The sequence below is a fragment of the Streptomyces sp. WMMC500 genome (genome assembly GCF_027497195.1).
In the GTDB taxonomy this organism is placed as follows: Bacteria; Actinomycetota; Actinomycetes; order Streptomycetales; family Streptomycetaceae; genus Streptomyces.
On the sequence record NZ_CP114905.1, the window covers coordinates 4,504,451 to 4,619,793 of the forward strand.

A 115,343-nucleotide genomic window follows, 5' to 3' on the forward strand; every position below is an offset into this window, starting at 1 on the left:
ACAGCCGGGGGTCAAGGCCCTCGACACACGTCCTGCCGGATGCCCCGCCGTACGCCGCCGCCCCGCGCCCGGGCTCTCACCCGGGCCGGCGGCCCCTCGTCAGACCGCCGCCGCCAGGCCCGTACGGGAGGGCGTCACGCCCGGACCGCGCCCCCGGCGGGCCCGGAAGAGCCCAGCTCAGCGGCCACCTGCCGCGCGGCGTCGCGGACCAGCGCGCCGTACGTGGCGCGCAGTTCCCCGGTCATCCTGCTGGTCGGCACGTTGACGCTGATGCTCGCGACGGGCAGCGCGGAATCCCCCATCACGGCCGCCGCGACGGCGGAGACGTCGGCACGCCACTCGCCGCTGTTCACCGCGTAGCCGCGGTCGCGGACGGCGGCCAGCTCCGCCGCGAGCCGCGCGGGATCGACGATCGTCGCTTCCGTGTAGCGGGCCAGCCCTTCTCCGACGTAGCGCTCGATCGCCTCGGCGGGGCTGTTGGCCAGCACGGCCTTGCCGTTCGCCGAGGCGTGCAGGGAGAGGTTCATGCCCAGCGGCATGACGATGCGCACCGGCTTGGACGTCTGGAGCCGCTCGATCAGCACCACCCTGTCGCCGCCCTCCGGGATCGTGAGGTGGACCGTCTCGTCGGTGCGGCCGCGCAGTTCCTCCATGATCGGCACGGCAGCGTCCCGCAGGCTCAGCTCGCTGGTGGCCTGGCGCCCGACGTGCAGCGCCTTGGTGGTGACCGCCCAGCGCGTGGACGCCTCTCCCGCCTGCCGGATCCAGCCCGCGCCGTGCAGCGTCACGAGCGCGCGCTGCACCGAGCTCTTGGGCATCTCCAGCGCCCTGGCCAGGTCGGCGACCCCGACCGGCTGGCGGGCGGCGACCTCCTCCAGCACGCGCAGCGCGTTGAGGACGCTCTGCATCCGTTGACTCCCCCTCCGGCCGACCCTATTCTCCTCGTGTCGCATTACGGTACAGCGTGCCACGATACGGCACAAGAGAGGGGACCCGAGCGATGAGCACCGGCCGCCACTTCCTCCAGATCCCGGGACCCACCAACGTCCCCGACCGGGTGCTCCGCGCGATGGCGGCGCCCACGATCGATCACCGGGGCCCCGAGTTCTCGGCGCTGACGCACCGTCTGCTCGGCGCGCTGGGCCCGGTGTTCGGCACCTCGCAGCCCGTGGTGATCTATCCCGCGTCGGGTACGGGCGCGTGGGAGGCCGCCCTCGTGAACACGCTCAGCCCCGGGGACCGCGTGCTCTGCTTCGAGACGGGCCACTTCGCCACCCTCTGGCGGGAGATGGCCCGCGAACTGGGCCTGGAGGTCGACTTCGTCCCCGGGGACTGGCGGCACGGAGTGGATCCGGCGACGGTCGAGGGCCGGCTGTCCGCCGACCTCTCCCACTCGATCAAGGCGGTCTGCGTCGTCCACAACGAGACGTCGACCGGCGTCACCAGCCGCGTCGCCGACGTACGGCGCGCCATGGACGCCGCGGGCCACCCGGCGCTGCTGCTCGTCGACACCATCTCCTCCCTCGGCTCGATCGACTACCGCCACGACGAGTGGGGGGTGGACGTCACGGTCGCCGGCTCGCAGAAGGGCCTGATGCTGCCGCCCGGGCTGAGCTTCAACGCCGTCAGCGCCAAGGCGCTGCGGGCCGCGCGTAAGTCGGCCCTGCGCACGTCCTTCTGGGACTGGCAGCCGGTCATCGCCGCGAACGAGCAGGGCTACTTCCCGTACACGCCCGCCACCAACCTCCTGTACGGACTGGAGGAAGCGCTCCGGATGCTCCAGGAGGAGGGGCTGCCGCAGGTCTTCGCCCGGCACGCCCGGCACGCCGCGGCGACCCGGGCCGCCGTGCGGGCCTGGGGCCTGGAGGTGCTGTGCGCCGACGAGCGCGAGCACTCCGGCTCGCTCACCGCCGTACTCCTGCCCGAGGGCCACGACGCCGACAGGGTGCGCAAGATCATTCTGGAGCGCTTCGACATGTCCCTCGGCACCGGCCTCGGCAAGCTCAGCGGCCGGGTCTTCCGCATCGGCCACCTGGGCCACTTCAACGACCTCACCCTGGCCGGCACCCTCGCCGGCGTCCAGATGGGGCTCGAACTCGCCGGTGTTCCCGTCGATCCCGCCGGGCTCACCGCCGCGCTGGCCGTGCTGCGCTCGCGGTAGCCCCGCCGGCCCGTACCCGCGCCTCCCGTACGCCCGCCCCCGTACCCGTCACGCCGCAAGCACGCCGCACGAAGGAGCACCGCGACCGATGACCGCGCAGAACAGCAGCTCTCCGGCCGCCGCGGTGCCGGCGACGCCCGCCGCACACGGGGCCGCGCACCCGAAGCTTGAGCGGGCCCTGCGGGCCGACGTCGAGGGGGACGTCAGGTTCGACGACTACACGCGCCACCTCTATGCGCGGGACGCCAGCATGTACGCCATCACGCCGGTCGGCGTGGTCTTCCCGCGGCACGCCGGCGACGTCGCGGCGGCGGTGCGGGTGGCGGCCGACCACGGCGTGCCGCTGGTCCCCCGCGGCGCCGGGACGAGCCTGGCCGGGCAGACGGTGGGCCCCGGCCTGGTGCTGGACCTGTCCCGGCACATGAACCGCATCGTCGAGATCGACCCCGAGCGGCGCACCGCCCTCGTCGAACCCGGCGTCGTACAGGACCTGCTGAACCGGGCGGCGGCCCCGCACGGCCTGATGTTCGGCCCCGACACCTCGACCAGCAACCGCGCCACGATCGGCGGCATGATCGGCAACAACTCGGCCGGCAGCGGCTCGCTCCGCCACGGCATGACCATCGACCACGTCCGGGAGCTGGAGGTCGTGCTCTCCGACGGCACCCAGACCCGCCTGGGCCCGCTGGACGCGGCGGAGTGGGCCCGCCGCACCGCCCTGCCCACGCTCGAAGGCGACATCCACCGGCGGCTGCCGCAGATCGCCGCCGCCCACGCCGCGGCCATCGCGGACGGCTTCCCGCCGTTCTGGCGCCGGGCCTGCGGCTACCGGCTGGACCGCGTCGCCGGGCAGGAGCGGCCCGACCTGGCGAAGTTCGTCGTCGGCTCGGAGGGCACCCTCGTGGTGACCACCCGCGCCCTGGTCGACCTGGTGCCCAGGCCGCGCCGCACGGTCATCGCCGTGGGGCACTTCGCCTCGACGGCCGACGCGATCGCCGCCACCGAGGACGCCCTGGCCTGCGACCCGGCGGCCGTCGAGATGATGGACCGCACCATCCTGGACCTCTCCCGCCGGAAGATCGAGTACGCCGCCCTGGGCAGCATCCTGGTCGGCGACCCGGGCGCGCTGCTGTTCGTGAACTTCTCCGGGGACGACGAGCCGGAGCTGCTCGCCGGGTTGGAGAAGCTGTGCACGCTGTGGGCGGAGCACGGTCACGGCTACCACACCCTGCGGGCCGTCACGCCGCAGCAGCAACAGGCGCTGCTGAAGGTGCGCAAGTCCAGCCTGGGACTGCTCATGGCCGCCGGCGAGGGCACGCGGCGGCCCCTTGCGTTCGTCGAGGACACCGCCGTCCCTCCCGCGCACCTCGCCGACTACACCCGCCGCTTCCAGGCGGTGCTGGACCGCCACGGGCTCCACGCGGGGTTCTACGGCCACTGCTCGGTCGGCTGCCTGCACATCCGGCCGTTCGTGGACGTCGCCGACCCGGCGCAGGTGACGACGATGCGGGCGGTCGCGGAGGAGATCAAGGACCTGGTCACGGAGTACGGCGGCGTGAACTCCAGCGAGCACGGGGACGGCCTGGCCCGCAGCGAGTTCAACCGCGAGCTGTTCGGCGACGAGCTCTACGAGGCCATGCGCGAGGTCAAGCGCCTCTTCGACCCCGGGGACCGGATGAACCCCGGCAAGATCGTGGACGCCCCGCCGATGACCGAGAACCTGCGGGACGCCGCACTACCGCCCGCGCCGCCGCTGCGGACGCACCTGGACTTCGAGGTCGTCGGCGGCATGCGCGGCGCCGCCGACCGCTGCATGAACATCGGGCTCTGCCGCAAGGACGGCACCGGGGTCATGTGCCCCTCTTATATGGCGACGGGGGAGGAGGAGCACTCCACGCGGGGCCGGGCCAACGCGCTCGTCAAGGCCCTCTCGGAGCCGGACCCCGGCCGGGCGCTCGGCGACGAACGGCTCCACGAGGTCCTCGACCTGTGTTTGATGTGCAAGGCGTGCAAGAGCGAATGCCCCCTCGGCGTGGACATCGCCACCCTCAAGAGCGAGGCGCTCGCCCACCACCACGCCGCCCACGGGGTGCCGCTGCGCTCCCGCGTCTTCGGCTCCATCCGGATGCTGAACAAGCTGGGCTCGGCGACCGCGCCGCTGTCCAACCTGCCCGGGCGGCTGCGTCCCCTGCGCCTGCTCGCGGGCCGGCTGCTGGGCATCGCACCCGAGCGGCCGCTGCCCACGTTCCACCGGCGCAACCTCGTCCGGTGGTTCCGCCGCCGCGCCACGGTGGCCCGGCCGGGGACGAGGGGAAGCGTCACCTTCCTCGCCGACTCCTTCACCACGTACAGCGAGCCGGAGATCGGGCGTACGGCCATCGAGCTGCTGGAGCGCGCCGGCTGGGAGGTCCGGCTCGCCCGCGGCGGCTGCTGCGGCAGGTCCAGCCTGTCCAAGGGACTGCTGGACCGGGCCAGGAGCCAGGCGCGCGACCTGGTCCGCACGCTCGGCGAGCAGAGCGAGCCCGGTTCGCCGATCGTCGGCGTCGAACCCTCGTGCCTGATGACGCTGCGCGACGAACACCTCTCCCTGTTCCCCGGCGATCCCGCTGTGCGGGACATCGCCGGACGCGTACGCCAGGTGGAGGAGCTGGTGCTGGAGGCGATCGACGAGGGCCTGCTGACCCTCGCGGCCGACTCCCCGCTCGCGGGCCGCAGACTGCTCTACCACGGGCACTGCCACCAGAAGGCCGAGGTGGGCACCGCCGCGACGGTGGAGCTGCTGAAGCGCATACCGGGCGCCGAGGTCGAGGAGCTCGACGCCGGCTGCTGCGGAATGGCGGGGTCGTTCGGCTTCGAGGCCGAGCACTACGAGGTCTCCATGAAGGTCGGCGGCGACCGGCTCTTCCCCGCCGTCGCCGCCGAGCCGGACACCACGGTCCTCGTCGCCACCGGAGTCTCCTGCCGGCAGCAGATCGACCACGGCACCGGCCGCGCCGCCCGGCACCCGCTCCAGCTCATCCGGGACGCCCTGTCCCCGGAGGCGCCCGCGGAGGCGTGAGGGCTGTGCGGCACGGGCCGCGGTCGGGTCCGGGCCGGGGCGCTCCGGGCGGTCAGCCGTGTTCTGCGGGTACGGTGCCGAGGCGGCCGGCCTTGAAGTCCTCGAACGCCTGGACGAGCTCGGCGCGGTTGTTCATCACGAACGGTCCGTAGTGCGCCACCGGCTCGCGGATCGGCCGGCCGCCGAGGAGGACGACCTCCAGGTCGGGGGCGTTGCCGTCCTGCGCCTCGTCGGCCCGTACGGTCAGCGCCCCGCCGGCGCCGAAGACCGCCGTCTGGCCCGTGTGCAGGGGGCGCCGCTCGCGGCCGGCGGTGCCGTGGCCGGCGAGGACGTAGGCGAGGCCGTTGAAGTCCGCGCGCCACGGCAGGGTGACCTCGGCGCCGGGGCTGACCGTGGCGTGGATCATCGAGATCGGGGTGTGCGTGCTGCCGGGTCCCGCGTGGCCGTCGAGGTCGCCGGCGATCAGCCGCAGCACGGCCCCGCCGTCGGGGGTGGTGAGGAGGGTGACGCTGCCGCCGCCGATGTCCTGGTAGCGCGGGGCCATCAGCTTGTCCTTCGCGGGCAGGTTGACCCAGAGCTGCAGCCCGTGGAAGACGCCGCCGCTGACGACCAGCTCCTCCGGCGGGGCCTCGATGTGCAGGATGCCGCCGCCCGCCGTCATCCACTGGGTGTCGCCGCCGCCGATGACCCCGCCGCCGCCGTTGGAGTCCTGGTGCACGAGGGTGCCGTCGATGAGGTACGTCACGGTCTCGAACCCGCGGTGCGGGTGCCACGCAGTGCCCTTCGGCTCTCCGGGCGCGTACTCCACCTCGCCCATCTGGTCCATCATGATGAACGGGTCGAGCCGGGCCATGTCGATGCCCGCGAACGCGCGCCGGACCGGGAAGCCCTCGCCCTCGAAGCCGGACGGGGCGGTGCTGACCGCGCGCACCAGGCGGTCGGGTGCGGCGGCCGGGTCCGGCGGGGAGACGCGGGGCAGAAGCAGGGGGTTGTCGACGCTGACGGCGGGCATGGCGGCCTCCTCGGTTGGGCACCCTCAGGCTAGTTGAAGCCTAAACCACTGTCGAGGCGCGGCTCATTCCCGGACGTGGAGGCGGGGACGGGCGGGGTACGCGGGGCGGGGTGCGAGGGACGGGGAGGCTCAGCCGTACATGCGGCGCATCGCGAAGTCGACCATCTCCTCGACCGCCTTCGCGTCCACGACCATGCGGTGGTCGCCCTCGATGTCGAGCACGAAGCCGTAGCCCGTCGGCAGCAGGTCGATGACCTCCGCGCCGGTGACCGTGAAGTACTTCGACTCCCGGCCCGCGTAGCGGCGCAGCTCCTTCAGCGAGCTGAAGAGGGGGATCACCGGCTGCTGGGTGTTGTGCAGGGCGAGGAAGCCGGGGTTGTCGCCGCGGGGGCAGTAGATCTTGGAGGTGGCGAAGATCTGCTGGAAGTCCTCGGAGCCGATCGCCCCGCCGGTGAACGCCTTGACCGCATCGGCCAGGGACGGCGGCGCGGGCTGGGACGGCTCGGGGTAGAGGGGCTGCTCGGCGTAGCCGGGGGCGGGCTGGTCGTACGGCCCGGGGGGCGGGGCGGCGTAGTGGTGCCCCTGAGGGTGTCCCGGCCCGGGCGCCTGGGGGTGACCCTGCGGGGCGCCGTAACCGGCGGACTGGTCGTAGCCGTACATGCATTCAAGCCTAGCCGCGCCGCGGGCGTACCGGTGCGGACTCCGCCAGTCGGCGGGATGTGACAAAACGAGGGTTGCGTTTTATTACTGACGGGTAGCATCATAGGTGGTCGCTGACCCCTTATGCCTGATACGGAGCCTGCGCATGGGCCACTACAAGTCGAACCTCCGGGACATCGAGTTCAACCTCTTCGAGGTGCTGGGCCGCGGCGACGTCTACGGCACGGGCCCCTTCGAGGAGATGGACACCGAGACCGCCCGGAGCGTGCTCACGGAGATCGCCCGGCTGGCCGAGAACGACCTGGCCGAGTCCTTCACCGACGGCGACCGCAACCCCCCGGTCTTCGACCCCGAGACCGGCACCGCGCCCGTCCCGGCGTCCTTCAAGAAGTCGTACGAGACCTACCTCGACGCCGAGTGGTGGCGCCTCGGCCTGCCCGAGGAGATCGGCGGCACGCCGACGCCGTCGTCGCTGATCTGGGCGTACGCCGAGATGGTGCTGGGCGCGAACCCGGCCGTGTGGATGTACGCCTCGGGGCCCGCCTTCGCCGGCGTCCTGTACGACGAGGGCACCGAGGAGCAGCGCAAGGTCGCGCGGCTGATGGTGGAGCGGCGCTGGGGCTCGACGATGGTGCTCACCGAGCCGGACGCCGGCTCCGACGTGGGCGCCGGGCGCGCGAAGGCGCTGGAGCAGCCGGACGGCACGTGGCACATCGAGGGCGTGAAGCGCTTCATCACCTCCGGCGAGCACGACCTGTCGGAGAACATCGTGCACTTCGTGCTCGCCCGCCCGGAGGGCGCCGGACCCGGCACGAAGGGGCTGAGCCTGTTCGTCGTGCCCAAGTACGACTTCGACTGGGAGACCGGCGAGCTGGGCGAGCGCAACGGCGTCCAGGCCACCAACGTCGAGCACAAGATGGGCCTGAAGGTCTCCAACACCTGCGAGCTGACCTTCGGCGACCGGCAGCCGGCGAAGGGCTGGCTGCTGGGCGGGAAGCACGACGGCATCCGCCAGATGTTCAAGATCATCGAGTTCGCGCGGATGATGGTCGGCACGAAGGCCATCGCCACCCTCTCGACCGGCTACCTCAACGCGCTGGAGTACGCGAAGGAGCGCGTCCAGGGCCCGGACCTGGCGCAGTTCACCGACAAGACCGCGCCGCGCGTGAGCATCACGCACCACCCGGACGTGCGCCGCTCCCTGATGACGCAGAAGGCGTACGCCGAGGGCATGCGCGCCCTCGTCCTCTACACCGCCTCCGTGCAGGACACCATCCAGGTCCGCCAGGCCGCGGGCGAGGACACCTCGGCGCAGCAGGCGCTGAACGACCTGCTGCTGCCGATCGTGAAGGGGTACGGGTCGGAGAAGTCGTACGAGCAGCTCGCCCAGTCGCTGCAGACCTTCGGCGGCTCCGGCTATCTGCAGGAGTACCCGATCGAGCAGTACATCCGGGACGCGAAGATCGACACGCTCTACGAGGGCACCACCGCCATCCAGGGGCAGGACTACTTCTTCCGGAAGATCGTCCGCAACCAGGGGCAGGCGCTGACCTCGCTGGCCGAGGAGATCAAGAAGTTCCTGGCCGAGGCGGTCGGCGGGGAGCAACTGGGCGCGGCGCGCGACGAGCTGGCCACGGCGGCGGTGGACCTGGAGGCCATCGTCGGGGTGATGCTGGCCGACCTCGCGGCCACCGAGAAGGACGTGAAGTCCATCTACAAGGTGGGGCTCAACACCACCCGGCTGCTGCTCGCCTCCGGCGACGTCGTGATCGCCTACCTGCTGCTCAGGGGCGCCGCGGTGGCCGCGGAGAAGCTGCCGACGGCCGCCCCGAAGGACGTGGCGTTCTACCAGGGGAAGATCGCGGCGGCGACGTTCTTCGCGCGGAACGTGCTGCCGGGGGTCGGCGTGCAGCGGGCGCTGGCGGAGAGCACGGACCAGTCGCTGATGGAGCTGGACGAGGCCGCGTTCTGACGCGCGGGACGTGACGGGGTGCGGCGTGCGGGCTGCACCGCGGGCGTACGCGCTGACGCGGGCGCCGCGCCCGGGCCCCGGGGTCCGGACGCGGCGCCCGCTGACGACGACGGCGGCGCCGGATCCGGACCCCCGAGGGGCTCGTGGGCTCGGGGACTCGTGCTGCTTGTGCGGGCTCGTACGACTCGTGCGGCCGGGTCAGCTCCGGTAGCCCCAGGCGGCGGCGTACTCCGCCATCTTCGGCGACAGCTCGGCGGCCCCCTCCTCGAACGTGCGGGCCGCCTGGATCCGGCCGGACTTGATGTTGTCGCTGCGGTCGCCGAGGTTGGGCCGGAGCCGGCCGTGGTCCTGCTCGCCGTACTCCAGCATCGACGCCTCGAACTCCACCCCCAGGTACGCGCACACCCCGCGCATGACCCGCTCCGGGTCGGAGGTCAGGTCCTCGTACGTGAGGGTGTGGCCGTCGAGCGCGGCGCGGGCCCGCTCCAGCGGCTCGAAGTACTTCAGCGCGTTCGCCTCGTTCTGCGCGCGGGTGGCGGTGTTGGACTTGCGGTTCTCCAGCGAGCTGACGACGCCCTCGGGGTGACGCAGCAGGAACAGGAACTTCGCCTTCGGCCAGGCGTGCGTCAGCCGTTCCCACGCCCACACGTTGCCCGGGGTCTTGTCGACCACGATGTCCTTGCCGCTGCGCTCCAGCTCCAGGTGCAGCACCCGGTCCCACAGCACGTGCTCCAGCTCCACCTTGTCCAGGCCCAGTTCGAGCATCGACTGGTCGGAGAAGCCGGGGGTCAGCTCCACGCCGAGGGTGCGCAGGTGCAGCTCGTGCGGGGCGCGTATGCGCGAGTGGCTGTTGAGCAGCATGCGCAGCAGGGTGGAGCCGGAGCGTACCGGCGCGAGCACGAAGACCGGCGCCTCGACCTGCCGGGGCATGGCATCCACCCCGTAGTCCTGCTCGACCGTCTTCTTGGGCGGGCGCGGACCCTTCGGCCCGGCGCCGGCCGGCGTCTTCTGCGGCGTCGCGGCTCCGGGCGCCACCTGACCCGCCGGGACCGCCTCCGCGCCCGGCCCGGTCAACTGCCGCGGCGGCCGGAGCGCCTCGCCCAGCAGCCGAGCCCTGCGTTTGATGCCCGTGTTCACGACTCCCATGTGGCCCTTGCCACCCTTCCTTCGCACCGTGCCCGTCCGTGTGACTCCCCCCGTGCGGACGGCAGGTACCTCACTGGTAACAGGCGCCGCACACCCGAAAGAACGTAAGACAACGATTCGGCGAAGGCAATGGCTCGATTCCGCTTCTCACGCACGTCTTAGGCTGTGGACATGACCACAGCTCCGCCGCCCCGGTTCGACCGCAGCCACACCGACGACCTCGCCGGCTACCTCGCCGCCTCCCCCACGCCGTACCACGCCGTGGCCGAGGCCGCCCGGCGGCTGGAGAAGGCCGGCTTCACGCGGCTCCGGGAGACCGACGCCTGGGACGCGACGGCCGGCGGCCGCTACGTGCTGCGCGGCGGCGCGCTGATCGCCTGGTACGTGCCCGAGGGCAGCCCGCCCGAGACGCCGTTCCACATCGTCGGCGCCCATACGGACTCGCCCAATCTGCGGGTCAAGCCGGTCCCCGACACCGGCGCCCACGGGTGGCGGCAGATCGCGGTGGAGGTCTACGGCGGACCGCTGCTGAACAGTTGGCTGGACCGGGACCTGGGGCTGGCGGGGCGGCTGACGCTGCGGCCGGGCGCGACGCGCGGGAGCGCGGGCGGCGGTGAGACGCGGCTGGTCGACGTCGACCGGCCGCTGCTGCGCGTGCCGCAGCTCGCCATCCACCTCGACCGTGGCGTGGTCACCGAGGGCCTCAAGCTCGACAAGCAGCGCCACATGACGCCGATCTGGGGCCTCGGCACCGTACGCGAGGGCGACCTCGTCGAGTTCCTGGCCGCGGAGGCCGGGGTCGCGGCAGGCGACATCCTCGGCTGGGACCTGATGGCCCACAGCGTCGAACCGCCTGCCTACCTCGGCCGCGACCGCGAACTGCTCGCGGGCCCGCGCATGGACAACCTCCTGTCCGTCCACGCCGGCGTCGCCGCCCTCGCCGCCGCGGCCACGGCGGGCACCCCGCCGACCAGGGTCCCGGTGCTGGCGGCCTTCGACCACGAGGAGACCGGCAGCCAGTCCGACACCGGCGCGGAGGGGCCCCTCCTCGGCACCGTCCTGCGCCGCACCGTCGCCGCCCGCGGCGGCTCGTACGACGACGCGGCCCGCGCCCTGGCCGGCTCCGTCTGCCTCTCCTCCGACACCGGCCACGCCGTGCACCCGAACTACGCCGAACGCCACGAGCCGGGCCACCACCCCATGCCGAACGGCGGCCCGCTCCTCAAGGTCAACGTCAACCAGCGCTACGCCACGGACGGCGCCGGCCGCGGAATCCTGGCGACCGCCTGCGAGCGGGCCGGGGTGCCGTGGCAGTCGTTCGTCTCGAACAACGCGATGCCCTGCGGCACGACCATCGGGCCCATCACGGCGGCCCGCCACGGGATCACGACCGTGGACATCGGGGTGGCCATCCTCTCGATGCACTCGGCGCGGGAGCTGTGCGGCGCGGAGGACCCGCACCTGCTGGCCGGCGCGCTGGCGGCGTTCCTGACGGGGTGACGCGTCACGCGTACGGCCTGAGGGCCACCGTGGCGTCGAGTTCGAGCCGGTTCTCCCCCGCCGGAGCCGGCAGGTCCAGCACCCGGTCCAGGATCCGGCCGCCCGGGCGTCCGCAGCCGTCGGTGCGCGGAGCGGCGAACTCCGTGTCCGCGGCGCCGAAGGAGACCACCGGCGGGTCCTCGGATATCACCTCCGTGGGGCGGGTGTCCTTGAGCACGAGGTGGATCGGCTCCGTGGCCGCCGCGCCTATGGAGCAGCCCTTCGGGAGCAGCGGGCCGCCGACCGCGAGGGTCAGGTCCAGCTCCCCGCGGCGCAGGTCGTCGGACTCGAAGTCGCTGTAGCCCCCGTACCGCGGCGTGAGCGTCAGCGGTGTCCCCCCGACCCGTATCGGCTCGGCGGTCAGCTCGCCGAACACCTGGGCATACGCGCCGTCCACCCGGCCCTCCGCGAACGTCAGCGTCATCGGCCGGCCGACGGGCTCGTCCACACCCCCGATCCGCAGCCGCCCCGTCGCCCGCATGACCTCACACCTCCAGGTCCCGGGATCGGCGCCGGCGGGCAACTCGTCCGCGGCCGGGCAGGCGCCGAAGTCGAACCCGGCCCCGGGCGGACCGGTCTCCGCGGCCGGGGAGGCCGGGGCGGCGCCGGTGGTGAGGACGGCGAGCAGGGCGGTGAGCGCGGGGGCCGCGAGCCGGGCGGCGCGCGTCCCGTACGACCGTTGGTTCCAGTCCTTCGTCATGTTCTTCGTCAAGTTCTTCGTCATGGCTTCAGCATTGCAGAGCTTTCTCTGCAAAGAAAGCTCTGCAGAGAACCCTGTGGATAAACTGCGGGCATGACGGACGAGCGGCGCAAGGTCAGCAGCCCGGAAGCGCTCAAGGCGCTCGCGCACCCCCTGCGGCTGCGCATCCTGCGCCACCTCTCGGTGCACGGCCCGGCGACGTCGACGACGCTCGCGGCGGCCCTCGGCGAGAACACCGGGACGCTCAGCTACCACCTGCGCATGCTGGAGCGCGGGGGTCTCGTCGAGGACATCCCGGAGCGGTCGGCGGGCCGCAAGCGCTGGTGGCGCGGCGTACCGGGGCTGGACATCCGCCGCCCGCCGATGGACGACGTCACAGCGGGGGAGCGGGCCGTCATCGCAGAACTGGACCGGCTCCGCGGGGCCGAGGACCTGGAGCTGGCGCGGCGGTTCGCGGCGGGACAGGCCCGGGAGGCCGGGGAGGGCGAGGCAGAGGGGGAAGGTGCGGAAGAGGGGTGGCTGCGGGGGTCACGCGGGCTGAGCCATCTGACGAAGGAGCAGTTGGACGCCTTCCACGACGACTACCTGAAGCTCCTGGCGAAGTACCGCCACACACCCGAGGACGCCGCCCCGGGCGCGCGGCCGGTTCATCTGCGGTGGTTCGGTATCCCGGCGGACTAGGAGGCGGGCTCCTCGGGCAGGCGGTCGGCGATTGCCTGGACGGCGGCCAAGACGGTGGCGAAGCCGGTGCTCACCTTGGTGTCAAGCGCGTCGATCCGCTTACCCTGCTCCAACTGCGTCTCGCGCAGCGCCTGCAGCACCTGCTTGTGCGCGCGCAGCTCCGACTTGAACTCCGCCACGTCCCGGTCGTTTATCGCGACAACCGCCCGCGTGGTGGTCAGGTGCTCGCGCAGAGCATCCATCTCGGCCTCCAGGGCGTCGATACGGCGACGAAGCTCGTCGGTCTCACTCATACGGCCCAGCGTATCTGGCCTGCACCGATGCAGGGTCGTTTCTCCACTAAGCGTCTTCCTCTTCCCTTTCCTCCCCCTCGTTCATCCCCGCCAGGATCAGCGGCAGCCGCCCCGCCCCCGACTCCGTGATCCGGATCGGCACCCCCCAGTCCTGCTGGTGCACGTGGCACGCCGGGTACTCCACCGACGGATCGTCGTCGCAGCTCGCCGCCATCGCCGAGACGTGCAGCACGCCCTCCTCCGGGCCGTCCGCCGACAGGACCACCGCCCGCGTCAGCTCCGTGCCCGCGCCCTCGCCCGACGTCAGCAGCGACGGCGGCGTCGCGCTGACCAGCAGGCGGGTGGCCGGGCCGTAGCGGGTGTCGAGTTTCTGGCCCGGCGGGGCGCGGAAGACGACGTCCAGCGACAGGCTGCCCGGCGCCACGTCCGTCGCAGCGCGCCGCGTACGGTGCGCGACCGGCGGCACCCGGACCGCCTCCTCCGGCAGCCGGAGCCGGGTCAGGCGGTGCCGGGCGGACTCGACGACCACGATCTCGTCGCCGTCCACCACCGCGTCCGACGGCTCCCGCAGGTCCGTCGCCAGGGTGGTCACGGTGCCGGTGGCCGGGTCGTAGCGGCGCAGGGCGTGGTTGTACGTGTCCGAGACCGCCACCGAGCCGTCCGGCAGTGCCGTGACGCCCAACGGGTGCTGCAGCAGCGCCTCGTCCGCCGGGCCGTCGCGGTGGCCGAAGTCGAAGAGCCCGGTGCCGACCGCCGTGTGCACCCGCGCCCGCCGCCCCGGCCCGTCGCCCGGCTCCAGCCAGCGCAGCGCCGACGTCTCCGCGTCCGCGATCCACAGCCGGCCGTCCGCCGCCGCGAGACCCGACGGCTGCGCGAACCACGCCCCGTCCGCCGGCCCGTCGAGCAGCCCCTCGTTCGTCGTGCCGGCCGCCGCCGCCACCGTGCCGGTCGCCGGGTCGTACGTCCACAGTTGGTGGACCCCCGCCATCGCGATCCACAGCCGTCCGTCGAACCACGCGACGTCCCACGGCGACGACAGGTCGACCTCTCTTCCCGGCCCCGAGTCCGGCGAGCCCTGCCACCACTGCCGGCCGGTCCCCGCCAGCGTCGTCACCGAGCCGGTACCGAGGTCGACGGCCCTGATCGCGTGGTTCACGGTGTCCGCCACCGCCACGGCCCCCGACGGCAGCAACGCCAGCCCCTGCGGCTCGTTGAAGCGCGCCCCGGAGCCGCCCGCCGAGCCCTCCGCGGAGTCCCCCGCCGCGCCGCCGCCCGGCGCCTCGGCCGGGCCGTCCGCGAAGCCCCGCTCCCCGCTCCCGAACCGCCGCACCACCGTCTCGCCGTCCGGCTCCAGCTCCACCAGCCGGTGCCGCGTCGTGTCCGAGACGAGCAGGTTGCCCGACGGCAGCCGCAGCGCCTTCCCCGGGAAGCGCAGATGCGTCGCCACCGGCTCCGGCGGCACGTACGGCCCGTCGCCCCGGCGCAGCGTGCCCTTCGCCGCGTGCTCCTCCTCCAGCTCCGCGACCAGCCGCTCGATGGCGTGTACGTGCCCCTCCCCGGCGTGCTGCGCGACGACGTACCCCTCCGGGTCGACCACCACCAGCGTCGGCCACGCCCGCACCGCGTACTGCTTCCACGTGGTCAGCTCCGGGTCGTCCAGCACGGGGTGGTGGACGCCGTAGCGCTCGACGGCGTCCACCACGGCGGCGTGCTCGGCCTCGTGCACGAACTTCGGCGAGTGCACGCCGACGACGACCACCGTGTCCCGGTGCTTCTCCTCCAGCTCGCGCAGCTCGTCCAGGACGTGCAGGCAGTTGATGCAGCAGAAGGCCCAAAAATCGACGACGACACACTTACCACGTAGGCCCGCGAGCGTCAGGTTCTTCCCACCCGTGTTCAACCAGCCGCCCTTGCCGATCAGCTCCGGGGCACGGACTCGGGCACGTCGCGGGGCAGGAGAGGCAGCGTTCATGCGTCCAGGGTGCCATCCCCGTAGGTGGCGGTTCCCACGGGCAGGAATCCTGGACGCCCCTGCTCAGGGCTGATCCCTGCCGGAATTCCGCTGGGGGGCGATGTCCCGGACCGAGAACGCCGAGACGCCCCCTCAAGTGGCGGTGTCGGGGCCTGGCAGCTTGGCCCAATGGATCTGGATGCGTTGCTCAGGGATGATCCGCTGCCCGCGCACTCCCTTGCTCACCTCGACCCGATCCATGGCGAGCGACAACCGACCGCGCCGGTCTTCGTTCGTCGCATCCGCCCACGCCTCTCGCAGGGTGAGGTTGTCGAGTATCCGCGACACGTCCAGGGAAGGCATGGGGAGATTGCGGAGATCGGTGCGAAGCCCCTCGATGCGCCCCCTCAGGCGTTCCGAAAGCCGGTTGTAGCGTTCCAGGGCTCTGGCGCCATTGAACTCGCCCCGAACGTAGCGCGCCTCCTCCAGGTCGGCCAAGCGGGCTTCCTCATCCTGGATCTCGGCAGCAAGTGCATCACGTTTGGCGAAGGTCTCCGGGTCCACGCGGTGCACCCAGCGGTCAGTGATCGCCACGAGCAGCAGATCGTCCGGTTCGAGTGCCGGGAGCTTGGTGAGGAACTCTTCGGTCACGTAGTTGTCCACGGCCTCAGCCAACGCTGACGCTCCGATGCACCGGTTGCCCGCGCGACGAGCCATGCACTGATAGCTGCCGCCCACACGGTGCATCCGGCGACCGCAGCCAGGAACCGCGCAGTAGACGAGCCCTGTAAGCAGTGCCGTCCCTTCGCGCTTCGGTCGCCGTTTTCCTGCGTGCACAAACGTTCTCGACTCCAGCGTGCGGATGATCTGTTCACGCTCTCCAACGGTGATGATCCCCTCGCCGATCTCGACGGTGTCCGACGTCTCGGGATCGCGGTGCGGGAAGACCCTGCCGGTGTACTTCCGCTCGCCGCCATCCGTCTCGACGCTCTCGGTCTCCGGCATCAGACCGGCGAACGCAGGGGAACGCAGGAGCTGCATAATGCTGGCCGCGTTCCACTGCCCGCCCCTGGGCGAGAGGATTTCGTACTCGTTGAGGAGTCGGGCGATCTTGACCAACGATGTCCCGGCGAGCGCTTCATCCGCGATCATGCGGGCGTAGACGGCATGATCCGTGTCGTGCACGAGCTTCTTGGTCTTCGGGTCGATGAGCAGCCCGTACGGGGGCTGTCCACCGATCCACTGGCCCTTGCTGCGGAGGTAGCGCTTCGCGTGCCCGACACGCGAGCCGAGATTTTCCGACTCGGACCGGGCGAGCTCAGCGAGCATCACGACGGCCGTGCGCGACGAGTCGTTCGAGGTGTCAAGACCGTCCACGACCGAGACGAGACGGCCGCCGGCCTCCCCGATGTCGTCCACCACCTTGCCCACCTGGCCGATCCCCTTGCGGGACAGACGGTCAAGTTTCCAGACGATCAGCGTGCCGACGACGCCCGCCGTTACAGCCGCCAACGCGGCGTCGAAGCCCTTGCGTGCGGCGGTCTTGTAACCGGAGCGTCCTCTGTCTATGTGGACCTTGCGGACGGTCAGCCCGTTGCGTTCGGCCCACGCACGGCAGTCGGCTTCCTGCCGTTCGATAGCAGTCTTGCCGTCCCGGTCGAGGGACAGGCGGAGGTAGAGATCACAGAACGTGTCCTGGTGCACACACTCAGTGTGATCGCAGGTTCGGTGCTCTGTTGTTGATTTTCCAAAGTCGGTGATCACGACGCGCCCACGCAATGCGGCGTCGGCGCTACGGCCGCCCCAGCGCCCGGTCGCGCAGCGCCGGGAACTCCTCCCGCGTCTTCGTCACCCGCGCCGGGTCCAGCTCCGCCCGCAGGACTTCCTCGCCCTCGCCCGCCTCGGCGAGGATCTCGCCCCACGGGTCCACGATCATGCTGTGCCCGGCCTGCGCCACCCCGCCGGTCGTCCCCGCCGTGCTGCAGGCCAGCACGTACGCCAGGTTCTCCACCGCCCGCGCCCGCAGCAGCAGCCGCCAGTGCGCGCGGCGCTCCGCGGGCCAGCCGGCGGGGATCACGAAGGTCTGCGCGCCCTTGTCGGTCAGGGCCCGGAACAGCTCGGGGAAGCGCAGGTCGTAGCAGGTGGCGAGGCCGGCGACGGTGTCGGGGAGGGGCGCGGTGACGAGCTCGTCGCCCGCGCCCATGAGGACGGCCTCGCCGCGGTCGAAGCCGTAGCGGTGGATCTTGCGGTACGTACGCGCCAAGGAGCCGTCCGGCGCGTAGAGCAGGCTGGTGTTGAACAGCGTGCCCGAGGCGTCCCGTTCCACGACCGACCCCGCGTGCAGCCACACGCCCGCGTCCCGGGCCGCCGCCGCCATCGCCGCGGCCGTGGGCCCGTCGAGGGTCTCCGCCCCGGTCGCGAAGTCGTCGTAGGCGAACGCGCCCAGGTGCCACAGCTCCGGCAGTACCACCAGCCCGGAGCCCTCCTCGGCGCGTACGAGCGCGGCCGCCCGGGCCCGTCGGCTTTCCACCGTTTCGTCCGGATCCACCCGGAACTGGATCAGAGAAGCGCGCACCTTACCACCACCTCGAAGTCCAAGTCGTCCGCCTCACCGCACAATCGTCGCCCGAAAGCACTGCCGGGGCACCCGCGCGCAGCGTAACTTAGGGCCTGCCGTGCATCTCGCGAACGATCCCGTGAGGGGTAGTGTGACCGTCCACTCCAGCCTCCAGCCGTCCATCGATGCCTGGGCCCACTCGGCCGAGGCCATATCCGAACTCGTGGCACCGCTCTCCGAGGGGGAGTGGAGCCGTCGAAGCGGACTGCCGGGGTGGTCCGTGCGGGATGTCGTCTCCCACATTATCGGCGCCGAGTGCGAGGCACTCGGCGACCCGCGCCCGATCCACAACCTGCCCGCCGACCTCGTGCACATCACGAGCGAGAAGGCGCGCTACGTCGAGGTGCAGGTCGACACGCGCCGCCACCACACCGCGCCGGAGATGACCGCCGACCTCGAGTACACGGTGATCCGCCGCCGGCGGCAGCTCCGCGACGAGAAGCGCGCGCCGGACACCAAGGTGCGCGGGGCGTTCGGCAGCGAGATGACGGTCGCGGAGCTGACGCGCTACCGCGCCTTCGACATCTGGGTGCACGAGCAGGACATCCGCCGCGCGCTCGGCAAGCCCGGGAACCTCGACTCGCCCGGCGCGCTCCTCGTGCGCGACGAGCTGCTGGCGCGGCTGCCGAAGGTGGTGGCCGAGGACGCGGGGGCGCGGGCGGGGTCGGTCGTGGTCGTGGACGTGACGGGCCCGGTGGAGTTCATGCGTACGGTACGGGTCGGGGAGGACGGCAGCGGTTCCATCGACGGCAGCGTCTCGCTCGGGCCGACGGTGACGCTGACGACGGACTGGGAGACGTACCTGTGGCTGGCGACGGGCCGGCAGCGGGCTGCGGCGCTGGCGGACCGGGTGAAGGTCGAGGGCGACCAGAAGCTGGCGGAGGCGGTCCTGCGGCACTTCGCGGTGACGGACTGAGCCGCTCCCCGCGCTCGCGCGGGCGCCGCCCTCACCCGTAAGGGGGGAGCCCTCATCCGACCGGCACAGCCCGGCGGGCGCCTCCGGCCCGGGCACCCCAGGCTGATCATGTGAGTATCAGCCAGGATCAGCTTCTCCGTTGCAGCGTCGCCGTCGACATCGGGGCCTCCCGCACCCGCGTCTACCTCAAGGGCATCGGCCTCGTCGTGGACGAGCCGAGCGCCGTCGCCATCAACTCCCGCACGGGCGCCCTGGTGGCCGTCGGCGGGCAGGCCGAGGCGATGACGGGTCGGACCCCCGCGCACATCCAGGTCGCCCGGCCCGTGGGGCCGAACGGCATCACCGACATCGAGATGGCCCAGCGCATGCTGCGCCACCTCATCCACGCCAAGGTGCGCAGATCCTGGCGCTTCCATCCCGCGCTGCGGGCCGCGGCCTGCACCCCGCACGACGTCGAGCCGCTGACGCAGCGGGCGATGATCGACACGCTGGCGGGGCTGGGCGCGAAGCGGGTGATCCTCGTCGACACCCTCATCGCCACGGCGGTGGGCTGCGGGCTGCCGGTGCTGGCCGCGGAGGGCACGCTGATCGTGGTGTGCGGTGCGGCGATGACGCAGATCGCGGTGCTGTCGCTGGGCAACGTCGTCGCCGCCGAGAAGGTGCCGGTGGGCGGGCAGGCCGTCGACCGGGCGCTGGTGGAGCATCTGCGCATCAACCACGAGGTGATGCTGCGCAGCCACACCGTCAGCCAGGTGCACCGCGAGCTGTCGCTCGCCGGCGCGCAGGGCGCGGCCACGCTGGAGGTGCTGGGCCGCGACGTGGTCTCGGGCCGCCCGCGTACGGTCCAGGTCGACCCGGCGGCGGTGGGGCAGGCGGCGGGGGTGCCGATGCTGGCGGTGCTGGACGGGATCCGCTCGGTGCTGCGGCGCTGCCCGCCGGATCTGGTGGCGGACATCGGGGACCGCGGGATCGTGCTGGCGGGCGAGAGCGCGACGATGCCGGGCCTGGAGAGCATGCTGCGTACGTCGGTGGGGCTGCCGGTCCACATCGCGGAACGCCCGGACGTGGCGGCGGTGGTGGGCCTCGGCTCGATGATCGAGAAGGGGGCTCCGCCGGAGTCCGTCCCCGACGCGACCTCGGGCCCGGCGAGCTTCCACGAGCCGACGACGGCGCCCGCCCCGCAGGCCAACCCGGCGGCCGACGTGCCCACGGAGGTCGCGACGGACTAGATGAGGGATTCTCAGGGGTCGTTGCGGTCAGTGGTCGTAGGCGATCAGTGACCGCTTGTCCGGGCGGCCGGTTCTGTCGTTGTGCCAACCGGACTTCCGGCGGAGACCTGCTGTGGAAGCCGACCTTTCCCCCACGTCTACTTGCGGCCCTGACCTTGAGAAGGCTTGGCCTGCGCGGCCTGATTCGGGGGCGGATAGGCGGTCCCGGCGCGGCCCCCCGGGGCGGAGGACTGAGGGGAAGTCCCAGGAGGCAAAGTCTGCGCGGCCCATTGTGAGGGCAAAGCGACGTTCGGATCAGATAGCGGGTTGGGCGCCCCCGCGTTGGCGCGGCTTGTCAACGCCCCCCGCTCATAAAACGCACCACCGCGATAGCCCTGTGCGATGGCACCACGGGCATTTTCACGGAGCCCCTCATGCTTGGTAAGCCGCTGGATCGCTTCCTGCCTCCGCCGCTCCATCTCAAGACCGTGCGGGAGACCAGGGCCTTCGCTGACAAGTTCCCCTCGGGCTACCGCACTTCTGGGATCCCAAATCTCCAGACCAGCTCCCAGAGCCATGGTGTATTCGATTTCCAGTTCGGTGAACTGCTGAGACTCAGCAGGCACAGCGCCTCCTTCTGGTGACCTTACAGGGGGTCACCTTCGTCACGTGGCCAAGACGCAACCGGTTCACCAGGCAGGCACGTGCGCAGGGCGAGGAGCACCATTGGCTGCCGTCGCGCTGAACGGCGGACCGCCGGTGGGCGTCGGCTGCGCCGACGGATCCGGCAGCGTGGTCAGTCCGCTCGTCGGGTTGCGCGCAGGACGACGTCGTCGACGTGGTGGGTGCTGGCCGCGCCGGGGGGCCGTGGCCGGGTTTCGTGGATCTCGACATGCCAGGTGCCGGGGTCGGCGCTGAGCGCGGCGGCGACCTCGTCGACCCCGACGAACGCCTCCGGGTCGTACATCCGGGTCTGGGTCGCCACGTCCACGGGGTCGCGCAGGGGGGTGAGGTCGTGATGCACGACCAGCAACGTGCCGCCGGGGGCGACGGCGGCGAGCAGGCTGCGCAGACCGCGCTGGTCGGGCGTGCGCTTGAACGAGCCGTACTGCAGCGAGACCAGGTCGAACGTCTCGGTGCCGAAGGGTGCGGGATCGTTGGCGTCGCCGCGTACGAGGCTGACGGCGAGCCCGCGGCGTTCGGCCTCGGCGCGCACCCGGGCGAGCGCGTTGCCGGAGATGTCGGTGGCGGTCACCTTCCAGCCGTGCCCGGCCAGCCACAGGGCGTCGGCGCCCTCGCCGGTTCCGACGTCGAGAGCCCGGCCCGGTGTCAGGGGGGTGGCCTCGTGGACGAGCGTGCCGTTGGGGTTGCCGCTCCACGCCCGGTCGGGCCCCCCGTAGCGGTGGTCCCAGTCGGCCTCCTCGCCCGAGCGCCGCGCGACGGCACGGAGGTCCTCCTCGGCGAGGCTGAAGGCGATCATGGCGCCGACCTGGCTGCCCTGGGCGGCCGACGGCAGTACCTGCAGGCTCGGGTCGGTGACGTTGCCGGCGGCGTAGACACCCGGTACGGCGGTCTCGCCGCGCGGGTCGACCGCGAGGACGTCACCGGCGCCGGTCGGGTGCGGGGTGGTGGTGAGCCCCACCCCGGCCAGCACGTCGGCGCGTGCCCGGAACCGCGAGCCGACCACGACGGCGTCGGCCTCAAGGACGCGGCCGTCGCCGAGCTCGACCCCGGACACCTCGCCGTCCGGCCCGGTGCGGACCCGGCTGACCTCGCCGCGCTCGACGATGACGCCGGAGGCGGTGAGGGTTTCGACGACTCCCTCGTCGAGCCCGGTCGGGTCGTGCAGCACGACGGCCATCCGGTCGGTCAGGTGCCGGAACAGCGGGGTCGGGTGGAGGCCCAGGGGGTGAGTGACGATCTGCACCAGGCGCTGGTCGCGCACCTCGAAGCCGTGGCAGAACGGGCAGTGGATCACGCCGCGCCCCCACCCCTCGGCGACGCCCTCGATCGCGGGGAGTTCGTCGGACAGGCCGGTCGCGGCGAGGACGCGCCGGGCCACCAGCGCATGCCCGCCGGTGAGGTCCAGCCGGAACCGGCCGTCGTCGCGGCGGTGCACCCCCACGACACGGCCGGAGAGCACCTCCCCACCGTACGTGCGTACCTCCGCACGCCCGGCCTCCGTCAGCTCGCCGGGCGCGCCCCCCTCGCGCCCCAGGTAGCCGTGCATGTGCGCGGCCGGGGCGTTGCGCGGGGTGCCGTCGTCGACCACGACGACGCTGCGCCGCTGGCGGGAGAGCTGCAGGGCGGCGGCGAGACCGGCGGCCGAGCCGCCGATCACGGCGACGTCGCAGTGACGCTCCAGGGTGAGGTGCTCGGCGTGGCTGTCGTGCTCGGCGTGGTCGCTCATGGGTCCGAAGGTACCTCGCACGACGATATCGGCAAGAGGTCTTGCGCAATCAGCAAGACGTGCCAGGATGGGAGCGTGAACGGAGTCGCCGACATCGAGGCCCTGGCGCGGACGCGCCTGCGCAGCATGCGCACCACCCTGGGTTACTCCCTCGACGAGCTGGCAGAGCGCACCAACCTCAGCCCGTCGACCATCAGCCGCGTCGAGACCGGCAAGCGCACGCTGAGCCTGGACGTGCTCGTACCGCTGGCCAACGCCCTCCAGGTGAGTCTCGACGTGCTCTTCGAGGTGCCCACCGACGACGACGTCGTGATCCGTCCGGTCGCGCACAGCAGCGGCACCCGGACGACGTGGCCGCTGAGCCGTCCCGACGGGCGCACGGTCGCGGTGAAGATGCGCCTGGAGCCGTCCGACGCGCCGCCCGGCCAACGGGTACACCCGGGCCACGACTGGTTCCTCGTGCTCGAAGGGCGCGTGCGGCTGTGGCTGGGCGAGCGGCGGATCGACGTCGAGGCGGGGGAGGCGGCGGAGTTCACGACCATGGTCCCGCACGCGATCACGGCCCTGGGCGGCCCGGCCGAATTGATCATGATCTTCGACCGCGACGGACAGCGCGCGCACGTGCACCACTGAGCGGGCCGCACCGGAACAGGGGACGGCCGCCGGCCCGCCTCACGCGGGGACGTGCACGGCCGAGACGCGGCTCGCCACCAGGCGTTCGCGTTCCCGGCGGTGGGCCCGCACGCGCAGCCGCAGGATCTGGGTGATTCCCAGGATCTGCAGGACGAAGATGCTCGCGAAGGCGATGCCGTAGCGGTCGCCCGTCGCGTCCAGCAGCAGCCCGACCGCCAGCAGCGTCGTCATCGAGGCCGTGAAGCCGCCCATGTTGACGATGCCGGACGCCGTGCCCAGCCGCTCCGGCGGGTTCGCCGGGCGGGCGAAGTCGAAGCCGATCATCGACGCCGGGCCGCACGCGCCCAGCACGCAGCACAGCACCACCAGCAGCCAGCCCGGCGCGTGCGCCCCGGGCCAGCTCAGCACCGTGCCCCACACCGCCGCCGTCGCGGCCACCGTGCCCAGCGCCAGCGGCAGCCGCGCCGCGTGGTGCCGGGCGACGAGCTGGCCGTAGACGAGGCCGACCGCCATGTTGGACAGCACCAGCAGGGTCAGCAGTTGGCCGGCCTCCGCGCGGCTCGCGCCCTGGGCCTCGACGAGGAACGGCAGCCCCCACAGCAGCAGGAAGACCATCGCCGGGAACTGGGTGGTGAAGTGCACCCAGAAGCCCAGCCGGGTGCCCGGCTCGCGCCAGGCGCCGGCTATCTGCCGGCGGATGCCGCGGCCGTGGTGGTCCTCGGGGGGCGGCGGGACGTAGTCGCGGGGCTGGTCGCGGAGGAAGAGCAGGACGAGGACGAGCATGACCGCGCCGGCCACCGCGCTGCCCGCGAAGGTCGGGGTCCAGCCGAACTCCTGGAGCATGCGGGAGAGCAGGAGCGTCGAGACCAGGTTGCCCGCCATCCCGACGAGCCCGGCGAGCTGCGCTATCAGCGGTCCGCGGCGGGCGGGGAACCAGCGCGCGCCGAGCCGCAGGATGCTGATGAACGTCATCGCGTCGCCGCAGCCGAGCAGCGCGCGGGAGGCGAGCGCGGCGCCGTACGTGCCGGAGAGCGCGAAGCCGAACTGCCCCGCCGTGTACAGCACGATGCCCATCGCCAGCACCCGGCGCGTGCCGAACCGGTCGACGAGCAGGCCGACGGGGATCTGCATGCCGGCGTAGACGAGGAGCTGGAGGATGGAGAAGCCGGAGAGGGCGGAGGCGCCGACGTCGAAGCGCTCGGCGGCGTCGATGCCGGCGACGCCCAGGCTCGTCCGGTACGTGACGGCGACGAAGTAGACGGCGACGCCGACGCCCCAGACGGCGGCGGCGGTCAGGCCGCCGGGTGGGTCGCCGGGCAGGCCGCGGGCGCCGGGGGCGCCCCCCGCGCGCACGGCGGTCACCGCAGGTCCCCGCGGAGCAGGTCCCGGACGGAGGCGACGTGCCCGTGGACCGCGGCGGCGACCGTGTCGGCGCTGCCGCCGCGCAGCGCCGACAGGATCTCGGCGTGCTCGGCGAGGGAGCGGTGCATACGGCCGGGCTGGGCGTTCATCAGGGCGACGCCCATGCGGAGCTGGCGGTCGCGGAGTTGGTCGTAGAGGCGGACGAGGATGTCGTTGCCGGCGTTGCGGACGATCGTGGCGTGGAAGCAGCGGTCGGTGGCGGCGGCCGCGGCGCGGTCGTCGGCCTCGACGTGCCGGCGCTGCTCCTCCAGCAGCTCTTCGAGCCGGGTGAGCAGCGCGGCGGGCGCGGGGACGGACCGGCGGGCGGCGTGCTCCTCGACGAGCATCCGGGTCTCGACGACGTCGGCGATCTCCTGCGCGGAGACGGGCAGGACGAACGCGCCCTTCTTCGGGTACAGCTCCAGCAGCCCCTCGGCCTGCAGCCGCAGCAGCGCCTCGCGCACGGGCGTACGGGAGACGCCGACGGCGTCGGCCAGCTCGCCCTCGGTGAGCATCGTGCCGCCCTCGTAACGCCGTTCGAGCACGCCCTGCTTGACGTGCGCGTAGACGCGGTCGGCGGCGGGGGCGGGCTTGACCGGGACGGCGGGGCTCGGGGGCATGCGCACAGCATAGATACAACAGGTATGCGTACGTCGCCGCCGTCCGCGATGCGGACAGAGGGTTCACGGGTACGCACGCGGACGCCCCCGGCGCCCGTCTGCGGGGCCGGGGGCGTGCGCGTTGCCTTCGTCGTACCGCCGTACGGGCGTCAGCCCCAGGTGAGCAGCCGCTTCGGCCGCTCCAGGACCGCCGCCACGTCCGCGAGCACCTTCGAGCCCAACTCCCCGTCGACGAGCCGGTGGTCGAAGGAGAGCGCGAGCGTCGTCACCTGCCGCGGCTTGACCTTGCCCTTGTGCACCCAGGGCTGCGGCCTGATCGCGCCGAAGGCGAGGATCGCCGGCTCGCCGGGGTTGAGGATCGGCGTACCGGTGTCGATCCCGAAGACCCCGACGTTGGTGATCGTCACCGTGCCACCCTGCATCGCCTCCGGCGTGGTCTTCCCCTCGCGGGCGGTGGCCACGAGACCGGCCAGCTCCGTGGCCAGCTCGGGGAGCGACCTGGCGTGCGCGTCCTTGATGTTCGGCACGATCAGGCCGCGGGGCGTGGCGGCGGCGATGCCCAGGTTCACGTAGTGCCTGCGGACGATCTCCTGACGCTCCTCGTCCCAGGCGGAGTTGACCTCGGGGTTGCGCCGGATCGCCAGCAGAAGGGCCTTGGCGACGAGCAGCAGCGGGTTGATCCGCAGCCCGGCGAGGTCGGGGTCCTCCTTCAGCTCCTGGACGAGCTTCACCGTGCGGGTGACGTCGACGGTGACGAACTCCGTGACGTGCGGCGCGGTGAAGGCGCTAGTGACCATCGCCTGGGCGGTGGCCTTGCGGACGCCCTTGATGGGGATACGGGTCTCGCGGGCGCCCGGGGCCGGTTCCGCGGCGGGGGCGGCCTGCGGTTCCGGCTGCGCGGGCTGCGCCGCGGGTGCGGCTTCCGCGGGCGCGGCCGGGGCCGGCGCGGGGGCCGCGGCGGCGTGGACGTCGTCGCGGGTGACGACGCCGCCGTCGCCGGTGGGCACGACGGCGGTCAGGTCGACGCCGAGGTCCTTGGCGAGCTTGCGCACGGGCGGCTTGGCGAGGACGCGACCGCCTGCGGTGCCGCCTGCGGCGGGCGCGGCGGGTGCCGCGGCGGCGGAGCCGCCCGGCGCGGAGGCGCCGTGGCCGGTGCCCGGGGCCGCCGTGCCGGCGGGGCCGCCGGGTGCCTGCGGCGCCTCGGGTGCCGCGGTCCCGCCGTTCAGTTCCGCCTGGATCGCCGCCGCAGCCGCCGGCTCGGCGCCGGGCTGCGGCTTGCGGGGCCGGCGCTTCGTCGAGCCCTGCGATACGCCGTAGCCGACGAGCACCGGCTGCCGCTTGGCACCGCCGGACTCCGCGACCGGCTCGGCGGGCTGCGCCTCGGGCGCCGGCCCGGCGGGCTCGCCGCCGCCCGGTGCGGGTGCGGGTGCGGCGTCGGACGACGGGGTCGCGGTCCCACCGGGTCCGGGGGCGGCCCCGGGAGCCGCGGCCCCGGGTTCCGTGTCGACCGCGATGATCGGCGTTCCCACGTCGACCGTGTCGCCCTCGGCGAAGCGGATCTCCTGCACCACCCCGTCGTACGGGATCGGCAGTTCGACCGCCGCCTTCGCCGTCTCCACCTCGCACACGACCATGCCGTCGTGCACTTCGTCGCCGGGCCGGACGTACCACTTGAGGATCTCCGCCTCCGTCAGGCCCTCGCCCACGTCGGGCAGCCTGAACTCGCGGAGGCGCGCGGTGTTGCTCATGGTCTCGGACACGCTCCCTCTTCAGTACGCAAGCGCGCGGTCGACGGCATCGAGCACGCGGTCCAGGTTGGGGAGGTACTCCTCCTCCAGCCTCGCCGGCGGGTACGGCGCGTGGAAGCCGCCGACGCGCAGCACCGGGGCCTCCAGATGGTAGAAGCACCGCTCCGTGATGCGCGCGGCGATCTCGCCGCCGGAGCCGTAGAACACCGGGGCCTCGTGCACGACGACCAGCCTGCCGGTCTTCTCCACCGAGCGCTGCACGGCGTCGAAGTCGATCGGCGACATCGAGCGCAGGTCCAGGACCTCCAGCGACGTGCCCTCCTCGGCCGCCGCCGCGGCGACCTCCAGGCACGTCTTCACCATCGGCCCGTACGCCGCGAGGGTGAGGTCCGTGCCCTCCCGGGCGACCCGCGCCTCGTGCAGCGCCATCGGAATGGCGGAGCCCGCGGCGAAGCCGCTGTCAGGCAGAGAGACCTCGCCCTTGTCCCAGTAGCGCCGCTTGGGCTCGAAGAAGATCACCGGGTCGTCGCTGGCGATGGCCTGCTGCAGCATCCAGTACGCGTCCGCGGGCGTCGAGGGCGAGACGCACTTCAACCCCGCCACGTGCGCGAACAGCGCCTCGGGCGACTCGCTGTGGTGCTCCACCGCGCCGATGCCGCCGCCGTAGGGGATCCGGATGACGACCGGCAGCTTGACCCTGCCCAGCGCCCGCGCGTGCATCTTCGCGAGCTGCGTGACGATCTGGTCGTACGCGGGGAAGACGAACCCGTCGAACTGGATCTCCACCACCGGCCGGTACCCGCGCAGCGCCAGCCCGATCGCGGTGCCGACGATGCCGGACTCGGCCAGCGGCGAGTCGATGACCCGGTCCTCGCCGAAGTCCTTCTGCAGCCCGTCGGTGACGCGGAAGACGCCGCCGAGCTTGCCGACGTCCTCGCCGAGGACGAGCACCTTGGCGTCGTCCTCCATGGCCGTGCGCAGCGAGGCGTTGATCGCCTTGGCCAGTGCCATCTTCTCGACCGCCATGGTCAGTGCCCCTTCCCGGCGGCGGCGCCCGCCTCGTCCGCGAAGGACGCCAGGTACGCCGCGTACTGCGTGCGTTCCTCGTCCACGACGGCGTGCCCGTCGGCGTAGATGTTCTCGAAGATGGCCATCGGGTCCGGGTCCGCCATGGTCCTGATGGCCTCGCGCACCCGCTTGGCCAGCGCGTCGCTCTCCTCGTCGAGTTCCGCGAAGAACGCCTCGTCGGCGAGGTGCTCCCGCTCCAGCAGGGTGCGCAGCCGCAGGATCGGGTCCTTGGCCTCCCAGGCGGCGCGCTCGTCGTCGCGGCGGTAGCGGGTGGGGTCGTCGGAGGTGGTGTGGGCGCCCATGCGGTAGGTGTACGCCTCGATCAGCATCGGGCCCTGGCCGGAGCGCGCGTGCTCCAGCGCCTTGCGGGTGACGGCGAGCACGGCGAGCACGTCGTTGCCGTCGACCCGCACGCCGGGGAAGCCGTAGCCGGCGGCGCGGCGGTAGAGCGGGACGCGGGACTGGCGCTCGGTCGGCTCGGAGATGGCCCACTGGTTGTTCTGGCAGAAGAAGACGACCGGGGCGTTGTAGACGGCGGCGAAGGTGAACGACTCGGCGACGTCGCCCTGGCTGGACGCGCCGTCGCCGAAGTACGCCACGACGGCGGAGTCGGCGCCGTCCTTGGCGACGCCCATGGCGTAGCCGGTGGCGTGCAGCGTCTGGGAGCCGATGACGATCGTGTAGAGGTGGAAGTTGTTGCCGTTCGGGTCCCAGCCGCCGTTGTTCACGCCGCGGAACATGCCGAGCAGCAGGGTCGGATCCACGCCGCGGCACCAGGCGACGCCGTGCTCGCGGTACGTGGGGAAGACGTAGTCGTCCTCGCGGGTCGCCCGGCCGGAGCCGACCTGGGCGGCCTCCTGGCCGAGCAGCGAGGGCCACAGGCCCAGCTCGCCCTGGCGCTGGAGGGTGACGGCCTCGGCGTCGAAGCGGCGGGTGAGGACCATGTCGCGGTAGAGGCCGCGCAGCTCCTCGGGGCTCGGGTCGACGGCGTACTCGGGGTGCTCGACGCGCTCGCCCTCGGGGGTGAGGAGCTGGACCAGCTCGGGGACGTCGGCAGAGCCGTGGGGCGAGGGCCTGGTGGGTGCCGTCGCCTTCTTGGCCGCCTTGGCCGTCTTGGCCGCCTTCGCGGTCTCCTTCGTGGCCTTCTTGGCAGGCGCCGTCTTCTGGGCAGGCGCAGTCTTCTTCGCGGGTGCCGCCTTCTTCGCGGCCTTCGCCGCGGTCTTCTTGGCGGCGGCCTTCTTCGCGGGCGCCGCGGACGCCGCGGGCGTCCCGGGCGCCGCCGTCGCGGCCGCGCTCCCGCCGTCGCTCCCGCTGGTGCGCTTGCTGCTGCGGCGCGGGTCGCGCGCGGCAGTGCTCTCGGTCACGGTCTCTCCTGACGTCTCTCCGGCCCCCGGGATCGCCGGTGGCCTTCGGTCCCCCGCGGCAGCGGAGGGCGGCTCACCCGATTCCCCTCCGTGCACGGGGTGGGTGCACCGAGGAGGGTCGGGGGTGACAGGCGCCCGGCATCCTTCCCACTGGCAGGCACGTTACACAGTGGTCCGCTGCTTCGCGAAGCGGTCCTGACCTGCGGTTTTGCTTTGATTTCCTAGTAATGCAGGAGCCGGCTCGCCTCGTCGGCATCAGGTCCACTGGTCACAGCCTCGCAGGCTGCCGGGACACTGGCACGTTATCCCGGCGGCCGTGAGCGCGGGAAGACCCGGTGTGTGAGACTGACAGAGTGGGCATAGATGGACGAATCACCGTATTCCTGCTCGATGACCACGAAGTGGTCCGTCGGGGGGTACACGAGATGCTTCAGGCCGAGCCGGACATCGAGGTCGTCGGCGAGGCCGGCACCGCCGCCGACGCGCTCGTCCGCATCCCGGCGGTACGGCCGGACGTGGCCGTGCTCGACGTCCGGCTGCCGGACGGCAGCGGCGTCGAGGTGTGCCGGGAGATCCGCTCCCGGGACGAGAGCATCAAGTGCCTCATGCTCACCTCGTTCGCCGACGACGAGGCCCTTTTCGACGCGATCATGGCGGGCGCGTCCGGGTACGTGCTGAAGGCCATCCGCGGCAACGAGCTGCTGACCGCCGTACGCGACGTCGCCGCCGGCAAGTCGCTGCTCGACCCGGTGGCCACCGCCCGGGTGCTGGAGCGGCTGCGCGCCGGCGGGCGCGGCCGGGAGGACGAGCGGCTGGCCGGGCTGACGGACCAGGAGCGCAGGATCCTCGACCTGATCGGCGAGGGGCTGACGAACCGGGCCATCGGCGAACGGCTGCACCTGGCCGAGAAGACGATCAAGAACTACGTGTCCAGCCTGCTGTCGAAGCTGGGCATGGAGCGCCGGTCCCAGGCGGCGGCGTACGTCGCCCGCCGCCAGGCGGAACAGGGCGGCGGCGGCGACCGCGGCGGCGACCGCGAGGGGTAGGACCGCGCCCCGGGGGCGGACGGCCCGGGTCAGCCCTCCGTGCCGGCGCTGCCGCCGGTGGTCTCCCCGGTCGTCTCGCCGGTGGTCTCCCCGGTCGTCTCGCCCGTCGTCTCGCCCGTGGTCTCCCCGGTCGTCTCGCCGGTCGTCTCCCCCGTGGTCTCGCCCGTCGTGCCGCCCTGCGTGCCGCCCTCGGTCGTGCTGCCGCTGCCCTCGCTCGTCGTGCCGCCGACGTCCTCCGTCGGCTCGCTGGGCGATCCCGTCGGGCTGCCGGTGTCCGTCGGGGAGTCCGTGGGCGACGTCTCCGGCGGCGGCTCGGTGGTGTCCTCCCACGTGGGGTCGTCGTCCTCGTACGTCGGCTCTTCCTCCGTGGGCGACGGCGTGTCCTTCTCCGTCTCCTTGTCCTTCGTCGGCGACGGCTCCTGCGTCGAGGGCGACGGCGGCGCCTGCTTCGGGCGGTCCTCGTCCCCGCCGCTCAGCGCGAAGGCCACGCCCATCACTATGGCGACCACCGCCAGCGCCGCGATCGCCCACACCTTCCCGCGCCCGCGGCCCGCCCGGCGCGGGCCGGGCTCGAAGCCGCCGTCGTCAGGACCGCGCTGCCGCAGCAGCGGCTGCTGCGGGGTGTCGGCGCCCGCGGAGGCCAGCGCCGCGGTGGCGGCGGTGGCGCCGACGGCCGGGGTGCCCATCGGCGGCGTACCGCCGACGGCGACGTCGCCGGTGTCCCACGTGCCGGTGTGCGGGCCGACGTCGCGCAGCATGCGCAGCGCGTACTGCAGGAGGCCGAGCATCTCGTCGGCGGTCTGGAAGCGGTCGTCCGGCTCCTTGGCCAGCGCGCGCATCACCAGGCCGTCCAGCTCCGGCGGCGCGTCCGCGCTGATCTGGGACGGCGGCACGGCGTTGTCCTGCGCGTGCTGGTAGACCACGGACAGCGGGGTCTCGCCGACGAACGGCGGCCGGCCGGTCAGCAGCTCGTACAGCAGACAGCCGACGGCGTAGAGGTCGGAGCGGGTGTCGACGGCCCGGCCGAGCGCCTGCTCGGGGGAGAGGTACTGCGGCGTGCCCATGACCATGCCGGTCTGCGTCATGGTGGAGGCCGCGCCGTGCAGCGCGCGGGCGATGCCGAAGTCCATCACCTTCACCGCGCCGGTGGTGGTGATGATGACGTTCGCGGGCTTGATGTCGCGGTGGACGATGCTGTGCTGATGGCTGTACGCCAGCGCCTCCAGCACCCCCGAGATGATCAGCAGCGCCTGGTCGGGCGGCGGGATCTCGGCGCCGGTCAGCAGCTCCTTGATCGTCCGGCCCTCGACGAGCTCCATGACGATGTACGGCACGGTGCTGCCGGCGACCTGGTCCTCGCCCGAGTCGTACACCGCGACGACCGCGTGGTGGTTCAGGCCCGCGACCGACTGCGCCTCGCGCGTGAACCGGGCCTTGGAGACCGGGTCCTCGGCGAGGTCGCTGCGCAGCAGCTTGACCGCCACCTCGCGGCCGAGACGCACGTCCTCCGCGGCGAAGACCTCGGCCATGCCGCCGCGGCCGAGGCGGCGGGTCAGCCGGTAGCGCCCGTCCCCGACGAGCCCGCCGACGCCCCAGTTCTCCGGAGAGTCAGCCATACCGCCGCGGCCCGGCCCGTTCGCCGACGGCTCCTCGGGGGGCTCCGTCTGTGACATCAGTTCCTCGCGGTGGTTCGGTCTCGTCGTCGTCTCGTCGGTGTTCCGTCGTCCATCCGGTTACGAGGCACGCTACCTCCTGCCCCCGACACACCGGATCCCGCTGAACGGAACATGCAACCGGGTAGGGGGGTCCGTACGCAAATCCCCGACGGGTCCGGTGGGGATCGGCGGCGGGCACCGGGCAGGCGCCGACGCGCGACGCGTGACGGGTAAAGGGGGTGCAAAGGGGACCGCGCAAGGGGGCAGGTGGTCACGGAACGGGCAACCCGCTTGACCTCTCCTCTGCCTGAGGCAGACTTTCAGCATCAGGCAGGCACCCGGGGGAGATTCCAGCATGACCGAGTACGGCGGCCAGGACGACTACGCCGGTCGATCCGTGGGGGGCGGCCGCTACCAGCTCCTCGACCTGCTGGGCACGGGCGGCATGGCCTCCGTCCACCTCGCCCACGACAGCGTTCTCGACCGCCAGGTCGCGGTGAAGACGCTCCACACCGAGCTCGGCCGGGAGGACTCCTTCCGCGAGCGCTTCCGCCGCGAGGCCCAGGCCGTCGCCCGGCTCTCGCACCCGAACGTCGTCTCCGTGTTCGACACCGGCGAGGACCGCTTCGCCGGCGACGGCGGCGGGCCCGTGCCGTACATCGTCATGGAGTACGTCGAGGGCCGCCCGCTGCGCGCGGTGCTCGACGAGGACGTGGCGCGCTTCGGCGCGATGCAGACCGAGAAGGCGCTGCGGATCGTCTCGGACGTGCTGGCCGCGCTCGACGCCAGCCACGAGATGGGCCTCGTCCACCGCGACATCAAGCCGGGGAACGTCATGATGACGCGCCGCGAGCAGGTCAAGGTGATGGACTTCGGCATCGCCCGCGCCGTGCAGTCCGGCGTCACGTCGATGACGCAGACGGGCATGGTCGTCGGCACCCCGCAGTACCTCTCCCCCGAGCAGGCCCTGGGCCGCGGCGTGGACGCCCGCTCCGACCTGTACTCGGTGGGCGTGATGCTCTTCGAGCTGCTGACCGGGCGGCTGCCGTTCGACGCGGACTCGCCGCTGGCCATCGCGTACGCGCACGTGCAGGAGCAGCCGCCGGCGCCGTCGTCCATCAACGTGACGGTGCCGCCGGTGGTCGACGCGCTGGTGGCGCGGGCGCTGGCGAAGAACCCCGACGAGCGGTTCGCGAGCGCCGAGCAGATGCGCGACGAGGTGCGCCGGGCGGGCGGCATGACGCCGCCGGGCGCGATGCCGTCCGTCATCGCGGGCGAGCACGCGCGCGACTCGGGCGCGGGTGTCGGCTCGGCGGTGTTCCCGCCGGTCAACCCGTACCAGTCGCCGCCCCCGGGCGCCGCTGCCGCCACCCCGTACCAGCCGATGCAGCAGCAGGGGTTCGGCCCGGCGCAGCCGCCGCAGCCTCAGCACGGGGGGTACTCCACTCCCCAGCCCTACTCGCTCAGCCCGCACGCGACGCCCGCCGGCGGTGCCGGGAACGGGGGCGGGGGGAACCGCAACGTCGCGGTCATCGCGCTGACCGTCGTCATCGCCGTCACGGTGATCGCGGCGGCCGTCATCGTCATCGCGCTCAACAGCGGCGGCGACGGCAAGCCCGAGGCCAAGCAGACCGGCGGGACCCAGCAGAGCGACCCCAACTCCGACCCGACCGGCGGCACCGCAGAGCCCGCTGACGACGGCGGCGCGGAGGGCACCGACGGCGGCACGGGCGAGGGCGGCATGATCCCGCCGGACCGGTCCCGCACGATCGACAAGACCCGCTGCACCGAGCCGCTGACCGACCCCCAGAACGAGGACCTGGTCAGGGTGCCCGACTTCACCTTCAAGGACTACCAGTCGGTGCGCGAGTGCCTCCGCGCGGCGCAGTGGTCGTACGAGGTGGACGAGGAGCCCGACGAGCTGTGGGGCAAGGACACGGTGCTGGAGCAGAACTTCGACGAGTACGACGAGTACTTCGACCCGTCGAAGGACAAGCTGGAGCTCGTCATCGCCACGGGCTACCCGGAGTAGAAACCGCACGCACGGCTCGGGCCGGGCTTCGTCCCCTGGACGAACCCGGCCCGTCGCCGTGTGGGCGGTGTGCGGTGGAGCGGTGGAGCGCCCGGTCCCGCGTCAGAGGTACGGGCCGCCGCTGCGGCCGTGCTCCGGGCCCACCTCGCCCTGGTCGTCGCCGCCGAGACTGCCGGGCGGCAGGGCCCGGCGCATCTGTTCGAGCTGCGCCCGCGCGGCCATCTGCTGCGCGAACAGCGTGGTCTGGATGCCGTGGAAGAGCCCTTCGAGCCAGCCGACCAACTGCGCCTGCGCGATGCGCAGCTCCGCCTCCGTCGGCACGGTCTCGTCGGTGAACGGCAGCGTCAGCCGCTCCAGCTCGTCGATCAGGTCGGGCGCGAGGCCGTCCTCCAGCTCCTTCACCGAGCTGGAGTGGATCTCCTTCAGCCGGGCGCGGCTCGCCTCGTCCAGAGGCGCGGCCCGTACCTCCTCCAGCAACTGCTTGATCATGCTGCCGATGCGCATGACCTTCGCCGGCTGCTCGACCTTGTCCGTCAGGGGGATCTCGCGGCTCTCCTCGTCCGCGCCGCCGTCGCCCGGCGCGACGGTCCCGCGTGCCATGCCGTCGGGTCCTACCACCACCACCTGGGGGGAATCTGACGGGCGCTCGTTGCTCGGAGTATTCATGCGTCCATTGTCGCGCACGGGCCGGGCGGCGGGGGTGCCGGGATCTTGGGCGGCGGGGGTGGATCTCATGGGCCGGGACGGGGTGCCGGTCGGAGCGCTCGGGGGCCATCCGGAGGTCTCGGGGTCAGCGGCGGCGGAGGCGGAGGGCGAAGTACGCCAGGCCCAGGCCGGTGAGGGCCATGCCGGTGCCGAGGGGCAGCACGCGGTCCGCCGTGCGGGAGCTGCGCCGCGGAGGGCGGTCGGCGGCGTCGGCCTGGGCGTCCGGGACGAAGGTGAGGCTCTGCGCCGGGGCCGGGGTGTGGTCGGTGCCGGGTACGGGGGCGTTGCTGCTGCGGTACGGGGCGGGGTCGCGGGGGCGGACGTGCGGGGGGCCCGGAGGGCCGGGGGCGGGAGCGGAGGCGCGGGGGCGGTCGGGGCGGCCCGGGCGGCCGGGGCGGCCGGGGCGGTGGCCCCGGGGGCGGTCGCGGGCGGCGTCGCGGCGCTTGCCGTGGGGGGTGGGAGTGGTTGCGGGGGAGCGGTCGGCGTGCGGGGACCGGGGGGCGGTGGGGCGGTCCGGGCGCGGGGCCGCGGGCGGTGCCGGAGGGCAGGGGCGGGGGGTGCGGTCCCGGTTCGGCGGGCCGGGGCGGGGCGGGACGGGGGGTGCGGGCCGGTCGGCACCGGGGGCGCGGGGTTCCCCGGGGGCGCCGGGGGGCGGTGGGCCGGGGGGCCCGGGGCGGCGCGGGCGGTCGGGGCGGGGTGGCGCGGTGACGTCGCCGGGGGGTGGGGCGGTGTCCGGGCGACCGGGGTGGCGACGGCCTTCGCCGGCGCCGTTGCCGGCGAGGCGGTCGGGGCGGCGGGGGCGGTCGGCGTCGCGGTCGCGGTCGTGATCACGGTCGGGGTCCGGGTCGGGGTCGCGGTCGTGATCGCGGTCACGGTCGCGGTCGGCGTCGCGCTCACGGTCGTGATCGCCGTCGGCGTCGCGGTCGCGGTCCTCGTCGCGATCGGAGGGGCGTGCCGCGGTGCGGGGGCGGTCGTCTCCGGTGCCGGGACGGTCGTCCGCGGTACGGGGGCGGTCCGGCGCCGCGCGCGGGCGGCTGCCCGGCCTGCCATGCCCGGCCTCCGGCGCACCGCGGCCGCGGCCGGCGGCCTGGTTCGCCGACGTCCCCGCGGCGCGGGCGCGCTCGGTCACCGCGCCCTCCCGGGCCGTCCCGGGGCGGGTGCCGGTCCGCGCCGCGGCGCCCGCCGCGTGCGGCGTCCCGCGCTGCTCCCCGTACGCCGTCGGCCGCCCCGCGCCGCCGCCCGCCGGCGCGCTTCCGTGCGCGAGCTCCTGCCCCGCCACGGTCCCCTGCCACAGCACCACCGCCACCACCCCGGCCGCGAGGCGCGGACGACGTGCGGGAGCAGCCACGGCGGAGACCCTTCCGTGCCGGCAGTGCTGACCCGACCAGAGTCACATAATCCGATAATGCCGACATTCGGGGCTACGCCGTGCGGGTGGCCGGCCCGCACGGCGCCACGCCGGTCGCGTACCCGCCCGTCACGTCGTCAGCAGCAGCTTCCCCACGTGCGCGCTCGACTCCATCACCCGGTGCGCCTCCGCCGCCTGCTGCACCGGCAGCGTCCGGTCCACGATCGGCCGCACCCGGTCCGCCTCCACCAGCGGCCACACGTGCTCCCGTACCGCCGACACGATCGCCGCCTTCTCTCCCGGCGGCCGGCCGCGCAGCGACGTCGCCGTGATCGCCCCGCGCTTGGCCAGCAGCGCGCCGAGGTTCAGCTCCCCCTTCCCGCCGCCCTGCAGCCCGATCACCGCGATCCGGCCATTGACCGCCAGCGCCTTCACGTTCTGCGCCAGGTACGCCGCGCCGACGATGTCCAGGATCACGTCCGCGCCCGCGCCCTCCGTGGCGGCGCGCACCTCCTTGACGAAGTCCTGCTCGCGGTAGTTGACGAGCACGTCCGCGCCCAGCTCGCGGCAGTACTCCAGCTTCTCCGCGCTGCCCGCCGTCACCGCCACCCGGGCGCCGACCGCCTTGGCCAACTGCACCGCCATCGTGCCGATGCCGCTGCCGCCGCCGTGCACGAGCAGCGTCTCGCCGGGGCGCAGGTGCGCGATCATGAACACGTTCGACCAGACCGTGCACGCCACTTCGGGCAGCGCGGCGGCGGTCACCGCGTCGTGCCCGCGCGGTACGGGCAGCAGTTGCCCGGCCGGCACCGCGACCTTCTCCGCGTACCCGCCGCCGGCGAGCAGCGCGCACACCTCGTCGCCGACCTGCCAGTCGCTCACTCCCGCGCCGAGCGCGGCGATCCGTCCCGCGCACTCCAGTCCGGGGTACGGGGACGCGCCGGCGGGCGGTTCGTAGAACCCCTGGCGCTGCAGCACGTCCGCGCGGTTCACACCGGCGGCAGCCACCTCGATCAGCACTTCGCCTTGCGCCGGCACGGGGTCGGGTACCTCGGCCCAGACGAGCGCGTCGGGGCCGCCGGGCTCTGAGATGGTGATCGCATGCATGCGGTGGACGCTACTACTCCGCGTCGTCCGGGCGGTCCCGTTCGTCCCTCCCGCCCCGCTCGCCGTTGCGGTTCCGGCCACGGCCGGGCTCGCGGTCGCGGTCCGCACCGCCCAGCTCGCCGTGCGCGCCGTAGCCCCTGGGGTCCCTGGCGCCCCTGGAGTCACGGATGTCGTCGTAGTCCCGGTGGCCGCGGTCCCGGCGCCCGCCGAGGTCCCAGCCACCCTCGCGGGTGACTATGCGTTCCTTCTCCGGCGTCGTCGCGGGTCCTGCGGCCCGGCTGATGGTGATCAGACGGTCCGTCATCTCCAGCCGGCCGACGTCCGGATCGTCGTACGCCATCAGCCGGTGCCCGCGCTTGACCGCCACCACCAGGTCGTCGGTCTCGCGCGGCAGCAGCCCGGCCTCCGCCTTGGTCGCCGGGCGCTCGATGAGGTCCAGCCCTGACCCCTGCACGATCAGGTCCTCCAGCACCGTGCCCGCGCTCGGGCTCAGCACCGACAGGCCGAGCAGCCGGCCCGCGGCGCTGGAGCTGGTGATGACGGCGTCCGCGCCGGACTGGCGCAGCAGCGGCGCGTTCTCCTCCTCGCGCACCGCGGTCACGATCTTCGCCCGCGGGTTCAACTGCCGGACCGTCAGCGTCACCAGCACCGCCGTGTCGTCGCGCTGGGGCGCGATGACGAACTGGGCCGCCCGCTGCCCCTCGGCGCGCAGCAGCACGGCGGAGCGCGTCGCGTCGCCGACGACGCCGGAGTAGCCGTCGGCGTTGGCCGCCTCGATGACCTTCCCGCTCGGGTCGATGATCACGACCTGGCCCTTGTCCAGCCCCTTGGCGCGCAGCGTCTGCAGCGCCGAGCGGCCCTTCGTGCCGTAGCCGACGATGACGGTGTGATCGCGCAACGCGGACCTCCAGCGATCGAGCCGCCACTGGTGGCGGGTGCGCTCGGTGAGCACCTCAAGGGTGGTGCCGACGAGGATGATCAGGAAGAGCACCCGCAGCGGCGTCACCACGAGGACGGTGGTGAGCCGGGTGCCGTGGGTGGCGGGGACGATGTCGCCGTAGCCGGTGGTGGAGAGGGAGACGGTCGCGTAGTACGCGGCGTCCAGCAGGCCGACTTCGCCGCCGGCGTTGTCGTGGTAGCCCTCGCGGCCCAGGTAGACGACGAACACGGCGAGCGCGAGGACGGCGAGCGCGGCGACGATGCGGCCGCCGACCTGGCGCAGGGGCGCGCGGGGGCGGCGGGGCAGGGCGACCTGTTGGTCCGGGTACTTCACGCGGGGCCTGCCGGGGGGCCTGCCGGGGTGGTCGCGGCCGCCCACGGCAGCCGCAGGACGCGCACGGGCGTGCCGGCGGGGGCGCCGCCGGGCGGGACGACGGCGAGCGCGTCGGCGACGGCGAGGCCGCGGAGCATGGCGGGGCCGGCGAAGTGCAGGGGGCGCGCGGCGGGGTGCGCTGTGGTGGGGTGCGCTGTGGCGGGGTGCTCCAGGGCGACCGGCACCAGCCGGGTGTCCGTCGGGTGCCCCGTCGTGTCCGCGGTGACCACCGCCTCCGGCGGCTCCGGCACGGGCGCGCCGCCCAGCACGCGCACCAGCGGCTCGGCGAGCGTGAGCAGCGCGGAGACCGCCGCCAGCGGATTGCCGGGCAGACCGACGACGTGCGCGCCGGTCGGCAGTACGGCGAGCAGCATCGGGTGGCCGGGGCGTACGGCGACGCCGTCGACGACCAGGTCGGCCTTGAGGCGGCGCAGGGTGCCGTGGACGTGGTCGACGGGGCCCGCGGCGGTGCCGCCGGTGGTCACGACGACGTCCGCGGTGGAGGTGGCGACGGCCTCGTACAGCAGCTCCGCGTCGTCCCCGAGGCGGCGGGTGACGAACGGCTCGGCGCCGCACGCGCGCAGCCACGGCGCCAGCATCGGGCCGAGCGCGTCGCGGACGCGGCCCTCGCGGGGCAGGCCGCGGTGCTGCAACTCCGCGCCGAGGACGAGCACTTCGACGCGGGGGCGGCGGACGACACTCAGCTCGTCGTGGCCGGCGGCGGCGGCGAGGCCGAGGACGGCGGGGGTGACGCGCGCGCCGGCGGGCAGCAGTTCGGCGCCGGCGCGGCACTCCTGGCCGCGGGGGCGGATGTCCTGGCCGGTACGGACGTCCTGGGCTGCGGTGGCTCGGGCGGCTCGGGCGGCTGTTGCGCCTGAGGGGGCTGCGGTGGCGTGGAGGCTGCCGTCGTCGCGGAGTTCGGCGTGCTCGGAGCGGAGGACGCCGGTGGCGCCGGGCGGGACCCGGGCGCCGGTGGCGATGCGTACGGCGTGGCCGTCGGGCAGCGCGGGGTGGGCGGCGTGGCCGGCGAGGACGCCCTGCCCCGCGGAGTCGAGCCGCCAGGGACCGGGACCGGCGACGGCGTAGCCGTCCATGGCGGAGGTGTCGAAGGGGGGCAGGTCGACGAGGGCCCGGAGCGGATCGGCGAGCACCTGCCCGTACGCCCCGGCCGCCGGCACCACGACGGCACCCAGCCGCCGCCCGGACCGCACGGCGACCCGCCGGGCGGCGTCCCAGGACAGCCCGCGCGGGTCGCGGGGTGCACGCCCGGCGCGTCCGTCGAGCCCGAGCGCCACGTCCAGCGGATCCCCGCCGCGCGCCACGGAGGCGCCGGCGCGGCCCTGGGTGCGGCGCCCATTGCCCGCGTCCCCGTCGGCCCCGCCGCCGTGCGCCCCGGGACCATGCCGAGCCCCGGCACGCGCGTCCCGCGCGGCGGGGCCGTCCGGCGCCCCCGCGCCACGTCCGTCGGGACGAGCGGCCGAGTCCATGCGGCTCTCCGGCCCGACGGGGCTCCACCCGTCCGCCGTCTCGATCCCACGCCGGGGCGCGGCACCGCCCGGCCGCCGCGCACTCCCCTCATGCGCTCGGGCGCCCTCCGCGCCACCGGGCTCGGCGCGACGTCCGGGGACCCCCCGCACAGCCGGCCCGGCCGCGGTGTCCCCGCGCGCCGCACGACCGCCCTCCGTGCCGGCGGGCTCAGCGCGACGTCCCGGAACCGCCCGGGCGCCCGGCTCGGCCACCGCGGCGCCGCGCGACTCGGGGCTACGGCCTCGCGCCCAGCGCGCGGGGGCGCCGTCCGTGCCGCCCCGCGGCCCGGTGGCGCGCCGGCCGGCGCCGCGGCCGGCCGTACCCGAGCGCGGCGACGTATCCCGTCCTTCACGCGTGCCCGGCTGCTCAGTCGCCGCCGAGGCGTCGCCGAATCCCTCCGGTCCCGGACGCGGTCCGCCCGGCGCCCCCGCCCCGCGCTCCCGCGCGCCCTCCTCGTCGGGAGCCGTGCGCGGTTCCACGAGGGTGAAGGCGTCGCCGTAGGTGTCGGCCAGGTCGCGGCGGTCGTTCGCCAGCGCCAGCGCGTCCGCGAACTCGTCGCCGCGCGCGCCGGTTTCGCCGTCGCCGCCGTGCCCGCCCGCGGCTCCGGCGCCGGTTTCTGGAGCGCGCCGGTCGCCGCGCCGACCAGACGTCATGTGTCCGCCCGGCCCTCCGCGGCCGCCTCCTCCGCCCACCGCTCGGTCAGCGCCGTGACCTTGCGCGTCGCCTCCGCGACCGCCTCCGGGCCGCCGCCGGCCCGCCCCGCCGCGTAGCCGACGAGGAAAGTCGTCAACGGCGCCGCGGGGCGCGCCACTCCGTGCGCGGCGTCGCGCGCGAGGTCGAGCAGGAGACGGGTGTCCACCTCGGTGTCGAGACCGAGTTCTTCCTTGACCGCTGCGAGCCATTCATCCAGCACGTGCCCATGCTCCCTGATCCGGTCCCTGGCCGTGGCCAGATCCTCCCAGGTGTCGCAGTCGAACGTCGCCCCGGATGCCGACCGGACGAGCCGCAGCTCCCCGGTGAGCAGCCGCAGCGGCAGTCCGGCGAGCCCGCCGTGCTCGGCGGCGAGCAGCGCGACGCCGCGCCGCAGCGACTCGCCCCGGTACGCCGCGACGAGCGGCTGGTCGCGCCCCGTGCCGTCCACGAGCATCGCCCCGTCGACGCCGTCGCCGGCCGCCGCGAGGGCGTCGCGGAGGGTGCGTACCGTGCCGTCGTCCAGGAACGGCAGGTCGGCCGAGAGCAGCACGACGGTGTCGGCGGAGGTCAGCGGCAACGCCGCGGCCAGCGCGGCGACGGGGCCGCCGCCGGGCGGGGCCTCGCGGGTCCACGTCACCGGGCGGACCGTGGGGCGCCGGGGTCCCACGACGACGGTCTGCCCCGCGCCGCGGCAGGCGCGCAGCACCCGGTCCAGGAGGGTGCGTCCGCCGACGGTCAGCGCCATCTTGTCGACCCCGCCGAGGCGCCGCGCGGCACCTCCGGCGAGCACGACTGCGGCGTACGTCCCCGCCGCGCCGGACCGCGCCCCGGGCACGGTCCGGCCGGGCCCCGTACCGCCGGACTCCTCCATGGCACGGGACCCTACCCGCCGCGCGCCGTTCCGCTAGAGGGCCCTGAGCAGCACCGCGGGCTGCTCGACGCAGTCGGCCACGTACCGCAGGAAGCCGCCCGCGGTGCCGCCGTCGCACACCCGGTGGTCGAACGTGAACGACAACTGCACCACGCGCCGCACCGCCAGCTCGCCACCGTGCACCCACGGCTTCTCCGCTATCCGCCCCACGCCGAGCATGCCCGCCTCGGGATGGTTGAGGATCGGCGTCGAGCCGTCGACGCCGAAGACGCCGTAGTTGTTCAGCGTGAACGTGCCGCCGGTCAGCTCCGCGGGCGTCAGCGTGCCCGCCCGCGCCGCGTCCGTCAGCCGCGCCATCTCCGCGGAGAGCCGCTCGGCGGAGAGCGCGTGCGCGTCGCGTACGACCGGGACGACGAGCCCGCGGTCGGTCTGCGCGGCGAAGCCGAGGTGGACGGCGGGCAGCCGGACTATCTCGCGGTCCCGCACCGTGGAGTTCAGCTCGGGGAAGCGCGCGAGGGCGGCGGTGCACACGCGGCCGAGCAGCGCGAGCAGCGACACCGGCGGCCCGTCGCCCGCCGCCGCGTTCATCGCCCGCCGGGCGGCCAGCAACTCCGTCGCGTCGGCGTCCACCCAGCACGTGGCGTCGGGAATCTCCCGCCGGCTGCGCGACAGCTTGTCGGCGACGGCCCCGCGCACCCCGCGCAGCGGCACCCGCTCACCGCCGGCGGGCGGGCCGCCCGCAGGCCACGCGGCACCGACCGCCGGGGAAGCGGCCCCGGCACGCGCGCCGGTGCTCACGGCCGCGTCATCGGCCGCGGTACGTCCCGGAGCCCCGGCTGTGTCCGCGGCCCGTATCGCGGCCTCGACGTCGGCGCGCAGGATCAGCCCGCGCGGCCCGGTGCCGGCGACGCCACGCAGGTCCAGCCCGGACTCCCGGGCGATCCGCCGCACCAGCGGCGAGATGACGGCCACCGGGCCGTCCGCCACGGCCCCCGGCGTGGCCGCGCTCCGTGCCCGCGGACCGTCGCCGGCACCGTCCTCGACCCCGCCCGCCGTGCGGATCCGGGGGCGGCCGGCTCCGGCCGGGCCGCGCCGCCTGCGGCGCGTGGCGCCGGCACTCGTGCCGTAACCGACGAGCACGTTGCCCGAACCGCCGGTCTCCTCCCCGGCGAACTCCGCCGCGGCCCGCGCGCCGACCGCCGCACCGTCGGCCCTCGCACCGTCGGCCGCACCGTCCGCCGGACCGCCGCCCGCCGCACCGCGGATCCGGTCCTCGACCCGGGCCCGGTACCCGCCGCCGTCACCGTCGCGCGCTCCGCCGGCGGCCCCGCCCCCGGTCCCGGTCTCCACCGCGACCGTGACCAGCACGGAACCCACCGGCACCTCCGTGCCCTGCTCGCCGTGGCGGGCGGTGACCACGCCCCCGTACGGGCACGGCACCTCGACCATCGCCTTGGCCGTCTCCACCTCCACCACCGGCTGGTCGACGGCGATGACGTCGCCGACCTCCACCAGCCAGGTGACGATCTCCGCCTCCGTCAGGCCCTCCCCCAGGTCGGGCAGCGCGAACTCGCGGACCTCCGGCATCAGCCGCCCTCCGTCCACTCGGCCTCCCACTGCAGCCGCGACACCGCGTCCAGCACGCGGTCCACGCCCGGCAGGTGGTGCTTCTCCAGCATCGGCGGGGGGTACGGGATGTCGAGACCGGCGACGCGCAGCACGGGCGCCTCCAGGTAGTGGAAGCACCGCTCGCCGACGCGGGCGGCGATCTCGCCGCCGGGGCCGGCGAAGCCGGGCGACTCGTGGACGACGACGGCGCGGCCCGTGCGCCGTACGGACGCCACCACCGTCTCCTCGTCGAACGGGACCAGGGAGCGCAGGTCGACGACCTCCAGGTCCCAGCCCTCCTCCCGCGCGGCCTCGGCGGCCTCCAGGCAGACGGGCACGGACGGGCCGTACGTGACGAGCGTGGCCGTCGTGCCCGGCCGGCGCACCACCGCCCGGCCGATGCCCGGCACCTGCTCGGGACGCTCGGGGTCCCAGTCCGCCTTCGACCAGTAGAGCCGCTTGGGCTCCATGAAGACCACGGGGTCGTCGGAGGCGATGGCCGCGCGCAGCAGCCCGTAGGCGTCGGCGACGGTGCCGGGCGTGAGCACGTGCAGCCCGGGGGTGGCCATGTAGTACGCCTCGGAGGAGTCGCCGTGGTGCTCGACGCCGCCGATGCCGCCGCCGTACGGGACGCGGATGGTCAGCGGCATCGGGGTGGCTCCCCGCGTCCGGTTGCGCATCCGGGAGACGTGGCTGACGAGCTGCTCGAACGCGGGGTAGCCGAAGGCGTCGAACTGCATCTCCACCACCGGCCGCAGCCCGTACATCGCCATCCCCACCGCCGTGCCGAGGATGCCGGCCTCGGCCAGCGGGGTGTCCGTGCAGCGGTCCTCGCCGAACTCCTCGGCCAGGCCCTGGGTGATGCGGAAGACGCCGCCGAGCTGCCCCACGTCCTCGCCCATGACGTGGACGGCGGGGTCGGCGGCCATGGCGTCGCGCATCGCGCGCGTGAGGGCCTGCGCCATGGTGGCGGGCTTGCGCCCGGCCGCGGTGCCGGCGACGGCGGTCGTCGTCATCGCCCCTCCTCCCCGGCCTGCGGGCCGGACTCAGGGTCGGCCTGCAGTTCGGCCTCCAGCTCGGCGCGCAGCATGCTCTCCTGCGCGCGGAGCTGCGGCGTCGGCTCGGCGTAGACGTACGTGAAGAGGTCCGTCGGATCCAGCTCGGCGTCGGCGTGCAGCCGCTCGCGCATGCCCGCCGCCACCTCCTCGGCCGCCGCGCGGGCTGCGGCGGCACCCGCCTCGTCCAGCAGCCCGCGGCCGGTCAGCTCGGCCTCCAGCAGCGCGACGGGGTCGTGCCCGCGCCACGGCTCGACCTCGCTGTCCGTGCGGTACCGCGTGGCGTCGTCGGCGTTGGTGTGCGCGTCCATGCGGTACGTGACGGCCTCGACGAGCGTCGGGCCGCCGCCGGCCCTGGCCCGCTCGACGGCCTCGGTGAGGACCTCGTACGCGGCCACCGCGTCGTTGCCGTCGACCAGGCGGCCCGGCATCCCGTACCCCACGGCCTTGTGGGCGAGGGAGGGGGCGGCGGTCTGCTTGGCGAGGGGGACGGAGATCGCGTACCCGTTGTTCTGCACCAGGAAGACCACGGGGGCGCGCCAGACGGCGGCGAAGTTCAGCGCCTCGTGGAAGTCGCCCTCGCTGGTGCCGCCGTCGCCGACCATGGCGAGGGCGACGACGTCGTCGCCCTTCAGCCGGGCGGCACGGGCGAGGCCGACGGCGTGCGGGAGCTGGGTGGCGAGCGGGGTGCACAGAGGAGCGATGCGGTGCTCCGCCGGGTCGTACCCCGTGTGCCAGTCGCCGCGGAGCAGCGTGAGGGCCTGCACGGGGTCGAGGCCGCGGGCGACGGCGGCGAGCGTGTCCCGGTAACTGGGGAAGAGCCAGTCCTGCGGGCGCAGGGCGCGGGCCGCGGCGACCTGGCAGGCTTCCTGGCCGGTCGTGGACGGGTAGACGGCGAGGCGGCCCTGCTTGGTCAGGGTCGTGGCCTGTTCGTTGTACCGCCGTCCTGTGACCAGCGCGCCGTACAGCTCGCGGAGCAGTCCGGCGTCGGCCTTCTCCGCGGCGGAGGTGCCGAGCACCCGGTACGGCTCGGGGTCGGGCAGCAGGGGGGCCGCGTCGGTACGCGGCTTCCAGGCCGGCGGGGGCGCCGGGTGGTAGGCGCGGCCGGGCTGCTCGAGAACCGTCATGACGTCCACCTCCTTGTGGGCGTGGCTGAGACCTCGTGCACTCCCTACCGATTGTTCGGTTGACGGCACATTTTGGCTACAGGGAACCCCAGCCTGTGGACAAACGGTTCTGCACAGCTTCCAATACCAGCAGGTCGTCCAGACAGGGAAGGCGGTAGGGCATGGCGGAAGAACAGTTGGCCGACGACACTCCCGACCTGCCCGCCGGCGCCCCCGCGGTACCCGGGCCGCGCCCGCCGGCCCGCCGGCCGGACGCCGTCGACCGCGAGATCATCCGCATCCTGCGCGCCGACGGCCGCGCCTCCGTGCGCTCCGTGGCCGAGCAGGTCCACGTCTCCCGCGCCAACGCCTACGCCCGGATCAACCGCCTCATCGACGACGGCGTGATCCGGGGCTTCGCCGCCCGCATCGACCAGGAGCGGGCGGGGCAGGGAACGTCCGCGTACATCACGCTGAAGATCGTGCAGAACACCTGGCGCACCGCGCGCCGGCAGCTCGAACAACTCCCGGGCGCGGCGCACATCGCGCTGGTGGGCGGGGACTTCGACGTGCTGCTGCTGGTGCACACGGAGGACAACCGCGCGCTGCGCGACCTGGTGCTGACCCGGATCCAGGCGATCCCGGAGGTGCTGTCGACGCGCACGCTGCTGGTCTTCGAGGAGACGGACGTCCAGAACGACCTGCTGAGCTGAGCACACGCCCGGGGTCCCGCAGGCCGGGTACGCGGCCGGGTCCCGTCCCGCGCCGGCCGCCCGCCGTCAGGTCCGCAGGCCGGTGAAGGCCAGCGTCGCCACGGCGGCCACCACCTCTGCGTCGTCGTGGGCGTTGCCCGCGCGCGGGCGGTACCACTCCGCGATCGAGTTGATCATGCCGAAGAGCAGCCGCGTGGCGAGCCGGACGTCCACGTCCGCGCGCAGGTCGCCGTCCGCCACCGCCTCCTTCAGCAGCGCCGCCACCCGGGCGTCGAACTCGCGCCGGCGCGCCATGGCCCAGCGCTCGGTCTCGGTGTTGCCGCGCACGCGCAGCAGCAGCGTCACGTACGGCAGCTCCGCCATCAGCACCGCGGTCGTGCCCCGGGCGACGGCCTCCAGCCGGTCCACGGCCCGGCCGGTGCGCGCGGCGGGCTCGTCGAGGACGCCGAAGAGGCCGTCGAGCGCGCGGCTGACCGCGCGGTGCAGCAGCTCTTCCTTGCCGCGCACGTGGTGGTATATCGAGGACTTGGAGATGCCCGCGGCGCGCGAGAGGTGCTCCATCGAGGTGCCGTCGTAGCCCCGCTCCAGGAAGACCTCGACGGCCACGGCGAGCAGCGTCTCGGGGGTGTACGTGTCCCGTTTCGCGCCGCTCTGCGCGCCTGTGCGCCTGCTCTCGGCCACTTATCCACAGCCTCTCTTGCCCCGACCGATCATTCGGTTACTCTAGCCGCGAAGCCCGATTTCCGCCCAGCTCGACGAGGAGTTGGTTCCGCATGCCCGCCACCCTGACGCCCGACGCGCTCGCCGGAAAGCACCGCCCGACCCTGGACCAGGCGCTGGACGCGATCCGCACGCGCGCCTTCTGGTCGCCCCATCCCGAGCACCCGAAGGCGTACGGCGAGAACGCCCCCGCGGACGGGCAGGCGGCCTTCGAGGCGCTGCGCGGCACCCGCGTGGACCTCGGCCAGCCCGGCACGGACGGCTGGGCCGGGGACGAGGTCTCGCCGTTCGGGCTGGAGCTGGGCGTCACGTATCCGCACGCGGACCCGGACGTGCTGCTGCCCGCGATGCGGGCGGCCACGGGCGCCTGGCGGGAGGCCGGGCCCGAGCTGCGGGCGCTGGTGTGCCTGGAGATCCTGGCCCGGATCAGCGCCCGCACCCACGAGTTCGCGCATGCCGTGATGCACACGTCGGGGCAGGCGTTCATGATGGCGTTCCAGGCCGGCGGGCCGCACGCGCAGGACCGCGGCCTGGAGGCCGTGGCGTACGCGTACGCGGAGCAGAGCCGCACGCCGCTGGTCGCCGAGTGGTCCAAGCCGCAGGGCAAGCGGGACCCGCTGCACCTGCGCAAGACGTTCACGGCCGTGCCGCGCGGCGTCGCGCTGCTCGTCGGGTGCAACACGTTCCCGACCTGGAACGGCTATCCGGGCCTCTTCGCCTCCCTGGCGACGGGGAACGCGGTGCTGGTCAAGCCGCACCCGCGGGCCGTGCTGCCGCTGGCGCTGACGGTCCAGGCCGCCCGCGAGGTGCTGGCGGAGGCCGGCTTCGACGCGAACCTGGTGTGTCTGACCGCCGAGCGGGACGGCGAGGGCGTGGCCAAGTCCCTGGCGCTGCGCCCCGAGATCCGGATCGTGGACTACACCGGCTCGTCCGCCTTCGGCGAGTGGCTGGAGGCCAACGCCCGGCAGGCGCAGGTCTACACGGAGAAGGCCGGGGTCAACACGGTCGTGGTCGACTCCACCGACGACTACCGCGGCATGCTCGCCAACCTCGCCTTCTCCCTCTCGCTCTACAGCGGCCAGATGTGCACCACCCCGCAGAACCTGCTGATCCCCCGCGACGGCATCGACACCGACCAGGGCCGCAAGTCGTACGACGAGGTGGTCGCCGGCCTCGCCGCCGCGGTCGACAAGCTCCTCGGTGACGACGAGCGGGCCACGGCGCTGCTCGGCGCGATCGTCAACCCGGGGGTGCGGGAACGGCTGGAGGCGGCCGCCGGGCTCGGCGAAGTCGCCCTGGCCACGCGGGCGGTGGTCCATCCGGAGTTCCCCGGCGCCACGGTGCGTACGCCGGTGATCGTCAAGCTCGACGGTGCGAAGCCGGAGACCGAGGCGGCGTACCTGGCGGAGTGCTTCGGCCCGGTGTCGTTCGCGGTCGCGGTGGACTCCACGGGCGACGCGGTGGAGCTGCTACGGCGCACGATCCGCGAGAAGGGCGCCATGACGGTCGGGGCGTACACGACGTCGACGGAGGTGGAGCGGCAGATCGAGGAGGCGTGCATGGACGAGCCGGCGCAGTTGTCCTTCAACCTCACCGGCGGGGTGTACGTGAACCAGACCGCGGCCTTCTCCGACTTCCACGGCTCGGGCGGCAACCCGGCGGCGAACGCGGCGCTGACGGACGGGGCGTTCGTGGCGAACCGCTTCCGGATGGTGGAGGTCCGGCGCCCGGCGTAGCGCCCGGCGCCTCCGGCGGGGTGCGGCGATGAACAGATTCCGGGGGCTCCGCCCCCCGGGCCCCCGGGCCCCCGGGTGAGCAGCTTGGCTCAGGCGGTCCGCCGCGTGCGGATCAGTACCGGCTTCGTCGGCAGCACCGAGCGGGCTACCGCGCGCCCGGGGCGTCCGGACCTGCGGCCAGGGACCAGTGGTAGAGCGCCATGGCCACACTGGTGGCGAGGTTGTAGCTGGAGACCTGCGGGCGCATCGGCAGCGAGACGAGCCGGTCCGCGCGCCCCCGCATGGCGGGCGAGATCCCGTGCCGCTCCGAGCCGAAGGCGAGGAGGACGCCGGGCGGGAGCCGCAGGGTGCGCAGGTCGTCGCCGGCGGGGTCGAGGGCGTAGAGCGGGCCGGGTGCGGCGTCGGGGAGGTCGCCGAGCGGGAGGCGGGCGACGGCGGTGGCATAGTGCAGCCCGGCGGCCCCGCGGACCGCGTTGGCATGCCAGGGGTCGGCGTCGCCGGTGGTGACGACGCCGGTGGCGCCCATGCCGGCGGCGAGGCGGACGACGGCGCCGACGTTGCCGAGGTTGCGCGGGTTGTCGAGGACGACGACCGGCGCGGTGCGGGGCGCGCGCAGCGCGGCGCGGACGGACGCCGCGTCGGCCCGGTCGGCCAGGGCGGCGACGCCGGTGGGGTGCCGCCGGGGCACCAGGTCGCGCAGTTCCCGGTCGGACACGTCGGTGAGCAGGCCGGCGAGGCGGGCGGCGAGGTCGGGGGCCAGCTCCTCGGCGAGCGCGCGGACGTCGTCGCGGGAGGCGGTGACGGCGATCCGTACCCGGGCGCCGAAGCGCAGGGCGTGCTTGAGCGCGTGGAAGCCGTCGAGCAGCACGGCACGGTCGTCCGCGGCGGCCTCCCGCCACTGCCGTACGACGTCCCCGCTCATGCGCCGAGCCTACGGGCCCCGGCCCGCGCCCCCCGGTCCGGGCCCGTACCGCCCGCGCCCTCAGGCCGGGCGGGCGTCCGCGTGCGCGTCCGGCGAGTCCGCCTGCGCCGGAATCGCGGGATCCGCCGGCCCGGCCTCCGTCCGCTCCGCCGGCCGCCCGCCCGGCGGGGCGGTGCCCGGCAGCCGGCCGAGGAGCAGGTTCTTCAGCCCGGTGACCCTGGCGCCCGCCCACACCAGGACGACCGTCGGCAGGAACACCAGGTCCGCCGAGATCATCGCCGCGGAGAAGAACGGCAGGCCCATGATCACGGCGATCGACGCGTGGTCGATGAGCATGATGGTCAGCAGGACGTTCTTCAGCCGCCGGTTGAAGAGCGTGAACGGGAAGGCGACCTGCACGATGACCGTGCCGTAGGCCAGCAGCATGATCACGGTTCCGTTGCCCGCCATCAGGTCCGCGAGGCCGGGCCAGGGGGTGAAGTAGTCCAGCTTCAGCGGGTAGTAGACGGCGGTGCCGTCCTGCCAGCGGGTGCCCTGGACCTTGTACCAGCCGGAGGTCGCGTAGATGAAGCAGACCTGGGCCATGATCACGAGCAGCCCGGCGTTGTGCGCGAGGTTCGCGAGCACGTCGCAGACGGTCCGCGGCTCGGCGGACCGGGCGCGCCGCGCCGCCCACCACACCGCCTGCGCGACCCACAGGCCCCAGAAGATCAGCGCCCAGCCCCAGGTCAGGTGCCCCATCACGGTGATGACCGCCAGCGCGGCGCCGAGCACCGCCCACAGCACCGCGCCGACCCGGTCCTGCGGCGGCGCCGCGCCGGGGTCCGCGGCGGCGCGCTGCGCCTGCCGCCGCGCGCGGCGCGCGTCCAGCGACCACACCTGGCCGCAGCGCGTGACCACCAGGTACGTGGCCATGAGGTGGATGACGTTGTCGCCGCCGTCGCCCATGAAGATGCTGCGGTTCTGCAGCGACAGCACGCCCACCATGAAGAGCACGGACGCCGTCCGCGTCCGCCATCCCAGCAGCAGCATCACGCTGGCGGCCACGGCGAGCAGATAGACGATCTCGAACCAGAAGTCGCTGCGCGACCACATCAGCAGCGTGAACGCGTCCGTCTCGCCGATCAGCCGCTTGCCGAGGTCGAAGCTCCACGGCCCGTCAGGACCGTACAGCTCGTGCCGGTGCGGCAGTTCGCGCAGCAGGAAGCAGAGCCACGTGAACGCGAAGCCGATGCGCACGACGGCCGTCTGGTACGGGCCGAGCGCCCGCGTCGTGACGTGCCCCAGGCCGCGGGTGAGGGCGTCCTCGAAGCGGCGGCGCAGCTCGGCGGCCGACGGGACCTTCGGGGGCGCGGGCGGCCCGTCGGGCGCCGGGGGCGGGGCGGACGCGGCGGGCCCGGGGGGTGAAGGGGGCCCGGGGGGCGTGGGGGGTGTGTGCGGTGCGGAGGTCACTGGTCGCTCTCCTCCCACACCTCACGGTCGCTCTCCATCAGGTCCCCGGCCGTGACGATCCACCAGGGCAACTGGCGGTAGGCCGGCGCGGTGTCCCATTCCTCGTCGCTCCACGGCGGCGGGGCTATCCGGTGGCTGGCCTGGCGGAGCTGGATCCGCTCGACCCGGCCGTCGTTCAGCACGGGCCCCAGGCGCCGCATCACGATGCGCTTGACGTAGTCCTCGGCGAGGTCGGCGCGGTCGGAGATGGCGCGGTTGTCCTCGTCGTGGGTGTCGGTCCAGTAGTCCCAGCCCCGGCGCAGTTCGTTCTGCACGGTGTGGCTGGGCGCCGGGTTGCCCCTGATGTTCTCGTGGTCCATGGCGGTGAGGTCGACCCAGCCGGTCTCCTCGGTGCCGCCGTCGGGCATCTGCAGCCGGGCGCGTACCTCGACGTGGATGTTGGTCTGCAGCGGGTTGGGCGCGAACAGCCGCCAGTTCTGCTCGAACTCGGGGAAGACGATGCGGTCGATCGTCTCGTCGTGCTTCGTGCTGAGCGTGTTGGCCGGCGCGACATGCAGGAAGCCGGCGCCCAGGTGCACGGTGACGACGCCGACCAGCACCGCGATGGCCAGCGCGACGACGATCCGCGAGAGCGGCGAGAGGCCGGCGATGCCGGGGGCCGGCCGCGGCGCCGCCTCCGGCTCTGCCCCGGCCCCCTCCGCCCCGGCCCCCGCGGCGCCCCCGCCGTCGGGTATGCCGGCGCGGCTTTCCTCCGGCTGGCGCGATTCCATAACCCCCGGGCTCCCGTCTCCTCCGGTCCTTAGGACCGGCACGCTACCCACCCGGACCGCCTGCGCGCAGCGTGCGGGGGCAGAAACCGACCTTGACAGGGTAAGGCCAGGCAAGGAGCATGGAACCGAACGATCGGTCGGTAGGGAGGGCTGGGAGCCGAGATGCCGGAGACGATCACCGAAAGAGGCAGCCGGTCCGGAGCCGCGCCGGGCTCCGCACCGCGTACGGGCGCGGGGGCGCCCGGAGCCGCGCCGCAGGCCGAGGCCGCGTTCGAGGCGAAGATCGCCGCGGACGAGCGCATCGAGCCGCGCGACTGGATGCCCGACGCCTACCGCAGGACGCTCGTGCGCCAGATCGCCCAGCACGCCCACTCCGAGATCATCGGCATGCAGCCGGAGGCGAACTGGCTGACCCGCGCCCCCTCGCTGCGCCGCAAGGCGATCCTGCTGGCCAAGGTGCAGGACGAGGCGGGCCACGGCCTGTATCTCTACAGCGCCGCCGAGACCCTGGGCACCGGCCGGGACGAGCTGCTGGACAAGCTGCACGCGGGCCGCCAGAAGTACTCCTCGATCTTCAACTATCCGACGCTCACCTGGGCCGACGTCGGCGCCATCGGCTGGCTCGTGGACGGCGCCGCGATCATCAACCAGGTGCCGCTGTGCCGCTGCTCCTACGGGCCGTACGCGCGCGCGATGGTCCGCATCTGCAAGGAGGAGTCCTTCCACCAGCGCCAGGGGTACGAGCTGCTGCACACCCTCGCGCACGGCACGCCCGAGCAGCACGCGATGGCGCAGGACGCCGTCGACCGCTGGTGGTGGCCGTCGCTGATGATGTTCGGCCCGCCCGACGACGAGTCGGCGCACTCGGCGCAGTCCATGGCCTGGAAGATCAAGCGGCACTCGAACGACGAGCTGCGCCAGCGCTTCGTCGACATCTGCGTGCCGCAGGCCGAGATCCTGGGCCTGACGCTCCCGGACCCCGACCTCAAGTGGAACGAGGAGCGGGGGCAGCACGACTTCGGCGCCATCGACTGGGCGGAGTTCAAGGAGGTGCTCCGGGGGAACGGGCCGTGCAACGAGGAGCGGATCGGCCGCCGGCGCCGGGCGCACGAGGACGGCGCGTGGGTGCGCGACGCCGCGGCGGCGTACGCCGCGAAGCGGACGCTCGAGGCCGCGGCGCCCGGGGAGGCCGCCGCGTGAGCGCCGCTGCCGCGGGCGCGGAGCGGGGCGCGGGCGCGGAGCGTACGGGCGGCGAGGAGGCCCGGACCGGCGGCCCGGGTGCCGCGGCCGGGGACTGGCCGCTGTGGGAGGTGTTCGTGCGCAGCAGGCGCGGCCTGTCGCACGTGCACGCCGGCTCGCTGCACGCCCCGGACGCCGCCATGGCCCTGCGCAACGCCCGCGATCTCTACACCCGGCGCCAGGAGGGTGTCTCGGTGTGGGTCGTGCCGTCCGCGGCGGTCACGGCCTCCTCGCCCGACGAGAAGGACCCGTTCTTCGCGCCCGCCGCCGACAAGCCGTACCGCCACCCCACGTTCTACGAGCTGCCGGAGGGGGTGCGGAACCTGTGAGCGCCGCCCCGGACCGGACCGCTCCCGCGGGGAGCGCCGCCGACCCGGCCGCGGCGGCGGCGCTGGCACTGGGGGACGACGCGCTCGTGCTCTCCCACCGGCTCGCGGAGTGGACCGGCCACGCGCCGGTCCTGGAGGAGGAGGTCGCCCTCGCGAACATCGCGCTCGACCTGCTCGGCCAGGCGCGCACGCTGCTGTCCCTCGTCGGCGACGAGGACGAGCTGGCGTTCCTCCGCGAGGAACGCGCCTTCCGCAACGTCCAGTTGGTCGAGCAGCCGAACGGCGACTTCGCGCACACGATCGCCCGCCAGTTGTACTTCTCCGTCTACCAGGAGCTGCTGTACGGGCAGGTGGCCGCGGGCGACGGGTCCTCGCCGCTGGCGCCGCTCGCGGCGAAGGCGGTCAAGGAGGTCGCGTACCACCGCGACCACGCCGAGCAGTGGACCCTGCGCCTCGGCGACGGCACCGAGACCTCGCACGCCCGGATACGCGCCGGCCTGGACGCCCTCTGGCGGTACACGGGCGAGCTGTTCCGGCCCGTCGACGGGCTGGCGGTGGACTGGGCCGGGCTGGAGGCGGCGTGGCTGGAGACCGTGGGCGGCGTGCTGGAGCGCGCCACGCTCGCGCTGCCCGAGGGCCCGCGCGGCACGGTCTGGTCGGCCGGCGCCGGCCGCGAGGGCGTGCACACGGAGCCGTTCGGGCGGATGCTCGCGGAGATGCAGCACCTGCACCGCAGCCACCCGGGGGCGTCATGGTGACGGACCCGGACCCGGACTCGGCCCTCGCCGCGGACCCGTCGGCGCGGACGCCGTTGGAGGAGTGGCTGCGGGAGCTGGCCGGCGGCGTGCCGGACCCGGAGCTGCCGATGCTGACGCTCGCCGAGCTGGGCGTCGTCCGCGGAGTGCGCACGACCGGGGCGGCGGCGGTGGAGGTCGAGCTGACCCCGACGTACACGGGATGCCCGGCCGTGGAGTCCATGGCCGAGGACATCGAGCGGGTGCTGCGCGAGCGCGGCGGGATGGCGGAGGTGCGGGTACGGCGCGTGCTGGCGCCGCCGTGGACGACGGACGACATCACCCCCGAAGGCCGCCGCAAGCTCGCGGAGTCGGGCATCGCCCCGCCCCGTACGACCCGCGGCACCGGCCCGGTCCCGGTCACCCTGAGCCCCCGCCGCACCCCGGCGACGACGTCGCCCGGAGCCGAGGACGCCGCCGCCGACCGAGCCGCGGACCCGACCACACCGCCCGCCACCGCACCCGCCAGCCCGACCCGGCCGTCCGTCACCGTCGCCCCCGAACCCGCCGAGCCCCCCGAACCCGCCGCGCCCGCCGCAGGCGGTCCCGTGCGCTGTCCCCGCTGCGGCTCCGCCGAGACCGCGCTGCTGTCGCCGTTCTCCTCCACCGCGTGCAAGGCCCTGCGCCGCTGCACCGCCTGCCTGGAGCCCTTCGACCACTTCAAGGAGCTGACGTGACCTCCGCCGCCGCACCCCGGGGGCACGCCGTCTTCCACGACCTCAAGGTCGCCGACATCCGCCGGCTCACCGACGACGCCGTCGCCGTCACCTTCGCCGTGCCGCCCGAGCTGCGCGCCGCGTACGGCTTCCGCGCCGGGCAGCACGTCGCCCTGCGGATCCCCACCGGCACCGACGGCGGCGCCAGCGACCGTCGGACGTACTCGATCTGCTCCCCCGAGGACCCCGGGCCCGCCGAGCTCACCGTCGGCGTCCGCGAGGTCGCCGACGGCGCCTGCTCGCCGTACGTCAACAGGCGGCTCGCGCCGGGGGAGACCCTGCCGGTGCTCACCCCCGCCGGCCGCTTCGGGCTGCGCGGCGCCGCCGTCCCCGGCGGGCGCTACGGCGCGGTGGTCGGCGGCAGCGGCATCACGCCCGTGCTGTCGATCGCCGCGACCCTCCTCGGCCGCGACCCGCGGGCCCGCTTCTGCCTCGTGCGCAGCGACCGGTCCACCGACTCCGCGATGTTCCTGGAGGAGGTCGCCGACCTCAAGGACCGCTATCCCGACCGGCTGCAGGTGGTGCAGTCGCTCAGTCGCGAGGAGCAGCAGGCCGGGCTGCCCGCCGGGCGGCTGGACGCGGCGCGGCTGGCGGAGCTGCTGCCCGCACTTCTGCCGGTGGCGGACGTCGAGGGCTGGTTCCTGTGCGGGCCCTTCGGCCTCATCCAGCAGGCGGAGCGCGGGCTGCGCGCCCTCGGCGTGCCCCGCCGCCGGATCCACGAGGAGATCTTCCACGTCGACGACGCGCCGGCCCCCGAGCCCGCCGGCCCCTCGCCCGAGCACAGCACGCTGACCGCCACCCTCGCCGGCCGCTCCGGCAGTTGGCCGCTGCGCCCGGGCGAGAAGCTCCTCGACGCGGTGCTGCGGGCCCGCCCGGACGCCCCGTACGCCTGCAAGGGCGGCGTCTGCGGTACGTGCCGGGCGTTCCTGGTCCGCGGCAAGGTCCGGATGGACCGCAGCTACGCGCTGGAGCCGGACGAGCTGGCCGCCGGGTACGTGCTGGCCTGCCAGTCGCACCCGGTGACGGAGCAGGTGGAGCTGGACTTCGACCGCTGACCCGGGGCGGGCCGCCGCGGGGTCAGAGCACGTGCCCCTCCGCGCCCTTGTCGTCCACGACCGGCCGCCCGGCGGCGGCCCACGCCTCCATGCCCCCGGCGACGTTGGCGGCGTCCATCCCCTGCTGCACGAGGTACATCGCCACCTGCGCCGAGCGCCCGCCGGAGCGGCAGATCACGTTGATCCGGGCGTCCTGCGGCGCCGCCTCGGTCACCTCGCCGTAGCGCGCGGCGAACTGGCTCATCGGGACGTGCAGGGCGCCCTCGGCGTGGCCGGCCTGCCACTCGTCGTCCTCGCGGACGTCCAGCAGGAAGTCGGCCTCCGCCAGCTCGTCGACCGCGACCGTGGGTACGTGACCAAAGCTCATGCCCCCGACGCTACCGGACCGCCGCCCGGGCGCCGTGGGCGGCGCCGCCGGTGCCCGCCTCAGCCGCGGGCCAGCTCCGCGAGCGTCGCTTCCTTCTCCGCCACCCGCGCCAGCAGCTCCTCGGCGATCTCCTCCAGCAGCCGGTCGGGGTCGTCGGGCGCCAGCTTCAGCATCTGCCCGATGGCGCCCTCCTCCAACTGCTTCGCGACCGACACCAGCAGCTCCTTGCGCTGCGCCAGCCACTCCAGCCGCGCGTACAGCTCCTCGGCGCGGCTGCGCCGGGGCTCCTCGGGCGCGGGCCCGGCCTCCCACTCCGCCTTGAGCGCGATCAGCGCCTCGACGTCCCCCGAGGCGTACGCGGTGTTGACGCGGGCGATGAACGCGCTGCGCCGGTCCGACTCGTGCGCGTCCTGGGCGAGGTCGGGGTGGGCCATGCGGGCCAGTTCGCGGTAGAGCCGGCGGGCCTCCTCGCTCGGCCGCACCCGCGGCGGCGGCGACACCGGCCGGCCGGTGAGCATGTCGGCGGCCTCCGGCGAGAGCCCGTCGGAGTCGAGCCAGCCGCCGAACAGCTCCTCGACGCCGGGCATCGGCATCACCAGCGCCCGCGCCTCGTCGGCCCGGCGCTTGTCCTCCGGGTCGCCGGTCTGCTCGGCCCGGGCCTCGGCGATGAGGGCGTCCAGCTCGTCGAGGCGGCTGTACATGGGGCCGAGGCGCTGGTGGTGCAGGCGGGAGAAGTTGTCGACCTCGATACGGAACGTCTCGACGGCCACCTCGAACTCGATGAGCGCCTGCTCGGCGGCCCGTACGGCACGCTCCAGCCGCTCGGCGCCGGTGTCGGCGTCCGTCGCGCCCGCGGGGTGCTCACCGCCGTCGGCGGACCCGTCGGCGCGCGCGTGCCGGTCATCGGGAGGCGTCTGCTCGTCGGGTTCCGCGGGTTCCGTCACCCCGCCAGCGTACGGGGTGGCCCGCGGGGCGGGAGGGCCGGTTCCGCGTGGATCCGCAGGGATCCGCACGGGATCCGCAGGGAGGGGCCCGCCACATGCGGAACCCGCGGGCCCGAGGGCCCGCGGGTCCACCGCCTCAGGAAGCCGTTACCGGCTGAGACCTTGCTTCAGTGGTGCTCAGTGGTGCCGCAGTCGGTGACTCAGACATTGACGCCGAAGTCCTGCGCGATGCCGCGCAGCCCCGAGGCGTAGCCCTGGCCCACGGCACGGAACTTCCACTCGGCCCCGTTGCGGTACAGCTCGCCGAAGACCATGGCGGTCTCGGTCGAGGCGTCCTCGCTGAGGTCGTAGCGGGCGATCTCGTTGTTGTCGGCCTGGTTGACGACGCGGATGAACGCGTTGCGCACCTGGCCGAAGCTCTGCTGGCGGCTCTCCGCCTCGTAGATCGACACCGGGAAGCTGATCTTCTCGATCTCGGCGGGCACGCCCGCGAGGTTCACCTTCACCTGCTCGTCGTCACCCTCGCCCTCACCGGTGAGGTTGTCACCGGTGTGCTCGACGGAGCCGTCGGGGCTCTTGAGGTTGTTGAAGAAGATGAAGTGCTGGTCCGAGAGGACCTTCCCGTCGGCGCCGAGCAGCAGAGCGCTGGCGTCGAGGTCGAAGTCCGAGCCGGTGGTGGTGCGCACGTCCCAGCCGAGACCGACGATGACGGCCGTGAGACCCGGCGCCTCCTTCGTCAGCGAGACGTTTCCACCCTTAGCGAGGCTGACACCCATGACTTACCCTGCCCCAATCCGGCGCGGGCCGCGCCGCTTGACGAACATTGCTGGGCCCGGCCGACCGCGGCACCCATCGGTGCAACGAGCACCCCGGGACCCCGGTTCCCGCCAGCGTACGGCGACGAATCGGACCTCGTGCCCTCGGGTCTACCACCTTCGCCGATCGCCCCGGAACCCCCCGGGCGGCGCGTTACGCCGTCCGGGCGTTTCACGTGAAACCAGACCCGGGCCGCCCTCCGGCGGCCCACCGGTCCCCGCCAGCGTACGGCGACGAAACGACGGAAGGTGCCCGGTCCGGTGATCTGCGTCCCCGGGGTCGGGCACCTTCCGTCGGTGCTTCCGTGTGCGCGAGGGGGGAGTTGAACCCCCACGTCCTTTCGGACACTGGAACCTGAATCCAGCGCGTCTGCCTATTCCGCCACCCGCGCAAAGGGTGTGCCGTGCGCGGCCACAGGCCCGCCCCGGCGTCGTGCTGACGTCAGGAAGCCTAGCACGCAGTTCGGACCCGAATCACATCCGATTTGCCCGCACCCCGGCCGCTCGGGGCCGGTGGTGCGGGACACTGGGAGGAGCCGCCCGTACCATCCCAGTGGACGCCTGGGCGGACGGTGGCGGAGCAGAGCCGGACGGCCGGCCGGAGGTCGGCCGTACAGGTGCGAGAGGGGTGTGAGAGAGGACACCGCGTACCGGCGGTGGGGACCGGGAACCACTCCATTCCCCCGCGCGTGGATACGATCAGCGTGCAGTTTCGAGCAGCATGTTCGAGGGCCCGGCGGGAAAGGCCCGTAGGAGAGGAGGTGCCCCGTGGGAGTACTCAAGCGCTTCGAGCAGCGTCTGGAGGGTCTCGTCAACGGCACCTTCGCCAAGGTGTTCAAGTCCGAGGTGCAGCCGGTGGAGATCGCCGGCGCCCTGCAGCGCGAGTGCGACAACAACGCCACCATCTGGAACCGTGAGCGTACGGTCGTGCCCAACGACTTCATCGTGGAGCTGAGCGCGCCCGACTACGACCGGCTCGCTCCCTACTCCGGCCAGCTCGGCGAGGAGCTGGCCGCCATGGTCCGCGACTACGCGCAGCAGCAGCGCTACACCTTCATGGGCCCCATAAAGGTGCATCTGGAGAAGGCGGAGGACCTCGACACCGGCCTCTACCGGATCCGCAGCCGCACCCTGGCCGGCAGCCACTCCCAGGCGCCCGCGCGGGGCCGGCCCGGCGGCGCGCCCGCCGCGCCCCCCGGACCGCCCGCCCCCGCGGGACCCGGGAGCTACGGCTCGCAGCCGAGCGACTACGCCGCCTACGGCCGCCCCCCGCAGCACCAGCCGCCGCCGATGCCCGCGGCCCCGCCGCCCGGGCCGCCCGGCGTCCCCCCCGCGGGCGGCGCGCGCCGGCTGCGCCACTGGCTGGAGATCAACGGCGTACGTCACCAGATGACCAGGCAGTCGCTGGTCCTCGGGCGCAGCACGGAAGCGGACGTACGGATCGACGACCCCGGCGTCTCGCGCCGGCACGCGGAGATCCGTACCTTCGACGGCGGCGCGTTCGTGCAGGATCTCGGGTCCACGAACGGCATCGTGGTGGACGACCAGCACACCCAGCGCGCTACGCTCCGCGACGGCTCACGCATCCGCGTGGGCAGTACCACCGTCCTCTACCGGCAAGCCGAAGGGTGAAGCGGGGCCGATGTCAGAGCTGACCCTGACGGTCATGCGGCTGGGTTTCCTCGCCGTACTGTGGCTGTTCGTCATCGTCGCCGTACAGGTCATCCGCAGCGACCTGTTCGGCACCCGGGTCACCCGGCGGGCCGCGGCCGTCCAGGACCGCCCGTCGTCCCGGCCCCAGCCGCCGCCGCAGGAGGCCCGGGGCGGCCGCCGCGGGGGCCGGGCCCAGCGCGGGGCGCCGACCAAACTCGTGGTCACCGAGGGGTCGCTCACCGGCACGACCGTCACCCTGCAGGGGCAGACCATCACCCTGGGACGGGCCCACGATTCGACAATCGTGCTGGACGACGACTACGCCTCCTCGCGGCATGCCAGGATCTACCCGGACCGTGACGGGCGCTGGATCGTGGAGGACCTCGGTTCCACCAACGGCACCTACCTCGACCGGACCCGGCTCACCACGCCGGTGCCGATCCCGCCCGGCGCACCGATCCGGATCGGCAAGACCGTCATCGAGCTGCGGAAGTAGAAGACCATGACCGGAGGGCGGGCACCATGCGGATGTACCCGGAGCCGACCGGCGAGGTGCGCATGAGCCTCTCTCTGCGCTTCGCCGCCGGGTCGCACGAGGGCATGATCCGTGACCACAACGAGGACTCCGGCTACGCCGGCCCCCGGCTGCTCGCCATCGCCGACGGCATGGGCGGCCAGGCCGCCGGCGAGGTCGCCAGCTCCGAGGTCATCTCCGTCATGGTCGCCCTGGACGAGGACGTCCCCGGCTCCGACCTGCTCACCGCGCTCGGCACCACCGTGGAGCACGCCAACGACCGGCTGCGCCGCATGGTCGAGGACGACCCGCGCCTGGAGGGCATGGGCACCACGCTCACGGCCCTGCTGTGGACGGGCCAGCGCCTGGGCCTGGTACACGTCGGCGACTCCCGCGCGTACCTGCTGCGCGACGGCGCGCTGACGCAGATCACCAAGGACCACACCTGGGTGCAGCGGCTCGTCGACGAGAACCGCATCACCGAGGAGGAGGCCACCACCCACCCGCAGCGCTCGCTGCTGATGCGCGCGCTGGGCAGCGGCGACCAGGTCGAGCCCGACCTGTCCATCCGCGAGGTGCGCGCCGGCGACCGCTACCTGGTCTGCTCCGACGGCCTGTCCTCCGTGGTCAGCCACGAGACGATGGAGAACACCCTCGCCGGCTACGCCGGGCCGCAGGAGACCGTGCAGGAGCTGATCGAGCTCGCGCTGCGCGGCGGCGGCCCGGACAACATCACCGTCATCATTGCCGACGTCCTGGACGCCGCCGACGACGACACCATGGCCGGCCGGCTCAACGACGCGCCCCTGGTCGTCGGCGCCGTCGCCGAGAACCAGCACCAGATCGACACCGCCGGCATGCAGACACCGGCCGCCCGCGCCGCGGGCCTCGGCCGGCCCACGCCGCCGCAGGCCGGCGGCTTCGGCCCGGCGGAGGACGGCGTCGACCCGTACGGGCTCTCGTACAACGACGAGGACTTCATCAAGGCCCCGCCCCGCTTCAAGTGGCTCAAGCGCGGGCTGCTGCTCGCCGTGGTCCTCGGCGGGCTGGGGTTCGGCGGCTACAAGGCGTACGACTGGACGCAGTCGCAGTACTACGTGGGCACCAAGGACGACCACGTCGCCGTGTACCAGGGCATCGACCAGAAGCTGGCCTGGATGAGCCTGTCCTCGGTCCACCAGGACCACCCGGACATCGAGCTGAAGTACCTCCCGACCTACCAGCAGAAGCGCGTCGAGGACAACATCGCCGAGGAGAGCCTCGGCGACGCCCAGGCGAAGGTCGCCGACCTGCAGGAGCAGGCCGACGTCTGCCGTACGGTCGCGGAGACCGAGGCCGCCGACGACCGCGCGCAGGAGGAGGAGCGGCGGCAGCAGGAGCAGGAGAAGCAGAACCCCGACGGGCAGGACCCCGGCAAGCAGGGCGACGACCCCGGCGCGGCGGGGGACGAGAAGCCCGAGACGCCGACGCCCGGAGCCTCGTTGACCGAGGAAGAGCAGAAACTGGCGAGGCAGTGTCCGAAGCAATAACCCGTTGGGGGGCGGACCGTACATGAGCAGCAGCCACACCAGCACCATCAGCTCGGTGGCCGCGCCCAGCCGGCGCAACACCGAGCTGGCGATGCTCGTCTTCGCCGTGCTGATCCCGGTCTTCGCGTACGTCAACGTGGGCCTGGCCAAGGAGGACTCGGTCCCCGCCGGCGTCCTCGGCTACGCGGCGGGGCTCGGCTGTCTGGCCGCCGTCGCGCACCTGGTGGTGCGGAAGTTCGCCCCGTACTCCGACCCGCTGCTGCTGCCGATCGCCACGCTCCTCAACGGCCTGGGCCTGGTGCTGATCTGGCGCCTCGACCAGGAGCCGTCGCTGACCACCGACGCGCTCGGCGGCCCGATGGCGCCCGGCCAGCTCATGTGGTCCGCGGTCGGCGTCGGGCTCTTCGTCGTCGTGCTGCTCTTCCTCAAGGACCACCGGGTCCTGCAGCGGTACACGTACATCTCCATGGCCGCGGCGCTGGCCCTGCTGATCATGCCGATGGTGCCCGGCCTGGGCGCCGAGGTGAACGGCGCCCGCATCTGGGTCAGCATCCCGGGCCTCGGCTCGCTGCAGCCCGGCGAGTTCGCGAAGATCGTCATCGCGGTCTTCTTCGCCGGCTACCTCATGGTCAAGCGGGACGCCCTGGCCCTGGCCAGCCGCCGCTTCATGGGCCTGTACCTGCCGCGCGGCCGCGACCTCGGCCCGATCCTGGTGATCTGGGGTCTCAGCCTGATGATCCTGGTCTTCGAGACCGACCTCGGCACCTCGCTGCTCTTCTTCGGCCTGTTCGTGATCATGCTCTACGTGGCCACGGAGCGCACGAGCTGGATCGTCTTCGGCCTGCTGCTGTCCGCGCTCGGCGCGGTCAGCGTGGCCTCCGTCAACAGCCACATCGGCGACCGCGTCGACAACTGGCTCGACCCGCTGGCGCGCAGCCCGATCAACGACGGCGTGACCGAGACCGCCCAGGCGATGTACTCCTTCGGCTCCGGCGGCCTCTTCGGCGCCGGCCTCGGCCAGGGCTACTCCCGCCTCATCGGCGGCATCGCCACCAAGAGCGACTACATCCTGGCCACGGTCGGCGAGGAGCTGGGCCTGACCGGCCTCATGGCGATCGTGGTCCTCTACGGACTCCTCATCGAACGCGGCATGCGCACGGCCCTCGCGGCCCGCGACCCGTTCGGCAAGCTGCTCGCGGTGGGCCTGTCCGGGGCGTTCGCCCTGCAGTGCTTCGTCGTCGCCGGCGGCGTCACCGCGCTCATCCCGCTGACCGGTATGACGATGCCGTTCCTCGCCCAGGGAGGCTCCTCGGTCATCGCCAACTGGGCCCTGATAGCGATCCTGCTGCGCATCAGCGACACCGCACGCAGGCCCGCGCCGGCGCCCGCGCCGTCACCCGACGCCGAGATGACCCAGGTGGTACGCACATGAACAAGCCGCTCCGCCGCGTCGCCGTCTTCTGCGGCCTGCTGGTGATAGCCCTGCTGGTCCGGGTCAACTGGATCCAGTTCGTCGAGGCCGACGAGCTGCGCACCCACGAGGACAACCGGCGTGTGGCCATCGAGCGCTACGCCCACCCCCGCGGCAACATCATCGTCGGCGACAAGGCCATCACGGGCTCGACCGAGACCTCGGGCAGCGACTTCAAGTACAAGCGCACCTACAAGGACGGCCCCCTCTGGGCCCCCGTCACGGGCTACGCCTCCCAGGCGTTCGGCGCCAACCAGTTGGAGGCGCTCAACGACGGCATCCTCACCGGCAACGACGACCGGCTGTTCTTCAACCGCACGATCGACATGATCACCGGCAAGGACAAGAAGGGCGGCAACGTCGTCACCACGCTCGACGCGAACGTGCAGCAGGCCGCGTTCGAGGGCCTGGGCGACCGCAAGGGCGCCGTCGCCGCCATCGACCCGAAGACCGGCGCCATCCTCGGCCTGGCCACCAGCCCCAGTTACGACCCGTCCTCGTTCGCCGGCAACTCCACCGAGGACGCCAAGAACTGGAAGTCGCTCAACGAGGACAAGGACAAGCCGATGCTCAACCGGGCGCTGCGCGAGACGTACCCGCCCGGCTCCACCTTCAAGGTCGTCACCGCCGCGGCGGCGCTGGAGAGCGGCGAGTACGACATGGACGAGCCGACCGGCGCCCCCGAGACGTACAAGCTGCCGCTGTCGACCAACACCCTGGGCAACGAGGTCACGGGCGTGTGCGAGGACGCCACCCTGCGCGAGGCGCTGCAGTGGTCCTGCAACTCCGTCTACGCGATGATCAGCGACAAGATCGGCAACGAGGGCATGATCGACATGTCGGAGAAGTTCGGCTTCGGCAACCCCGAGCTGGACACCCCGGTCCGCGCCGCCGAGAGCGTCTACCCGGAGATGGACCGCCCGCAGAACGCCATGGGCGGCATCGGCCAGGCGTCCAACCGCGCGACGCCGCTGCAGATGGCGATGGTCGCCTCGGCCGTCGCCAACGACGGCGAGCTGATGAAGCCGTACATGGTCGAGAAGCTGGTCGCGCCGAACCTCAACGACATCGAGGTGACGCAGTCGGAGACGCTCAGCGAGCCGCTGTCCGGGGAGAACGCGCAGAAGATGCAGCAGATGATGGAGACCGTGGTCAACGAGGGCACGGGCTCCAACGCCAGGATCGACGGGGCCACGGTCGGCGGCAAGACGGGTACCGCGCAGCACGGCATCGACAACCGTGACCTGCCGTACGCCTGGTTCATCTCGTACGCCAAGGACCCCGACACCGACAAGCAGATCGCCGTCGCCGTCGTCGTCGAGGACGCGAGCGCGAACCGCGACGACATCTCCGGCGGCGGCGTCGCGGCGCCGATCGCCAAGAGCGTCATGGAAGCCGGGCTGGAGCGGTAGGCAGCTCCAGCCCGGCTTCGGGCCGGAACGAAGGGGCGAGGAGTGGAGCAGCGGGGGTGTCACCCGGGGGGAGTGCCGGGAAAGTGACCGCATGAGGGGAACCGCGGAGCGGGTCCGCGGCGTCACCCGATAGCGGTCGGATACCGGTCGGATATCGGCTGACGGTCCGGCCCGAACGGTGTCATCCGCGCCCGGTACGGTATGCCGAGCAGCACGAGCCGGACACCCCGTGCCGACGCGCCACTTCGGCACGGGAGCAGGAACGGAAGAGGGCTGGGAGAAAGCTATGGAAGAGCCGCGTCGCCTCGGCGGGCGGTACGAGCTGGGCCAGGTGCTCGGCCGCGGCGGCATGGCCGAGGTGTACCTCGCCCACGACACCCGCCTCGGCCGTACGGTCGCGGTCAAGACACTGCGCGCCGACATGGCCCGCGACCCCTCGTTCCAGGCCCGCTTCCGCCGCGAGGCCCAGTCCGCCGCGTCCCTGAACCACCCCGCCATCGTCGCCGTCTACGACACCGGCGAGGACTACATCGACGGCGTCTCCATCCCGTACATCGTGATGGAGTACGTCGACGGCTCCACGCTGCGCGAGCTGCTGCACTCCGGGCGCAAGCTGCTGCCCGAGCGGACGCTGGAGATGTGCACCGGCATCCTCCAGGCCCTGGAGTACTCGCACCGCAGCGGCATCGTCCACCGCGACATCAAGCCGGCGAACGTCATGCTGACGCGCACCGGCCAGGTCAAGGTCATGGACTTCGGCATCGCCCGCGCGATGGGCGACTCCGGCATGACGATGACGCAGACCGCCGCGGTCATCGGCACCGCGCAGTACCTCTCCCCCGAGCAGGCCAAGGGCGAGCAGGTCGACGCGCGCTCGGACCTGTACTCGACGGGCTGCCTGCTGTACGAGCTGTTGACCGGCCGGCCGCCGTTCGTCGGCGACTCCCCGGTGGCGGTGGCGTACCAGCACGTGCGCGAGGAGGCGCAGCCGCCGAGCACGTTCGACCCCGAGGTCACGCCCGAGATGGACGCCATCGTGATGAAGGCGCTCGTCAAGGACCCGGACTACCGGTACCAGAGCGCCGACGAGATGCGCGCCGACATCGACGCCGCGCTGGAGGGCCTGCCCGTCGCCGCGACCGCCGCGATGGGCGCCGCCGGCTTCCCCGGCGACACCCCGACCACCGCGATGGCCCCGCAGAACGGCTACGGCACCACGATGCTGCCGCCCGCGCGGGACGACGACGGCGGCATGGGCTACGACGACCGCGGCCCGGGCCGCCGCCGGCAGCAGAAGCGCAGCGGCGCCACGTCAACGGTGCTGCTGATCCTCGCCGGCATCCTGGTCCTCGTCGGCGCCATCTTCATCGGCAAGTCCATCTTCGGCGACCAGGGAGCCGACCCGGTCGAGGTGCCGGACGTCGTCGGCGAGAGGTTCGCGGACGCCCAGAACGACATGAGCAACCTCAAGCTCACCCTGACCAAGGAGGGCGAGGAGCGCTGCGACCAGCCCAAGGGCACGGTGTGCAGCACCAACCCCGCGGCCGGCGAGGAGGTCGAGCGCGGCGAGACCGTCAGCGCGGTCGTCTCCAAGGGCTCGGGCGCGGAGAAGGTCACCGTCCCGGACGTCGAGGGCCTGAGCGCCGACGAGGCCGAGGACACCCTGCGGGAGGCGGGCTTCGACGTCGACCAGGAGGAGCAGGAGTCGAGCGAGCCGGAGGGCGAGGTCCTGGACCAGGACCCGTCGGGCGACAGCAAGGCCGCGAAGGGCTCCCTCGTCACCCTCACCGTCGCCGTCGCGCCGGAGGAGACCGAGCCGGCGGTGATCAACGTCCCGAAGGTCGACGGCCTGGCGTACGAGGACGCGAAGGCGACCCTGGAGGGCCAGGGCTTCGTGGTCCAGCGCACGGACCAGCAGACGGCGGACGCCGCCCCGGAGACGGTCATCGCGCAGACCCCGGAGGCCGGCACGGCGGCCTCGGAGGGCGACACGGTCACCCTGACGGTGGCCACGGAGCTGGAAGCGCTGACGGTGCCGTCGGACCTGGTCAACAAGACCGTCGCGGACGCGAAGGCGCAGTTGGAGGGCATGGGCCTGGTCGTCGGGTTCCTGCCGGGCGCCCCCTCGGACGACGCCGCGATCGTCGTCGCGCACGACCCGGCGCCGGGGACCGAGGTGCAGCCGGGCGACACCGTGAACCTGGTCACACGGCCGGGCGAGGAGGACTAGGAGCTGTCCCGGGCCGGCTCCCGGCCGCGCGGATCACCGCGATGCGAGCGCCCCCGCCGAGCGGGTAGGCTGGGGGCCGCTTCGGGGCCTTAGCTCAGTTGGTAGAGCGCTGTCTTTGCATGGCAGATGTCAGGAGTTCGACTCTCCTAGGCTCCACACCCTTCGGCAGAGCCCCGCGGGGCCGGTTTCTCCCGGCCCCTCGGGGCTCTCGCCGGTTCTCGTACGGGACGGGCGCTCAGCGGTCGTTCTCGCGTTCGTCGTACGCGCGGCCCGTGTCCGTCGCTTCGCCCGCCTCCGAGCGGGCCGTGCCGCCGCCCTCGGCGTCCATGTCCGAGGCCGCCTGCCGGGCCTGGGCGTCCGGGTCCTGGCCGGCGTCGGCGCGGTCGATGCGGGTCTCGCGGTCCATGTACTCGGTGTCGTCGACGATCCGCGTGGTGGAGGCGTCGGTGCCGGGTTCGGTGGCGTCCGTGGGTTCGACCATCCAGTCCGGGTTGACCTGGCGGTCCCACCAGCGCCAGGCGACGAGCGCCCCGGCGCCGAGGGCGCCGGCGACGACGGTGCCCTTGGCCGTACGGCCGACGACCTCGCGGCGGTGCCGCTTGCGCGCCAGTTCGTCGATCTCCGCCGGGCTCACCTCGCCCTTCAGCGCCGACAGCGCCGCGGTGCCGCGGGCGGCGGCCTGCCGGGTCGCGGGGCCCGCGGCTGCCTTCGTCGCGACCGCCGCGGCCTTCGTCGCCGCGGCGGCGCCCACGATGCGGGGGGCGGCGTACGCCGCCGCGTCGCGCGCCCGGCGGGCCGCGTCGGCGGCGGTCCTGTCCAGTTCGCCGGGCACCGCCCGGCGCACCTTCCGTACCCGGGGCTCCAGGTGGGCGCAGTACGCCACCTGGGCGCTCGTCGCCAGGTCGGAGACCTTCGGGCCGAAGCGCTCGCGCGCCTCATGCGCCATGTGGGCGCACTGGTTCCGGGCGGAGGCGGCGTACGGGGCCATCGCCTCGGCCGCCTGCTGCACGCTGTGCTTCGCCGTGTCAGTGGCCGTGCGCGCGCCGTTCTTGCGAGTCACGGAACTCTCCTTCGTACGGGACGGGTTTCACTGTGCGCCTGTTCACCTGCGTTCAGATCATGCCCGGATTCGCCCAGGCCGGCATGTTCTGTTACATCCACAACCCGGCGGGAGGCTGGGGATCGCCCAGGCGGGCGTGCGAGGATCGGGGGACGCAAATGAATCCGTAAGGAAGGCACATCGTGGCCGAGCAGCTCTACGCCACCCTGAAGACGAACCACGGCGACATCGAGGTGAAGCTCCTGCCGAACCACGCGCCGAAGACGGTGCAGAACTTCGTCGGACTCGCCACCGGCGAGCGCGAGTGGACCCACCCGGCGACCGGCCAGGTGTCCCACGAGCGGCTGTACGACGGCACCGTGTTCCACCGCGTCATCAGCGGTTTCATGATCCAGGGCGGTGACCCGCTGGGCAACGGCACCGGCGGCCCCGGCTACGAGTTCGGTGACGAGTTCCACCCGGACCTGGCCTTCGACCGCCCGTACCTGCTGGCGATGGCGAACGCGGGACCCGGCACCAACGGCTCGCAGTTCTTCATCACCGTGGCGCCGACCGCCTGGCTGACCGGCAAGCACACCATCTTCGGCGAGGTCGCCGACGAGGCCGGCAAGAAGGTCGTCGACGAGATCGCGGCCGTCCGGACGAAGCGGGCCGACCGCCCCGAGAAGGACGTGGTCATCGAGTCCGTGGAGATCACACGGCGCTGACCCCGGGAACCTGAGCGCCCCGCCCGTCGTACCACCTGCAGTGGGGCGACGGGCGGGAACCGCAGGGCGGGGCGGGCGGGAGAAGCAGCGCGGGGCGGGCGGGAGAAGCAGCGCGGGGCGGGCGAGAACCAGAGGGGACGCGGGTAGCTGATGGACCAGGCACCGGGAGGCGGCGCGGAGAAGCCGGCGGGGGAGAGCGGGCTGCCCGGCTGCTACCGGCACCCGGACCGCGAGACCGGCGTGCGCTGCGTGCGCTGCGACCGGCCCATCTGCCCGGAGTGCATGATAAGTGCGTCGGTCGGCTTCCAGTGCCCCGAGTGCGTCCGCGGCGGCTCGGGTACGGGCCACGCGCCGAACGCCGCCGCGCCCCGCACGCTCGCGGGCGGCGTCACGGCGTCCGACCCGCGCCTCATCACCAAGATCATCCTCGGCCTCAACCTCGCGGTCTTCCTCGCCGTGCTCTCCGGCGGCGAGCGGGTCAGCGACCCGATGCTGCTCGTCGGGCAGGCCGTCTTCTCCTTCGGCGGGCCGGTCGAGGGCGTCGCCGAGGGCCAGTGGTACCGGCTGCTGAGCTCCGTCTTCCTGCACGAGGAAGTCGCCCACATCGCGCTGAACATGCTGGCGCTGTGGTTCCTCGGGCCGCCGCTGGAGGCCGCACTCGGCCGGCTGCGGTTCGTCACGCTCTATCTGCTCTCCGGCCTCGGCGGCAGCGCGCTGTTCTATCTGGTCGCCGCGCCCAACGACGCCGCGCTCGGCGCCTCCGGCGCCATCTTCGGCCTCTTCGGCGCCACCGCGGTGCTGATGCGCCGGATGAACTACGACATGCGGCCCGTGCTGGTGCTGCTGGCGATCAACCTGGTCTTCACCTTCACCTGGTCGGGCATCGCCTGGCAGGGCCACCTCGGCGGGCTGGCGATCGGCACGGCCGTCGCGTACGGGTTCGTGCACGCGCCCCGCGAGAAGCGGATCGCGGTGCAGCGGGCGGTGGCCTCGGCGGCGCTGCTGGCGATCGTCGCGGTGGTCGTGATCCGCACCCTGCAACTGACCTAGCGGGCGACGTAACCTGCGGGCCCGGGCCGCGTTGAGAGGTGTGGGGCAAGCAGCCACGCCCGAAGTTGTCCACAGGCTGTCAGCGATCCTGTGCGTACTGTGGAGACAGCCGTTCGATTTCGAACATCCCTGCGTTTTCCTTGGCAGGCCGCGGAATCACCGCTGGTCCAGACGGTGTACCGCGGTCGGACCGGCGTCAACGCCACTGGGGTTATCCACAGATCTTCTGCTTTCTGCACAGCTGTGGATGACCTGTGGATAACTCTGCCCACGGCGGGCCGCAGCCGGCCCGGAAGGTGCCTGGCGGCTACTTCCACTGCGTGGAGACGACGAACCCCGCGAGGATGAAGCCGAAGCCGACCACGATGTTCCAGTTGCCGATCGCGTCGAGCGGCAGGTCTCCCGTGGTGACGTAGAACACCACGATCCAGGCGAGCCCGATGACGAACAACGCCAGCATCAACGGCGCCACCCAGCTCCTGCCGGAGCCGGACAGCTTGAACTCACCCGACTTCGCCGGCGGCGGGGTGAAGTCGGCCTTCTTACGGATCCGTGACTTCGGCACGAGAGACTCTCCTGTCGACGCTGCGGTTGCGGGCCTGCCGGGGAGGCCCCGAGCCGCGGGGGCGGCTCCTGCCCCGGGCGTGTCCGTTAGCGTAGTCCTTCCACGGGGGGTAAGGAGACAAGGGTACGGTGACCAATTCCGCACGGCGGCCCCGTATCAGGCCCGCACGGCTGTTCACCTTCGCCGCCTTCGGCCTCGCCGGGCTGATCTTCTGGACGAGCTTCAACACCGCGCAGGGCACCAACCTGCGCACCGACGACTCCATGCTCCGCCTCACGGACCTCATCTACGAGCGCGACCGGGCCAACCAGCGCCTCGACGGCGGCAACGCCTCCCTCCGCGAGGACGTCGACTCCCTCGCCGAGCGCGACCACGGCGCCGGCACCGCCCCCGGCAGGGAACTCCGGGAGGCGGAGGCCGCGGCCGGGGCCGCCCGGGTCGACGGCGCCGGGCTCACGGTGACCCTCACCGACGCCCCGCCGGACGCCACCGCGCTCATCCCCGGCGTGCCGGACCCCACGCCGGACACCCTGGTCGTGCACCAGCAGGACCTCCAGGCCGTCGTCAACGCCCTGTGGGCGGGCGGCGCGGAGGGCATCCGGGTCATGGACCAGCGGCTGATCTCCACCAGCGCGGTGCGCTGCGTCGGCAACACCCTGATCCTGCAGGGCAGGGTGTACTCGCCCCCGTACAAGATCACCGCCGTGGGCGACCGGCAGGACCTCCAGGCCGCCCTGGACGCCGAGCCCGCGGTGCAGAACTATCTGCGCTACGTGGAGGCGTACGGCCTCGGCTACGAGGTCGACCCGCACGACTCGGTGTCGCTGCCCGGCTACTCCGGCACCGTCGACCTGCACCACGCCCGGCCCGTGGAGTGACCCCTCCCACGTGCCCCCGGCCGGTGGCGCGTGGGAAGCCCGCCGCTTCGCGGGGCACGGGTCGTTAGTCTGGTGACTCGTACGGACGAATTCGGCAGCGGCTACGGGTACACACAGGCAACGGCGAAGATCGGCGAAGAGGGACGCATGTACGGCTGGATCTGGCGGCATCTGCCGGGCAACGCGCTGGTGCGGGCGCTGATCTCGCTCATCCTCGTCCTCGGCATCGTCTTCCTCCTCTTCCAGTACGTGTTCCCCTGGGCCGAGCCGCTGCTGCCGTTCAACGACGTCACCGTCGACGAAGGAGCCGCCCCGCGATGAGCGCGCGCATTCTGGTCGTGGACAACTACGACAGCTTCGTCTTCAACCTGGTCCAGTACCTCTGCCAGCTCGACGCCACGTGCGAGGTGCTGCGCAACGACGAGGTGACGCCGCGGCACGCGGACGACGCGTTCGACGGCGTGCTGCTGTCCCCCGGGCCCGGTACGCCGGAACAGGCGGGGGTGTGCGTCGACATGGTGCGGCACTGCGCGGCCCGCGGGCTGCCGGTGTTCGGGGTCTGCCTCGGGCTGCAGTCGATGGCGGTCGCGTACGGCGGCGTCGTCGACCGGGCGCCCGAGCTGCTGCACGGCAAGACCTCGCCGGTGACGCACGGCGGCGCCGGCGTGTTCGCCGGGCTGCCGTCGCCGTTCACGGCGACCCGGTACCACTCGCTGGCCGTCGAGCGGGAGTCGCTGCCCGACGAGCTGGCGGTCACGGCGGAGACGGACAGCGGTCTGGTCATGGGGTTGCGCCACCGCGACCTGCCGGTGGAGGGCGTGCAGTTCCACCCGGAGTCCGTGCTGACGGAGTGGGGGCACCGGATGCTGGCGAACTGGCTGGCCGAGTGCGGCGACGGCGGGGCCGTCGAGCGGTCGGCGGGTCTGGCGCCGGTGGCGGGCGGGTTGACGCCGGCGGGCGCCGGGGCGGCCGGGACCGCGGGGTGACGGACACCCGGCCGGACGGCAACGCACCGGGGCGCGCGGAGGAGCGCGGGCCGGGGCGCGAAGCGCGGTACCCCGGCCACCCCGACCCGGGCGCCCCGGACGGCGGCGCGCACGGCGCGCACGGCGGGCCGGCGGGCGACGCCGTGGACCCGCCGTCCGGCGGCCGGCCGCCGCTGCCGCGCCGGGACACGTCGGGGGCGAGCGGTTCGGGCGGTACGGGCAGGAGGCGACGCGGCCCGGGTGCCGGGGCGGCGGGCGCGGGCGCAGGCGCCGGGTCCGGCACGCGGCCGGGGCCGGGCGGTTACGGCGCGGGCGGCGGACAGGACCCGCTGGCGCAGGGCCACCTGCCGGAGTACGCGCACCGCAACCCGCTGCGCGGCGACCCCCTGCCGCCGCCGCCCGGCGCCGACGCGGGGCCGCAGCCGGAGCAGCACGCGCCGGGCCGCTTCACGCAGCAGCAGAGCCCGCAGGGCCGGAGCCCCGGGCCGGGGCACCCGCAGGACCCGTACGCGCAGGGCCCGTATCCGCAGGGTCCGTACCCCCAGCCCCACGTCCCGCGACAGGAGCCCGCGGCCGTCGACGGCCCGCGGCCGCGGCCCCTGGAGCCCCGCCCCGAGTCGCCGACCTCGGCGGTCTCCCGCTGGTTCCGCCCCCACACCCCGCCGGACGCCCGCGACGCCCACGCCGCCCCCGCCGGCTACGCACACCCGGCGGACCCCGCGCCGGGCACCCCGCGAAACGATCCGCCGCCCCGCGCCGACGGCCACGGCCCCGGCACGTACGCGCCCGCCCCGGGCCCCGACCCGGCGGCGACCGTGCCGCAGGAGGGGACCGCGGCGCAGTACCCGACGGCGTCGTACGGCGCCGGCCCGCAACCGTCTCCGTACGCGGAGGCGCCGCCGGCCGCGGCGTACGGGCAGCGCACCCCCGCGTACGACCAGCAGCCCCCGGCGTCGTACGACCCGCAGCTCCTCGGCTACGACCAGGCCCCCGCCGACCCCCTGGGCGCCCCCCACCCGGCGGCGACGGGCGACCCGCTGACGGACCCGCTGACCGACGAACGCGGCCCGGCACCCGCTCCCGGCCGCACCGCCCCCACCGGCGACCCCCTCACCGACCCGCTCCCCGGCACTCCTTCCAGGCCCACCCCGCGCCGCCACGCCGGCCGGCCCGCCGTCGAGGAGCAGCAACAGCCGTACCCCGCACCCGCCCAGGGCAGGCACGCCGGAGGTCACACCCAGGCGGGCGCCGCCCCCGCGGGCACCGCCCCCGCCGGCGCCGGCCCTCCGGCCCCCCGCGACCCCTCCCCCTGGGGCGACCTCCACGCCGCCGCCCACGCCGGCGCCCCCGCGACGGCCGATCCGGCACAGGCCCCCGCACCGGCCCCCGCCGCCACCCCCCGCCGCGACCCGGCGCGGCCCCCGGCGCCCGGCCCGGCCACGGCTCCGGGCCCCGCCACGGCGCCCGGCCCCGCCACGGCCCGTACCCCCGACCAGCCCGCGAACCCCGGCGCCGACCAGCGCCTCACCTGGGGAACCGGCCCGGCCTCCCGCCGTCGCGGCATACCTCCGAGCGACGGCCGCGGCGACCGCGAGGACCGCACCGTTCAGACGATGTCCCTGAACGTTGCCCGCGCCCTCGGCACCCGCATGGCCGCACGCAAGGCCGCCCGCGCCGCGAAGCAGCAGCGCACCGTGCTGATCAGCCGCATCACCGGCGAGGCGTTCATCACCCTGGGCGTGCTGATGCTCCTCTTCGTCGTGTACCAGCTCTGGTGGACCAACGTCCTCGCCGACCGCGAGTCCCGGCAGGAGGCCAGGCAACTGGAGGAGCAGTGGAAGCGCGGCGACGGCGCGGGCAAGGAGGACGCCCGCGACCCCGGCGCGTTCGAGGCCGGCGAGGGCTTCGCCATCATGCACATCCCGTCCCTGAACGTGGACCGTCCGGTGGCGCAGGGCATCGACAAGCAGAAGGTCCTCGACCGCGGCCTTCTCGGCCACTACGCGGAGGGCGACCTCGCCACGGCGATGCCGTGGGACAAGAAGGGGAACTTCGCGGTCGCCGGGCACCGCAACACGCACGGCGAGCCCTTCCGCTACATCAACAAGCTGGAGCCGGGCGAGGAGATCATCGTCGAGACCAAGGACACCTACTACATCTACGAGGTGGCCAACACGCTCCCGTCGACCTCGCCGTCGAACACCGACGTCATCGATCCGGTGCCCGCGGGGTCGGGATTCACCGAGCCGGGCCGCTACGTCACACTAACGACCTGCACGCCTGAGTACACGTCCAAATATCGGCTTATTGTCTGGGGCAAGATGGTCGAGGAGCGTCCGCGCAGCGAGGGCAAGCCCGACGCGCTCGTCGACTGAGCGGTACGGGCGGGCCGGAGGCCGGCGGGACGGAACGAACGGGGAAGCGGTGGCAGCGACGGACGACGAGCGGGAGAGCGGACCCGCGGCTCAGGCCGCGGAAGAGGCTGCGCCGGAAGCCCCGGAGACCGCCGCCCAGGCCCCGGCCCACCCCCGCGGCCGGCGCGGTCCCCTCGCCACGGCCGTCAGCCTCTTCGGCGAGGTGCTGATCACCGTCGGCGTCCTCATGGCCCTCTTCGTCGTCTACTCCCTGTACTGGACCAACGTCCAGGCCAACCGCGAGGCCGGCCGCATGACCGACGACCTGCGCGACTCCTGGGAGAACTCCCCGGACGACGGCAAGCCCCGCCCCGTGAACATCGGTGACCTCAAGGGCGGGATCGGCTTCCTGCACGTGCCGGCGATGGAGGAGAACATCCTCGTCCGGGAGGGCACGGCGACCGACGACCTGAACAGGGGCGTCGCCGGCTACTACACGGAGCCCGTGAAGTCGGCCATGCCCTGGGACCGCCGCGGCAACTTCTCGCTCGCCGCGCACCGCGACGGGCACGGCGCCAAGTTCCACGACATCCACCGCATCGAGGAGGGCGACCCGATCGTCTTCGAGACGAAGGACCGCTGGTTCGTCTACAAGACGTACGCCGTCCTCTCGGAGACCTCGAAGTACAACACCGCCGTGCTGGACAAGATCCCGGAGGAGTCCGGGAAGTCGGAGCCCGGCCGGTACATCACGCTCACCACGTGCACCCCGATGTACACCTCCCGGCACCGCTACGTCGTCTGGGGCGAGCTGGAGCGCGTGGACCGCGTCGACGAGGAGCGCACCCCGCCGCCCGAGCTGGCCTGAGCCCCGGCCGCACGCCCCCGGTTGGCACGCGTAGACCGTCGCGGACGTGGTGGAACGCGTCCCGGTTATCTCACCTTGCCGAGGTCTGTCTGGGCGCGGTCCCGCTCCGTAGGATGCAGTTCGCAAGCGCGAATCTGGACTCGGGGACATCTGGGGAGGCCGCACGGCATGGGAGCTCCACGGCAGGACACCAGCGAACGCGCACGAGAACTACAGCGAAGCTGGTATGGCGAACCGCTGGGCGTGCTGTTCCGGCGGCTGATCGACGATCTCGGCCTGAACCAGGCACGGCTGGCCGCCGTGCTCGGCATTTCGGCCCCGATGCTGTCGCAGCTCATGAGCGGGCAGCGGGCGAAGATCGGCAATCCGTCGGTGGTACAGCGCGTGCAGGCGCTGCAGGAGCTGGCCGCGGAGGTCACGAGCGGCAGCGTCTCGGCGGCGGAGGCGGCGGAACGTATGGAGGGTATTCGCAAGAGCGCGGGAGGGGCGGTGCTCGGTACGACGCAGACGCAGTCGTCGACCGGATCGACGACGGTGCGTCGCGTCGTCCGGGAGATCCAGTCGCTGCTGCGCTCGGTGGCCGCCGCCGGCGACATCATCGACGCCGCGGACCGGCTCGCGCCGACACAACCGGAGCTGGCAGAGTTCCTCCGGGTGTACGGCGCCGGCCGTACCGCCGACGCGGTGGCACATTACGAAGCACATCAGTCATAACCGGATGAGTTACTGACAGGAACCGTACAAGGGGCGGGCGCAGCAGCATGGGTGAGGTCTTCGCTGGGCGGTACGAGCTGATCGATCCGATCGGCCGGGGCGGGGTGGGCGCGGTCTGGCGCGCCTGGGATCACCGGCGACGGCGCTATGTGGCGGCCAAGGTGCTGCAGCAGAGCGACGCGCACACGCTGCTGCGCTTCGTCCGCGAGCAGGCGGTACGTATCGACCACCCGCACGTGCTGGCGCCCGCCAGTTGGGCGGCCGACGACGACAAGGTGCTGTTCACGATGGACCTGGTGGGCGGCGGCTCACTGGCCCATCTGATCGGCGACTACGGACCGCTGCCGCCGCGGTTCGTCTGCCTGCTGCTCGACCAACTGCTCGCCGGTCTGGCCGCGGTGCACGGCGAGGGCGTCGTGCACCGCGACATCAAGCCGGCGAACGTGCTGCTGGAGGCGACCGGTACCGGCCGGCCGCACCTCAGGCTCTCCGACTTCGGCATCTCCATGCGCAAGGGCGAACCGCGGCTGACGGACACCAACTTCGTCGTCGGCACGCCCGGTTACTTCGCGCCGGAGCAGATGCTGGGCGCCGAACCCGACTTCCCCGCGGACCTGTTCGCGGTGGGTCTGGTGGCGCTGTACCTGCTGACCGGGGAGCGTCCGGACAGTCAGGCGCTGGTGGAGACGTACCTGAACAACGGCGTGCCGCCGGCCCCGGCCCAGGTGCCGGAGCCGCTGTGGCAGGTGCTCGCGAACCTGCTGCAGCCGGATCCCGAGGCGCGGTTCCGGACGGCGACGGGTACGCGGAAGGCGCTGGCGGAGGCGGCGGAGCTGCTGCCGGAGCTGGATCCGGCGGAGGAGCCGGTGGAGGTCTTCGACCAGTTGGGGCCGCTGCCGGTGGGCTTCGGTCCGCGGGGTCCCGAGCGGTCCGGGGTACGGGCCGGGCCGGACGCGGCGGCGGCCGTGCCGGACCCCGGTGCGGGACCCGGCCCGGGACCTGACGCCGGATCCGGACCCGGGCTCGACCCCGGCGCCGGTCCCGGTACGGGCCAGGGGCCGGCCGGGAACGCCGCGGGCCCGGCGGGGCCCGCGCGGGCGCCCGCCCCCGCGTACGCCCCCGGCGGCGGCTACGGACCCCCGCCGGCGGCTGCCGCGGCGGAGCCGGGCGCGGGCGGCCCGGCGGCCGAGGCGACCGGCTACGGCATCGCGCCGCCGGCCGCGACGCAGCCGCCCACGCCCACCGCCCCGTACACGACCGCCCACCCGCAGCCCCACCCGCACCCGCAGTCCCCGCCCCCGCCGCAGCGGCCCCTGCCCGGCGGCGGTGTGCCGCAACGGCGACCGGGACCGCCGGCGAAGGTGGCGGTCCCGGTCGTGGTGCTCGCGGTGCTGCTGATGGCGGCCGGCGTCTGGGCGCTCGCCTCGGGCTGACGCCCGTACGCCCCGAAGCGCGGACCCCTTCTTCCTGCTTCCTACTGCCGCCAGTTCTGCTGCTGCGGCGGGTGCGGCGGGTGCCCGCCCCCGTAGGGCTGCGAGCCGTACGGGCCCGCCGGCCCGCCGCCGTACGCCCCCGGCGCCGTCTGCGTGTCCTCGCCCGCCACCTGCGGACCGCCCGGCGCGCCCGGCACCGTCCGGCGCCTGGCCAGCAGCGTCCACAGTCCCAGGCCCGCCAGGAGCAGCACGCCCGCGCCGATCCCGGCGACCGCCAGGATCTTCTTCCCGGCACCGTCGCCGTCGCCGCTCTCGTCGGCGGCCGTGCCCTCCGCCGCCCGGTCGCGGTCGTCGTCGGTCACCGCGAACCCGGCAGCCGCCGCGTCCCCGTCGTACGCCGGGCCCTCCTCCGGCTCGCCCTTGATGGTCGTCCGCAGCTCGACCGGCACCGGCCCGTCCGCGAACTCCCCGACCTCCTCCGACACGCTGACCGCGACGTAGTACCAGCCCGCGAAGGCGACGTTGCCGGCATCGGGGCCGAACGACGCGTAGCGGTTCTCGTACGCCACCGGCGGCCCCATGAGCTGGATCGCCGCGGGGTCGTCGCCGTAGTACGTCTCGCTCGGGGTGGCGAGGAACCCCCGCGCGGGGTTGTAGAAGTCGACGCGCACGCCGTTCGAGGCGTACGCCGTGTCGTCGCCGACCCGGGTCGTGCCGAACTCGGCCTGCAGGAAGAACTGCTGGCCCCAGTCCAGCGGCACCCGGTAGAAGTGCGTGTCGCCGGGCCGGATGCGGTCGGTCCACACCCCGTGGTCGATGCCGACCGCGTCGTTGAACCCGGTGCCCCCTTCGCGCCGCTCGGCCTTGTCCGTGGGCGGGGGCGGCGGCTGCGTGGGGATCGACTCGAGGTCGGGCGGCGTCGTGGGGGCGGGTTCCGCCAGCGGCGGCTCCTGCATGAAGCGCAGCTCCAGCGGCCACTCCCCGGGACCGGAGGTCGGGTCGCTGTCGCGGGTGACGATGAGGTTGTAGACGCCGGGGTCCTGGCAGGAGCCGTCGGGCTCGGCCATGCGCCAGACGTAGGTGGCGATCGGCCGCACGGCGCCGTCGGCGGCGAAGTCGACGTCGGAGCTGCTGCACCGCTCGCCGTCCTTGCTCTCCAGCTCCAGGTCGAGGCCGTCGCCGTACGCGACCTTGGTGCCCGGCTTCGGCGCGGCCACGGCGGATATCCAGGCGTGGGACTTCGCGTCGAGCGCGACGCTGTAGTAGAGCGTGTCGCCCGGGCCGATGGAGTCGGAGTACGTCTTCCCGGCCGCCAGCTTCTCGCCGCCGGTGCTGCTCGGGGAGCCCTCGACGGGCTCGGCGTCCTTCGCCGGCCGGTACTCGCGTGCGTCGGCCGGCTGCTCTGCGGCGGCCGGAACCGCCGCCGGCAGCCCGGCCAGCAGGCCCGCGGCCACCGCCGCGGCCGGCCCCGCCATCGTGCGCGTCCTCACCATCCACCCCTTACGCCGTTGCCTGCCGCTGCTTCTGACGTCGCCGGCCGCTTCCGGTTCCGTACGACCACGTACGCGACCCCCGCGCCGGCGAGCAGCACGCCCCCCGCGATCCCGCCGGCGAGCGGCAGGACGGAGTCCGATGATTCCTCGTCCGCCCCCGCCCGCGCATCCTTCCCGCCGTCCCGGTCGTCCTTGCCCTGCTCGCCGCCGTCCGCGGCGGCCGGCGCCCCGTGCCCCGGTCCCGCCTTCTCCTCGCCCAGCACGTCGACGCGCAGGACGACGCCGACGGCCGTGTTCTCCGCGAACCGCGCGGCGTCGGGACCCAGCGAGACCGACAGGTAGTACGCGCCGCCGCGGCGCACGGGGGCGACTTCGGCGGCGGTCTCGTAGCGGTTGGTCCAACTGACCGGCACCGTACCGAGGTCGGAGGCGACGGGTTCACCGTAGTAGCTCCGGCTGCTGCGATAAGGGCCGTCGCCGACGAAGGCGCGGCCGGGGGCGTAGAGGTCGGTGTCGGCGAAGCTGGAGACGCCGGCGGCGCCGTCGAGCGTGGGCTCGTTGGCGAACTCGACACGGTAGCGGAGCTGCTGGCCCCAGCCGACGTCGACCTTGTAGAAGCGCATCTGCGCGGGCAGCAGTTCGTCGCGCCAGACGCCGGGGCCGATCGCCTTCGCGTCGTTGAAGCCCGTGCCGCCGGTGATGTCCTCGGGGTCGGCGGTGGGCAGGGCGGCGCCCTCGTCGCCGGCCGGGCCGTAGTCCGGCTCGGACTGCGCGGGCGTGACGCCGGCGCGGAGCGGCCCCTCCCGGCCGAAGACCAGCTCCAGCGGCCAGCGCGCCCGGTCCGAGCCGGCGTCGCTGGTGCGGTGGACGCTGAGCAGGTAGCGGCCGGCGGCGTCGCAGGGCTCGCCGCCCTCGGCGCTGGGGACGCGGCTGACGGCGTTGGTCAGCGGCTGCGCGCCCTCGTCCTGCTCGAAGCGGTCGTCCTGGGTGTCGCAGCGGGTGCCGTGGTCGTCGGTGGCGTGCAGCTCCAGCTCGATGCCGTCGCCGTACGCCACGGGCACGCCCGGCTGCGGTACGGCGGTGACGCCGAAGTCGGCGGCGGACGCGGCGTCCAGCTCGGCGGCGTACCACTTGGTCTCGCCGGCGCCGATGCTGTCGAGGTACTGGCCGGGCACGAGGTCCGCGGCGCCCCCGCGGGTGAGCCCGCCCTCGACGGGGTCGCCGCGGAAGCGGTAGCCGTCCGCGGAGAGGCGGGCGGCGCGCTGGAGCTGGCGGGCGAGCGCGTCCGCGTCGGGGGCGTCGTAGTACGCGCCGTGCCCCTTCTCCGCGATGCACTTCAGCTCGTCGCGGGCCTTGCCGCCGACCTGGAAGCCGACCGTGTCGATGCGCAGGGCGCCGAAGGCGCCGCCGGTCTCGCCGAGTTGCTCCGCGACCTCGCAGGGGTCGGGGGTGCCGCAACTGTCCTCGCCGTCCGAGACGAGGAGGATCGAGCGGTGGCCGAGGGCGCCGGGCGGGCGCTCGGGGAGATCCCGGGCCGCCCGCTGCAGCGCGTAGCCGATGGGGGTGTCGCCCTTCGGCTTCACATCTGCTACGGCGTCGGTGATGCGGCCCCGGTCCAACTCCTCGACGGGCACGGCGAGGCGGGTGTCCGTGCAGCCGCTGGCGCGGTCGGCGCCGTAGACCCGCAGACCGGTCGGGTAGCCGTCGGGCAGGGCGTCGACGACGGTGCCGACGGCCGCGCGGGCGGACTCGATACGGGTGGCGCCGGAGCCGTCGTCCTCGGCCATGGAGCCGGAGGAGTCCAGCACCATCACCAGGCCGCCGCCGGTCGGCGCGGGCACGGCGGGTGCGGCCGGTGCGCCGGGTGTCCGCGGCGCGGCGAGCGCCGCGGGCAGCGGTCCCGCGGTCAGCGCGGTCAGCGCGGCGGCGAGCGCCGCCGCCGCGCCCGCGTACGCGGGCCGTCTCCCGCGGCCGTGCAGTGGTCGTCCCATGACATGTCCCCCCTTGTTCTCTGCCATGTGCCTGTGCACCGTAGAACGTGTGCAGTAGCAAATAACAGGGGGCGTGCGTCACGGTCGTGCAACAGCGCTCCGGTCATGCCGAGGCCCCGGCCGCACCGCCGCGTGAGCGGCGGGGCCGGGGCCCGGGGCCGGGCCGGCGAACCGGCGGCCCCGCGGAATTCTCGTGTCTCAGACGCCCGAAGAGGAGGGCACCGAGTCGGTGGCCTCCGTCCACAGGTCTTGCTCGGCGCGATCCGCCTGGATCTGGCGGTACACGAGAAGCCCGCCCAGAGCGGCCAATGCGATCAGGAACAGCTTCTTCACCGCGCTACCTCGTCCTTCCAGAGACATTGGACTACGAAGCCCGATGATACACAGCGCAAACCGTACGGAGCCGGGCTCGGGACCGCGGCACTAGGACCGCTCTAGGACCTGAGTCCCCCGCCCCGGTTCGGTCCGGCGCCCGATCCGCGCGCACCCCCGCGCCGCGCACGATGGCGCTCATGACCACGCCCGACGCCACCGACACGACGGACGCCGACGCGGCCCACGCCGGCGTCCGCCTCCCGCACCCGGCCGCCAGCCCTCTTTCCCCGGCGGACGCGGCATCCCCGGCCCGGCTCTGGCCGGTGCTGCTCGCCTCGTACATCGGCCAGTTCCTCGTCGTCCTCGACGTCTCCGTCGTCAACGTCGCCCTGCCCAGCATGCGCGACGACCTCGCCCTCGGCGGCAGCGCGCTGCAGTGGGTCGTCAACGGCTACGCCCTCACCTTCGCCGGCTTCCTGCTCCTCGGCGGCCGGCTCGCCGACCTCTTCGGCGCCAAGCGCGTCTACCTCGCCGGCCTCGGCCTCTTCGCCGCCGCCAGCCTCGCCGGCGGGCTGGCGCAGAGCGACGCCGTGCTCATCACCGCCCGCGCCGCCCAGGGCGTGGGCGCCGCGTTCCTCGCGCCCGTCACGCTCTCGCTGCTGACCCGGGCGCTGCCCGAGGGCGCCGCCCGCACCCGGGCCATCGCCGCCTGGACGGCGGTCGGCGCCGCCGGCGGTGCCGCCGGCGGGCTCATCGGCGGCGTGCTCACCGACCTGGCGTCGTGGCGCTGGGTGCTGCTGATCAACGTGCCGATCGGCGCCGCCGTCGGCGCCGTCGTCCTCCTCTGGCTGCGCGAGCAGCGCCGCGCCGCCGACCGCCCCGCGCTGGACCTGCCCGGCGCCGTGCTCGTGACCGGCGGCGTCGGCGCCGTGGCGTACGGCATCACCGAGACCGAGTCCGCCGGCTGGACCGCCGCCTCCGCGCTGCTGCCGCTGCTGGCCGGGCTCGTGGCGCTGGCGGGCTTCGTGGCGGTGGAGGCGCGGTCCGCGCAGCCGCTGATGCCGCTGCGGCTGTTCCGCGTCCGCGCGGTGGCCGTCGGCAACGTCGTGACGCTCGTCAGCATGGTCGGCGGGTTCGCGATGTGGTACTTCCTCACCCTCTACATGCAGACCGTCCTCGACTACAGCGCGATCCGCACCGGGCTGGCCTTCCTCCCGCACACCGCCGCCCTGATCCTCGCCTCCCAGCTCGCGCCCCGGCTCACGGCCCGCTTCGGCAGCCGCACGATGACGGTGGCGGGCGGGCTGCTCACGGCCGGCGGGTTCCTGTGGCAGGCGGCGGTGCTGGACGCGGACGGCACGTTCGTCTCCGCGGTCCTCGGTCCCGCGCTGCCGATGGCGGCGGGCATCGCCGTCCTGATGGCGCTGCTCACCGACGTCTCCACCTCCGGCGTCGGCGAGCGGGACGCGGGCGGCGTCTCCGGCCTGGTCAACACCTCCCGCCAGATCGGCGCGGTGCTGGGCCTGGCGATCCTCGGCGCGGTCGCCTCCGCCGGCCACGGCACCCCGGAGGACGGCTACGCCCGCGCCTTCCTGGCCGCCGGCGTCATCACCGCCGCCTCGATGCTCCTGGTCCCCTTCCTCCCCCGGCCGGGCCGTGCCACCCCCGAGCGCGTACACCCGTGAAAACCCGAAGGGCGCCTCCTCGTGACGAGGAGGCGCCCTTCGACGCCGTCCGCACTTGTCCACGGCAGTCCGCCCCTGTTGGTGTCAGACATGGGTGCCAGACGTCAGCGGACCACTTGACGGTTCTCGGCCCACACGGCACATGCCACCCGGATGTGGTCCCTGCCGCTGGGCGGCGCCCGCACCTGAGCAGCGCCTCATGCCTGAGCGGGCGGGTCAGAAGATCTGCGTCTGCGCTTGGACATCGGCGAGACCTTCCTCCATGGTCAGCGACGGCAGCACGCGGACGCGATTCCAGTGGGGGAGGCGAGCCTCCATCAGGAAGCGGTCGACGTTCTCGACCTTGTCGGACTCTACGACCGCGACGATGGTGTGCTCCCGGTTGACGAAGGGACCGGCCACGATGTCGACGCCTGCCTTCTGGGCGAGGTTCGACATGTCGGGAGCGGTCTTGAGCATCAGGTCGCGCGTCGTCGCGTTGGCAGTCGGACAGACTTCCGGATCGTGGGTAGCGAGCAGGACAAAATGCATCTCAATGCTACCTTTCACTGTAGAGCGATTGATCTCAGGGTAAATCGTCTGGAAATGCTCCGCGACTGCGGCAAAGAGGCCGATCGCTGCAACACCGTGTCCCAGCCTCAGCACTGGCGGGCGACCGTGGCTCAACGCGCAGGCTCCTCGACCGACACCGCGCCATTCGGGATCACCCCCGTCTTCGCAACGCTCACCGCGCCCTCCTTCGGCTCTGTCCACGCCGTTTCGGCAACCGGCCGTGCCGCTGCGGCACCGCCACGGTGAGGACGCGCCCGAACCCGGCACCCCGCTCGACCCGTACCCGTACGACTATGCGGGCACCGTGCTGTGGCACAACCAACGCCCCTACCTGCGGCGCTACTTCACTATCCACCTGCGCCGCGAGATCGCCCGCCGGTGCCGGACTCACCGAGAAGGTCGCGCGCGCGAACAGTCCCGCGTCACTTTCGGCAAGGTCGCCGAGTACCAGAATCGCGGGGCCGTGCACTTCCATGCCGTGATCCGCTTCGACGGGCCGGACGGGCCGGACAGCCGCCCGGCGAATCCTGGCTGGCCGCCAACATCCGCCGCGACATCCAGCACAACGGCGAAGCCGCTCGCGAGGAACTACCTGCCTGATCGACCTGGAAAGAGTCGCCGCATGACCACCGGTGTCAGAAGACCCCCGGACCGATGATCCGGGGGTCTTTTCGCTGGTGCGGCTACCAGGACTTGAACCTGGGGCCTCATCCTTATCAGGGATGCGCTCTAACCGACTGAGCTATAGCCGCGCGCTGCACAGAGATTACCCCACCGCCGAGCCGCGGCCCAAATCGATAGCGAGCGTACCCGGCGGGCGCTACTCGTCCTCCGCGAGCGTGACCTCGATGCCGCCGACGAAGCCGGCGGAGAGGTTGTAGATGAACGCGCCCAGCGTCGCCAGCGCCGTGGCGAGGACCACGTCGATCAGCGCCACCACCGCCGTGAACGCGACCACCCGGGGCAGCGACAGGAACGACTCCAGGTCGAAGCCGGCCGAGTCGTCCGAGCCGGTGGCCTCGCTGATCGTGCCGCCGACGGTGCTGAAGACGCCCATCGCGTCGAGCACCATCCACAGCACGGTCACCGCCACGATCGTGCAGATCCCGAGGGCGATGGAGAGCAGGAAGCTGACCTTCATCACCGACCAGGGGTCGGCCTTCGCCACCCGCAGCCGTGCCTTGCGGGTGCGCGGGACCGTACGGGCGCCGGTACGCGACCTGCGTACGCCGGCGGCCGCCTGCTGCGCCTGCTCGTACGCCTGACCGCCGTGCCCGGCCGTGTGCCCCGCGGCGTGCCCGCCGGCGGCCACGCCGACCGGCGGGGTGTACGCCTGCGGCGGGTGGTGCGGCGTGGGCGGGGCGGCGGGGGCGGCCGGCGGGGGCATCGGGCCCTCGGGGGCGCTGTCGTACGTGTACGCGTGCGGATCCGCCTCCGCGCCCCCGGCTCCCGCGGAACCGGAGGCGCCGCGTCTGTGCCCGCGCCGGCCCCGCCCGCCGGCGTCGTCCGGACCGGGCGGGGGGTTCGGTTGCGCGTACCCCTCGGCCCTCGCCGGACCGGCGCCGGCACCCGTCGCTCCACTCACGACCTACTCCTCGCCTTCACCGTCCGCGGCGGGCCCCTGGGCCCCGGCGTCCGTGCTCCCGGCTGCGTCTGCGGCGTCCGCGGCGACGGCGGCGTCGACGGCCTCCTCGACCTCCTCCGCCTCCCGGCCGGCTTCGGCGTTCCGCGCGATGCCGACCACGGCGTCCCGCTTCCCCAGGTTGATCAACTGGACGCCCATGGTGTCACGGCCCGTCTCCCTGACCTCATCGACCCGCGTACGGATCACGCCGCCGCCGAGCGTGATGGCGAGGATCTCGTCCGACTCCTCCACCACCAGCGCGCCCACCAGCGAACCCCGGTCCTCCACCAGCTTCGCCGCCTTGATGCCGAGTCCACCTCGTCCCTGAACGCGGTAGTCGTCCACGTTCGTACGCTTCGCGTACCCGCCGTCGGTGGCGGTGAACACGAACGTACCGGGCCGCACGACATTCATCGAGAGGAGTTCGTCGCCCTCGCGGAAGCTCATGCCCTTCACGCCGGAGGTGGCGCGGCCCATCGGGCGCAGCGCCTCGTCCGTTGCGGTGAACCGGATCGATTGGGCCTTCCTGCTGACGAGCAGCAGGTCGTCCGCGGGCGAGACCAGCTCGGCGCCGATCACCTCGTCCGGCGAGCCGTCCGGCATCTCCCGCAGGTTGATCGCGATCACGCCGCCCTGGCGGGGCGAGTCGTAGTCCTTGAGCACGGTCTTCTTCACCAGCCCGGCCTTGGTGGCGAGCACCAGGTACGGCGCGGCGGCGTAGTCCCGGATCGCCAGGATCTCCGCGATGTGCTCGTCCGGCTGGAACGCCAGCAGGTTCGCGACGTGCTGGCCCTTGGCGTCGCGGCCGGCGTCCGGCAGCTCGTACGCCTTGGCGCGGTACACCCGGCCCTTGTTCGTGAAGAACAGCAGCCAGTGGTGCGTGGTGGAGACGAAGAAGTGGTCGACGATGTCGTCCTCGCGCAGCCGCGTCCCGCGTACGCCCTTGCCGCCGCGCTTCTGCGCGCGGTAGTCGGTGCTCTTGGTCCGCTTCACGTAGCCGCCGCGGGTGATCGTGACGACGATGTCCTCCTCGGCGATCAGGTCCTCGATGGACACGTCGCCGTCGAAGGGCACGAGCTGGGTGCGCCGGTCGTTGCCGAACTTCGCGACGATCGCCGCCAGCTCGTCGCTGATGATCTGCCGCTGCCGCTCCGGGGAGGCCAGGATCGCGTTGTAGTCGTCGATCTTCGCCTGGAGGTCGTCGTGCTCCGCGGTGATCTTCTGCCGCTCCAGGGCGGCCAGCCGGCGCAACTGCATCTCCAGGATCGCGTTCGCCTGGATCTCGTCGATCTCCAGCAGGTCCATCAGGCCCGTACGCGCCACGTCCACCGTCTGCGAGGCCCGGATCAGCGCGATGACCTCGTCGATGGCGTCGAGCGCCTTCAGCAGGCCGCGCAGGATGTGCGCCCGCTCCTCGGCCTTGCGCAGCCGGAAGGTGGTGCGGCGGACGATGACGTCGATCTGGTGGTCCACCCAGTGGCGGATGAAGGCGTCCAGCGACAGCGTGCGCGGCACGCCGTCGACGAGGGCCAGCATGTTGGCGCCGAAGTTCGTCTGCAGGTCGGTGTGCTTGTAGAGGTTGTTCAGCACGACCTTCGCGACGGCGTCCCGGCGCAGCACGATCACCAGCCGCTGGCCCGTACGCGACGAGGTCTCGTCCCGGACGTCGGCGATGCCGGTGAGCCGGCCGTCCTTCACGCCGTCGGCGATCTTCTGCGCGAGGTTGTCGGGGTTGACCTGGTACGGCAGCTCGGTGACCACCAGGCACTGCCGGTCCTGGATCTCCTCCACCTCGACGACCGCGCGCATCGGGATCGAGCCGCGGCCGGTGCGGTACGCCTCCTCGATGCCCTTGCGGCCGACGACCAGGGCGCCGCTGGGGAAGTCGGGGCCCTTGATGCGCTCCAGGAGGGCTTCGAGCAGCTCGTCGTTGGACGCCTCGGGGTGCTCCAGGTACCACTGCACCCCCTCGGCGACCTCCCGCAGGTTGTGCGGCGGGATGTTCGTCGCCATGCCGACCGCGATCCCCGCCGAGCCGTTGATCAGCAGGTTCGGGAAGCGGGCGGGCAGGACGCTCGGCTCCTGGGAGCGGCCGTCGTAGTTGTCCCCGAAGTCGACGGTCTCCTCGTCGATGTCGCGGAGCATCTCCATCGCCAGCGGCGCCATCCGGCACTCGGTGTAGCGCATGGCGGCGGCGGGGTCGTTGCCCGGGGAGCCGAAGTTGCCGTTGCCGTCGACGAGCGGCATCCGCATGGACCACGGCTGCGCCAGGCGCACGAGGGCGTCGTAGATCGCGGAGTCGCCGTGCGGGTGGTAGTTGCCCATCACGTCGCCGACGACGCGGGCGCACTTGAAGTACCCGCGCTCCGGGCGGTAGCCGCCCTCGTACATCGAGTACAGCACGCGGCGGTGCACCGGCTTCAGGCCGTCGCGGATGTCCGGCAGCGCACGCGAGACGATGACGCTCATCGCGTAGTCGAGATAGCTGCGCTGCATCTCCGTCTCGAGCGAGACGGCGTCCACGCGCAGCACGATGCCGCCGTCTTCGCCCTCGCCGTCCGGCTGCGGGTCGGGGTTCTGGGGAGTGAGCTCGTCGGCCATTGCGGGTCTTTTCTACCTTTGCGAAGAGGTCTCGAAGGCGGTCGGTCGCGCTCCCGGGCGGGAAGCCGCGGCCCCGGGCGGGGGGCCGCCCGGGCGGGGCCGACTCAGATGTCGAGGAAGCGGACGTCCTTGGCGTTGCGCTGGATGAACGAGCGGCGCGCCTCGACGTCCTCGCCCATGAGCACCGAGAACAGGTCGTCGGCCGCGGCGGCGTCGTCGAGGGTCACCTGGCGCAGCACACGGTGCGCCTGGTCCATCGTGGTGACGCGCAGCTCCTCCGCGTTCATCTCGCCGAGGCCCTTGAAGCGCTGGATCGAGTCGTCCCTGATCCGCTTGCCCTGCGAGCGGCCCAGCTCGATCAACTGGTCCCGCTCACGGTCGGAGTAGGCGTACTCGAACTCGTCCCGGGTCCACTTGATCTTGTACAGCGGCGGCTGGGCCAGGAACACGTGCCCGCCCTCGATCAGCGGGCGCATGAAGCGGAACAGCAGCGTCAGCAGCAGCGTCTGGATGTGCTGGCCGTCGACGTCCGCGTCGGCCATCAGCACGATCTTGTGATAGCGCAGCTTGCCGAGGTCGAAGTCCTCGTGGATGCCGGTGCCGAACGCCGAGATCAGCGCCTGCACCTCCGTGTTCTGCAGCACCTTGTCGATGCGTGCCTTCTCCACGTTGAGGATCTTGCCGCGGATCGGGAGGATCGCCTGGTACCGCGGGTTGCGGCCGGACTTCGCCGAGCCGCCCGCGGAGTCGCCCTCCACGATGAAGATCTCGCACTTGGACGGGTCGTTCGACTGGCAGTCGCTCAGCTTGCCCGGCAGCGACGCCGTCTCCAGCAGCCCCTTGCGCCGGGTCAGGTCGCGCGCCTTGCGGGCCGCGACGCGGGCCGTCGCCGCCTGGATGGACTTGCGGACGATGTCGGCCGCCTCGTTCGGGTTCCGGTCGAGCCAGTCCGTCAGGTGCTCGTGCGTGACCTTCTGCACGAAGGTCTTCGCCTCCGTGTTGCCCAGCTTGGTCTTCGTCTGGCCCTCGAACTGCGGCTCGCTCAGCTTGACCGAGATGATCGCCGTCAGGCCCTCGCGGATGTCCTCGCCGGTGAGGTTGTCGTCCTTCTCACGCAGCAGCTTCCTGTCGCGCGCGTACCGGTTGACCAGACCCGTGAGCGCCGCCCGGAAGCCCTCCTCGTGGGTGCCGCCCTCGTGCGTGTGGATCGTGTTCGCGAACGAGTACACGCCCTCGCTGTACTGCGTGTTCCACTGCATGGCGATCTCGACGGAGATCTTGCGCTCGGCGTCCTCCGTCTCGAAGTCGATCACCGACGGGTGCACCGGCTCGCCCTTGCGCGAGTTCAGGTGGCGTACGAAGTCGGAGATGCCGCCCTCGTAGTGGTACGTGACGCTGCGCGCCTTGTCCTCGTCCGCGTCGCCCGCGGTGTCGGCGCCCGAGGTCTGCTTGGCCGCCGCCCGCTCGTCGGTCAGCGTGATCGACAGCCCCTTGTTGAGGAACGCCATCTCCTGGAAGCGGCGCGACAGCGTCTCGAAGGAGTAGTCCGTCGTCTCGAAGACGTCGCCGTCCGCCCAGAACGTGACCGTGGTGCCGGTCTCGTCCGTCTCCTCGTTCCGCGCCAGCGGCTCGGTCGGGATGCCCAGCTTGTAGTCCTGCGTCCAGCGGTAGCCCTCGGTCCTGACCTCCACCGACAGGCGGGACGAGAGCGCGTTGACGACCGAGACGCCCACGCCGTGCAGACCTCCGGAGACCGCGTACCCGCCGCCGCCGAACTTGCCGCCCGCGTGCAGCACGGTCAGCACGACCTCCACGGCCGGCTTGTTCTCCGACGGCACGATGCCCACCGGGATGCCGCGGCCGTTGTCGACGACGCGCACGCCGCCGTCGGCGAGCAGCGTCACCTCGATCGCGTCCGCGTGGCCGGCCATCGCCTCGTCCACCGAGTTGTCCACCACCTCCTGCACCAGGTGGTGCAGGCCGCGCTCACCGGTCGAGCCGATGTACATGCCCGGGCGCTTGCGGACGGCGTCGAGGCCCTCAAGGACGGTGATCGCACTCGCGTCGTACGCCGCGTCCTCGACGCCCTCCGCCTCCGCGCGGGCGCGTGCCCGTTCGGCAGCAGCGGCAGCGGCCTCCGCGGCGCCGTCGGCGCCTGGAGGCACGCTCTCGCTGGCAGGGATGTTCTCGTTGGAGTTGCCGGAATCGGCCACGAAGCGCCCTTTCTGGCACAGCGCGGGCCACTCTCCTGGCTGAGCGGGAGCGGCCGCGTCGTTGTTGGTCAGCGTGTTCCGCAAGTGGGCGGGTTGCTCTCCAGTCTACCGGTAGCTCACGACAGAATGGCGGTTTGCAGGTGCCTGAACCCGCATGTGGCGCCCTGAACATCTGCCCGCCGAGGGGGGCTGCACACACCGGGGCCTGCAGAGCCTCTGAGCGCCACTCAGCGCTTCGGGGCGTCAACCATGAGCTACTGTGACCGACCTCACTCCATCACAGGTTTACCGCCCGGGTTCACCAGAACGTACGTGCCTACCCGTACGTGTCCCCGGGGCCCTGGCTGCCCGGCGCCCGCAGCGGCCCGAAGCGCCGTCCGCCGCCTCCGGGACCCGTCACTTTGATCAGCTTCACGGTGCCGTGCCCCAGCTCCTCGTTCAGCCGCGCCACCAACTGCGGCGCCAGCAGCCGCAACTGCGTCGCCCACGCCGTCGAGTCGCACGTCACCACGAGCACCCGCTCCTGCTCGTCGTACCGCTCGGGCGCGCAGTGCTGCGCCACCTCCGGCCCGACGAGCTGCGGCCAGCGGCCCATCACGCCGCCCACCGCCGCCGGCGCCTCCCAGCCGCGCTCGGTGATCAGCCGGCTCACCGCGGCGCCCAGCGGCAGCGGATCGCGGCCGTCGGCGCGGGCGCCTGAGCGCAGCCCGCCGCCGCGGCGCGCCTGCCGGCGCTGCTGTGCCGCCGCGCCCCGCGCCCGGGCCTCCGCACGCGCCGCCCGCAGGGCCACGCGCGCCAGGTCGACCCCGGACGGCTCGGCCGCGGCGGCGGACCCGGGGGCACCGGAGTCCGCCGGCGGTTCCGGCCGTGCGGCACCCTCGGGACGTACCGGCTCCTCGCTCATTCCCGCTCCACCCGCCCGCCGGCGACCGTGAACCGCGCCCCCGCCAGCGCCCCCGGCACGTCCTCGGCCACCGCCGCCGTCACGAGCACCTGCTCGCCGGGCGCCACCAGCTCCGCCAGCCGCTCCCGCCGCCGCACGTCCAGCTCCGCGAACACGTCGTCCAGCACCAGCACCGGCTCCCCGCCGCCCTCGCCGCGCAGCAGCTCGTACGACGCGAGCCGCAGCGCCAGCGCGTACGACCACGACTCCCCGTGCGACGCGTAGCCCTTCGCGGGCAGCTCGCCCAGCTTCAGCACCAGGTCGTCGCGGTGCGGACCCACCAGCGTCACGCCCCGCTCGATCTCCTGCTTGCGCGCCTCCGCCATCGCCGCCAGCAGCAGCTCCGCGAACTCCTCGCGCGTACGCGCCTCCGCGAACCGCTCGCCCGCCGGCGACCGGTACTCGAACGCCGCGGGACCGCCGCCCGGCGCCAACTGCTCGTACGCCTTGTCCACCAGCGGCTGCAGGACCGCGATCAGCTCCAGCCGCTGCGCCAGCAGCTCCGCCCCGGCCCGCGCCAGATGCTGGTCCCACACGTCCAGCGTCGACAGGTCGAGCTGCCGCCCGCCGTGCCGCCGCGCCATCGCGGCCGTCTTCAGCAGCGTGTTGCGCTGCTTGAGCACCCGGTCGTAGTCGCTGCGCACCCCCGCGAGCCGCGGCGCCCGGGCCGTGATCAGCTCGTCGAGAAAGCGCCGCCGCTGGTCCGGATCGCCCTTGACCAGGGCCAGGTCCTCCGGCGCGAACAGCACGGAGCGCAGCACGCCCAGCACGTCGCGCGGCCGCACCTGCGACGAGCGGTTCAGCCGCGCCCGGTTCGCCCGGCCCGGGTTCAGCTCCAGCTCCACGAGCTGCTGCCGGCCGTCCTGCGTCACCGCGGCCCGTACCACCGCACACGCCGCGCCCATCCGCACCAGCGGCGCGTCCGCGGACACCCGGTGGCTGCCCAGCGTCGCGAGATAGCCGACCGCCTCGACCAGATTCGTCTTGCCCTGGCCGTTCGGCCCGACGAAGGCCGTCACCCCCGGGTCGAGGGGGACCTCCACCCGCTCATACGAACGGAAGTCGGCCAGCGAGAGATGAGACACGTGCATGGCCCGACGCCGACCTCCCCAGGCAGACGGCCGATTCAGCGAACTGCGGACCGGCGTTCCCGCCGGCCGCCCGGCAGGCTACATCTCCTCCTTGACCGCGTGGCCGCCGAACTGGTTCCGCAGCGCGGCGATCATCTTCATCTGCGGCGAGTCGTCCTGGCGCGAGGCGAACCGGGCGAAGAGCGCGGCCGTTATCGCCGGCAGCGGCACCGCGTTGTCGATCGCCGCCTCCACCGTCCACCGGCCCTCGCCGGAGTCGTCCGCGTACCCGCGGAGCTTGGCCAGGTGCTCGTCCTCGTCCAGCGCCCGGACCGCCAGGTCCAGCAGCCAGGAGCGGATGACCGTGCCCGCCTGCCACGAGCGGAAGACCTCGCGCACGTCGGTGACCGAGTCCGCGGCGTCCAGCAGCTCCCAGCCCTCGGCGAAGGCCTGCATCATCGCGTACTCGATGCCGTTGTGGACCATCTTCGCGAAGTGGCCCGCGCCGACCTTGCCGGCGTGGACGGCGCCCAGTTCGCCCTCCGGCTTCAGCGCGTCGAAGACCGGCTGCACCCGCGCCACGTGCTCGGCGTCCCCGCCGTACATCAGCGCATAGCCGTTCTCCAGCCCCCACACGCCCCCGGAGACGCCGCAGTCCACGAAGCCGACGCCCTTCGCGGCCAGCTCCTCGGCGTGCTTCTCGTCATCCGTCCAGCGCGAGTTGCCGCCGTCCACGAGGACGTCGCCGGGTTCGAGCAGCTCCGCCAGCTCGTCGACGGTCGACTGCGTGGCCGCACCCGCGGGCACCATCACCCACACCACGCGCGGGGCGGGCAGTGCGTCCACAAGAGCCCGCAGGCTGTGGACATCGGCCTTGTCCGGGTCCTGGTCGTACCCCACGACGGTGTGGCCCGCGCGCCGGATGCGCTCACGCATGTTCCCGCCCATCCGGCCGAGACCCACAAGACCGAGCTCCATCACTGCCCCTTCGTCCTCTGCGCGACTGTCGGGTCCGAGCCTACGCCGGACCTCAGCCGCTCAGCCGCACGGGCATGATCAGGTACTTGTACGCCTCGTCCGCCTCGGCGTCGAGCGCGGGCCTGCCGCTGAGCAGCGCCGGCTTCGTCGACGTCGTGAACGAGAGCTGCGCCACGGGCGAGTCGATCGCGCTGAGCCCGTCGAGCAGGAAAAGGGGGTTGAAGGCGATCGAGATGTCGTCGCCCTCGAGCTGCGCTTCCACCCTTTCCACAGCCTGTGCGTCGTCGCTCGACCCGGCCTCCAGCGTCAGCACGCCCTGCTCGAAGCTCAGCCGCACCGGCGTGTTCCGCTCGGCCACCAGCGCCACGCGCTTGACGGCCTCGACGAACGGCGGGGTCTCGATGACCGCCACCGAGTTGAACTCGGTGGGGAAGAGCGTGCGGTACTTCGGCAGGTCGCCCTCGATCAGCCGCGTCGTCGTGCGCCGCCCGGCGCCCTCGAACCCGATCAGGCCCTCGCCGGCACCGGCGCCCGACAGCGCGAGAGTCACGATGTCGCCGCTGGTCAGCGACTTGGCCGTGTCCAGCAACGTCTTGGCGGGGACGAGCGCCACCGAAGAGGCGTCGGCGGTCTCCGGCTTCCACAGGAACTCCCGGACCGCGAACCGGTACCGGTCCGTCGAGGCCAGCGTGACCGTGTCGCCCTCGATCTCGATGCGCACGCCCGTGAGCACCGGCAGGGTGTCGTCCCGGCCGGCGGCGATGGCCACCTGCGCGACGGCGGAGGCGAAGACCTCGCCGGAGACCGTGCCGGTCGCGGTCGGCATCTCCGGCAGCGCCGGATACTCCTCCACAGGCAGGGTGTGGAGGGTGAACCGCGAGGAGCCGCAGACCACGCTGACCCGCACGCCGTCGGTGGAGATCTCCACAGGCCTGTTGGGAAGTGCACGGGAGATGTCGGCGAGCAGCCGCCCGGAGACGAGGACCGTGCCGTCCTCCTCCACGTCCGCCTCCACGGAGACGCGGGCCGAGACCTCGTAGTCGAAGCCGGAGAGGCTGAGCGTCCCGCCGTCCGCGCCGTCGGCCTTCAGCAGCAGTCCGGCGAGCACCGGCGCGGGCGGCCGGGCCGGGAGGCTGCGCGCTGCCCACGCCACTGCCTCCGCGAGTACGTCGCGCTCCACCCGGATCTTCACGGAGACCGCCTCCTGGTGCTCTCGGCCCTTGCCGGCTCGGTTGGTGTGGGGGACCAGTCTGACGCACGGCACCGACACGGGGGGCGGGTCGGGGTCAACTCGTCGCAGCCGGCCTCGGAGGCCGTCGACCGCACTTGTGCACAGGCCCCGCTTCGAAGCGGATTCCGAGCTAGATACGTGTAGAGGTAGTAGTAGGGCTTGTGGAAACCGTGGAAAACCCTGTCTGCGCAGGTCAGCCCGCGAATTTTGCCCACAGGCGGGTTGGGGACGAAGGGTGGATAACCCGCGGTTCCTGTGGACGGCGGCCGGCTGTGCACAGGCCGTTCACAGGAAGGGGCCACTTAGCCACAGCTCCGTCCCCAGTGTTACCCGTGTTTCTGCACAGCCAATCCTGCCCCTCGGTGTGACGGCTTTCACTCGACCCGGTGAAAGGGCGCGTTGCGTTGCCGAACAGTGGACAGACTTGTGGACAGGCTGTGTACAGAGCGGTGTTTTCTGTGGGTGAGTGGTCTTCCGCGGTGGACAGCGGTCGGCGCCGGTCGAGCCGCCGGAGCGTGTCCACAGGTTGTGGGGAACCGTCGCCCACAAATCCACACCCCGGTGAGCTGCGCGGACGCGAGTTGTCCAGATCGCGTCCACACCCGCCCGTGGGTAACGTGCCGGTCCCCAGGGTGTGGACAGCCGAAAAGGCACCGAGGTGTGGAGAAGTGCCTGGTCAGGGCCGTGAATCGAACAGGGCGCGGGGGCTCGGCTGTTCGGGTACGCGGCCGGGGCGGGGGGACGCGCGGGGAGAGGGCTGTGCAGAAGCCCTCTGGAGGGCGGCGCGGGGGCGCGCGCGGCGCCCGGGAAGCGCGGCGCGCGCGGGCCGGTGAGGGGCGGCGCGGGGCGGCGACGGGCGTACGGGACGGCGGCGGGGCCGCTAGCTGTTCTTGATGCGGTTGGTCAGCTCGGTGACCTGGTTGTAGATCGAGCGCCGCTCGGCCATCAGCGCCCGGATCTTGCGGTCCGCGTGCATGACGGTGGTGTGGTCCCGGTTGCCGAACTGGGCGCCGATCTTCGGCAGGGAGAGGTCCGTCAGCTCCCGGCACAGGTACATGGCGATCTGGCGCGCGGTGACCAGCACGCGGCTGCGGGAGGAGCCGCAGAGGTCCTCCACCGTCAGCCCGAAGTAGTCGGCGGTGGCGGCCATGATCGCGGCCGCGGTGATCTCCGGTGCGGCGTTCTCGCCGCCGGGGATGAGGTCCTTCAGCACGATCTCGGTGAGCCCGAGGTCCACCGGCTGCCGGTTGAGCGAGGCGAAGGCGGTGACCCGGATCAGGGCGCCTTCGAGCTCGCGGATGTTGCGGGAGATCCGGGAGGCGATGAACTCCAGCACCTCCGGCGGCGCGTTCAACTGCTCCTGGACCGCCTTCTTGCGCAGGATCGCGATCCGGGTCTCCAGCTCCGGCGGCTGCACGTCGGTGATCAGACCCCACTCGAAGCGGTTGCGGAGCCGGTCCTCCAGGGTGATCAGTTGCTTGGGCGGCCGGTCGCTGGAGAGCACGATCTGCTTGTTCGCGTTGTGCAGCGTGTTGAAGGTGTGGAAGAACTCCTCCTGCGTCGACTCCTTGCTCGCCAGGAACTGGACGTCGTCGACCAGGAGGATGTCCATGTCGCGGTAGCGCTTGCGGAACGTGTCCGCCTTGCCGTCGCGGATGGAGTTGATGAACTCGTTGGTGAACTCCTCGGAGCTCACGTAGCGCACCCGGGTGCCGGGGTAGAGGCTGCGGGCGTAGTGGCCGATGGCGTGCAGCAGGTGCGTCTTGCCCAGGCCGGACTCGCCGTAGATGAACAGCGGGTTGTACGCCTTGGCGGGGGCCTCGGCGACCGCGACCGCCGCGGCGTGCGCGAAGCGGTTGGAGGCGCCGATGACGAAGGTGTCGAAGAGGTACTTCGGGTTCAGCCGCGCGGTCGGCTCACCGGGTCCGGTGGCCGGGGCCGGCTGGGCGGCGAGCGGGCCGGGCGCGCCGCTGGGGGCGGGCAGCTCGACGTTCCCCATGGCCTGCACCAGCGGCGGGATCGGGGCGCCGGAGGGGCCGTGGGCCCCGGGGTGGCCCGCCGTGTGCCCGCCGTTGTGGCCCCCGGGAGGGGCGTACCTGTCGTGGGCCGGGCGCTGCGCGAGGTGGTCGTGGGCCGCGTAGAAGTCCGTGCCGTCGGTGCCGCCCGCGCCGTCCGGCTGGGCGCCGGGCGGACCCGGGTGGTGGTCGGCGCGGGGCCAGGCGGCCGGCGCCGGGCGCGGCTGGGCGTACTCGGGGTAGGTCGGTGCGGCGGTGGGGAGGCGGTCGTCGCCGGGCGCCTGGCGGCTGTAGGCGTCGTACGGCGTCTCCGGCAGGGGCCCGCCGTGGCTCTGGTGCGGCGCGTGGTGGCTCTGGTGACCCTGGTGGCTCTGGTGGCTCTGGTGCGTGGGCTGCGCGACGGTGTGGGGCAGCGGGAGCTGCGGGGCGCCGGGGTGCCCGGTCTGCTCGTGCGCCGGCGGCTGCGGACCCTGCGGGGGGTGGGGCACGTGCGCACCGGGCGCGCCGGGTTCGGGGCCGGACTGCGGCGGCGGGGCCTGCTGCGGCGCCTTCGACTCCGGCTCGCCGGGGCTGACGGTGACCGCCAGGCCGATGGGCTGGTGGCAGGCGTGGCTCAGCGCGTCGGTGATCTTGGAGGCGAGGCGGCCCTCGAAGACGCCCTTCGCGTACTCGTTGGGCACGGCCAGCACGGCGGTGCCGGCGACGAGGACGAGGGGCTGGCAGTCGCGCAGCCACCGGTGGTCCTTGGCCTCGATGCCCTGGTCGTCCGCGAGAAGCCGCTCGAGCACGCGTGGCCAGACTGCAGCGAGATCGGCAGGCAGGTCGGCCACGGGGCACGCTCTTTCGGGTCACGGCAGGTCACGAAGGTGTGATCTCGGGACGGGTGGGACGGATCCGCGCAAGGGTCGGAAGTCCAGCCACGGTAGTCACGCCGAGCTGCCCCATTCAAGTCGCTGTCCACAGGCTGTGCACAGTGTCCTGTGGCGTGTCGGCCGCACGGGGCGGGTTTGACCGGACGGCTGCCGCCCGCGTACCGTGTCGAGGTCGAGATGTCGACGGCTGCTGCCGCCTGCCTCCGATCAGTCTCAGGCCGCGACAGTGATCATGTCACGTGTCGGGGGATGACGAGCCGGCTCGAGGGCGCACGGTGGCAGCCGTTCGGCGCCTACCCACCCGTGACAACTCTCCTGGAGCCCCCGAGTGAGCAAGCGCACTTTCCAGCCGAACAACCGCAAGCGTGCCAAGACGCACGGCTTCCGGCTGCGTATGCGTACCCGCGCCGGCCGTGCCATCATCACGGCCCGTCGCACCAAGGGTCGCGCACGCCTGTCCGCCTGACCCGCTGGTGTGCCCGTGCTGCCCGCTGAGCACCGGCTGCGGCGGCGCGAGGACTTCGCCCGAGCGGTACGCCGCGGACGACGGGCCGGCCGCCCGCTGCTCGTCGTCCATCTGAACAGCGGCGGTGACCCGCATGCCGCCGGGGAGGACGCCTCCCCGCCGCGTGCGGGTTTCGTCGTCAGCAGGGCCGTCGGACCGGCGGTCGCGCGCAACCTCGTCAAGCGTCGCCTGCGTCATCTCCTACGGGATCGGATGGATCTGCTGCCCGCAGGTAGCCTGGTGGTCGTACGGGCGCTGCCCGGCGCCGCGGAGGCCGGTTTCGACCGGCTGCGCGATGACCTGGACGCAGCGCTGGGGCGGTTGCTGGGAAGGGCGCCGCGATGAAGTATCCACTGCTCTGGTTGATCAAGCTGTACCAGTGGACCATCAGCCCGCTGCTGGGGCCGGTCTGCAAGTACTACCCGTCGTGTTCGCACTACGGCTATGAGGCGATCCGGCTGCACGGCGCGCTGAAGGGTACTGCCCTGACGGCGTGGCGCATCCTGCGCTGCAACCCGTGGTCGCTCGGCGGAGTCGATCATGTACCGCCTCGTAAGCGTCCGGTCTGGCACCAGCGGCTGCGCAGCCGGCTGGGCAAGACGCAGCCCAACGCCCAAGGAGCCTGATTCGTGGACACGATCCTCGGTCCTCTGTATACGGCAGTTTCCTGGATCATCGTCCAGTTCCACTCGCTGTTCAGCCTCGTGTTCCCCGAGGACAGCGGATGGGCCTGGGGTCTGTCCATCGTCGCGCTGGTGGTTGTGATCCGCGTCGCCCTGATCCCGCTCTTCGTGAAGCAGATCAAGGCGACCCGGAACATGCAGGTGCTGCAGCCGAAGATGAAGGCGATCCAGGAGCGCTACAAGAACGACAAGCAGCGCCAGTCCGAGGAGATGATGAAGCTGTACCGGGAGACGGGTACCAACCCGCTCTCGAGCTGTCTTCCCATCCTCGCCCAGTCCCCCTTCTTCCTGGCCCTCTTCCAGGTGCTGAACAAGATCGCCGGTAACCACGAGGTCGGCGTTCTCAACGCGACGCAGGTCGAGCAGGCCCGTGAGGCCCACGTCTTCGGCGCCCCGATCGCCGCGAAGTTCATGGACAGCGCGAGCAAGGTGGAGAGCCTCGGCGCCACGCTCGCCGACGTGCGGGTCGTCACCGTCATCATGATCGTCCTGATGTCGGGGTCGCAGTTCTACACACAGCGCCAGTTGATGACGAAGAACGTCGACCTGACGGTCAAGACGCCGTTCATGCAGCAGCAGAAGATGCTGATGTACATCTTCCCGCTCATGTTCGCCGTCTTCGGCATCAACTTCCCCGTCGGCGTCCTGATCTACTGGCTCACGACCAACGTGTGGTCCATGGGCCAGCAGATGTACGTGATCAAGCGGAACCCCACCCCGGGCAGCAAGTCCTACGCGCACCTGCTGGAGCGCATGCAGAAGCACGTCATCGCCCACAGCGGCGTGCGCGGCCGGCGCGACCGCTACGTCGTCAAGCAGATGGTCGCCAAGGGCAAGGACCGCAACGAGGACGAGCGGAAGTTCGTCTCGGCGCTGGCCAAGCATGATCTGCTGCCGCAGGCGGACGGCACCGTGATCAAGAGCGAGACGCCGCTGGCGGACGCCAAGCCCGGCGGCGGCGAGCCGGGCCGGCGGCAGCAGCCGAAGCGGCAGTCGAAGTCCCAGCGCCGCAGCCACGCCCAGTCCGGCGGCTCCGGCCAGCGGCAGGAGGGCGAGGGCGAGGACGAAGCCGCGGAGCCCGAGGACAAGAAGCCCGCGTCGAGCGCCGCGAAGAAGAAGGCGGGCGGCTCATCCGGCCGCGGCGGTTCGGGCGGTAACGCCCGTAACGCGAAGTCCGGTCAGCGTAAGGGGCCCCAGCGGCCCAAGCACCCGTCGAAGAAGTAAGAAGGAGCCCCCACGTGACGGACACCGCTTCCGCGACCGGCGAAGCCGGTTCGGAGATGGAGACCCAGGCCGAGCAGACCGAGGCCACGGCCGAGGACGTCCTGACGCGCCTGGAGCAGGAAGGCGAGATCGCCGCCGACTATCTGGAGGAGCTGCTCGACATCGCGGACCTCGACGGCGACATCGACATGGACGTCGAGGGCGGCCGGGCCTCGGTGTCGATCATCGGCGAAGGGGCGTCGGACCGCCATTTGCAGAAGCTCGTGGGGCGCGACGGCGAGGTGCTGGAGGCACTGCAGGAGCTGACACGGCTGGCAGTGCACCGGGAGACGGGCGACCGCAGCCGGCTGATGCTGGACATCGCGGGGTTCCGGGCGCGCAAGCGGGAGGAGCTGACCGAGCTGGGCACCGAGGCCGTGGAGCGGGTGAAGGAGAGTGGCGAGCCGGAGAAGCTGCGGCCGATGTCCCCGTTCGAGCGCAAGGTGGTGCACGACGCGGTGAAGGCCGCGGGGCTGCGCAGCGAGTCTGAGGGCGAGGAGCCCGAGCGGCGCGTGGTCGTGCTCCCGGCCTGACCGGAACGTAGCTGATCCACCCCTGGGCCAGCCGACCGGACCGGCCCGGACTGCTCCCCTGCCACCTGCCGCCGCCCACCCGCCGGCGCCCCAGCGAGAGGACCTCCCCGTGTCCGATGTTGCGGATCTCCCGCCGGTGCCGGAGGCCGCCCACAAGGTGTTCGGCGCTGTCCTTCCGGACGCGGTGCGCTACGCCGAGCTGCTGGCCGACACGGCGGTCACGCGCGGGCTGATCGGCCCGCGGGAGGTCCCCCGCCTCTGGGAGCGGCACCTGCTGAACTGCGCGGTGCTCGCCGAGGTGGTGCCCGACGGCGTCGCGGTCTGCGACGTCGGCTCGGGCGCCGGGCTGCCCGGCATCCCGCTGGCGCTCGTCCGTCCCGACCTGCGGATCACGCTGCTCGAACCGCTGCTGCGGCGGACCCGGTTTCTGCAGGAGGTGACCGAGCTGCTGGGGCTGGAGCAGCAGGTGACCGTCGTCCGCGGCCGGGCCGAGGAGGTCCTCGGCACGCTGGAGCCCGTCCATGTGGTCACCGCGCGGGCGGTGGCCCCGCTGGACCGGCTGGCCGGCTGGGGCGTTCCGCTGCTGCGCCCGTACGGGGAGATGCTGGCGCTCAAGGGCGAGAGCGCCGAGGAGGAGCTCCGCGCCTCGAAGGCCGCGCTGCACAAGCTCGGCGTCACGGAGACCGAGATCGTCCAGGTCGGAGCCGAGGTGGTGGACCCGCCGGCGACCGTGGTGCGGGCCGTGGTGGGCGAGAGCCCGGGAGGCGTGCGCTTCGCCGCCAAGCGGGCCCGGGCCGCTCGGAAGGGCGGTCGCGGCGGGCACGGCCGACGCCGTTAGTCTGCTCGTATCCGAAAGAGGGCCGATCGGTCCATTAAAGCCGCCTACCGTACATACACCGGAGTGTCGCGGCGGTGGTGCCCGCGGGGCTGTGCATCGTGTTTCACGTGAAACATCGTTCGTTGCTCCCCGGGATCCTCAGCCGAGGACGTGGTGCCGTAGAGGCCCGCCAGTCGGCTGTGGACAAGGAATCATCCACAGGAGGACGGGCCTCGCTGGTTCGCGACCCCGAAAGCATGGCAGGCTCTGTGCAGTGCGAGTCTGAAGTCGAGGAGAGTGAATCCTTGCGGTCCGACGCCAATGTCGCGGGGCCGATGGCCGATCCGGTCCCCGGTCCCCGCTCCGAATCAGCGGATGTTTCACGTGAAACACCGCCTCCGATGGACGACACTCCGATCGGCCGTGCCGCTCAACTCGCCGTAGAGGCGCTCGGGCGGGCCGGTCAGGGTCTGCCACGCCCTGAGCAGACCCGCGTGATGGTCGTCGCCAACCAGAAGGGTGGGGTAGGCAAGACCACCACCACGGTCAACCTGGCGGCATCGCTGGCTCTGCACGGGGCCCGGGTGCTGGTCATCGACCTCGACCCGCAGGGCAATGCCTCGACCGCACTGGGCGTCGACCACCACGCGGAGGTGCCGTCGGTGTACGACGTCCTGGTGGAGGCCAAGCCGCTGGCCGAGGTGGTGCAGCCGGTCCCGGATGTCGAGGGACTGTTCTGCGCACCGGCGACCATCGATCTCGCGGGTGCGGAGATCGAGTTGGTCTCGCTGGTGGCGCGGGAGAGCCGGCTGAAGCGGTCGATCGACGCCTACGAGCAGCCGCTGGACTACATCTTCATCGACTGCCCGCCGTCGCTCGGCCTGCTGACGGTCAACGCCATGGTGGCCGGCAACGAGGTGCTCATCCCCATCCAGTGCGAGTACTACGCGCTGGAGGGTCTGGGTCAACTGCTGCACAACGTCGACCTGGTGCGCGGGCACCTCAACCCCCGGCTGCACGTGTCCACCATCCTCCTCACGATGTACGACGGGAGGACGCGCCTGGCCTCCCAGGTGGCGGACGAGGTGCGCGGCCACTTCGGCGCCGAGGTGCTGAGGACCAGCATCCCGCGCTCGGTGCGTATCTCCGAGGCACCGAGTTATGGGCAGACGGTTCTCACCTACGATCCGGGGTCGAGCGGCTCGCTCTCCTATCTGGAGGCGGCTCGCGAGATGGCCCTGCGCGGTATGCCCGAGCAGGGTGAAGCTCATCACGAGGGGCATGACGGAGGGGCTCAGTGACAGAACGACGCAGAGGACTGGGCCGCGGGCTGGGGGCGCTGATCCCCGCCGCTCCCACTCCCGCCGATGATTCGGGACCGCTGGTCGGCGGCGCCACCATGTCGCCGGGAGCGGTGCCCGTCATAGTGTCGGAGCGGGCGTCCCAGCCCGAGACACAGGGGTACGAGGAGCAGGTGCCGCCGGAGCACGCCTACGAGGCGCCGCCGGCCGTCGAGGGTGCCGCGGAGAGCGGCGAAGTGGCCGGTGCGCACTTCGCCGAAGTTCCGCTGGACGCCATCACGCCGAACCCGCGGCAGCCGCGTGAGGTGTTCGACGAGGACTCCCTCGCCGAACTGGTCACCTCCATCCAGGAGGTCGGGCTCCTCCAGCCGGTCGTCGTCCGCCGGCTGGCCCCGGACCGCTATGAGCTGGTCATGGGTGAGCGCCGCTGGCGTGCCTGCCGCGAGGCGGGCATGGAGCGGATCCCCGCGATCGTCCGCGCCACGGACGACGAGAAGCTCCTCCTGGACGCGCTGCTGGAGAACCTGCATCGTGCACAGCTCAACCCGCTGGAAGAGGCCGCCGCCTACGACCAGTTGCTGCGGGACTTCGAGTGCACGCACGACCAGCTCGCCGACCGGATCGGCCGCTCCCGCCCCCAGGTCTCCAACACGCTGCGCCTGCTGCGGCTCTCGCCGCCCGTGCAGCGGCGGGTGGCGGCCGGGGTGATCTCGGCGGGCCATGCGCGGGCGCTGCTGTCCGTGGAGGACGCGAGCGAGCAGGACCGGCTGGCGCACCGCATCGTGGCCGAGGGGCTGTCGGTGCGGGCCGTCGAGGAGATCGTGACCCTGATGGGGTCGGAGCCCAGGAGCGGGCGCCGGCCGAAGGCGCCGCGGGCCGGTAACCGGATGTCTCCCGCGCTGACCGATCTCGCGTCCCGGCTCTCCGACCGCTTCGAGACCCGGGTGAAGGTCGATCTCGGGCAGAAGAAGGGAAAGATCGTCGTCGAGTTCGCCTCGATAGAGGATCTGGAGCGCATCCTCGGGTCGATGGCGCCCGGCGAGGGCAGGGTGCTGGAGAAGAGGCTGACGGACGAGGACGCCGACGAGGACGAGTGACCCCTCCCCTCCTCGTTCCCCACGAGACAGGCCGCGGACCCAATCCGCGGCCTGTTTTGTCGTCTCCGGATACGATGCATACGGGTATCGAGGGGGATGCCGGTGAAGGAGAGGATCGGGCTTCATGGGGCGAAGGCTCGTACCGCTCACCCTGGACAATCTCCCGGACGTCCCCCGGCGCTGCCGCTCGTGCGTCTTCTGGGAGCTGGACCCCGTCAGCGGTGAGGCCGCCGCGAAGTCCGGGCACCTGGAGCGGGAGAAGGAAGCCTGGATCTCCGCCGTCCTGCTGGAGTGGGGATCCTGCGGCCGGGTCGTCTACGTCGACGATGTGCCGGCCGGGTTCGTCATGTACGCCCCGCCCGCCTACGTGCCCCGCTCCCTCGCCTTTCCGACGAGCCCGGTGTCGGCGGACGCCGTGCAACTGATGACCGCGTGGCTCAACCCGGGGTATCAGGGCCAGGGCCTCGGCCGGACCATCGTCCAGACCGTCGCGAAGGATCTTCTGCGCCGGGGCGTCAAAGCGGTCGAGGCGTTCGGAGACGCGGCGTGGAAGGAACCGGCGTGTGTCCTGCCCGCGGACCATCTGGTGTCGGTCGGCTTCAAGACCGTTCGGCCCCACCACCGCTATCCCCGGATGCGGCTGGAGCTGCGCTCCGCGATCTCGTGGAAGGAGGACGTGGAGATGGCACTCGACAAGCTCCTCGGCGCCGGGCGGAAGGATCCCGTGCTGCGCCCGCTCTGAGACCGGCCCCCGGCACGACGAAGGGCCCGTCCTCGCGGGGACGGGCCCTTCGTCTGTCCGCCTCGTTGTTTCACGCGCCACGCGCACGTTTCACGTGAAACGAGGATCGCTTGTTCAGCCGATGAACTCGGTGAGGTCGCGCTCCAGGGCGGCCTTCGGCTTGGCGCCGACGATGGTCTTCACGACCTCGCCGCCCTGGTAGACGTTCATCGTCGGGATCGACATGATGCCGTACTTCGCGGCCGTGGCCGGGTTCTCGTCGATGTTGAGCTTGACGACGGTGATCTTCTCGGGGTTCTCCGCGGCGATGGCCTCGAGCGACGGCGCGATCTGGCGGCACGGGCCGCACCAGGCAGCCCAGAAGTCGACCAGTACGGGCTTGTCGCTCTTGAGGACCTTCTCCTCGAAGTCCGCATCGGTTGCGGTCACCGTGGCACCGGCCATGGCGTACTCCTTACGTTCGTTGTGCGTTGATGGCTGCTCGGTCTCAGACGGCGTCTGCGACCTTCTCCGGCTCCGCCGACTTCTCCTGGTCGGCGATCGCGGCGAGGTAGCGCTCGGCGTCCAGCGCCGAAGAGCAACCCGTCCCGGCGGCGGTGATCGCCTGGCGGTACGTGTGGTCGACGACGTCGCCCGACGCGAAGACCCCGGTGAGGTTGGTGCGGGTGGAGGGGGCGTCGACCGTGAGGTAGCCCTCTCCGTCGAGCTCCAACTGACCCTTGAACAGCTCCGTGCGCGGGTCGTGCCCGATGGCGATGAACAGACCCGTGACCGCGATCTCGGACTCCTCGCCGGTCTTGGTGTTCCGCAGGGTCAGACCGGAGAGCTTGTCGCCGCCGTGGATGGCGGAGACTTCGCTGTCCCAGATGAACGAGATCTTCGGGTCCGCGAAGGCCCGCTCCTGCATCGCCTTGCTGGCGCGCAGGCTGTCCCGGCGGTGGACCACCGTGACGCTGCTGGCGAAGCGGGAGAGGAACGTGGCCTCCTCCATCGCTGTGTCGCCGCCGCCCACCACCACGATGTCCTGCTCGCGGAAGAAGAAGCCGTCACACGTGGCACACCACGAGATGCCGCGGCCGGACAGCTCGTCCTCCCGCGGCAGCCCCAGCTTGCGGTGCTGCGAGCCGGTGGCGACGATCACGGTCCGCGCACGGTGCACCGTGCCCGCGGTGTCGGTGACGGTCTTGATGTCGCCGGTGAGGTCGACGGCCACCACGTCGTCGGGGACCAGCTCGGCGCCGAAGCGCTCCGCCTGTGCCCGCATGTTGTCCATCAGATCCGGCCCCATGATCCCCTCGCGGAATCCCGGGAAGTTCTCCACGTCCGTGGTGTTCATGAGCGCGCCACCGGCGGTGACGGCTCCTTCGAAGACCAGCGGCTGCAGCGCGGCGCGGGCGGTGTACAGCGCGGCGGTATACCCCGCCGGCCCCGAGCCGATGATGATCACGTTGCGAACGTCGCTCACGGACTCTTCCTTGTCTACGACCGGCTGCCTGAAGGGGGCGGGGACCCTTGCCGTCCTGTCCCTCTCACCCACCCAACGGATCCTACGGGCCGGACATTCCCGCGGGGGTGGGCGCGGCTCAGGGGCGCCGGAACGTGTCGCGGTGCAGGATCTCGCCCGGCTGATCCGGGGAGGCTTCGCAGGAGGAATCCACCACGTAGGCGTCCACTCGCTGTGGGTCGTCGGCGTGGGGCAGCACGACGACGTAGACGGACGTTCCCTCGTACGTGTCCGTCTTGGCCGCAAGCGGTGCCTCGGTGCGGTTGACGGCGGCCCGTACGCACGACGGCACCTGCGGGGCGTCCCCCTCGGCGAGCAGCGGATCGTCGTCGGTGCCGGTGGCGCCCTCGCCGGAGCCGGCGCTGTCCCGCTGCTCCGGCTGCGGGAGCATGCCGAGGACCCGGGACTCCAGGGTCCCCGGGCTCAGCGGGCCCTGGCTGCCCTCGCTGGGCACCGCCTTCGGGGCGGCTCCCTGAGAGTTCTCTTGGCTCGCCGACATGTCCGCGGCCCCGCCGCCGTCGTCTCCGCCGCTCTGCGGGAGCTGGACGAGTACGACAGTCAGCGCGACGACCGCGGCCGCCCCGGCGGCGCCGAGGACGACGCGCGACCAGCGCCGGGCGCGCCGGCCGGGACCGGTGGCGTCGGCGCGGTGGGCGGCGGGGCGCCGGTGCGAGCGGCTGGGCCGTGTTTCACGTGAAACGGCCTCGCGTGGCGCGGGCACGTGGGTATCCGGCGACGCGGTTTCACGTGAAACATCGGCGGCGGACGCATCGACGGCGTAGCGCGCCTCGGCCGCCAGCGCGGCGTCGATGCGCCCGGCGACCTCGGACGGCATCGGCGCGGGCTCCGGGAGGCTGCCGAGGAGCCCGCGTACGCCGTCGAGGGCTTCCCGGATCTCACGGCAGGTGGCGCACCCGTCGAGGTGGCGGTGGAGATCCTGGCTGCGGGCGGGGGACGTCAGGCCCTCGGCGAGGTCGGCCAGTTCCTCGACCTCCGGGTGGCCGTCGTCGGAGCCGGGGGGCTGCGGAGTCTGCGTCACGCCATCTCACCTCCGCCCTTCGCCGCGTACGTCGTTCTGCTCTGCCGTCGGTGGGACGGATGTCCCCTGCGCCGGGTTCCGTCCGCCCGTCCCGGAGCCGGCGGCGGACAGCCGCAGATGACGTACGAGAGGAAGGAGGCGGGCGCGACCGCGTGCGCAGCGACTCTTCACGGTACCCGCGGGCACGCCGAGAATGTCGGCGGCCTCCGCGACGGGATAGCCCGCCATGTCCACGAGCACCAGGGCGGCCCGCTGCTCCACGGGCAGGGTCGCCAGCGCCTCGCGTAGCTCACGGCCGGTGTCCTCCCGCTCCGCGGGTTCCTCCGCGGACTCCTCGGGCTCCAGCAACTGCTCGAAGTGCTCGGTGTCCGCCACCGGCGCCGTGCGGCGGCTGGCGGCCTTGCGGGCCCGGTCCAGACAGGCGTTCACGGTGATGCGGTGCAGCCAGGTCGTGACGGCGGACTGGCCGCGGAAGGTGTGCGCCGCGCGGAACGCCGACAGGAGCGCGTCCTGTACCGCGTCCGCGGCCTCCTCGCGGTCGCCGAGGGTGCGGAGCGCCACGGCCCAGAGCCGGTCCCGGTGGCGTCTGACGATCTCGGCGAAGGCGTGCGGATCCTCACCGGAGACATGGCGGGCGAGGAGTGTGCGGTCATCGACGTCGTCGCCGCTGGCGTTCTCCAACGCCGACCCCTCCCACCGGTCGAGTGCTGAGCTCAGCTCCGAATCTGGATGTCGGAGATCTTGCCACGGAAGTTGCCCTCGTTCGACGGCGGAATCTCCGTGAGCCACAGCAGAACGTACTGGGTGACGACCGGCTTGGTGGGCTTGAGCGTCAGATTGGTGCCCGCCGCGTCGTCGAACTCCTCGAAACCGGAGAGGTCCGTCGGCGTCGACGCCGCGTCCTGCGGGGTGGCCATGGCGGTCAGCTTGCTGTCGCCGATGAGGGACACCTTGACGCTGCCGACGCGCTTCGGCTCACCGAGGTCCAGGACCAGCCCGACGCCCTCCTTGAGGTTCCCGAAGGCCGCGCTCGTGTACCACTTGGTCTCCCAGTAGCTCGACGGGTCGGCGTCGTAGGCCGCGGGAACGCTGCTCGGGGACTCGCTCCCGGTGCCGTACGGGTCGAAGTCCCGGGCGCTCTCGATCTCCACCGGCTTGCCGCCTTCGCGGCCCCCGCCGGTGCCCCCGCCCGCGCCCGGCTGGGCCGCGGAGTTCCCGCTGTCGCCCTTGCGGCCGTCGTGGTTGATGAGGGCGTCGGCGAGCTGCCAACTGCCGAGGGCGAGCGCGACGATCAGCAGCACGGACACGGCCCACTTCACGGCCTTCCCGGTCCGCCCCGGCAGCGTCGGCGGAGCGGGCGGCGGCACGGCGGCGGCGGGCCGCGCGGCGGGGCCGCCGGGGTGGCCGCCGCTCTGCGCGTAGCCCTGCTGGTACGTCGTCTGCTGGTACGGCGCCGGGCGCGGGTACTGCCGCTCCGGGGGACGGATGCGTGGCAGTTCGGCGCACGCGCCGCTCAGCTCCGCGGGCGTCGTACACAGCCGCGGGTGGGCCGCGGCGGCGGGGGAGCCGGCCGCGAGCGCGCGCATGGCGAGCTCCGACAGCCCGCGGTGCACCCCCGCACGCACCTGGTCCGGTGCGATGAGGCCGACGTGCTTGGGCAGCCCGGCCAGCCCGTAGGCGTCCCCCTCGTACGGCCAGCGGCCCGTCAGCGCGGCGTACAGCAGGGCGCCGACGGCCTCGGTGTCGGTGCGGCCGGGATCGTCCGCCTCGGCGCCGTGCAGCGCCGCGTGCACGGACAGCCCGCGGATGCGCCACTGCCCGCTGCCGGTGCGCAGCACGGCGGACGGCGTCAGCCTCAGGTGCGCGAGGTCCTTGCGGTGGGCGGCGGCCAGCGCCTGGGAGACCTGCGTGACGAGTTCGTACGCCTCGTGCGGCTCCATCGGGGCGCCGCCGGCGAGCAGCGTGGACAACTCGGTGGCGTCGGGGAGCCATTCGTGGACCACGTAGACGACGTCGTCCTCCTCGACGGCGTCGAGGACCTGGACGAAGCGCGGGTCGCCGATGAGGGCCGCGGAGCGGGCGGCGTCGAGGACGGCGTCGGCGCGGTCGTGCCCGGCGGCCAGGACGTGGACGCCGACGGCGCGGCGGAGCTTCTCGTCGACCGCGCGCCAACTGCTGAAGCCGTCGAGCCGGGTGACGCACTCCTCCAGGCGGTAGCGCGTGGCGAGTTTGTGGCCGCTGTGCATCTCGGCGACCGGAACGCCGGCCCGGGGCGGTCTGGGCGGGGTGTCGGGCGCGGGCGGCTCCGCGGCCGGGGCGGCCGGGGTGGCCGTGACCGGAGGCTCCCCCGCGCCTGTGTCCGTCGCGCCGGGGTCGGCGGCTGCCGCGGCAGGAGCCTCGGCAGCGGGGGTCTCCGCGGCGCCGGTCGGGTCTTCCGTGTCCGCCGCGTCCGTCGTGTCGGCCGCATCGCTGCGGTCGGCCGCCGAGCCGTCGACGGCTGCCGTGCTCCGTTCCGCCACCGCCGTTCCTGCCTCCCCAACTCTCATGTCGTGCAGCCGCGCCCTGACAATTGTGCCCACAGCCTCACGTCATCCTCGACACACGGCGATGACGGAAGGTTGTGCCCCGGGTTACCGGCCGAGGCGACCGCGGACCATCCCCATCATCGCGTTCAGCTCCTGGATCCGCATCCGCCGGGCGGCGACGTAGAAGATCGCGCCGAGGACCGCCGAGCCCGCGAGGAGCGCGCCGAGGGATCCGGTGACGCCGTTGCCGAGCTTGTCGGTCACGAACCACGCGGCGCCGCCGCCGGCGAGCGCCGCCGGGATGCAGGCGCCGACGAGGCGGGCGTACGTGCGGACGACGTGCGCGCCGTCCAGGTCGTTGGTCCCCATGCGCTGCTTCAGCCGCCGCCAGGCGACGCCGACGCCGACGGTGTACGCGATGCCGTAGCAGGCGGCGAAGCCGATGACCGCGTGCCGGTCGGCCAGCATGACGAAGCAGATCGCCGAGCCGGCCGCGAAGACCGCGGCGACGATCAGCGTGTTGTAGAACGGCGTGCGGGTGTCCTCGTAGGCGTAGAAGCCGCGCAGCACGACGTACTGCACGGAGAAGGGGATCAGCCCGAGGCCGAAGGCCATCAGGACGTACCCGATCGAGGTCGCGGCGTCGCTGCCGACCGCGGCGAACAGCAGCGTGCACATCGGGATGCCGAGCGCGACGAGCGCGAAGGCGATCGGCACGATGGCGACGGCGGAGGTGCGCAGGCCGTGCGAGATGTCGTCCCGCACCGCCGTGGGGTCGCCGTCGGCGGCGGCCCGGGAGATGCGCGGCAGCATCGCGGCCATCACCGACACCGTGATGATCGCCTGCGGCATCTGCCAGATCAGCAGCGCGTTCTGGAAGGCCATGATGCCGGTGCCGTTGTGGCCGACCTCGGAGGCGGACTCGCCGGCCCAGGTGGCGAGCTGGGTGACGACGAGCATGCCGGCCTGGTTGGCGAGGACGAAGAGGAACGTCCACTTGGCGAGCTTGGCCGCCTTGCCGAGGCCGTGGCCCTTCCAGTCGAAGCGCGGCCGGATCCTGAAGCCGGTCTTGCGCAGGTAGGGAATCATCGCCAGCGCCTGCACCACCAGCCCCAGCAGCGTGCCGACGCCCAGGAGCCGCACGCCCTCGGGCGGGATGGTGCTGGCGTCCATCGCCGAGGAGTCGGAGGTGCCGTAGACCCACAGGAAGAGGCCGAAGGTGGCGATGATGACGACGTTGTTGAGGACCGGGGTCCACATCATCGGGCCGAAGCTGCCGCGCGCGTTGAGGATCTGCCCCATCACCACGTGGATGCCCATGAAGAAGATGGTGGGCAGGCAGTACTGCGCGAAGGTGACGGCGACCTCGTTGGAGTTCGGGTTGTCGGCGATCTTCACCGACATCGCGCGGATCAGCACCGGGGCAGCGAAGACGGCGAGCAGGACCATCCCGCCGAGAATGACCGAGACGAGGGTCAGCAGGCGGTTGGCGTAGGCGACGCCGCCGTCGGGGTCGTTCTTCATCGCGCGCACGAGCTGCGGGACGAAGACGGAGTTGAGGCCGCCGCCGATGGTGAGGATGTAGATCATCGTCGGCAGGGTGTACGCGACCGTGTACGTGTCGCCGAGGACCGCGACGCCGAGGGCCGCGGAGATCACCAGCGTGCGCAGGAACCCCGTGATGCGCGAGACGAGCGTGCCGGCGGCCATGACCGCGCTGGAGCGGGCCAGGCTCGCGACCCGGCCGCCGCGGGTGCGCTGCGGCGGCACGGGCGCGGGCGCCGCGGGCTGCGGCCCGCCGCCCGCCGGGGGCGGCTGCGGGGCGCGCTGGTCGCGGAAGAGGTGGGCGAAGGCGTCCGGCTCCGGCTGGATCTGCTGCCCGGCTCCGGTGACGAGGTCGTCGATGCTGACGAACTGCGTGGTCTGGTCGCCGTAGCGCAGGTGCCGCGTGGCGCCGTCGGGCTCGGGCGCGGGCGGGTTGGCCCACAGGCGGGGGTCCGGGCGGTAGTGCGGCGAGGGCGGCTGCTGGTACGGCGGCTGGGCGGCGGGCTGGCTGCCGGGGGGCGGCGGGGGGTGGGCGGCGTGGTCGTAGAGCGCGTCGCCGAGGGGGTCGGGGCGCTGCTGGTACGGGTCGGGCGCGTAGGCGTCCTGGAGGTACGGGTCCTGGGGGTAGGGCGGCGACGGGGGGCCCGGGGCCTGGGCGGCGGCCTGGCCGTACGGGTCCCGGGGGTCGGGGTGCTGGGGACGCCCGCCCCGGGGGTGCTGGGGCTGCTGCGGGTAGTGCGGGTCCCGGGGGTCGCCCTGCCGGTACGGGGAGCGGGGGTCGTGCGGCGCCTGCGGGGCGGGGGCCTGCGGGCCGGCGGCGTACGGGCCGGCAGCGTACGGGTCGGCGGCGTACGGGTCGGCCGGCTGGGCGTACGGGTCCTGCCCCGGGTGGCCGTACGGGTCGGGCGCGGGCCGGCCGCCGTGGTGCGGGCCTTGGTGCCCCGGCTGCCCGGGGGGTGCGGGCTGGGCGTACTGACCGGGGTGGCCCTGCTGCGGCGGCTGCGGCCGGCCGTAGGGGGGCGGCTGGCCGTGCTGCGGCGGCTGCCCGGGCTGCGCGTACGGGTCCGGAGCCGCGGGGTGTGCCGGGGGCGCCTGCTGGGCGTAGGGGTCGGGAGCGGCGGGGTGCGCGTAGTGGCCAGGGGCGCCCTGGCCGTACGGGTCGGCGGCCGGCGGGGCGTAGTGTTCCTGCTGATACTGCGCGTACGGATCCTGACCACCCTGCGCGTACGGGTCGGGCGCGTACGGGTCGGCGTTCTGCTGGTCGGCCGGGGGCTGCTGGTGGGCAGGGGGCGGTGACCCGGCGGGCGGCAGGTTCGCGGGATCGCCGGTGCCCTGACTGCGGTCACCGTCGTACGGCGCGTTCATCGACACCCCACAAGGGTCATGGCCGGCCTGGAAACGGCCTGGTCGTTCTCACCGCTCCACTCTCTCACTGGCACCCGACCGGGCACCGCTTTCCGTGTCGGTGTCGTCGCCGCGGCCACCACCGGTGGGGTGTGTTTCGTCTGCCTGCCTGTCGGATTCCCCGGTATCGCCGCCGCTACCGGATTCCGCCGGGTCTTCCGGGCCGCCGGCGCCGCCGGTGCCGCCGTCCCCGTCCCCGCTTCCGGTCTCCTCCCCGTTCCCGTCGGCGTCTTCACCCGCGTCCGCCGTCCGGGCGGCCCGCTTCCGCTGCGAGTACATGCGCACCCCGGCGAGGACGAGCAGCAGGATCCCGGCGCCGATGACGAGCAGCACCGTGGAGGTGATCGACGTCACCTCCACCTGGAAGGTCTTCTCCGGGCCGAAGGGCTTGCCGTCCTCGGTGAAGAGCTGCGCGGTGATGTTCACCGGGCCGCTGGCCCGCGCGGACGCCTCGAACTTCACCGAGGTGCTGTGGCCGCCCGCCACCTCGATGGACTGCCGGTCCTCCTCGATCCGCAGCCGGCTCGGCACGTCGGATGTGAGCCGCAGCTCCAGCCCGCGGACGTTCTGCACCAGGTTGTTCTGCACGGTCACCGGGATGGTGCCGCTGTTGCCGGAGAGCGTGAGGTCCGACTTGTCGATGAGCTGTACCTGCGAGGTGAGGTCCAGGAGATAGTCCTGCACCTCCCGCCGGAAGGACTCCGCCTCCGCCTTGCGGTCGCGCCACTGCGTGGACATCTCCCGCAGCAGCGCGTTGCCGAAGGGCAGGGTGACCCGCCGGCTCTGGTCGAGGATGAGGGAGAAGTCGTCGAGCTCCTGCCGGGTGGCGTAGATCCGGTCGAACGCCTTCTGGGGGATCTCCTGCTTCCGCAGCTTCTTCGGGTACGCGCCGGTGCCGGGCACCGTGCGGTTGGCGGCCGGGTCCGCCGGCTCCACGGCGGCGCTGCTGAGGTTCAGTGGCGTCATCCACGTGCTGGTGTCGAGGCCGCCGAGCGCCTCCGCCATCGCCTGCGCCTGCCCGAGCGTGGGGGTGCGCTGCGGCGCGACGACGATGCTCCGCTGCATGTTCGGCTGCTGCAGCGTCGTCACGAGCGTCTGGGCGAGGAACTCCTGGACGGACAGGGAGAACGTCTCCGCCCGGCTCATGTCCCCCTCGAAGACCTGGGAGAGCTGTGCGTCGGCCACCAGCGCCGTCTGGCCGCCACCGATGGGGCGGGCCGCGGTCGGCGTGTACGACAGGCCGCTCTCGGTCATGCTGTCGCTGCGGGCGAGGATCCACTGCGCCCCGGCCGCGCCCGCGACGCCGACGATGCGCTTGTCGATCGCGCCCTCCGCGGGCCAGGCGAGGTCGGTCTCCGGCTCGACGTGCAGCTCCGACTCCACGGTCCTACGGGCAAGGGTGGTGGCGTCGCCGAGCCGGTCGAGGGTGCCGGAGACCTTGCGCCCGCGGTGGGCGATGGAGGCCAGGTCGGGGTCGCCGAAGGGCAGCGCGACGACCTCGCGGCCCTCCACGGCGTTCTGCAGGTCGGCCAGCCACTGCCGGGCGATGGCCTGGCCCTTGCCGGGGACGGTCTCGCCGTCCTCGCCCACCACGTTGTACGCCTCGGTCATCGCGGACGCCGTCGCCAGCAGGTCCGGGTCGATGACCCATGTCACGGGCAGTTCCTCGCCGAGCGCGACCATCTGCTGCAGCCTGCCGCCGGGCTCCATCTGCTCCAGCAGCCGGTCGCTGGCGAGCACCGGCGTCTGCTGCTCGTCCGGCTCGGTGCGCGCGGTGAGCTGGGGGGTGGCGATGACGGGCCAGACGAAGGTGAGCCGGGTCTTGGTCGACAGGTCGTCGGGCTGATACGGCAGGAAGGTGTGCTCGATGCCGAGCACCTGCTCGTAGCCGACGTCCGCGGACGTACCGCTGAGGGAGACGGCGAGCTGGTAGACGCCGGGCGTGTCCAGCGGCAGCCGGTCCACGGGGATCGTCATACTGAAGTCGCGGCTCATGCCGGGCGCCAGGCTCTTGAGCTCCTCGGTGCCGGGACCGTCGATCTCCGCCCCGTCGTACTCCGCGAGCCAGCCCGTGCGCTCGGTGGCCTGGGTGACCTCGCTGCGGCTCGTCAGCGGCCCGCTGAGGCGCAGCGAGACGTGCGGGTCGGTGATCTTGGCGTCGGTCTTGTTGGTGACCTTCCCGGAGACCGTGAGGTCGTCCCCGCCGGAGGGGACCGACGGGTTCAGGTAGTCCACGGACACGCTCACCGAGCGGGATCCCGAGGGCTGCGCCCGGGCCTCGCCGGCCGTCGGCACCTGCAGGAGCGCGGCCGGCAGCAGCAGCGCCACGAGCAGCAGGGCGGTCAGCAGCCGCCGGTGGGCCGGGGGACGGGCGGGAGGGCCGCCCGGGGACCCGGTCAGATGTGCCAGCTCGGCCACGCGTTCGCCCGTCCTCGTCGTCCTCGTACCCGGCCCGCGGCCTTGTGCCGCCTGCCTCGGACCCCGATGGTAACGAGGTACGGGGCGCCGGGTGGCGGGGACCGCGTCAACCCCCGGGCGCCCGCCCGCCCGATCGGCACCGGGGCGGTACGGAGACGCCGCGGAGGGTGGCCAGTTGCGGTCCCGCGGCGTGCGGGCCGTACCCTGTTCTGTTGTGCCGAATGCCCGCGAAGACCACCGAACCCAGCAGGCCACGCTCAGCCGTGCCCAGCGCAGCGCCGTGAGCGAACTGCTGCGTGTCTCCCCCGTCGCCGACGACCTGGCGCACCGTTTCCAGGACGCCGGCGCGCGGCTGGCGCTGGTGGGCGGCTCCGTACGGGACGCGCTGCTCGGCCGCCTCGGCAACGACCTCGACTTCACCACCGACGCCCGCCCGGAGCGGGTGCTCGACATCGTCCGGCCCTGGGCCGACGCGGTGTGGGAGGTCGGCATCGCGTTCGGCACCGTCGGCTGCCGCAAGGGCGATCTGCAGATCGAGATCACCACGTACCGCTCCGAGGCGTACGACCGGACGTCGCGGAAGCCCGAGGTGTCGTACGGCGAGTCCATCGAAGAGGACCTCGTCCGCCGGGACTTCACGGTCAACGCGATGGCCGTGGCGCTGCCGGAGAAGGAGTTCGTCGACCCACACGGCGGGCTCGACGACCTGGCGGCCCGGGTGCTGCGCACCCCGGGCACCCCGCAGGAGTCCTTCGGCGACGACCCGCTGCGGATGATGCGGGCGGCGCGGTTCGCGGCCCAGTTGGGCTTCGAGGTGGCGCCGGAGGTCGTCGCGGCGATGACGGACATGGCCGCGCGGATCGAGATCGTGTCCGCCGAGCGGGTGAGGGACGAGCTGAACAAGCTGCTCCTCGCCCCGCGTCCGCGCCTGGGTCTGCACCTGCTCGTCGACACCGGCCTGGCCGAGCACGTGCTCCCGGAGCTTCCCGCGCTCCGGCTGGAGCGCGACGAGCACCACCGCCACAAGGACGTCTACGAGCACTCCCTCATCGTGCTGGAGCAGGCCGTCGCGCTGGAGGAGAACGGGCCCGACCTGGTGCTGCGGCTCGCGGCGCTCCTCCACGACATCGGCAAGCCGCGCACGCGCCGCTTCGAGAAGGACGGC

The 115,343-nt window shown here is 73.1% G+C and carries 96 protein-coding genes, 3 tRNA genes and 1 pseudogene (1 of these 100 cut by a window edge); 45 read left to right on the top strand and 55 right to left on the bottom strand.

The genetic code is table 11. The annotated features are described in order from the left end of the window. Positions 1-134: 134 nt before the first annotated feature. Positions 135-908 carry an IclR family transcriptional regulator gene (locus O7599_RS19300; RefSeq protein WP_281616852.1) on the bottom strand — a complete coding sequence of 258 codons (774 nt, stop codon included), beginning with the start codon at positions 906-908 and terminating at the stop codon, positions 135-137. Positions 909-1,000: 92 nt separating this feature from the next. Between O7599_RS19300 and O7599_RS19305 the strand changes: the two genes are divergently transcribed. Continuing rightward, positions 1,001-2,161 (top strand): aminotransferase class V-fold PLP-dependent enzyme, encoded by a 1,161-nt coding sequence (locus tag O7599_RS19305; RefSeq protein ID WP_281616853.1) that lies wholly within the window; start codon positions 1,001-1,003, stop codon positions 2,159-2,161. Between the two features lie 88 nt (positions 2,162-2,249). Then, the gene (locus O7599_RS19310) at positions 2,250-5,219 is read left to right on the top strand and encodes an FAD-binding and (Fe-S)-binding domain-containing protein (RefSeq protein WP_281616854.1); all 2,970 of its coding nucleotides are present in this window, start codon (positions 2,250-2,252) and stop codon (positions 5,217-5,219) included. Positions 5,220-5,271: 52 nt separating this feature from the next. Here the strand turns inward: O7599_RS19310 and O7599_RS19315 are convergent, their stop codons facing one another. Together O7599_RS19315 and O7599_RS19320 are read right to left on the bottom strand one after the other, a co-directional pair. Continuing rightward, complete coding sequence (locus O7599_RS19315; protein ID WP_281616855.1) at positions 5,272-6,231, bottom strand: pirin family protein; 960 nt, start codon at positions 6,229-6,231, stop codon at positions 5,272-5,274. 129 nt (positions 6,232-6,360) lie between these two features. Then, positions 6,361-6,891 (bottom strand): SseB family protein, encoded by a 531-nt coding sequence (locus tag O7599_RS19320; RefSeq protein ID WP_281616856.1) that lies wholly within the window; start codon positions 6,889-6,891, stop codon positions 6,361-6,363. A gap of 145 nt (positions 6,892-7,036) precedes the next feature. On the opposite strand from O7599_RS19320, the gene O7599_RS19325 reads away from it, so the two are divergent. After that, on the top strand, positions 7,037-8,863 hold the full coding sequence (locus O7599_RS19325) for an acyl-CoA dehydrogenase (RefSeq protein WP_281616857.1): 1,827 nt from the start codon (positions 7,037-7,039) through the stop codon (positions 8,861-8,863). A gap of 198 nt (positions 8,864-9,061) precedes the next feature. On the opposite strand, the gene O7599_RS19330 is transcribed toward O7599_RS19325, so the two are convergent. Continuing rightward, the gene (locus O7599_RS19330) at positions 9,062-10,009 is read right to left on the bottom strand and encodes a sulfotransferase (protein WP_281616858.1); all 948 of its coding nucleotides are present in this window, start codon (positions 10,007-10,009) and stop codon (positions 9,062-9,064) included. 171 nt (positions 10,010-10,180) lie between these two features. Between O7599_RS19330 and O7599_RS19335 the strand changes: the two genes are divergently transcribed. Then, positions 10,181-11,509, top strand: a complete 1,329-nt coding sequence (locus O7599_RS19335; RefSeq protein ID WP_281616859.1) for a M18 family aminopeptidase — start codon at positions 10,181-10,183, stop codon at positions 11,507-11,509. Positions 11,510-11,513: 4 nt separating this feature from the next. Here the strand turns inward: O7599_RS19335 and O7599_RS19340 are convergent, their stop codons facing one another. Then, the gene (locus tag O7599_RS19340) at positions 11,514-12,272 is read right to left on the bottom strand and encodes a hypothetical protein (protein WP_281616860.1); all 759 of its coding nucleotides are present in this window, start codon (positions 12,270-12,272) and stop codon (positions 11,514-11,516) included. A 69-nt stretch (positions 12,273-12,341) separates the two neighbouring features. On the opposite strand from O7599_RS19340, the gene O7599_RS19345 reads away from it, so the two are divergent. Further along, positions 12,342-12,929, top strand: a complete 588-nt coding sequence (locus O7599_RS19345; protein WP_281616861.1) for a helix-turn-helix domain-containing protein — start codon at positions 12,342-12,344, stop codon at positions 12,927-12,929. Here the strand turns inward: O7599_RS19345 and O7599_RS19350 are convergent. The 4 genes from O7599_RS19350 to O7599_RS19365 form a co-directional block, all read right to left on the bottom strand. Beyond that, positions 12,926-13,222, bottom strand: a complete 297-nt coding sequence (locus O7599_RS19350) for a hypothetical protein (protein WP_281616862.1) — start codon at positions 13,220-13,222, stop codon at positions 12,926-12,928. The genes O7599_RS19345 and O7599_RS19350 overlap by 4 nt on opposite strands. A 46-nt stretch (positions 13,223-13,268) precedes the next feature. Continuing rightward, positions 13,269-15,194 (bottom strand): NHL domain-containing thioredoxin family protein, encoded by a 1,926-nt coding sequence (locus O7599_RS19355; RefSeq protein ID WP_281616863.1) that lies wholly within the window; start codon positions 15,192-15,194, stop codon positions 13,269-13,271. 132 nt (positions 15,195-15,326) lie between these two features. Then, on the bottom strand, positions 15,327-16,877 hold the full coding sequence (locus O7599_RS19360; protein WP_281616864.1) for a recombinase family protein: 1,551 nt from the start codon (positions 16,875-16,877) through the stop codon (positions 15,327-15,329). Positions 16,878-16,965: 88 nt separating this feature from the next. Next, positions 16,966-17,748 carry a carbon-nitrogen family hydrolase gene (locus tag O7599_RS19365; protein ID WP_281616865.1) on the bottom strand — a complete coding sequence of 261 codons (783 nt, stop codon included), beginning with the start codon at positions 17,746-17,748 and terminating at the stop codon, positions 16,966-16,968. A gap of 133 nt (positions 17,749-17,881) precedes the next feature. On the opposite strand from O7599_RS19365, the gene O7599_RS19370 reads away from it, so the two are divergent. Beyond that, the gene (locus tag O7599_RS19370) at positions 17,882-18,706 is read left to right on the top strand and encodes a maleylpyruvate isomerase family mycothiol-dependent enzyme (RefSeq protein ID WP_281616866.1); all 825 of its coding nucleotides are present in this window, start codon (positions 17,882-17,884) and stop codon (positions 18,704-18,706) included. Between the two features lie 110 nt (positions 18,707-18,816). After that, positions 18,817-19,935, top strand: a complete 1,119-nt coding sequence (locus tag O7599_RS19375) for a rod shape-determining protein (protein ID WP_281616867.1) — start codon at positions 18,817-18,819, stop codon at positions 19,933-19,935. A gap of 775 nt (positions 19,936-20,710) precedes the next feature. Here O7599_RS19375 and O7599_RS19380 read toward each other — a convergent pair. Beyond that, the gene (locus O7599_RS19380) at positions 20,711-22,324 is read right to left on the bottom strand and encodes a bifunctional NAD(P)/FAD-dependent oxidoreductase/class I SAM-dependent methyltransferase (RefSeq protein WP_281616868.1); all 1,614 of its coding nucleotides are present in this window, start codon (positions 22,322-22,324) and stop codon (positions 20,711-20,713) included. 75 nt (positions 22,325-22,399) lie between these two features. Here O7599_RS19380 and O7599_RS19385 point away from each other — a divergent pair, with 75 nt between their 5' ends. Next, entirely contained in the window at positions 22,400-22,957 is a 558-nt protein-coding gene (locus O7599_RS19385; protein ID WP_281616869.1) for an XRE family transcriptional regulator, read from the top strand. Positions 22,958-22,996: 39 nt separating this feature from the next. On the opposite strand, the gene O7599_RS19390 is transcribed toward O7599_RS19385, so the two are convergent. The 5 genes from O7599_RS19390 to pdhA (O7599_RS19410) all read right to left on the bottom strand — a co-directional run bounded on the left by O7599_RS19390 (position 22,997) and on the right by pdhA (O7599_RS19410) (position 29,158). Further along, on the bottom strand, positions 22,997-24,319 hold the full coding sequence (locus O7599_RS19390) for an MFS transporter (RefSeq protein WP_281616870.1): 1,323 nt from the start codon (positions 24,317-24,319) through the stop codon (positions 22,997-22,999). Next, positions 24,316-24,978: a GntR family transcriptional regulator gene (locus O7599_RS19395; protein WP_281616871.1), complete on the bottom strand. Its 663-nt coding sequence runs from the start codon at positions 24,976-24,978 to the stop codon at positions 24,316-24,318. Before O7599_RS19395 ends, O7599_RS19390 begins: the two co-directional genes overlap by 4 nt. A 149-nt stretch (positions 24,979-25,127) precedes the next feature. After that, the gene (locus O7599_RS19400; protein ID WP_281623439.1) at positions 25,128-26,726 is read right to left on the bottom strand and encodes a dihydrolipoamide acetyltransferase family protein; all 1,599 of its coding nucleotides are present in this window, start codon (positions 26,724-26,726) and stop codon (positions 25,128-25,130) included. Positions 26,727-26,747: 21 nt separating this feature from the next. Then, positions 26,748-27,752 carry an alpha-ketoacid dehydrogenase subunit beta gene (locus O7599_RS19405; RefSeq protein ID WP_281616872.1) on the bottom strand — a complete coding sequence of 335 codons (1,005 nt, stop codon included), beginning with the start codon at positions 27,750-27,752 and terminating at the stop codon, positions 26,748-26,750. Between the two features lie 2 nt (positions 27,753-27,754). Further along, entirely contained in the window at positions 27,755-29,158 is a 1,404-nt protein-coding gene (pdhA, locus tag O7599_RS19410; protein WP_281616873.1) for a pyruvate dehydrogenase (acetyl-transferring) E1 component subunit alpha, read from the bottom strand. A gap of 353 nt (positions 29,159-29,511) precedes the next feature. Between pdhA (O7599_RS19410) and O7599_RS19415 the strand changes: the two genes are divergently transcribed. Continuing rightward, positions 29,512-30,204 carry a response regulator transcription factor gene (locus O7599_RS19415; protein ID WP_281616874.1) on the top strand — a complete coding sequence of 231 codons (693 nt, stop codon included), beginning with the start codon at positions 29,512-29,514 and terminating at the stop codon, positions 30,202-30,204. 29 nt (positions 30,205-30,233) lie between these two features. On the opposite strand, the gene O7599_RS19420 is transcribed toward O7599_RS19415, so the two are convergent. Further along, a complete protein-coding gene (locus tag O7599_RS19420) occupies positions 30,234-31,877 on the bottom strand; it encodes a protein kinase (protein WP_281616875.1) in 1,644 nt (547 codons plus the stop codon). A gap of 337 nt (positions 31,878-32,214) precedes the next feature. On the opposite strand from O7599_RS19420, the gene O7599_RS19425 reads away from it, so the two are divergent. Continuing rightward, a complete protein-coding gene (locus O7599_RS19425; RefSeq protein WP_281616876.1) occupies positions 32,215-33,891 on the top strand; it encodes a protein kinase in 1,677 nt (558 codons plus the stop codon). Positions 33,892-33,993: 102 nt separating this feature from the next. Here the strand turns inward: O7599_RS19425 and O7599_RS19430 are convergent, their stop codons facing one another. The 9 genes and pseudogenes from O7599_RS19430 to pdhA (O7599_RS19470) all read right to left on the bottom strand — a co-directional run bounded on the left by O7599_RS19430 (position 33,994) and on the right by pdhA (O7599_RS19470) (position 45,244). Then, positions 33,994-34,557, bottom strand: a complete 564-nt coding sequence (locus O7599_RS19430) for a bacterial proteasome activator family protein (RefSeq protein WP_281616877.1) — start codon at positions 34,555-34,557, stop codon at positions 33,994-33,996. A gap of 124 nt (positions 34,558-34,681) precedes the next feature. Then, entirely contained in the window at positions 34,682-35,944 is a 1,263-nt protein-coding gene (locus O7599_RS19435) for a hypothetical protein (protein WP_281616878.1), read from the bottom strand. 129 nt (positions 35,945-36,073) lie between these two features. Further along, on the bottom strand, positions 36,074-37,051 hold the full coding sequence (locus O7599_RS19440; RefSeq protein WP_281616879.1) for an NAD(P)H-quinone oxidoreductase: 978 nt from the start codon (positions 37,049-37,051) through the stop codon (positions 36,074-36,076). A gap of 268 nt (positions 37,052-37,319) precedes the next feature. Beyond that, positions 37,320-38,324 (bottom strand): annotated as a pseudogene (locus tag O7599_RS19445) (potassium channel family protein); the annotation flags it as partial. After that, positions 38,321-39,850, bottom strand: coding sequence for a molybdopterin molybdotransferase MoeA (locus O7599_RS19450; protein WP_281616880.1), 1,530 nt, complete (start codon positions 39,848-39,850; stop codon positions 38,321-38,323). The pseudogene O7599_RS19445 and the gene O7599_RS19450, both read right to left, overlap by 4 nt. A gap of 689 nt (positions 39,851-40,539) precedes the next feature. Beyond that, on the bottom strand, positions 40,540-41,454 hold the full coding sequence (locus tag O7599_RS19455) for a DUF6457 domain-containing protein (RefSeq protein WP_281616881.1): 915 nt from the start codon (positions 41,452-41,454) through the stop codon (positions 40,540-40,542). 33 nt (positions 41,455-41,487) lie between these two features. Beyond that, on the bottom strand, positions 41,488-43,041 hold the full coding sequence (locus tag O7599_RS19460) for a dihydrolipoamide acetyltransferase family protein (protein WP_281616882.1): 1,554 nt from the start codon (positions 43,039-43,041) through the stop codon (positions 41,488-41,490). Beyond that, positions 43,041-44,078 carry an alpha-ketoacid dehydrogenase subunit beta gene (locus O7599_RS19465; RefSeq protein ID WP_281616883.1) on the bottom strand — a complete coding sequence of 346 codons (1,038 nt, stop codon included), beginning with the start codon at positions 44,076-44,078 and terminating at the stop codon, positions 43,041-43,043. The genes O7599_RS19460 and O7599_RS19465 overlap by 1 nt, the downstream gene beginning before the upstream one ends. Next, a complete protein-coding gene (pdhA, locus tag O7599_RS19470) occupies positions 44,075-45,244 on the bottom strand; it encodes a pyruvate dehydrogenase (acetyl-transferring) E1 component subunit alpha (protein ID WP_281616884.1) in 1,170 nt (389 codons plus the stop codon). Before pdhA (O7599_RS19470) ends, O7599_RS19465 begins: the two co-directional genes overlap by 4 nt. Positions 45,245-45,405: 161 nt before the next feature. Here pdhA (O7599_RS19470) and O7599_RS19475 point away from each other — a divergent pair, with 161 nt between their 5' ends. Then, positions 45,406-45,936 (top strand): Lrp/AsnC family transcriptional regulator, encoded by a 531-nt coding sequence (locus O7599_RS19475; RefSeq protein WP_281616885.1) that lies wholly within the window; start codon positions 45,406-45,408, stop codon positions 45,934-45,936. 66 nt (positions 45,937-46,002) lie between these two features. Here O7599_RS19475 and O7599_RS19480 read toward each other — a convergent pair whose 3' ends face one another. Continuing rightward, complete coding sequence (locus O7599_RS19480; protein WP_281616886.1) at positions 46,003-46,617, bottom strand: TetR/AcrR family transcriptional regulator; 615 nt, start codon at positions 46,615-46,617, stop codon at positions 46,003-46,005. A 92-nt stretch (positions 46,618-46,709) separates the two neighbouring features. Here O7599_RS19480 and paaN point away from each other — a divergent pair, with 92 nt between their 5' ends. After that, positions 46,710-48,392 (top strand): phenylacetic acid degradation protein PaaN, encoded by a 1,683-nt coding sequence (paaN, locus tag O7599_RS19485; protein ID WP_281616887.1) that lies wholly within the window; start codon positions 46,710-46,712, stop codon positions 48,390-48,392. Between the two features lie 145 nt (positions 48,393-48,537). Here paaN and O7599_RS19490 read toward each other — a convergent pair whose 3' ends face one another. Genes O7599_RS19490 through O7599_RS19500 form a run of 3 tightly spaced genes read right to left on the bottom strand, consistent with a single transcriptional unit; the run spans position 48,538 to position 51,536 of the window. Continuing rightward, a complete protein-coding gene (locus tag O7599_RS19490) occupies positions 48,538-49,314 on the bottom strand; it encodes an RNA methyltransferase (RefSeq protein ID WP_281616888.1) in 777 nt (258 codons plus the stop codon). A 60-nt stretch (positions 49,315-49,374) separates the two neighbouring features. After that, entirely contained in the window at positions 49,375-50,766 is a 1,392-nt protein-coding gene (locus tag O7599_RS19495) for an HTTM domain-containing protein (protein ID WP_281616889.1), read from the bottom strand. After that, on the bottom strand, positions 50,763-51,536 hold the full coding sequence (locus tag O7599_RS19500; RefSeq protein WP_281616890.1) for a DUF5819 family protein: 774 nt from the start codon (positions 51,534-51,536) through the stop codon (positions 50,763-50,765). Before O7599_RS19500 ends, O7599_RS19495 begins: the two co-directional genes overlap by 4 nt. A 162-nt stretch (positions 51,537-51,698) precedes the next feature. On the opposite strand from O7599_RS19500, the gene paaA reads away from it, so the two are divergent. The 5 genes from paaA (at position 51,699) to O7599_RS19525 (ending at position 55,669) form a co-directional block, all read left to right on the top strand. Continuing rightward, on the top strand, positions 51,699-52,736 hold the full coding sequence (gene paaA / locus O7599_RS19505) for a 1,2-phenylacetyl-CoA epoxidase subunit PaaA (RefSeq protein WP_281616891.1): 1,038 nt from the start codon (positions 51,699-51,701) through the stop codon (positions 52,734-52,736). Positions 52,737-52,837: 101 nt separating this feature from the next. Next, positions 52,838-53,104, top strand: a complete 267-nt coding sequence (gene paaB / locus O7599_RS19510) for a 1,2-phenylacetyl-CoA epoxidase subunit PaaB (RefSeq protein WP_047020129.1) — start codon at positions 52,838-52,840, stop codon at positions 53,102-53,104. Continuing rightward, positions 53,101-53,862, top strand: coding sequence for a 1,2-phenylacetyl-CoA epoxidase subunit PaaC (paaC, locus tag O7599_RS19515; protein WP_281616893.1), 762 nt, complete (start codon positions 53,101-53,103; stop codon positions 53,860-53,862). Before paaB ends, paaC begins: the two co-directional genes overlap by 4 nt. Beyond that, on the top strand, positions 53,856-54,575 hold the full coding sequence (paaD, locus tag O7599_RS19520) for a 1,2-phenylacetyl-CoA epoxidase subunit PaaD (RefSeq protein WP_281616894.1): 720 nt from the start codon (positions 53,856-53,858) through the stop codon (positions 54,573-54,575). The genes paaC and paaD overlap by 7 nt, the downstream gene beginning before the upstream one ends. Then, complete coding sequence (locus tag O7599_RS19525) at positions 54,572-55,669, top strand: 2Fe-2S iron-sulfur cluster-binding protein (protein ID WP_281616895.1); 1,098 nt, start codon at positions 54,572-54,574, stop codon at positions 55,667-55,669. The genes paaD and O7599_RS19525 overlap by 4 nt, the downstream gene beginning before the upstream one ends. A gap of 22 nt (positions 55,670-55,691) precedes the next feature. Here O7599_RS19525 and O7599_RS19530 read toward each other — a convergent pair whose 3' ends face one another. The 4 genes from O7599_RS19530 to O7599_RS19545 form a co-directional block, all read right to left on the bottom strand. Then, entirely contained in the window at positions 55,692-56,036 is a 345-nt protein-coding gene (locus tag O7599_RS19530) for a rhodanese-like domain-containing protein (RefSeq protein ID WP_281616896.1), read from the bottom strand. Between the two features lie 59 nt (positions 56,037-56,095). Continuing rightward, entirely contained in the window at positions 56,096-56,980 is an 885-nt protein-coding gene (locus tag O7599_RS19535; protein WP_281616897.1) for a hypothetical protein, read from the bottom strand. A 200-nt stretch (positions 56,981-57,180) separates the two neighbouring features. After that, the gene (locus tag O7599_RS19540) at positions 57,181-57,756 is read right to left on the bottom strand and encodes a TerD family protein (protein ID WP_018840686.1); all 576 of its coding nucleotides are present in this window, start codon (positions 57,754-57,756) and stop codon (positions 57,181-57,183) included. Between the two features lie 347 nt (positions 57,757-58,103). Continuing rightward, positions 58,104-58,187 (bottom strand) — tRNA-Leu (locus O7599_RS19545). A gap of 376 nt (positions 58,188-58,563) precedes the next feature. Between O7599_RS19545 and O7599_RS19550 the strand changes: the two genes are divergently transcribed. The 7 genes from O7599_RS19550 to O7599_RS19580 all read left to right on the top strand — a co-directional run bounded on the left by O7599_RS19550 (position 58,564) and on the right by O7599_RS19580 (position 66,760). Continuing rightward, positions 58,564-59,427: a DUF3662 and FHA domain-containing protein gene (locus O7599_RS19550; protein WP_281616898.1), complete on the top strand. Its 864-nt coding sequence runs from the start codon at positions 58,564-58,566 to the stop codon at positions 59,425-59,427. A gap of 10 nt (positions 59,428-59,437) precedes the next feature. After that, positions 59,438-59,944 (top strand): FHA domain-containing protein, encoded by a 507-nt coding sequence (locus tag O7599_RS19555; protein WP_281616899.1) that lies wholly within the window; start codon positions 59,438-59,440, stop codon positions 59,942-59,944. A 26-nt stretch (positions 59,945-59,970) separates the two neighbouring features. Continuing rightward, positions 59,971-61,491 (top strand): PP2C family serine/threonine-protein phosphatase, encoded by a 1,521-nt coding sequence (locus O7599_RS19560; RefSeq protein ID WP_281616900.1) that lies wholly within the window; start codon positions 59,971-59,973, stop codon positions 61,489-61,491. 22 nt (positions 61,492-61,513) lie between these two features. Further along, on the top strand, positions 61,514-62,923 hold the full coding sequence (locus O7599_RS19565) for an FtsW/RodA/SpoVE family cell cycle protein (protein ID WP_281616901.1): 1,410 nt from the start codon (positions 61,514-61,516) through the stop codon (positions 62,921-62,923). Further along, positions 62,920-64,374, top strand: coding sequence for a penicillin-binding transpeptidase domain-containing protein (locus tag O7599_RS19570; protein WP_281616902.1), 1,455 nt, complete (start codon positions 62,920-62,922; stop codon positions 64,372-64,374). The genes O7599_RS19565 and O7599_RS19570 overlap by 4 nt, the downstream gene beginning before the upstream one ends. A gap of 286 nt (positions 64,375-64,660) precedes the next feature. Further along, positions 64,661-66,604 (top strand): Stk1 family PASTA domain-containing Ser/Thr kinase, encoded by a 1,944-nt coding sequence (pknB, locus tag O7599_RS19575; RefSeq protein ID WP_281616903.1) that lies wholly within the window; start codon positions 64,661-64,663, stop codon positions 66,602-66,604. 83 nt (positions 66,605-66,687) lie between these two features. Beyond that, positions 66,688-66,760, top strand: a tRNA-Ala gene (locus tag O7599_RS19580). Positions 66,761-66,839: 79 nt separating this feature from the next. Here the strand turns inward: O7599_RS19580 and O7599_RS19585 are convergent. Further along, entirely contained in the window at positions 66,840-67,664 is an 825-nt protein-coding gene (locus O7599_RS19585) for a DUF5324 family protein (RefSeq protein WP_281616904.1), read from the bottom strand. A gap of 182 nt (positions 67,665-67,846) precedes the next feature. Between O7599_RS19585 and O7599_RS19590 the strand changes: the two genes are divergently transcribed. Both O7599_RS19590 and O7599_RS19595 read left to right on the top strand, forming a co-directional pair. Beyond that, a complete protein-coding gene (locus tag O7599_RS19590; RefSeq protein ID WP_047016820.1) occupies positions 67,847-68,371 on the top strand; it encodes a peptidylprolyl isomerase in 525 nt (174 codons plus the stop codon). Positions 68,372-68,521: 150 nt separating this feature from the next. Beyond that, the gene (locus tag O7599_RS19595; protein WP_281616905.1) at positions 68,522-69,421 is read left to right on the top strand and encodes a rhomboid family intramembrane serine protease; all 900 of its coding nucleotides are present in this window, start codon (positions 68,522-68,524) and stop codon (positions 69,419-69,421) included. A gap of 307 nt (positions 69,422-69,728) precedes the next feature. Here O7599_RS19595 and crgA read toward each other — a convergent pair whose 3' ends face one another. Next, complete coding sequence (crgA, locus tag O7599_RS19600; RefSeq protein WP_281616906.1) at positions 69,729-69,986, bottom strand: cell division protein CrgA; 258 nt, start codon at positions 69,984-69,986, stop codon at positions 69,729-69,731. Positions 69,987-70,114: 128 nt separating this feature from the next. Here crgA and O7599_RS19605 point away from each other — a divergent pair, with 128 nt between their 5' ends. From O7599_RS19605 to O7599_RS19635, 7 genes are all read left to right on the top strand, one after another. After that, on the top strand, positions 70,115-70,864 hold the full coding sequence (locus O7599_RS19605; protein ID WP_281616907.1) for a DUF881 domain-containing protein: 750 nt from the start codon (positions 70,115-70,117) through the stop codon (positions 70,862-70,864). A 72-nt stretch (positions 70,865-70,936) separates the two neighbouring features. Next, positions 70,937-71,185 carry a hypothetical protein gene (locus O7599_RS19610; RefSeq protein WP_281623670.1) on the top strand — a complete coding sequence of 83 codons (249 nt, stop codon included), beginning with the start codon at positions 70,937-70,939 and terminating at the stop codon, positions 71,183-71,185. Further along, positions 71,182-71,850, top strand: a complete 669-nt coding sequence (locus O7599_RS19615; protein ID WP_281616908.1) for an aminodeoxychorismate/anthranilate synthase component II — start codon at positions 71,182-71,184, stop codon at positions 71,848-71,850. Before O7599_RS19610 ends, O7599_RS19615 begins: the two co-directional genes overlap by 4 nt. Next, positions 71,847-74,225: a class E sortase gene (locus O7599_RS19620; protein ID WP_281616909.1), complete on the top strand. Its 2,379-nt coding sequence runs from the start codon at positions 71,847-71,849 to the stop codon at positions 74,223-74,225. Before O7599_RS19615 ends, O7599_RS19620 begins: the two co-directional genes overlap by 4 nt. 49 nt (positions 74,226-74,274) lie before the next feature. After that, positions 74,275-75,072 carry a class E sortase gene (locus O7599_RS19625; protein WP_281616910.1) on the top strand — a complete coding sequence of 266 codons (798 nt, stop codon included), beginning with the start codon at positions 74,275-74,277 and terminating at the stop codon, positions 75,070-75,072. A gap of 168 nt (positions 75,073-75,240) precedes the next feature. Next, entirely contained in the window at positions 75,241-75,786 is a 546-nt protein-coding gene (locus tag O7599_RS19630; protein ID WP_281616911.1) for a DNA-binding protein, read from the top strand. 47 nt (positions 75,787-75,833) lie between these two features. Next, positions 75,834-77,219, top strand: a complete 1,386-nt coding sequence (locus O7599_RS19635) for a serine/threonine-protein kinase (RefSeq protein ID WP_281616912.1) — start codon at positions 75,834-75,836, stop codon at positions 77,217-77,219. 41 nt (positions 77,220-77,260) lie between these two features. Here O7599_RS19635 and O7599_RS19640 read toward each other — a convergent pair whose 3' ends face one another. The 3 genes from O7599_RS19640 to O7599_RS19650 form a co-directional block, all read right to left on the bottom strand. Continuing rightward, positions 77,261-78,694 carry a hypothetical protein gene (locus O7599_RS19640; protein WP_281616913.1) on the bottom strand — a complete coding sequence of 478 codons (1,434 nt, stop codon included), beginning with the start codon at positions 78,692-78,694 and terminating at the stop codon, positions 77,261-77,263. Positions 78,695-78,705: 11 nt separating this feature from the next. Next, positions 78,706-80,703, bottom strand: a complete 1,998-nt coding sequence (locus O7599_RS19645; RefSeq protein ID WP_281616914.1) for a VWA domain-containing protein — start codon at positions 80,701-80,703, stop codon at positions 78,706-78,708. A gap of 198 nt (positions 80,704-80,901) precedes the next feature. Continuing rightward, on the bottom strand, positions 80,902-81,036 hold the full coding sequence (locus O7599_RS19650) for a DLW-39 family protein (protein WP_018838829.1): 135 nt from the start codon (positions 81,034-81,036) through the stop codon (positions 80,902-80,904). Between the two features lie 179 nt (positions 81,037-81,215). Between O7599_RS19650 and O7599_RS19655 the strand changes: the two genes are divergently transcribed. Further along, positions 81,216-82,703, top strand: coding sequence for an MFS transporter (locus O7599_RS19655; protein WP_281616915.1), 1,488 nt, complete (start codon positions 81,216-81,218; stop codon positions 82,701-82,703). A gap of 216 nt (positions 82,704-82,919) precedes the next feature. Here O7599_RS19655 and O7599_RS19660 read toward each other — a convergent pair whose 3' ends face one another. Next, positions 82,920-83,369 carry a hypothetical protein gene (locus O7599_RS19660; RefSeq protein ID WP_281623671.1) on the bottom strand — a complete coding sequence of 150 codons (450 nt, stop codon included), beginning with the start codon at positions 83,367-83,369 and terminating at the stop codon, positions 82,920-82,922. Between O7599_RS19660 and O7599_RS36905 the strand changes: the two genes are divergently transcribed. Beyond that, a complete protein-coding gene (locus O7599_RS36905) occupies positions 83,317-83,913 on the top strand; it encodes a replication initiator (RefSeq protein ID WP_348652629.1) in 597 nt (198 codons plus the stop codon). The genes O7599_RS19660 and O7599_RS36905 overlap by 53 nt on opposite strands. Positions 83,914-83,930: 17 nt before the next feature. Here O7599_RS36905 and O7599_RS19670 read toward each other — a convergent pair. The 9 genes from O7599_RS19670 to dnaA form a co-directional block, all read right to left on the bottom strand. Further along, positions 83,931-84,007 (bottom strand) — tRNA-Ile (locus O7599_RS19670). Positions 84,008-84,075: 68 nt separating this feature from the next. Then, on the bottom strand, positions 84,076-84,840 hold the full coding sequence (locus O7599_RS19675; RefSeq protein ID WP_281616916.1) for a DUF3566 domain-containing protein: 765 nt from the start codon (positions 84,838-84,840) through the stop codon (positions 84,076-84,078). 3 nt (positions 84,841-84,843) lie between these two features. Beyond that, entirely contained in the window at positions 84,844-87,480 is a 2,637-nt protein-coding gene (gyrA, locus tag O7599_RS19680) for a DNA gyrase subunit A (protein ID WP_281616917.1), read from the bottom strand. 104 nt (positions 87,481-87,584) lie between these two features. Further along, on the bottom strand, positions 87,585-89,714 hold the full coding sequence (gyrB, locus tag O7599_RS19685) for a DNA topoisomerase (ATP-hydrolyzing) subunit B (protein WP_281623440.1): 2,130 nt from the start codon (positions 89,712-89,714) through the stop codon (positions 87,585-87,587). Between the two features lie 295 nt (positions 89,715-90,009). Beyond that, positions 90,010-90,597 (bottom strand): DUF721 domain-containing protein, encoded by a 588-nt coding sequence (locus O7599_RS19690; protein ID WP_281616918.1) that lies wholly within the window; start codon positions 90,595-90,597, stop codon positions 90,010-90,012. Continuing rightward, complete coding sequence (gene recF / locus O7599_RS19695; RefSeq protein WP_281616919.1) at positions 90,594-91,727, bottom strand: DNA replication/repair protein RecF; 1,134 nt, start codon at positions 91,725-91,727, stop codon at positions 90,594-90,596. Before recF ends, O7599_RS19690 begins: the two co-directional genes overlap by 4 nt. A gap of 78 nt (positions 91,728-91,805) precedes the next feature. Continuing rightward, on the bottom strand, positions 91,806-92,684 hold the full coding sequence (gene gnd, locus O7599_RS19700; RefSeq protein ID WP_281616920.1) for a phosphogluconate dehydrogenase (NAD(+)-dependent, decarboxylating): 879 nt from the start codon (positions 92,682-92,684) through the stop codon (positions 91,806-91,808). 52 nt (positions 92,685-92,736) lie between these two features. Beyond that, on the bottom strand, positions 92,737-93,876 hold the full coding sequence (gene dnaN, locus O7599_RS19705) for a DNA polymerase III subunit beta (protein WP_281616921.1): 1,140 nt from the start codon (positions 93,874-93,876) through the stop codon (positions 92,737-92,739). 919 nt (positions 93,877-94,795) lie between these two features. Beyond that, a complete protein-coding gene (dnaA, locus tag O7599_RS19710; protein ID WP_281616922.1) occupies positions 94,796-96,760 on the bottom strand; it encodes a chromosomal replication initiator protein DnaA in 1,965 nt (654 codons plus the stop codon). 370 nt (positions 96,761-97,130) lie between these two features. Here dnaA and rpmH point away from each other — a divergent pair, with 370 nt between their 5' ends. From rpmH to O7599_RS19755, 9 genes are all read left to right on the top strand, one after another. Further along, entirely contained in the window at positions 97,131-97,268 is a 138-nt protein-coding gene (gene rpmH / locus O7599_RS19715; protein WP_027773413.1) for a 50S ribosomal protein L34, read from the top strand. 15 nt (positions 97,269-97,283) lie between these two features. Further along, the gene (gene rnpA, locus O7599_RS19720; RefSeq protein WP_281616923.1) at positions 97,284-97,652 is read left to right on the top strand and encodes a ribonuclease P protein component; all 369 of its coding nucleotides are present in this window, start codon (positions 97,284-97,286) and stop codon (positions 97,650-97,652) included. Continuing rightward, the gene (gene yidD / locus O7599_RS19725; protein ID WP_281616924.1) at positions 97,649-97,933 is read left to right on the top strand and encodes a membrane protein insertion efficiency factor YidD; all 285 of its coding nucleotides are present in this window, start codon (positions 97,649-97,651) and stop codon (positions 97,931-97,933) included. The genes rnpA and yidD overlap by 4 nt, the downstream gene beginning before the upstream one ends. Before the next feature lie 3 nt (positions 97,934-97,936). Continuing rightward, positions 97,937-99,214: a membrane protein insertase YidC gene (gene yidC / locus O7599_RS19730; protein WP_281616925.1), complete on the top strand. Its 1,278-nt coding sequence runs from the start codon at positions 97,937-97,939 to the stop codon at positions 99,212-99,214. Between the two features lie 56 nt (positions 99,215-99,270). Continuing rightward, positions 99,271-99,786 carry a R3H domain-containing nucleic acid-binding protein gene (locus tag O7599_RS19735; RefSeq protein ID WP_281623441.1) on the top strand — a complete coding sequence of 172 codons (516 nt, stop codon included), beginning with the start codon at positions 99,271-99,273 and terminating at the stop codon, positions 99,784-99,786. Between the two features lie 109 nt (positions 99,787-99,895). Next, complete coding sequence (gene rsmG / locus O7599_RS19740; RefSeq protein WP_281616926.1) at positions 99,896-100,624, top strand: 16S rRNA (guanine(527)-N(7))-methyltransferase RsmG; 729 nt, start codon at positions 99,896-99,898, stop codon at positions 100,622-100,624. A gap of 236 nt (positions 100,625-100,860) precedes the next feature. Continuing rightward, positions 100,861-101,904, top strand: a complete 1,044-nt coding sequence (locus tag O7599_RS19745) for a ParA family protein (RefSeq protein WP_281616927.1) — start codon at positions 100,861-100,863, stop codon at positions 101,902-101,904. Continuing rightward, positions 101,901-103,001, top strand: coding sequence for a ParB/RepB/Spo0J family partition protein (locus tag O7599_RS19750; RefSeq protein ID WP_281616928.1), 1,101 nt, complete (start codon positions 101,901-101,903; stop codon positions 102,999-103,001). Before O7599_RS19745 ends, O7599_RS19750 begins: the two co-directional genes overlap by 4 nt. A gap of 124 nt (positions 103,002-103,125) precedes the next feature. After that, positions 103,126-103,743 (top strand): GNAT family N-acetyltransferase, encoded by a 618-nt coding sequence (locus O7599_RS19755; protein ID WP_281616929.1) that lies wholly within the window; start codon positions 103,126-103,128, stop codon positions 103,741-103,743. A 114-nt stretch (positions 103,744-103,857) separates the two neighbouring features. On the opposite strand, the gene trxA is transcribed toward O7599_RS19755, so the two are convergent. The 7 genes from trxA to O7599_RS19790 form a co-directional block, all read right to left on the bottom strand. Next, entirely contained in the window at positions 103,858-104,187 is a 330-nt protein-coding gene (trxA, locus tag O7599_RS19760) for a thioredoxin (protein ID WP_348652553.1), read from the bottom strand. 43 nt (positions 104,188-104,230) lie between these two features. Continuing rightward, positions 104,231-105,208, bottom strand: a complete 978-nt coding sequence (trxB, locus tag O7599_RS19765) for a thioredoxin-disulfide reductase (protein ID WP_281616930.1) — start codon at positions 105,206-105,208, stop codon at positions 104,231-104,233. 118 nt (positions 105,209-105,326) lie between these two features. Continuing rightward, positions 105,327-106,286 (bottom strand): hypothetical protein, encoded by a 960-nt coding sequence (locus O7599_RS19770; protein ID WP_281616931.1) that lies wholly within the window; start codon positions 106,284-106,286, stop codon positions 105,327-105,329. Between the two features lie 6 nt (positions 106,287-106,292). Further along, positions 106,293-106,967, bottom strand: a complete 675-nt coding sequence (sigM, locus tag O7599_RS19775) for an RNA polymerase sigma factor SigM (protein WP_281616932.1) — start codon at positions 106,965-106,967, stop codon at positions 106,293-106,295. 32 nt (positions 106,968-106,999) lie between these two features. Then, on the bottom strand, positions 107,000-108,805 hold the full coding sequence (locus O7599_RS19780) for a protein kinase family protein (protein WP_281616933.1): 1,806 nt from the start codon (positions 108,803-108,805) through the stop codon (positions 107,000-107,002). A gap of 111 nt (positions 108,806-108,916) precedes the next feature. Continuing rightward, positions 108,917-111,721, bottom strand: a complete 2,805-nt coding sequence (gene murJ / locus O7599_RS19785; protein WP_281623442.1) for a murein biosynthesis integral membrane protein MurJ — start codon at positions 111,719-111,721, stop codon at positions 108,917-108,919. A gap of 48 nt (positions 111,722-111,769) precedes the next feature. Further along, a complete protein-coding gene (locus O7599_RS19790) occupies positions 111,770-114,178 on the bottom strand; it encodes a DUF6049 family protein (protein WP_281616934.1) in 2,409 nt (802 codons plus the stop codon). A gap of 214 nt (positions 114,179-114,392) precedes the next feature. Here O7599_RS19790 and O7599_RS19795 point away from each other — a divergent pair, with 214 nt between their 5' ends. Then, positions 114,393-115,343, top strand: the 5' portion of a protein-coding gene (locus tag O7599_RS19795) for a CCA tRNA nucleotidyltransferase (protein WP_281616935.1). The gene runs 510 nt beyond the window's last position; 951 of the gene's 1,461 nt are visible here — the first part of the coding sequence; it begins with the start codon at positions 114,393-114,395; its stop codon lies beyond the right edge, outside the window.

What these genes read in the sequence shown, in the direction of transcription:
- O7599_RS19300 (WP_281616852.1), bottom strand. Translation starts at nt 908, where the DNA reads ATGCAGAGCGTCCTCAACGCGCTGCGCGTGCTGGAGGAGGTCGCCGCC.
- O7599_RS19305 (WP_281616853.1), top strand. Translation starts at nt 1,001, where the DNA reads ATGAGCACCGGCCGCCACTTCCTCCAGATCCCGGGACCCACCAACGTC.
- O7599_RS19310 (WP_281616854.1), top strand. Translation starts at nt 2,250, where the DNA reads ATGACCGCGCAGAACAGCAGCTCTCCGGCCGCCGCGGTGCCGGCGACG.
- O7599_RS19315 (WP_281616855.1), bottom strand. Translation starts at nt 6,231, where the DNA reads ATGCCCGCCGTCAGCGTCGACAACCCCCTGCTTCTGCCCCGCGTCTCC.
- O7599_RS19320 (WP_281616856.1), bottom strand. Translation starts at nt 6,891, where the DNA reads ATGTACGGCTACGACCAGTCCGCCGGTTACGGCGCCCCGCAGGGTCAC.
- O7599_RS19325 (WP_281616857.1), top strand. Translation starts at nt 7,037, where the DNA reads ATGGGCCACTACAAGTCGAACCTCCGGGACATCGAGTTCAACCTCTTC.
- O7599_RS19330 (WP_281616858.1), bottom strand. Translation starts at nt 10,009, where the DNA reads ATGGGAGTCGTGAACACGGGCATCAAACGCAGGGCTCGGCTGCTGGGC.
- O7599_RS19335 (WP_281616859.1), top strand. Translation starts at nt 10,181, where the DNA reads ATGACCACAGCTCCGCCGCCCCGGTTCGACCGCAGCCACACCGACGAC.
- O7599_RS19340 (WP_281616860.1), bottom strand. Translation starts at nt 12,272, where the DNA reads ATGACGAAGAACTTGACGAAGAACATGACGAAGGACTGGAACCAACGG.
- O7599_RS19345 (WP_281616861.1), top strand. Translation starts at nt 12,342, where the DNA reads ATGACGGACGAGCGGCGCAAGGTCAGCAGCCCGGAAGCGCTCAAGGCG.
- O7599_RS19350 (WP_281616862.1), bottom strand. Translation starts at nt 13,222, where the DNA reads ATGAGTGAGACCGACGAGCTTCGTCGCCGTATCGACGCCCTGGAGGCC.
- O7599_RS19355 (WP_281616863.1), bottom strand. Translation starts at nt 15,194, where the DNA reads ATGAACGCTGCCTCTCCTGCCCCGCGACGTGCCCGAGTCCGTGCCCCG.
- O7599_RS19380 (WP_281616868.1), bottom strand. Translation starts at nt 22,324, where the DNA reads ATGAGCGACCACGCCGAGCACGACAGCCACGCCGAGCACCTCACCCTG.
- O7599_RS19395 (WP_281616871.1), bottom strand. Translation starts at nt 24,978, where the DNA reads ATGCCCCCGAGCCCCGCCGTCCCGGTCAAGCCCGCCCCCGCCGCCGAC.
- O7599_RS19400 (WP_281623439.1), bottom strand. Translation starts at nt 26,726, where the DNA reads ATGAGCAACACCGCGCGCCTCCGCGAGTTCAGGCTGCCCGACGTGGGC.
- O7599_RS19405 (WP_281616872.1), bottom strand. Translation starts at nt 27,752, where the DNA reads ATGGCGGTCGAGAAGATGGCACTGGCCAAGGCGATCAACGCCTCGCTG.
- O7599_RS19420 (WP_281616875.1), bottom strand. Translation starts at nt 31,877, where the DNA reads ATGTCACAGACGGAGCCCCCCGAGGAGCCGTCGGCGAACGGGCCGGGC.
- O7599_RS19425 (WP_281616876.1), top strand. Translation starts at nt 32,215, where the DNA reads ATGACCGAGTACGGCGGCCAGGACGACTACGCCGGTCGATCCGTGGGG.
- O7599_RS19430 (WP_281616877.1), bottom strand. Translation starts at nt 34,557, where the DNA reads ATGAATACTCCGAGCAACGAGCGCCCGTCAGATTCCCCCCAGGTGGTG.
- O7599_RS19440 (WP_281616879.1), bottom strand. Translation starts at nt 37,051, where the DNA reads ATGCATGCGATCACCATCTCAGAGCCCGGCGGCCCCGACGCGCTCGTC.
- O7599_RS19450 (WP_281616880.1), bottom strand. Translation starts at nt 39,850, where the DNA reads ATGGACTCGGCCGCTCGTCCCGACGGACGTGGCGCGGGGGCGCCGGAC.
- O7599_RS19455 (WP_281616881.1), bottom strand. Translation starts at nt 41,454, where the DNA reads ATGGAGGAGTCCGGCGGTACGGGGCCCGGCCGGACCGTGCCCGGGGCG.
- O7599_RS19460 (WP_281616882.1), bottom strand. Translation starts at nt 43,041, where the DNA reads ATGCCGGAGGTCCGCGAGTTCGCGCTGCCCGACCTGGGGGAGGGCCTG.
- O7599_RS19465 (WP_281616883.1), bottom strand. Translation starts at nt 44,078, where the DNA reads ATGACGACGACCGCCGTCGCCGGCACCGCGGCCGGGCGCAAGCCCGCC.
- pdhA (WP_281616884.1), bottom strand. Translation starts at nt 45,244, where the DNA reads ATGACGGTTCTCGAGCAGCCCGGCCGCGCCTACCACCCGGCGCCCCCG.
- O7599_RS19475 (WP_281616885.1), top strand. Translation starts at nt 45,406, where the DNA reads ATGGCGGAAGAACAGTTGGCCGACGACACTCCCGACCTGCCCGCCGGC.
- paaN (WP_281616887.1), top strand. Translation starts at nt 46,710, where the DNA reads ATGCCCGCCACCCTGACGCCCGACGCGCTCGCCGGAAAGCACCGCCCG.
- O7599_RS19490 (WP_281616888.1), bottom strand. Translation starts at nt 49,314, where the DNA reads ATGAGCGGGGACGTCGTACGGCAGTGGCGGGAGGCCGCCGCGGACGAC.
- O7599_RS19500 (WP_281616890.1), bottom strand. Translation starts at nt 51,536, where the DNA reads ATGGAATCGCGCCAGCCGGAGGAAAGCCGCGCCGGCATACCCGACGGC.
- paaA (WP_281616891.1), top strand. Translation starts at nt 51,699, where the DNA reads ATGCCGGAGACGATCACCGAAAGAGGCAGCCGGTCCGGAGCCGCGCCG.
- paaD (WP_281616894.1), top strand. Translation starts at nt 53,856, where the DNA reads ATGGTGACGGACCCGGACCCGGACTCGGCCCTCGCCGCGGACCCGTCG.
- O7599_RS19530 (WP_281616896.1), bottom strand. Translation starts at nt 56,036, where the DNA reads ATGAGCTTTGGTCACGTACCCACGGTCGCGGTCGACGAGCTGGCGGAG.
- O7599_RS19540 (WP_018840686.1), bottom strand. Translation starts at nt 57,756, where the DNA reads ATGGGTGTCAGCCTCGCTAAGGGTGGAAACGTCTCGCTGACGAAGGAG.
- O7599_RS19555 (WP_281616899.1), top strand. Translation starts at nt 59,438, where the DNA reads ATGTCAGAGCTGACCCTGACGGTCATGCGGCTGGGTTTCCTCGCCGTA.
- O7599_RS19560 (WP_281616900.1), top strand. Translation starts at nt 59,971, where the DNA reads ATGCGGATGTACCCGGAGCCGACCGGCGAGGTGCGCATGAGCCTCTCT.
- O7599_RS19565 (WP_281616901.1), top strand. Translation starts at nt 61,514, where the DNA reads ATGAGCAGCAGCCACACCAGCACCATCAGCTCGGTGGCCGCGCCCAGC.
- O7599_RS19570 (WP_281616902.1), top strand. Translation starts at nt 62,920, where the DNA reads ATGAACAAGCCGCTCCGCCGCGTCGCCGTCTTCTGCGGCCTGCTGGTG.
- pknB (WP_281616903.1), top strand. Translation starts at nt 64,661, where the DNA reads ATGGAAGAGCCGCGTCGCCTCGGCGGGCGGTACGAGCTGGGCCAGGTG.
- O7599_RS19595 (WP_281616905.1), top strand. Translation starts at nt 68,522, where the DNA reads ATGGACCAGGCACCGGGAGGCGGCGCGGAGAAGCCGGCGGGGGAGAGC.
- O7599_RS19615 (WP_281616908.1), top strand. Translation starts at nt 71,182, where the DNA reads ATGAGCGCGCGCATTCTGGTCGTGGACAACTACGACAGCTTCGTCTTC.
- O7599_RS19630 (WP_281616911.1), top strand. Translation starts at nt 75,241, where the DNA reads ATGGGAGCTCCACGGCAGGACACCAGCGAACGCGCACGAGAACTACAG.
- O7599_RS19635 (WP_281616912.1), top strand. Translation starts at nt 75,834, where the DNA reads ATGGGTGAGGTCTTCGCTGGGCGGTACGAGCTGATCGATCCGATCGGC.
- O7599_RS19640 (WP_281616913.1), bottom strand. Translation starts at nt 78,694, where the DNA reads ATGGCGGGGCCGGCCGCGGCGGTGGCCGCGGGCCTGCTGGCCGGGCTG.
- O7599_RS19645 (WP_281616914.1), bottom strand. Translation starts at nt 80,703, where the DNA reads ATGGGACGACCACTGCACGGCCGCGGGAGACGGCCCGCGTACGCGGGC.
- O7599_RS19655 (WP_281616915.1), top strand. Translation starts at nt 81,216, where the DNA reads ATGACCACGCCCGACGCCACCGACACGACGGACGCCGACGCGGCCCAC.
- gyrA (WP_281616917.1), bottom strand. Translation starts at nt 87,480, where the DNA reads ATGGCCGACGAGCTCACTCCCCAGAACCCCGACCCGCAGCCGGACGGC.
- O7599_RS19690 (WP_281616918.1), bottom strand. Translation starts at nt 90,597, where the DNA reads ATGAGCGAGGAGCCGGTACGTCCCGAGGGTGCCGCACGGCCGGAACCG.
- recF (WP_281616919.1), bottom strand. Translation starts at nt 91,727, where the DNA reads ATGCACGTGTCTCATCTCTCGCTGGCCGACTTCCGTTCGTATGAGCGG.
- gnd (WP_281616920.1), bottom strand. Translation starts at nt 92,684, where the DNA reads ATGGAGCTCGGTCTTGTGGGTCTCGGCCGGATGGGCGGGAACATGCGT.
- yidD (WP_281616924.1), top strand. Translation starts at nt 97,649, where the DNA reads ATGAAGTATCCACTGCTCTGGTTGATCAAGCTGTACCAGTGGACCATC.
- O7599_RS19735 (WP_281623441.1), top strand. Translation starts at nt 99,271, where the DNA reads ATGGAGACCCAGGCCGAGCAGACCGAGGCCACGGCCGAGGACGTCCTG.
- O7599_RS19745 (WP_281616927.1), top strand. Translation starts at nt 100,861, where the DNA reads ATGGCAGGCTCTGTGCAGTGCGAGTCTGAAGTCGAGGAGAGTGAATCC.
- O7599_RS19755 (WP_281616929.1), top strand. Translation starts at nt 103,126, where the DNA reads ATGGGGCGAAGGCTCGTACCGCTCACCCTGGACAATCTCCCGGACGTC.
- trxA (WP_348652553.1), bottom strand. Translation starts at nt 104,187, where the DNA reads ATGGCCGGTGCCACGGTGACCGCAACCGATGCGGACTTCGAGGAGAAG.
- murJ (WP_281623442.1), bottom strand. Translation starts at nt 111,721, where the DNA reads ATGAACGCGCCGTACGACGGTGACCGCAGTCAGGGCACCGGCGATCCC.